Raw genomic sequence first — 93033 nt, 5'->3', positions numbered from 1 at the left:
CGAAGGTTTACGCTTCGCAATCCGTGAAGGTGGCCGCACAGTAGGTGCTGGCGTTGTATCAAAGATTGTTGCGTAATACCGCATTACATCCTATAAAAGGCGCTCCTTGAGCGCCTTTTTTTTGCTTAAAGAAAGGCTTCCTCTGCCTACCCCGATATTGCTTACCACGCACGTGCGGCGTGTGGGTTGAGGTTAAGCGCGGCGATTTAGCATCCACGAACAATCAAGCATCAATCTAACACCAAATACCGATGCAGCAATGAACATAATTAACCTCCTAGCAAGGCCAGCGCACAAATCCAGCAAGTTATATACAGAAGTTACTTATTGATTGATCCGTCAAATTTATTCTGTGACCAAATATCTATAATTTCTTGACTATCTTTTTATAAAAATTAATTGAATTGAATTGAATTTTTTGAACAATATGAAATTGATAAATATAAATTATAACCAATAACCAAAAGTAAAAAAATTATCCAAACAGGTATCAAAAACACGAACAACTCTCTAACTAAAGCCAAGTAATTTGCAGAGTTTACATATCCTTTTAAACTCTTTATACCATTAAACAATGTTGTCAAAACTATCATCAAGAAGAATAGAATAAAAATAGTTTTTCCTAACTGTAAGTCTGTAAGAAAATCATATTTATAGACTATTCAATCGACCTTTTATAAGCAGTACCATTGTTAAGTTTTGTACCTTGAGTTCTCGCTACGTGTCCCAGACTAACATTCCCATAGTAATGCCGGGTAACTTTACATTAGGTACTACTTTTTAACGAATTTTGATTGTTGCTTTTGCGCAAGTATAAAGGCTCTCGGATTGCCGACATGCTGATTTTGATTACCATGAGCTTTGTTTTAGACGGTATTGGCGGTTTTGTTCAAAGTTCATGGGAAACGGATGTTTTTTCAATTATCGAAAATAATACAGGCTTGAATATTTCCGTCGATGTGACCGTTGATATAACCTAGTTTGCCAATATTTTCACTTCCAGTAGCGACGAAGAAGTCTATGCTATAGCGGGAGTTTTTATTAGAAATAGTTTGGGTGAGAGGTTTTTTGAAGACTGGATTGAATTGGATAGTCTTATTAAAGGACCAGTTACGTTTGGTGTCTCTGATTCTTTTGCCGTCAATTTTATTTTTGATTTAGCTAATGGTTATTCCGAAGAATACTCTTTAATCGATAACATATTGGCAAGAAATAATTAGCTTTGATCCACAAAAAATCCATAGCCGATGTTAGTCATTATTTTACGTACAACAAAAAATACTTTTGCTCAAATAATTATTAGCGCTTTTGGCTGTTCAAATCAAATCGACCACTTACATATGAAAGATGGACGTCAACATACGTATTGGGGTCTGGGTGGGTTTGTCATCAGGTGCCATTAGCATATCGACGATTCATTCAGTTCCAATCCTCAATGCTTAGTTTCAAACTTTACTATATTCGAAGAGTATCGTGAGCGTAAAGACCGTTAATTAAGTGCATTTATTCAGGCTCAAATTTTAGTCTGCCAAGTAACTCGCAATCGCATTTTTAATGAATTTTATTCGATTAGGAGTTATTGCTATTCGATTAACGCACAAATACAGATTTTCGCCAACAGGGTTATCGAGGTAATGTATTTTTATGAGATCTTGTTGACGGAAAGCTTGTGCGGCATGCAATGGCAGGACCGTAAATCCAAATCCTCTGCTTACAGGTTCTAATATCAGGCTAATTTGGTTTGAAAAGCCCTTATGCATGAATTGTTCGACGTGTTTAAATTCTTCAAAATTTTCACTCAGCAAAAGTCGCCCATGATGGGGGGCATCTGGATGCGAAATAAATCCTAACTCAAGCAATTTTTTCCAGTTAACAGATGTGACATTACTTGATGTTACTAAAACGAGCGGTTCGATCGCTATTTTCTTGCTCGACACGCTGCTAACGTTGCTTAGATCGGTGAGCAAACCTAAGTCAATCTTACGATCAGCTAAAGCACGTTCAATATCCCGATTTGGGGCAAAAACGTAATCTACAAGCAAATTTGGATACAAGCGCTGCTGATCAAGTAGGAATGGATAGAGTCGCAGTCCAATGCTTCCTGGCGAAGCAATTTTTATTTTACCTTCATGTGTTTCGTCATGTTTAACCAATCGTTCTAGTTCTTCAGACGACCTTAGAAGCTCATGACCTCTTTGATATAATTGTTCACCTGCATCCGTTAATGAAAACGACTTTCCATCTCTTATTAGCAGCGGGGTTTCAAGCTGTAGTTCGAGCTTTTTGATGTGCTGACTAACGCCAGACTGCGTCATGAAAAGCTGTTCGGCTGTGCGCGTGAAGTGACCGATATCAACAAGGGTGCAAAATGTTTTCAATAAATGTTGATTAATCATTACCGTATATTCTCATAATCATAATAAATGATAATTTTTCTATTTTAACATGAGAGGTATAATTCACCTATCTAATCAGCAAAGGTAACAATCATGAGTAAAGCATATCCGAGAACCTTCTCTCACATCGGTATCTCAGTTCCAGATATCGACAAGGCAGTTAAATTTTATACCGACGTCTTAGGATGGTATCAGCTAGTGGCGCCGACAACCGTGTTAGAGGATGACTCTGCTATTGGGGTAATGTGCACCGATGTATTCGGAGCCAATTGGGGCCAGTTTAAAATAGCTCATTTATCGACGGGCGATCGTATTGGAGTCGAACTGTTTGAGTTTACCAACCAAGAGCAACCTGAAAATAACTTTGAATACTGGAAAACGGGTGTATTTCATTTTTGTGTTCAAGATCCTAATTTAGAAGAATTAGTGATCAAGATCGTCGAAGCAGGGGGTAAAAAACGAATGGAAAAACCGCGTTACTATTATCCTGGCGAAAAACCATACAGAATGATCTATATGGAAGACCCGTTCGGCAATATCCTTGAAATATACAGCCATAGTTATGAATTAACCTATGCGGCCGTAGCCGACTAGCTTAATAATTGACGATCGCCTTGGGAATATGAAACCCGCTTTCCTAAGGCGACAGCAATAATAACAAGTCTTTCTTGTTTAAATTTTTGTACATAGCTATATTTGTTCCATCATCTTGTGGGTACGCCCTCTATATTTTACAGAGAACAAATGGCAACTTCGCGTTTTACATTAATTGCATTCCTGTTAATTATGCCAACACACCCGGTTTTCAGTGCTGATGATAGTTTTGAATACAAGGTACAAACTCAAGTTCGTTTTGATGATCGCTCCAATCGTGAGCATCGATTTCAATATCGGGTACGCGCTTATTCCTCGTTTCATATTCCTAATTCAAGGTGGCGCATTAACGCCTTTGGTGTGACCGGCAACGAATTCTCTTCCAGTTACAATACTATTGACAGTGATATCTCTAACCACTTCAACCTTCGTCGTATCTACTTCAAACACACCGGCGCATTAGGCAGTAAGACAGAAATTGGAGTCATTCCAACTTATAAAGGGCGAGTTTCTTCTAGTGGCCTTGCAAAAGACGGTTGGATTAAGGGTGCCAGACATGTTTATGCTTACTCTGCAAAGGCAAAGTTCGAGATTGTACTTGGAGAGCTAGAAGAGGATACAGCAAAAACCGCACTCGACGCATTCAAAAAACTGAATTATGTGGAACTGGAAATGTCCTCTTATATTAATGATGTTTCAAGCTATGAAATTAGTCTTGAGCGCATGACACAAGCTAACTTTGTAAGAGCAGAGTACCGTTTATTTCTGGAACATTCCCCGATCTATTCGGTGGAGCTAATTAGTCGAGTTTCAACATCTAAGACCAAGATCGTCATTGGTATTGAGGATAGCCTGACATTATTTGGAAAAGATGCCGGTTATTATGCTTACTATTCGTATGTAAGTGATAACTTCGGGGCACGAGCTGAACTTACTGAAGACTTCATTACAACAGGGCATGGTTTGTCGATCGAGTCAGATATTGCACTGTTAAATTTGAAAAACTGGAAAGCTTTTGCCCGTCTCGATCTGTTTGACCAAAACTCTCGGTTCATTCTTGGTGTCGGTTACACTTTTGGATAACAAGAAGCGTATTTAAAGGAACTATTATGACTCGACCGACTAAAATGAAAACAATCGGTATTCTTGGTGGTATGAGTAATCAAGCAACGTCTGAATATTATCGAATGATCAATGAATTAGTAAATCAGCGCTTAGGCGGTTGGGAAATTGCAGAGACACTCATTCAAGGTCTCAATTTTGGTAATATTGAATATTATGTCAGAAATGGATTATGGGATGAAGCTCGCACCTATATTGAAACCAAGGCAAAGGGCGCGGAACTTGGTGGAGCGGACATGCTGATTTGTGTGAGTAATACAATGCACTGTGTTCTTGATAATATTGATACGGTGGTTAACATTCCGTTTATTCATATTAGTGATCCGACAGGACAAGCAATAAAGGAAGCAGAACTCAAGAAAGTCGGTATTTTAGGGACAAAACCGGTAATGCAAGCAAATTATATAAAAGACCGTTTTAAGCAAAAATTCGATATCGATGTGATTTCACCAAGTGAAGAAGAGCAAATCATAGTAGATAAAATTATCTTTGATGAACTAGTTAGAGGGAAAATAACAGCGGCTTCAAAACAAGCTTATATCAAAGTGTGTGAAAATCTACTATCAGCAGGTGCGCAGGGGATCATACTAGGTTGCACTGAAATATTTTTGTTGCTACAACCAGAAGACTTACCACAAGCACCATTATTTAATACAACAGAATTACACACTAAAGCGGCTGTTGAATTGGCATTATCTGAATGAAAAAGTGAGACTGGCCCGATGAATAATTACTTAGGCCAGTATAACGAATAGCTGCTTAGGCTTGACGAAAATTGGCAATATCGTCTAAATATCCCAGCAATCTTTGACTTGCACTTTCCATTTTTTGCAAGGCCGTTATTGTTTGCCCTTGATTATGATTCGCAAAGGCTTCAATTGCTTTAGCACCTTCATTGTGAACTTCAGCATGAGGCTGGTCGAGGCTTCTAAACGATCCAACGCTTGAATATTTTTGCATGCCATTTGTATCGTACCACTGCCCTAGTCGACAATTTTTGTGGCTGACAAAGTCTTGAGCTGATTTGTTACTCACCCCATGGATCACTGCATAAACTTCACTTTTCCAAACGATATGGTCTAACTTGACGGTTTGAATGAATGTTCGATGAGCGGATTCCTCAATAGTTGACTTCATTTTATTGCTGCTAGTTACAATGTGACTGTAGTTTTCACTCAGTGTGTTTACACCAACTGAAAGTGTTTCATTGTTGTGTTTAACATCCTCTGCTGATTCGACGGCTGTTTTCGTCGAAGAAATAATGTTACCAACTAAATCAGCGACTTCACTTGCTGATTTATTTGTTTCAGTAGCTAAAGAGCGAACTTCATCTGCCACAACGCTAAACCCACGGCCAGCATCACCCGCTCTTGCGGCTTCGATAGCAGCGTTTAGAGCTAACAAATTTGTTTGATCAGAAATGCTAGTAATGGTAGAAACAAATTTATTGATATGGTCAGCTTTATCAGAGAGCCCTGATATGTTCTGAGTCATGCTGCTCATTTTTATGTTTAAACCGCTCATTGAGTTTGCGATATCACTCAAAGAGGAAGTTGAAAGATCAAATAGAATATTAATTTTTTCAACAGACTCACTTTCAGCTTGAATACTGCGGAATGATTCCAAGACTGTCTGTCTTATTCCCTCAACTTGAGCTAATGATTCGAGTGTACACTTTACTAATGATTTTTCGAATTCCTCGTTAGGATTCGGCATATTTAATTCTTGGGTTAATGCGTTGTTTTCTGCCTTTTGCTCGGACAAAAGTGAATTCACATCGTTTAATTGAACCTTCAACTGTGCGTTTTCACGTTCCAATTTTTGATAATTTGAGGCTAACACAAACATATATTGTTCCATTTATTAAGTAATTGATTAGCTTGGTTTATTGAAAGATAGATACCTCTCAGAGATGCAGCTTCCAATAAACGACGATGATGTAAACTTAATATAAATTGTAGCTAACAATCATTACTATTGAGTAAGTAACTTAATATATCGGTCAATGTTAAAAAAGAATAAGAAGGATTTGATAATTAGTATTACCATTTGGCTAAAATAATCATGGGTAAGCCGATGAAAATACAAAAAATGAAAACCACAATGAACACATTTTTTTTGTTAATTCAAAATGACACTTGTCAATATCCTTATTTTTATCCATGAATTTATTCTTTGTAGGTTAGTGTTACGACAATATTACAGATAAGCAGTCAATAAAGTATAGCCAATAATGGTAACTGGCACTGATAATATCGTGCTAATAGCAATGATATGAGCCGCCAACTGGTGGTTTCCTCCTATCTTACGCACCATAATGTAACTTGCGGCCGCGGTTGGCGCAATTGACATAAGGTACACAATGCCAAGTTTTATGCCGCTTATATCGAAATAGATTGCAGCTAAAACAATAACGCTTGGGTAAACCAAACATTTTACGAATATACTTAACGCAGCCGCTTTTGCATCACTTCTAAAGCTTGAGAATCGCAATGCTGCGCCCGTGCACAGTAGCGCTAATGGTAAAGTTAATTGCGCAAAGTAGCCAACGCTATTGAGTGCTATGTTCGGGATCTCAACATTGAATGTAGAAACCAGCAGTGCTGCCACGATGGATAAAATAATTGGATTACTAATGATACCTTTGACTACTTTTATAAAGGACGTTTTGCTGTCTAAATAAAAATTTAAAATTCCGACACTAATAATATTGTAGGTAATTGTCATTGCACCTAAATAAATAGATCCCAACGCCAAACCGGCCTCGCCATAAGCATTAGAACAATAAGCTAATCCAATAATACCCATGTTTGAGCGAAACGCGCCTTGAATAACAACACCGCGATCACTGCGCCTAGCCACTAGAAAAGGGCTGACGAGCATCATAATAGCGCAAATTGTTACTGTGCCTACCACTCCAATTAGTAATATATTCAATTGCGACATTGCATCGACATTGCTTTTGCTGATAGTGGTGAACAAAAGTGCGGGCAATGCGAAATTAAAGATTAAACGACTGGCTCGTTCAACAAAGTCATCTGTCATTAAACCGCTTTTGTAGAGTCCGTATCCGAATGCGATTAATAGAATGACGGGACCAATGACTGAAAATGCAAAATCGATGATGGCTTTATTATCTAACACAGCGTGCCTCAAGATAGAACGGTAGGGTGATGATACGCGCTTTGTATTGGTATTTCTCAAATTTACGTTTGCACATTACAAACTTTTTCAAGGATAGCCAGCGCTTTAGCTCGTGAATCACTTGATTGATGGGGCATTTCAGAGGAGTGTAAAGTGGGTTTGTGTTAACAATAACCAAGTCTGTAGATATCGTAGAAATAGGTCTCTTTAACAGCAGAGTGATACAGTGGTCACAGCCGAGATACGGTAGTCTCAATTAAATGGAATGAACAATCAATTTATTTTATCGGTGTTTTTGACTAGGAGTACTTGTTTGTTCTACTTCTGATTAATCCAAACACGGCACCGCCAATCGCTCCTGCTATGCTCTGCGTGAGTAAGCCTGTAAATCCTCTGGCGCCGGCAATGATGCTCACATTTAATATGGGGTGCATGGCGGCCAATAAAGTAAACATGGCCACAGCCCCTGCGAGTGTATATACCCAAAGTGCTGACTTTCGATTTTTTTGCGGCATTTCAGTCGCATGTTCAGGAGGCGTTGCTTGTATTTTTTTTGCGATCAATATGGCGACGGTCATGGCAATCAACATGCCAACGAACACAATGCTGCCGTAGGTTGGAAGCAAACCTACAAAATCAACAAAAACGGTCTCTATTCGTAAACCTAAGGGAATTTCAGCACCGACAGAAATCAAACCAGATAGAACGGACTGAGTGTGCAAGGCACTAGCGATGATAAACGTGACGATAGTAGTAATTAATAGTTGGAAAATAAATAAGCCGAAACGCACTAATTTAGTTCTTTGATGATTGTTAGTGTTAATTTCCAAAATTTTACTGCTCCATGTTTATTTACCGCAACTATATATGTTTTTTTCCTAAGTTGTGGTTATTATCTTCGCGTTTTATTGTGTTAATAGTAGGATATAGATGAGGCAACTTTGTGCTTCTATCTCAAAAAGGATAATGATGCTAAACAAACTTCCCACGTTCATCACTAAGGTGATTGCTTCATCTTTATTTGCTGGCCTCGTTTAATTGGCAAACAGCATATGCTCAGGCTACGCTAGCAGCAATCGACACTAACTTTGATGTTGAATTACTTGTCGATGGATTGCCTAAGTCATGGTCAATTAACCTTTCTCCAGACAATGAAATATTTGTAACTGATAGAAGCGGCAGTATTATTGTGTTTGACCAACAATGGAACAAACAAGTCTTCTCCACTTCGATAGATGATTTGTTTGCCGATAGTCAGGGTGGATTCCTTGATTTGGCTTTTCATCCCGATTTTGCATTAAATGGCTGGATATACCTAAGTTATAGTGCTGGCACAAGTGATTCAAATCGACTGAAAGTAGTGAGGTTTAAACTGCCTGATTCGGGCGACGAAATTTCAATAATTGAAGACGTTTTCATTGTCAAAACAGACAAGAATACCCCAGTGCATTACGGTGGTCGCCTCGCGTTTTTAGACGATAATAGCCTTCTTATCACTACTGGCGACGGGTTTGATTTCCGTGAGCAAGCGCAGGTTAAGTCTTCTCACTTAGGTAAAATAATTCGAGTAAACGATGTTGGTAAAGCCTTAGTGGATAATCCTTTTTATAACAAAGAAGCGCCTGACAGCAGTGCCAACTATGTGTTTAGTCTGGGGCATCGAAATCCTCAAGCATTATTAGTGAGCGTTTCAGGACTGATTATTTCCCATGAGCACGGTCCTGCGGGTGGTGATGAAATTAATATGATTGAAAAAGGTAATAATTATGGTTGGCCAATTATCACCAATGGTCGAGATTATTCCGGCGCTGTGATTACCCCATTTACAGAATATACCGGAATGCAACAACCCGATTTTGATTGGACTCCCTCTATTGCGCCCTCAGGTATGATCCTATATGAGTCTGATAAGATGCCTTCGTTATCTCAACATTTAATCGTGACTTCACTCAAGTTTCAGCAATTGCGCGCGATAATGCTAGATGGTGACAACATGTCCAATGAGCGTATTTTACTACCAAATTTCGAATACAGGCTTAGGGATATAGAACAAGACAGTGATGGAAATATCTTACTATTGAGCGATGCTGACACTGCTCAGATTTTTAAGCTAGTGACTAAATAGGACTATTATAGATAAAATCCATTAACATCCTTAAAACAATTAGTTTGATGAATATCGGCTATTGTTCGTTGCAAGGCTTTTGTCATTCAAATTCTTGACGTTACTCGTTATAATGTCAGTTGAAATTTATAATCAAGTTTATTCCTGAAGGTTCGTTCTATTTTTATGAACAGAAACCAGCATCAAAAAGAGGCTTAAATAGTGTTAGAAGATTATCGTAAACACGCAGAAGAACGTGCCGCTGAGGGTATCCCACCAAAGCCGTTGAATCCAGAGCAAGTTACTGGTCTCGTTGAACTATTGAAGAATCCGCCAGCAGGCGAAGAAGCATTTTTATTAGAATTGATTTCAGAACGCGTGCCTCCGGGCGTTGATGAAGCCGCTTATGTTAAAGCCGTGTTTTTAAGTGCGATAGCGAAAGGCGAAGAGTCTTGCGACTTAGTTAGTGCTGATGCTGCGGTGCAGTTACTTGGTAACATGCACGGTGGTTACAATATCGGAACCTTAGTGGGTTTACTAGACAACAATGATCTAGCAGAACTTGCTGCCGAGGAACTCAAGCACACCCTGTTAATGTTTGATGCCTTCCATGACGTGGAAGAGAAACACAGAGCTGGCAATGAATTTGCCACTGATATTATGCACTCTTGGGCTGAAGGCGAGTGGTTTTTTTGTCGTGATGATTTAGCCGAGAAAATCACTATGTCTGTTTTTAAAGTGACAGGTGAAACTAACACCGACGACTTATCACCTGCACCTGATGCTTGGTCTCGTCCCGATATTCCTCTGCATGCTCGGGCAATGTATAAAATGACACGTGATGGTTTAACACCTGAAGTTCATGGTGAATTAGGGCCGCTTGCAAAAATTGAAGAAATTAAAGCCATGGGTCATCCGGTTGTATTTGTTGGTGATGTTGTTGGCACTGGGTCCTCGCGTAAATCGGCTACAAACTCTGTATTATGGTTCTTTGGCGATGATCTTCCTGGCGTACCAAATAAACGCGGCGGTGGTGTTTGTATCGGCGGCAAGGTGGCTCCAATTTTCTACAACACCATGGAAGATGCGGGTGCATTGGTATTTGAAGCTGACGTCGACAAACTAAACATGGGTGATGTGATTGACATCTACCCATTCGCTGGTGAAGTTAAAAATGCAGCAACCGGCGAACTACTGTCGACTTTTGAATATAAGTCAGACGTATTACTTGATGAAGTTCGTGCTGGTGGTCGTATTAATCTTATCATCGGTAGAGGTTTAACTGATAAAGCTCGCGAAGCTTTAGGCTTAGAAGCAAATGATATGTTCCGCAAGCCACTGGTGCCGGCTGCATCAAACAAAGGCTTTACATTAGCGCAAAAAATGGTCGGTAAAGCCTGTGGTGTAGAAGGTATACGCCCAGGCACTTATTGCGAACCTAAAATGACCACTGTGGGCTCACAAGATACAACGGGACCTATGACGCGCGATGAGCTTAAGGATTTAGCATGTTTAGGCTTTACTGCTGATTTAACAATGCAGTCATTCTGTCACACTGCTGCTTATCCGAAGCCTGTAGATATTGATACTCAGCATACATTACCTGATTTCATTATGAACCGTGGTGGTGTTTCATTACGCCCGGGTGATGGTATTATTCACTCTTGGCTAAACCGCATGTTATTGCCTGACACCGTTGGTACTGGCGGTGACTCCCATACGCGTTTCCCAATGGGGATTTCATTCCCTGCCGGTTCTGGTTTAGTTGCATTCGCAGCAGCAACAGGTGTTATGCCTTTAGATATGCCTGAATCCGTATTGGTTCGCTTTAAAGGTAAAATGAAGCCAGGTATTACGCTTCGTGACCTAGTTCACGCTATCCCAATGTATGGCATTAAGAACGGTTTGTTGACTGTTGCTAAAAGAGGCAAAATCAATGCGTTTTCTGGTCGTATATTAGAAATTGAAGGCTTAAATGATTTGACTGTTGAGCAAGCATTCGAATTGTCTGACGCCTCTGCAGAGCGCTCTGCTGCGGGTTGTACAATTAAATTATCCGAAAAGTCAATTGCCGAGTACTTGACCTCAAATATCACTATGCTTCGCTGGATGATAAATGAAGGCTACGGCGACGTAAGAACATTAGAGCGTCGCGCACGCAAAATGGAAGAATGGTTAGCTAAGCCAACACTAATGCAAGCAGATGTCGATGCAGAATACGCAGAAGTGCTTGAGATTGATTTAGCTGAAATTAACGAGCCCATTTTGTGTTGTCCCAATGATCCGGACGATGCTAGAACATTATCTGAAGTTGCTGGTGATAAAGTTGATGAGGTATTCATTGGCTCATGTATGACTAACATTGGTCACTTCCGAGCTGCAGGTAAGCTTCTTGAACAATTCAAAGGCACATTACCAACTCGTTTGTGGATGTCTCCACCAACGAAAATGGATGAAGCTCAGTTAATGGAGGAAGGCTATTTCAGTATTTATGGTAAAGCTGGTGTAAGAATGGAAATGTCAGGTTGTTCATTATGTATGGGTAACCAGGCTCGTGTTCTTGCAGGTGCGACAGTATTGTCCACATCAACGCGTAACTTCCCGAACCGTTTAGGTGATGGCGCGAATGTATATCTGTGCTCAGCTGAAATCGCGGCAGTTGGCGCTATTGTTGGGCGTATACCAAGCGCTAATGAATATATGGAATATGCCAGCAAAATTGAATCCATGAGTGGTGAAGTGTTCCGTTACTTAAACTTTGATCGCATGCCTAAGTTCAGCAAAGCCGCTGAAGCAGCCAAGGCAAATATCATTCCAGCGTTGAATATCGCGTAAACTGGGTGTAATGTTGATGACGTAAGCAGTGGGACTAATACCCCTACTCGGATGTAATAAACAGTAAAAACGCCGAGACTCTATATAAGGGGCTCGGCGTTTTTTTACTTTTGTTTTGCGCCTGAGTGCGAACTCTTTGTGTAAAAAATAAAAAAGTAATTAACAGGCGTTTTAATTAGATACATACTGTGTTGTTCAAAAATGCCGTGATTGAGCAATACAATCACATAATAATAACAAGGATTAGATCGTGAAAAAATATTCACACAGCAGCATAATTGGTTTTTTTGCAATTATATTTACGTCATTATTGTCACTCCAAGCCAACGCACAAAATGATAAGCCCGGCGATTTAGTCAAGTCTGCTCAGGCCAATATAAAACAGGTCATAATCAATACTAGCGATGAATTAACCGAAGAAGAGTTAGCATTCCTAGCCGATGACAGCAATATAAATATCTCGTTTGCCAATAAATCTCTTCAAGTTGAATTTGCCGATTCTTTTGAAGAAAGAGCATTGGGATTGATGTATCGCAAAGGCTTATGTGAGGACTGTGGCATGCTCTTTCAGTTTGACGTTGAGCGTATGGCCAGTATCTGGATGAAAAATACCTTTGTTCCACTGGATTTAGCATATATAACCGTAGATGGTAAAATAATCGATATAATGCAATTGAAGCCCCACGACCTTACTTCGGTCAAATCATCTAAACAGGTACTTTACGCCTTGGAAATGAATCAGGGATGGTTTGCGAAAAATAACATAAAAGTCGGTGATAAAATCTCTATAGAAGGTCGTGTTAAGCAAGCTTCATTCAAATAGTATAAATTGGCGGGGTTTAGTCGCTGTCGATAAAGTGTTTCTTTGGGTTAATGAAAGGGAAGATAAAAGTAAATGAATTCAGTGTTGAATGTTGCCAAATTTGGCGGAACTAGCATAGCCACATATAGCACTATGGGGAATTGTGCGCGAATAATCGCTAATAACACAAATACAAGAATTGTTGTGGTTAGCGCTTCTGCTGGAGTAACCAACCATTTGGTGGCATTGGCGAACACCGCGTTAACCAGCCAACAAATTGAAGAAATTGTAGAAAAGATTAAAGTCATTGAGCTTGCCATTGTCGCTAAGTTAACAAAACCGGAAGAGGTCAGTGATAAGCTTAACGTTTTGTTAGTTGAATTGACCGACTTAGCAAAACATGAAGAAATTAATTTTAGAGACGATTTGAAAGATGCGCTAGTGTCGATGGGGGAGCGTATGTCTTCATTGTTATTTGCAGCGGTACTCAGAGAGTTTGATATTTTGGCGACTAATTTTGATGTCAGAAAAGTACTTCGTACTGACTCAACGTTTACGCAGGCCATACCAAATCTTGCTGTTATTAGGCGGCTAGCGCAAGCGTTGTTGCTCCCAGAATTATATAATTCAGTGATTGTGACTCAAGGTTTCGTTGGTGCAGATGAGCAAGGTAGAACAACCACACTTGGTCGCGGAGGTTCTGACTTTACAGCGGCACTGTTAGCTGAAGCGATTGATGCCCAGACTTGTGAAATTTGGACTGATGTCATTGGCGTCTACACAACCGATCCTCGCATCACCGACAAAGCCCGCCCTTTATCTGAACTGAGTTTTGACGAAGCCGCAGAAATGGCCACTTTTGGTGCAAAAGTACTGCATCCGGCAACAATGGAACCGGCGATTAGGCAAGACATTAAAGTCTTTGTAGGCTCTAGCCGTGAACCTGAAAAAGGCGGTACTTGGATTGTTAGAGACTGTGTGCATGAACCTGCTTATAGAGCGATTACCAGACGTAAAGATCAAGTTATGGTAACGGTTAAGACGCCTAAGATGATGTATGCTCAGGGCTTCTTACAGAGTGTTTTTACAATCATGGCTAAACACAAGCTGTCTGTGGACTTAGTCACGACTTCTGAGATTTCGGTATCGTTTACGCTAGATAATCCGCCTAACTCTGTGTCTGAAAAGATGAACAAAGAAACGCTCGCTGAATTAATCACAATTTGCGATGTCACGATTGAGCAGGGATATGATGTGGTGACAGTTGTGGGTAATAACATGCAAAGCTCTGCTGGCGTATCCAGTAAAATTTTTGAGGCTGTGAAGGACTTTAATTTACGCATGATATGTTTTGGTGCAAACCCACATAACCTGTCGTTTGTAGTGAGCAATGCCGACAGCGAAGATGTGGTGAAGGTATTGCACAAAGCATTGTTTGAATAATAAACCCGTATTTTTGATATCTGCTAAGCACCGGCCAATAAAAAAGCGATTTCGTATTAAACCGAAATCGCTTTTTTGTTTTACGCAAAGACATCGCTACCTCAAATGTGAGGACCGAGGCTCAATCAAGTTTCTTGGCCGCTCAAAGGGGTCAGTACTACACCTTAAATGTACCGATAGATTCTTGTAACTCGTCCGCCAGTCTAGCAACCTCAGCGCTCGACTCGGTTGTTTGTTGAGCTCCTAAGGTCGTTTCCTCAGCAATCCCTACGATGGTCTCAAGTTTTTCGCTAATTTCCGCTGACACTTGATTCTGCTCGCGAGCTGCTTGCTCAATTCGAGTGCTAACTTCATGCGCTTTGTGTACAGCGTCGGTTATCAAATCAAGCGCTTTCGCCGCTTTTTCTGTTTGCGCTACGCAAATCTCAGCCTGGTGTTTGCCTTGTGTCATAACCGCTACTGCTTTTTCAGCTCCTGCTTGCAACACTTCTATCATTGAATTAATTTCTTGTGTAGATTTTTGTGTGCGACTTGCTAAGGTACGAACTTCATCCGCAACCACGGCAAATCCGCGACCTTGTTCCCCAGCTCGAGCCGCTTCAATAGCCGCATTCAAAGCGAGTAAGTTAGTTTGATCCGCAACACCTCGAATAACATCCAGAATCCCACCAATTGAAGCACTGTCCTCATGTAACTTGTTAATAACATCAGCTGCTTCTTGCACATCACGTGCGAGTACTTCAATAGTGCGCTTGTTTTCCATTGAAATCTGCTTCACTTTTTCAGCTTCATCATCGGCTTGACCAATCTGTTTTAGCGTATCGTCAGCACTTTGTAATACCAATTGAGAGGTACTGTGCATTTCAGTGGTTGCTGCAGCAACTTGTGATATTTGAGATTTTTGTTCTTGTATGGAGCGGGTTGTTTGCTCAGTCACCGATGATGTCTCACCAGACGCTGCGGCAAGTTGCTCGGCTCTGCCGTGGATCCCTTCAATAAGTGTCTTGAGACTTTGAATAAGAACGTTGCAGTTTGTCGACAGTATGCCGAATTCGTCCTTGGAGGAATCATCCAATCGATGTGTTAGATCGCCAGAAGATGCAATTTTCAGAAGCTCATTCACTTTAGCCAATGGTTTGGTAATCGCCGTTACGCTTTTGTACGCAGTAAATGCAGCAATACCTAGTGACACCAGCACCATAATAATAACCCATTGTACGCTTGAGACAACTTGATCGCTTACGCCCTGTTTGAGGGATGCCGCCTTGCTATTGGCTAATTCTAGTAAACTTTCTAATGACTCGAGACCTCGAGAAATATCTTCATCGGATGCTATCAAGAAGCTTTCAGAATCTATTGCCCTGTCTAACTTGCTTACTTGATTAGTTAGAATGCCACTGGTTCCTACAATAGTTTGTTTAATGGTATCAATTAACTCACTCACTTCATCCAGTGTACCTGTGTCGTCTTGGCCATTTGACATCTTTAGCATCGCGGCAAATTGCTCTTCAGCCTGAGCTACCCTGAGAAGAACTTCTTTGCCTCGAATGTCAGCTCGCTGTAAGGTTTCAGTAGTAACATAGTCTGCGATAGATGATAAAACTGAAAGTAAATTTGATTCTAATTTTACGCCTTCAACCGCGACTTCAGAAAGCACGCCGGAGTCAACTACGGCATCTAAATCTGCAAAATCCAACAGAAATGATGTCGCGTCATCAACGCTTTCTTCAATAATAGCGTATTGAGCATCTACACTATCCTTAAGGTCTTGTTCTAAGAGGTGATTGCTATATACCTCTGTTGCATTTTGAGAGTAGTTATCGTAAACAACTTCAACTTCACCAAGTGCGTTTTTCAAGTTACTTTCATATTGGACAACGCTGCGCAAGACTCCTAATTGTTCATCAAAACTGCTTCTACTAGCCTCAAATGCGACTAGTTTGTTATTCAAATCAGTTTGATTAGTCGTAACATAGGCTTCAAAGGTTAAGCGACCCATATTTAGGAACGATGCTTTTAAACTGCTGCTGCCACCAACAGTGGGCAAGGCTAATTCGCTTACCTCGTCAGTTGCATTCTCAATCTCATTTAAGCTGAAAAGGGAGAGTATACTTAACAATACAAGCAGAAAACTGATGATGCTAAATCCGCTAATGACTCGCATTTTTACTGTAAGATTCATTTTTTTTTGACCCCTAATTACCCAATTTTCTGGTAACAATTACGACTTTTTTAACAGGAGGTAGAGAGTAGTTCATTTTACCTAACACTCGCGTACGCAGATTTATAACTATGTCTACAACAAGGTATCGGTACGCACTAGTTTTTCTTTATGCTTGTTGTGAAAAAAACTGTTTTGTCTCTATGCAATACAATGTCATTGTCTTGCCCCATACGAAACCAGTATCCAGTGCTATTACTTTTTGATTGTTGGTTTCACCCATTAATGATGCCCAATGCCCGAATATAAGACTTTTATTTTGTTTTACATCCGAATTTGGACAAAGGTACCAAGGTGTCAGTTCTATAGGCGCTAAATCAGGGTGGCACTTCGTTTTGAACTCCAGCGCGTTGTCGCTTAAAAAACGCATTCGTGTGAGGGCGTTTACGACAAACCGAAGGCGCTCAGGACCCTCTAAGTTGTCATTCCAAACGCTTGGATAATTACCGTACATGTTTTTCAAAAACTGGAATTGCTTGGCACCCATTAACGCTTCACTGACTTCATCTGACAGTGAAAGGGCCTTTTTTGTAGACCACATAGGATATAAGCCTGCGTGTGAAATAAAGTGGTCTTTTGCTGGTTTTAAAGCCAATTTTTTAGTGCATAACCAGTCAATGAGTTCACCAAATGATTTGTGTTTAATTAAAGGATCTAACTTATCTACGGGCTTCGGCGTGCTGATACCATGAGCCATAGCAATGAGGTGTAAGTCGTGATTACCTAGTACAGTATCAAAATGTGGAGTACCTAAATCCTTTAAATACTTTAGCGTTTCCAATGATTGAGGGCCGCGCGCAATGAGGTCACCTACGGCCCATAACTTATCTGTTTTTGCATCAAACCCAGCGCTTTTTAGAAGTTTGCGTAAGCCTTTGTAACATCCTTGAATATCGCCTACGACATAATTCTTGATAATCAAAATTAATGAATGCTATTTGGTTTTGATAAGTTAAAAACAGGGATTTGTTCACGGTGAAATTGACCATCCGCAAATTCAAATTCGTAGTAGCCTTCCATTGTGCCAACTGCGGTCTTTATCATTGAGGCACTTGTGTATTCAAAACTCTCGTTCGGCTGAATAATCGGTTGCTCACCCACAACACCCTCACCTTGTACCTCTACTTTTTCGCCATCGCCATTGGTAATTAGCCAATACCGGCTCTTAAGCTGAGCTGGTTGAGCGAGATTGTTATTAATCGTGACGGTGTAACTGAAAACATAAACAGGGGTCCTGTCACCACTATCTTGGAGTCCAATAAATGCTGTTTTTGTAGTAATACCTATTGATTTTTTCATTACGTTATCCTGCATTTTTTCCTTCTATTTCAGCGTCTATACGTTTTTTTTCAACGTAATTGGCTAATAAAGCAAATTGTTGTAAAGATAAGGCTTCGGCTCTCAATTCAGGCTTAATACCCAAGGCTTCAATTTCTTCGTGCGTCATTAATTCTTTTAAGCTATTCCGGATAGTCTTTCTGCGTTGATTAAATGCGGTGGTAACGACTTGCTGTAAGCGGTCTATGTTGTCAACTTGAGCGGGTGGTTCGGCATGCGGAATAAGCCTAACAAAAGCAGAGTCTACTTTTGGAGCAGGCTTAAATGCGCTTGGTGGAACAGCAACAACAGGAATAGGTTGACAATAATATTGCGCCATTACCGATAAACGACCATAAAGCTTATCACCATGGGTTGCACACAGGCGCTTTACTACTTCATTTTGTAACATGAAGTGCATATCCTTCACCATTTTAGTGAAAGAAAATAAATGGAACATTAATGGGGTCGAAATATTATAAGGTAGGTTGCCAAAAATCCTTAAGTCGCCGTCTGTTTTGACTAAGCTTGCGAAATCGAATTTCAGTGCGTCTTCTTCTATGACGGTTAACTTTTTACCGAGGAATGGGTGTTCACGTAGCCTTTTCGCTAGGTCTCTATCGAGCTCAACAACGGTTAAATGGTCCACGTCTTCGGCAACGAGGTCAGTTAATGCACCTAAGCCGGGTCCAATTTCTACCAAGTTTTCACCCTGTTTAGGATTAATTGCCGACACGATTTGATCAATCACATATTGATCATGCAGAAAGTTTTGACCAAAGCGTTTTCTTGCTGTGTGGCCCAGATGCTTTTGACTCATATTTTTTTCCTGGCCAGTTTGATCGCTTTATTTATCGCCAAGCTGAAACTACCACAGTCTATATTACCCGACCCTGCAAGATCAGCTGCGGTGCCATGATCCACAGACGTTCTAATGAAAGGAAGTCCAAGAGTGATATTTACCGATGCGCCGAAACCTTTGTATTTCAAAACGGGTAAACCTTGGTCGTGATACATCGCTAATACTGCATCAGCCTGTTCTAAATACTTTGGTTGGAATATAGTGTCTGCAGGAAGAGGGCCGACTAAATTAATCCCTTGGGCGCGCAGTTCATTCAATTTTGGAGTAATAACTAAGATTTCTTCTTTACCTAGATGACCATCTTCACCGGCGTGTGGGTTTAGACCACAAACATAGATTTTAGGTGATTCAATACCGAACTTTAGCTTCATGTCGGTATGAATAATATGAATCACTTTATCCAGACGCTCCGGCGTGATTGCCTGTGAAACATATTGCAATGGAATATGTGTTGTCGCTAAGCACACTCGCAAACCTTCCGTCGCAAGCATCATAACTACATCGCTGCAGTTGGATTGATTCGCAAAAAACTCGGTGTGACCACTAAATGAAATACCGGCTTTATTGATAATGCCTTTGTGTACTGGACCGGTAACAACAGCGTCGAATTTTCCGCTCATGTTTTCATCACAAGCTTGGCGTAATGTTTCAACAACGTAATGGCCATTGTCGCTATTTAATTCCCCTGCGATTACGGGAACAGCCACTGGAGTATGCTTTACAATTAACTGTCCTGGTTGCTGCACGTAATTACTGTCATCTTCGTAGGGAATGATATCTAGCGCAATGCCGAGCATTTTTGCGCGCTCTTGCAGCATATCCGCGTCAGCATAAACCACCAATTGAGCATCCCAAACTTGTTGAGATAAAGTGATAATAAGGTCTGGCCCTATACCTGCCGGCTCACCAGGCGTAACAGCAATCTTTAAAATTTTTGACATTATAGGTCTTTTTTATCAAGTAATTCAATGTAAGCACCATCGCGCATTTCACGTAACCAAGTATCGGTTTCTTCATTGAATTTTCTGTTAAATAATAATTGATACGCGCGATCTTCTTTACGTTTTTCCGTCGCATCATCAATACGACGCTCAATTAGCTGTATTAAATGCCAACCGTGCACAGTTCGGATTGGTTGGCTATATTCATCTTTTTTAAGTGTACTCAGTGTTTCTTTAAACTCAGGCACATATATACTTGGATCATTCCAACCCAATACGCCGCCTTTCAAAGCCGACCCCGGGTCCTCTGAATGAATTTTCGCTAACGCTGCAAAGTCTTCTTCACCTTCAATAAGCTTAGTACGAAATTCTTGTAACATCTGTTGTGCTTTTTGATCGCTGAGAATAATAGATGGTTTAACCAAAATATGGCGTGCGTTAACTTCTTCAATTTCCACAATTTCGACGCCTCTTGATTCCAATATTTTTAAAACATGAAAACCTGCGCCACTGCGAAGTGGCCCGATCAAAGCCTCTTGTTTTTTACCTTGTATCGCTTCGGCAAACAACGTAGGCATAGAGTTAACGTTCATCCATCCCATATTACCACCCTCAAGAGCCTTTGGACCAGAAGATGAGGCAATCGCAATTTTAGTAAAATCAGACCCTGAGTTTAATAATTCAAGTACTTTGTCAGCTGTACCTCTGGAAATAGAAATTTGCTCTTCAGTTGCGCCTGATGGAACCGCAATAAGGATGTGACCCAAACGATATTCAGCTTGCTCGGCACCTTGTTGGTTGATTAAATTGACTAAAGTATCGATTTCTTGTGGTGTGATATAAACACGACGTCTTACATTTGCGCGCGTTACCTCACCCGTTATCAATTCTTCACGTACTTTTTCACGATACACTTCGTAAGTTAGGCCGTCGGCCTGAACTCGTTTGCGCAATTGATCGATACTGATATTGTCTTTGTCCGCGATGTTGCCAATGGTTTGCTCTAGTTGCGGGTCGCTAATTTGTATACCCATGCGCTCGGCCATTTGCATTTGCAGGCTTTTTAAAATCAAACGCTCAATTGCTTGAGTGCGTAAAGCTCTATCCGATGGTAATGCTTGTCCTTGAGCAATTGCACCTTGTTTTACACCATCAACAAGGCCAGATATTTCACTCTCAAGAACAACGCCTTGGTCCACAATGACAGACACTTTATCGAGACTTTGTTCAACCGCGTTTGCTAGCATGCTGAAAACGACGGTAACACTCAGTAAGCTTGCTTTTAATAATCTGTATTTCATATTTTCTCTAATTATATAGGGTCTAAATCTAGTTAATTCAAAACATAGGGCTGGCGATAACCAAACATACCTTGCTCTAAAATATCGGAATTACTTCTTCGGCTGCCAATACCTTTTATAATAAATTGTAGGGCAATACCTGATTCGAACTCGTCGGTTGTTCGCAAACCAATGGCATCAAATCTATTGCTTAGGCTGCGCTGATAAGTGACACGCAATGCCCAACAGCAACTATCATACTGAATGCCGGTAAAGCTTTCGGTCGTTCTTGATAGGTTGGCATCTCTATACACACGTCCCACCCAATGCCACTTTTGGTTTATTGGCCAACTAGCGGTTACACCAAATTGGTTTATTTCTTCTCCGGACAGGTCACGAATGTAACGATGGTTCATCTGGATTAGTTTATTATCATCAATACGGTACTCAGTCGCAACACTACTGCGTTCAACTTTTTGGGTTTGCGTAGCAACCTGAATATCAGAGTGCAAAAACCAGCGTTGGTTCACTTGCCAATCAAATTCGGCCGCCAAGGCCGAGCGATTATCCTCTCTTACACTACTTATTAATTTACTGTCTTGTAAGTGAAATATCTGGCCGACACTCAATGTGAGTTTTTCTCTATTTTGCTGATCTACCAATCGAGCAGTGGCACCTAAAGTAATTTGATTATTGTCGTTAATTCGATCCAGTCCGGTAAATTCTTGACCTCGAAATAAATTATTAAAAGTGGTTAACAAGGGGGTTGTATCATAAAGCCCTATATTGTCCTGCTCTTCAAAGCTAGTATAAAGGTATTGTACTTTTGGTTCGATAGTAAACAAGTACTTACTGTCTAAGACTAAGTCTTCTTGTTCGAAAATGAGTGAGCCGTATAATCTTCCTTGACCAATTGTCCTGCTAACACTGGCGTCAAGCGGCGATGCTGTTTCTCGAGGCAACTCCTGTTCATAATACGTTTGCAGCAAACTTACTTCTGCTAATAATTCACCCCATGCACGCTGATAGGGTAGTGACAAACTAGGTTCAATATGAACTCGAAAAGAATTTGGTTTTGAATCCAGTGAGTTTTCAAAATAAGCGGCTTCACTTGCTAACGTGAAATCAACATATTGTCCTAAGTCAGCGCCATAATTGAGCTTCATTTCAGGTAATGCGCGATATACGTCTGGATGGTCGCCTACTACTTCAAAATCTCGGAAATTCATTGAGAAATCCAGATTAGACGAGTAGTAGCTGACGCCAGCTTGGCGATATAAATGTGTATCGGCACGATTATAATAGTCCGATCCGAGGTCAACAATATAGTTGTCATCGCTTATTCCACTGAAATCGATGTTTAAATTCCAATTGTCACTAATTTTGCCTTGATGCAAATAGCGATAAAAATATCGTTCATCTTGTGTATCAGTATCGATGTCTTTGGGTAAGTATTCTAATTGTACTTCACCTTGGCTTTGGCTGAATAAATAGCGGAACTCTGTTTTCAGTTGAATACCGCGATTTGTCATAAGCCTTGGTGAAATAGTAGCGTCATAATTTGGTGCAATATTCCAATACAATGGTTGTTCATATTCGATGCCAGTGCGACTTGAACTGCCGATATTTGGAAATAACAAACCGCTTTGACGTCCTGCGGTAACGGGGAAAGCAAAGTAGGGAAGCCAAAATACCGGAACACCCCCAACATAAAAATTGGTATTATAAGCTTCGCCGAAAGGGCTATCTTTGCCAATTACTATTTCGCTTGCAAACATTTTCCAATCTTCGCCACCTTTTGGACAAGTGGTAAACGAAACTTGTTCTAAGCGTAACCCTTGCTCACCAGAAAGTGAAAGTAAACCGGCTGAACCTCGCCCTGCAATGTCTTTAAATTGGTACTCAGTATCTTGCATCTGCAACAGTTGCAAGTCGCTGTTTAATTCAACGCCTTGACTTTCAATTTGCAGTGCTTGATCACGATACAGTACATCGCCACTAGCAGTGACTTGTTTGCCGTTGTCGTCCATCTGCGCAACGTTAGCACTGATCATTGAATTTTGACTAGTGATGGTAACATTACCGTTGAATAAGGCGGAACTGTTCTGGATCATTTGAGCGGCGTCAGAGCTGACTCTGATTGTTTTGTCAGCAGTCAATAGTGCAGGGTCAAATTGAGTGCTTTGTGGTATACACAACTCAGTGCTTTGCGCACTTACAAAAAATGCACTAATGCTGAGCGTAATAGTAGAGAACAATTTGATCATTAAATGATTTTTTAGGTAACCTTTTTAGCTAGTCTTTGACTATTTACGCAAACACTAATTTTCGCCAAACGACGCTTGAGCGTCTAAACACCCAGCGCTTTTTGAACATTTATTTTGCAGAACGTTCAAACGGCTTTAAATTTTAATGCTTTGAGTCAGAATAACAAACTATATTGTTGAAAAATGAGTAATAAAAACCTAATTATTGGTAAAATGCCGAAAAATACAGCGAATTTAGATATAAAGTACCTAACGATATAGATTTTTTACGTCATTACTTTTTTAGTTTAGAGTAACTGACAACTGATATTTCAAACGAACATACCAGAGGGCAATGAAAAGATGCAAATTTGGGGCAAAGTTGTTGGTGTGCTTTTGGGCTTTATGTTTGGCCGAGTTGCCGGTGCTGTATTAGGCTTAATCGTTGGTCATATATTCGATACAACATACAGTAAAGACTTTTCGCAGAGAGGCGGTTTTGCGCGCTTTTTTACAACATCAGGTGAAATTCAGCAACAGGCAGTTTTTTTTCATAGTTTGTTTTCTGCACTAGGTCATATTGCAAAGTCAGACGGTATCGTCTCTCAAGAAGAAATTCAGGTAGCCTCCACATTAATGGATGAGATGTCCTTAACGGGTGACACTCGATTAGAGGCTCAGCAAGCATTTCGGGATGGCAAACAACGCGATTTTGCGATTGTTGACATGCTCCAACAATTTAAAGAGCAATGCCATGGGCGCAGAGATGTGCTGCAAATTTATTTAGAAATACTAATTCAAGCTTCCTGTGCGCACAAAACGTTAAGTACAGCGCAATACACGTTGTTAGAAAAGATTGCTAAGACGCTTGGTTTCAGAAGAGTCGAACTTGATTTTTTGATCATTACTTTTGAAGCTGAGCAACGCTTTCGCACTGGTAGGTCACAAACAAACAATCAACGACGTCAGCAAGGCCGTCAGCAACAAAGCCAATATGGCGGTTCTGGTAGTTACTCTGCAAAGGCTGAACTGGAAGATGCGTACAAAATATTAGGCATCGAACAAGAGGATGATTCAAAAGTGATTAAAAAAGCGTATCGCAAACAAATGTCATTGCATCATCCTGATAAAATGGCGTCCAAAGGACTGCCGGCGCAAGCGCTTGAGTTGGCCAAACAGAAATCTCAGGCTATTCAAGGAGCCTATGAGCTTGTTCGAAAGCAGAAGCATTTTTAAATGAATCCAAAAACGGCTAATGGCAAACAAGAAAAAACCATTTTATCCGCTGAAAACGAGATTGCGATCAATGATTTTATCAGTATGTTGTGGATTGAAAAAGGACTGAGTAACAATACGGCTGGAGCCTATAGAAGCGACCTAACTAAGTTCTCACTTTTTTTACAAAGTCACTCTACTGTTACATCCGATTTGGCCTCAGTACAAAAAGAGGATATTCAAGCATTCTTAACGTTGCGTTTTGAAAAAAAATTATCACAACGCTCAACATCAAGATTTTTGAGTTCATCAAGGTCTTTTTTCAAGTATGCAATTACAAAAAAATGGCGAGCTGATAATCCGACTCAGGGGCTAAGTAACCCTAAGTTACCAAGCTATCTGCCAAGCACGTTAACTGAGGAACAGGTAGACCAGTTATTATCTGCTCCAAGTGACAATGACGCTATAAATGCGAGAGATAAAGCGATGCTAGAAGTGTTGTATGCTACGGGCATTCGAGTCTCAGAATTAGTCCATTTGCAAATGAACGAAGTGAGTTTATTACAGGGCGTCATCAGAGTCATGGGCAAAGGTAATAAGGAACGTTTGGTGCCCTTGGGTGAAGTGGCAATTGATTGTTTGAGCGCTTATTTGAAAGAATGGCGACCGCAATTATTAAGCAAACCAAGTAATACTATATTTCCGAGTAAGCGCGGCACAACAATGACACGACAGACCTTTTGGCATCGTATAAAATTGCATGCAAAGCAGGCTGGGATCCAGGCTCATTTGTCACCTCATACATTGAGACATGCTTTTGCTACGCACTTGCTAAACCACGGAGCCGATTTACGCGTGGTACAAATGTTATTAGGGCATAGTGACTTGTCTACGACGCAAATTTATACCCATGTTGCTACTGAAAGACTGCAATCATTGGTCAAAAACCATCATCCTAGGGGGTAAGTTTATGAATTTTTAGCCGCCGTGTTGTTAGCCTCAGCGTTGACTGTTTTTGTGAAAATTAACGGTCTTCGTATGTTCAGTTCAGTAACGCGTTAATAATGATGTGTTACACCGTTTTTTTTGGGATTTTTTATATGTATTTTATCAATAGTTTAACAGCAAAATTTACGGTTGTTGTTGTGTCAGTCATGTTATCTTTTTTTGTATTTTCGACAGCAGCTAATACTAACGGAGAGCATGCTGACTTGATTAAAAGGTTTGAGCAAAAGCTGAACTTTAAAATTATCTCTGTAGAAGATTCAAACGTCCCTGGCTTATTACAGATAAATACAACGACTGGCATATTTTACGGGAGCGAAAATGGTGAATATTTTCTAAGCGCTCGAGTTTATCGCGTTGGTGATGAAATTGTTGATGAAACCGGTGCAGCCTTGCAAAAGTTCCGTTTGCAAGGCATCGAACAATTCAAAGACTCTGCCATTGAATTTAAGTCAGAAAAAGAAAAATACATCATTAGTGTATTTACCGATGCAACTTGTGGTTACTGTCGTAAGTTTCACAATGAAATGGATATTCTCAATGACTTAGGGATTACGGTTCGTTATCTTGCTTTCCCAAGACAAGGCATCAATAGTCAAGTTTATCGTGATGCGGTGTCGATTTGGTGTTCTGAAAATCCGCAGGAAGCGATGACTAAAGCGAAAGCAGGTGGCAATGTTGCTAGCAAATCATGTGAAAATGAAGTTGCTGATCAATACAACTTTGGAAAGGCAATTGGAGTAAACGGGACACCAAATATTATTATGCCTGATGGAACCGTTATACCTGGTTATCAGCCAGCGCAGACTTTGTTGTTAGCAATTAAGGCTGCACAAAAGGCGTAAAGCATGGAAACGGCAAATGTGCTTGGGTTGTCTATATTTTTTCAGCTTTAACAACATACCGTAGGGGTGGATTAGGCTCGATACTGTCAAACGGATAGCAGGTGACCAAGGTAATGCGTGTTGTGCTGTCATTGCGGTTCAATACATCAAGGTTATGTTGGTCGACAATATCTATGGTAGTTACTCGGTAGGCCTATTTCTGCACGTTTTAATACATCAAAATGTGTGTCTCTAAGACCCGCAATAGCTGCATTGCCGAGACTCCCTGGAGATACCGTTTGCAGCACGTGCGCTGGACCAAATGCTAAGTTGCGGCCGCTGGCGCCAGCCAGTATATACTGGGTTTTTTGTTACTTCTTCCATGCGCGTTACTTCCTCTAAACTAAGATTAGCTTTTCGTCGTGAACGGTATTTTTAGTTTGTTGATTAGTAAACTGAGTATCATTAAATGGTCGACGGCGGCACTCCCAGGCAGAGGAAACACATACAATCCGTCCACCCATTCATCACTTCGATTGGTAAATGTTTGACTCACCGCCGTTCTGGCAAGCATGCCAGTAACGGTAATCGCAGACACAACAATAACGAAGCGATGGAGTGATGCCATGAGCGTATTTCTTTTAATAATTAAAAACAGTATTTAGTTATTTGCTGCTGTCATTTCCGCTTTTTTGTTGCGCACTTTCAAGAGCACTCGACGGTCAAAGAAGTTACCTTCAAAGCTATCGCTTTTACTCACTAGTTCGGACTCGCCAAATGATTGAGTGAATACTTGATTTTGGTTTACGAATTGACTTATTAAGTAGTCTTTTACTGCCTTAGCACGTTGCTGTGAGAGCACTTGATTATAGGTAGACTCACCGCGTTGATCAGCAAAGCCAGAGAGCTCAATTGTTAATTTTGAGTTTTTGCGTAATTCACTTGCTAGGCCATCAAGTTGTGATTTGTAATGATCCTCAACCAGAAAAGAGGCGGTTTTAAATTGAATGTTAGCTTCAATTGTGGGGGGGACTTGCGCAATGGCTTGAGTCATTGCAGTGTCCATAGCTACGATCTGTTGATTAGCTGAGGCAATAGAATCTTGATAATTCTGCTGCAATGCGACAAGTTGGAGATTAGTGCTCTGTAGCTCTTTTTTAGTTATGGATAAGCGATTTTCATCATTAATATCATCAGCAATAAATAAGCCAAATAGGCCCGCTATCGCCGCACCCAATGGACCCGCAACAACCCCACCAAATACAATCCCAGTGCTTAAACCCACGACATTATTTTTAGTCTCTTGATTTTGAATTACTTCCGCACTTGGTTTTAGTTCAGGCGCCTGTTTATTTGAGGGCGAGCCTGCAACTGAAAATGCAGAAACACTCATTAAGCTAGTAAAAGCGACCGCTAAGGTAATTTTACTTAATGTGTTTTTAGTAAAAGAGCCTTTGTTTTGAGATGCACTGATAAAAGGACTGGTGTCTATGTCTATGTTTGTTTTGTTAAATATCGTTTTCATGTTTTTCTCCAAAGATGTGTAAAGTTTATTTTTAAATGCCATGCTATTAAACAAAGACTTCATGGCAACTTTGGGGAGGAAAAATGGCAATGTTGAGGTCAATTGTGGCGAAAAAATGGAAATTGCATGCAAAGGCTTTCACCCATCGTGATTTTCTATATAGTTAAGCCCAACTGTTTATATGAGAGGTGTGTTATGTCGAAGCAAATTGCTTTAGTTGAAGATGACCAAGCGCTTAGAGACAACTATGTGTCTGCTCTAACCAAGCAGGGCTATGCAGTAAAAGCCTATTCAAATAGACGACAAGCAGAAACTGCCTTTGCACAACAACTACCTGACTTAGCGATTGTTGACATAGGTTTGGAAGATGAAATTGATGGTGGTTTTGCAGTATGCCAAACCTTACGTAGTCTGTCGAAAACCTTACCTATTATCTTTTTTACGGCACGCGATAACGACTACGACACAATCTGCGGTTTACGAATGGGAGCCGATGACTACTTAACAAAGGATATCAGTTTGCCTCATTTGTTGGCTCGCATTGCGGCTCTATTTAGGCGTACTGAATTATTAAATCAACCGCTAGTGCCATCAGACCTGATTAAGTCAGGGGATCTGAGCGTGGACGCGAAGCGCATGACGGTAAAATGGAAGGGGCAAATTATTGATCTGACCGTCACTGAGTTTTGGATGTTACATGCAATTGTGAAATACGCCGGGCATGTGAAAAGTCGACAACAGTTAATGGATGAGTCGAAAATGGTCGTTGACGACACCACCATTACGTCACACATTAAACGAGTAAGAAAAAAATTTGTGCAAGTTGACCCTCCTTTTGACCGCATAGAAACAGTTTATGGCATGGGATATCGCTGGAAAGCGGACAATTCATGAATAAATGGCGCATTGGCTTACGCGTTCAGCTGCTCTTTTTCTCGTCATTTTTATTCGCAATTCCTTATTTGGGGTACCAATATGTTTGGGAATTAGAAACATACTTACGTATTGGTCAAGAGCAAACTATGCTAGGAACTGCTCGTGCAGTCGCGACTGCATTGCATGAGCGCCCGAAATTATTTGATGTGCAATCCTCTTTTATGAGTGATGTAAGGCCAGGTACGGATTTGTATGCACATAGCATTGACTATCCTATTCAGCTTGACGGTGATGCATCGGATTGGGATGAATATAACACTTTTAAGCTCAACTATGCTGAACAAAACCTAATTCAAATGCAGCAAACGTATCGACCGCAAAGCTTGTCTTTTAGGCACATGATTGGGCGTTATGACAAATTTCTGTACGCACTATTTGAAGTACTAGATGACAATCTGGTCTTTAGAGCGCGCAATAGTTTGCGAATTGACCGTAACGATTATTTACAGGTAGCGATGATCGACATTAAAGGCGACTTTCAGCGTTATGTTATCGCGCCCATGCAGTCAGGATGGGTTAACGCATATTTGCTTAAGTCTGACACTCAAGGCATTCAGCCGGATCGTCTAGAGACTAAAATTCAGGGCTACTGGCAACAAACAAAAACTGGTTACACCATAGAGTTACGTCTTCCTGTGGGGATGATGTCGAGTAAAATCGCTTTTGCTATTACCGATGTTGATGATCCAAAAATTGGTTTTGCAAAATATACGCTGGGGACCGCTGACCCCACAAAACAGGACTCATTGGGTACAGTGCTAATACCGTCACCTGACATTGAGAATATATTAAAGGGCTTGAAGTACGCCAATGCAAGAGTCTGGGTAATTGATAAACACAGGCGAGTGTTAGCTAAGTCAGGCGAGATACAAAGCGCCAGTGGCTTGCAAGTGCAGCCGGACAATCAAGCAGAAAAGCAGAGCTGGTGGCAGTATCTTGAAAACCAATGGTTGTTGCCTGTCTATTATAAAATTTTGACCAAACCTCCTGCTGATTTTGTTGATGATCTTGAAAATGCGTATGCATTGCAAGGTCAGGATGTTGAGGAGGCTTTAGGCGGCATTCCAAGCAGTTTGTGGCGTTTGAGTGCCGATAAAAAAGCGGTCATTTTGTCGGCGGCACATCCCATATTCATTGATGAACAGGTAATGGGAGCCGTGGTTGTGGAGCAAACAACAAACGGTATAAGAGCATTGCGTAATCAGGCCCTAGAAAATCAATTTCATTTTATTTTGGCAGTTATTGTTTTAGGTACACTTTCCTTATTTTTATTAGCGTCACGTATTTCATGGCGAATACGCAAACTCCGAAATGAAGCCGAAGGTGCTATTGATAGTTCAGGCAAAATTGTAGGTGAAATTAAAACATCTTCTACAAATGATGAAATCGGTGACTTGAGTCGTACCTTCAACAATGTGTTGTCTAAACTAAACCAATATAATAGCTATTTGGAGAATATGGCGTCGCGTTTGTCGCATGAACTCAGAACGCCTGTGGCAATTGTGAACTCATCATTAGATAATTTGTCGCTAGAGCAGCATTCACCTGACAATAAAGCCTACATAGATAGGGCGAAAGAAGGTATTACGAGGTTAAGTAAAATACTCATCAACATGAGTGAGGCCACACGTCTAGAACAAGCTATTCAACGCAGTGATGTTGAAATTTTTCATGTGGACGAGGTGCTGAGTGGCTGCTCACAAGGTTACCGACTAGCCTATCCCGCAAGGCAGTTTGTGCTTGAGTCAGAGTTACAAAAAGTAAGCATATCAGGTGCCCCTGAGCTCTTCGCTCAAATGCTTGATAAGATCGTTGCAAACGCGATTGAATTTAGTCCCATTGATTCAGTGATTAAAATTGCGTTAAAAGGAGACAAAAATGCGTTTCGAATTCAGATTAATAATCAGGGGCCATTATTGCCTGAAAATATGCAAAAAGCGCTTTTAGACTCAATGATTTCTGTTAGAAAAGAGCAAAACGCCGAACAGCCACATTTAGGTTTAGGTTTATATATTGCTAAAATGATTGCACTTTTTCATCACGCTGAGATCAATATTGATAATCAAATCGACGAATCCGGTGTGGTAGTCACAATAAGTTTTAAATTCCGCTAAGTCTGCCGATATAGAGTTATATTGAGACGACTACCATGGCGATGGCGCAGAGAGCATTGTGAATTACTCACTTTGCTTGTTGATGACATTCTCTGCGACAGATCCGGCGTATTAGTTATTTGTAAATATACACTAGATGCGGATCGACTATTTTTAAGTTGACGCTCACGATGTAGGTTGTCTCCTAGGACATAAACTATTTTTTTTGGATACTTTCAAAATGCGACGACACTGGCTTTTTTCAATTTTTTCTTCAACCAAGCACTTTGCTTTCTTAGCTTTGTTTCTTATCAGCCCTGCCTGTTTCGCATTGGGTGATAAATTAGCGCGCCAAGACGGTTCAACACTGAGTTTAGTCGCTTATACCGGTGTCACGCTGATTGTTTTGCTGCTTGGTTTGATCATTTATGCTTTTTTTAGTATGAAATCTAAAGACAAAGCCATTGAAATACACGATGAAGTGGTTGCTCACAAAGACCAAATCATTAATAAAATGAACAATGGGTTAATGCTTGTTGGATTGCGAGGCAATGTTGTTGAGTTGAGTAGCCCGGCTGCAAAATTACTTGGACGTGAGAAGAGTCGAGTATTGAATCAGCCCCTTGTTGATTTTTTTAAAGAAGAATCAAAAACCGCAATTAACAAAGCAATGGATAGTGGTAAAAGTGTAAAAATGCTGGTAACAGCGCCTTCAAGCAACATGCAACTGCGATTAACTATTACAAAGAACAGCTCAATGTACGATGGCGTTGCGTTTATTGTAACCCTTGACGATGTGAATAGTTACGAAAAAGAAATTAAACAGACAAAGCGTAATCTAGATGAACTTAATGAACTCACGGAACATTTATATCTAGGTCAAATGTTTATTGATTTTGAGTCTAAAACCTTTCAAGTAAATCAGATATTATCTACTATTTTGGGCTACAGCGAAGACGTTTCAGGCGACTTTGACAAACTTCATCAGCTAGTTTGCCCAAACAACATCACGTTTTGGAAACAGTCTTTTGAGCTCGCTAAAGAGCAGCATGAGATTGATTTTAAGAGCGTGTTACAGTCGATTGAATTCAAAGTTCCAGTGCGCATTGTCGCCATTAGCACAGCTAAAAATAATAAAGGCAAGTCGACAGCGTTTAAATTGCTGGTGATTGATGAAACAGAAATTCGCCAAAATCAGAGGAAAGAATATTCAAGCGAGCAAAAAGTAAAAGCTATGTTGAATGTGTCGCTGCATCCTCTCTATATTCTTGATGAAGAAGGTCGCATTATAGCGGTTAATAATCCATTTGAACGTATGTTCGGTGTGCGTTTAGCAGATGTTAAAAATAAACGTTTTGATTTACTTAACCTAGTACCTGAAGACATCAATATTCTGCATAATCCAGATGATACGCCTGTCGGTATCGGTCGAGCATTGAACCGTGAATTTACTAGTAAAGTAGGTAAAAATCCCGAACAAGGGAATTTGGCAGCAGATGCGCCTCAAGGCTTTCATAACAATAATGATACAAATACAACGCTACACTTGCGAGTCACATTACAAGCCTTTGGCGATGATAGAAATGAACGCGCTGGTTTTGCCGGTATGTTTCAAGACCTAACATTATTAACCGAAACACAGCGACAGCTTGAATCAGAGAGAGCGCATTTTTCTAATTTGCTCGACATTGCTCCAATAGCCGTGGCCACGGTTGATGCAGATGACAAAATAGTGCATGCGAATACGGCAATGACTGAGCGCTTGGGTTTAAATGAAAAAGAACTCAAAAAAGGAACGTTCTATCAGTTGTTCAACGACCCCGATGCTGCGGCCCGAGCGGCCAAACAGTTGCATCAAACTGGCCGCTTAAGAGATTTCCATACCAGTTTGCGTGGCAAAAACGAAGTGATGCATCCGAGTGAGTTGCATATCGACTTATTTGATAAAGAAAAAGAACAATACGTTTGCTGGATTTCAGATCGTTCAGGCGAGCAATTCCAAGAAGATAAATTTCATGGTCTACTTGAGCACAGCAGTATGCCAATGGCAATTTTGGATGAAAAAGGCTTTTCGAGCATTAATCCTGCTGCTTGTGAATTCTTCGGTGTTGAGAATGAAGATGATTTATGGGGATTTGCGCCATATTCATCCGAATTGAACAAAGATGAAGGCGAAGCTTATGAATTAGAGCGTATTGTTAATAAAGTAAAATATGATGGTAGAGCAAAATCTATTAATTGGGAACATAAAGTAGGCTCTAAATCACGCCCTTGCCACGCTACCTATATCCCTATATACAAAGGGAAGGAGTTCGACTCAATACTTTGTATGTGGACAGACTTAACTGAAATTATTCAAGTTGATCAGGCACGCTTAGAGGCAATTACTGCACACAAAGAGGCTGAGCGCGAAGTGGCTGAAAAGCAGCTATTGTTGCGTTCAAGTCACGAGCAACTAACCACTAAACTAAAAGATTTACGTGATACTGAGACCAAGCTTCAGTTAGCTCAAGATGAAATATCCGAAGCTAAGATTGAATACATCACTCTAAAAGAACAGCATCAAAGCGTAACTGATAATCTTCAAAAGGTACAAAATCAGTATTCGCAAAGCAGAGAAATGCTGAGCGAAGCGCGAGACGTAAATAATACATTGACCGAGCAATTAGCCCTTTCAACTGAGAAAGTGAATAACTTGCAAAGCCAGCGCAATGAAATTTCAAATCAACTGCAGTTAAGCGAGGAAAACTTCCAAGAAGCCCAACAGCAGCTTGAAGCCAGTGAGGAAAATTCGAAGCAGCTGCAATTGCAACAACAGCAACAACAAGAAAAAATGCAAGCCTATGTGACTCAGATAGATTCACTAAAGGAATCGATTACCGATAAGGACGCAGAAATTAGCAAAGTTGGCTCTCAAATTACAGGCCTTCAAGAGCAATTACATACCAGTGATAGTAATAGTGAAAAGTTAAAAAAAGCGCTCATTAATCAGCGTAAAGCTGGCGAAGAAGCAGAGAAACAACGTCGCGAAATTGAGCAAACTTATAAGCTTGCGCAGTCAGAGTTGACTAACAAAGTGCGTCACGTTGAGCATTTACAAAATGAAATGCAGAAATTTGAAGAGATGTCGAACCAAGAAAAAGGCGACATGGCAGCGCAACAAAGTAAATTGATGCAAGAGTTAGAAGAGAAGCAAAATGTGTTGCAAGAAACCCAACGCGCACTTGATGAGGCTAAACAAACTGCCGAACAAGAGAAGATTGAGAAACAAAAACAACAGCAAGAAATGAAGCGTGTTGAAGCCGAATTAGCTGAAGCTGAGCAGTATGCAGAACGCAAATTACAAGAGATGAAAGAGGCTGAAGAGCTGCGCTTAGCGGAGCAACAGAAACTGTATGAAGAGCTCAAAGAGAAACAACAAAAACTGCTTGAAACTGAGCAGATACTGAGTGACGCCAAACAACAAACAGAGGCTGAAAAAGCTGAAAAACTTCGCCAACAAGAATTGTTTGATAAGCTTCAAACCGAACTGCAAGAAATTGAACAGCACAGTGCTGCACAGCAGGCTAAAATAGAGCAATCAGGTAAAGAATGGGAACAACATCAGGCTCAACTTAAACAGGAAGTTGAAGCTAAGCGTCAGCAGTTGCAAGATTCACAGACTAAGTTAGACGAAATTCAACAACAAGCTGAAGCAGAGAAATTAGCGCGTATTGAAAAAGAGCAGAAATTAGAGCAATTAGCGATTGAGTTGTCTGATGTTGAAAGTAGAGCAAGCAAGCAACGTGAAATGCTTGAAGGTAGCGAAGAGCAATGGACAGCTCATCACAAGCAAATTGAAGAGCAGAAAAAACAATTGCAACAAGCTCTTAGTGACGCACAGACACAAAACAAGAGCTTGCAGGAGAAACTGCAAGGTAATTTAACTGAATTACAGCAAGCAGAGTCACAAGTAACTGAAACGCAGTCAGCAGAGAACAAACTGCAAGACGAGCTGAACAGTGCCAAAGCGCAACAAGAAGAGCTTGAAGCACATATTAAACAACAAGAGCAACAAGAGCTTGCGCTTAAGAAGCAAGTCGAAGAACAACAGGCCACCTTGTTAGGGCGTGAACAAAGCATTCAGGCAATGGAGGATAAACAAGAGCAGTTGTTAGCTCAGTTAGAAGCCGTTCAGCAGGAGTATAGTCAAAGTAAACAGAGTTTAAGTGAGCAACAAAGTAATCAGTCAGGCCTTGCACAGCAATTGGCGTCACTAGAAAATGAACTGCAATCCAGTAAAGCCCAGTTAGATGACAAAGAGCAAGCGTTACAGCAAGCTAAGAAACAGTTACAAAGTAATGAAGACACACTGGCAGAGCAAGAAGATGCTCTGCTAGCTGCCCATAAAGAAGAGTTACATCAAGCGCAAGAGCAAATGAAAACCAAGCAGCAAGAAAGCGCTGAACCGGCACCAGAGTCTGCTATCGGGAAAATGCAAATGCCTGAAAACCCAAGCATGTGGTTTGACTTACTGCCTTATTTACAGCAGCAAGGGCAGGTTGATTCATTATCTACGGCGTTAAACGAATTAATTAATGAGCTAGAGACCGTTATTACGTCTACTGACAACGCTGTGATGCAAGATGACAATAGTGAAATATTAAGGGGCGCTAGAAAGCTTGTTCAAACCGGTAAAAAAGTAAACGCGGATGCACTGGTTGATGTAGTCAGTCGCCTAGAAGTAGACTGCGGATCGGGTATGCTGGATAACATATCTATTGCTTGGCCAAATACCAAACGTGCGTTTTCTAATACCTTGCGCGTTATTTATGAGAATTTGCATGGCTAAGCAGGGTTTAAAAAAGTACTAATAGTGAGCACAAAAGGCCTTTATCTGAAGGTCTTTTTCATATCAGGGACGTAGGCGTTTCTTGGTCTTGTATTAGTTGAGCTAACCCTGTTGTGGTGGGTTCACAAGCCAACAATAATCGCAGTTATTTGCGCTATTTCGCGCGCTAAGCTGAATAAAGGCTCGCAGACTATAGCAATCACTTGTTACTATTCGCCACTGCGATGATTAGTTCGGTGATTTATGTAAATGTACCTAACGTTCATCTTTATTTACTTAATCAAAGAGGCCTGTTTTGCAAATACAGAGACGCCATGCGGTTACTCCAACGCCTATTGACTCCCAGTTGCCTTCTATTTTAGACCGATTATATCGAAATCGCGGCGTTACTGACGTGGCTCAAATACAAACGCAAATTAAAAAGTTACGTCACTATAATGAATTAAAAGGCATTGAAGTCGCTTCAAATTTAATTTGTGAAGCAATAAAACAAAGCAAAGCAATTTGCATTATTGGCGATTTTGACGCTGACGGTGCAACGAGCACGGCTATTTGTATGTTAGCTTTAAAAGCATTTGGGCACAAAAATGTCGATTACTTAGTCCCCAACAGATTTGATTTTGGTTATGGTTTAAGCCCTGAAATTGTTGATGTTGCTTATCAGCAAAAGGCTGAATTTATTATAACTGTTGATAACGGTATATCATGTGTAGAAGGGGTCAGTCACGCAAAAGAATTAGGCATGACCGTGGTGGTCACAGATCATCATTTGCCAGGTTTTAGGCTTCCTAACGCCGATGCAATTGTTAATCCTAATCAACCAGGTTGCGAGTTTGCATCTAAAAATTTAGCCGGTGTTGGCGTTGCTTTTTATGTCATGTTAGCAGTAAAAGCACAATTGCAAAATGAAGGGTGGTTTAAGCAAAAAGATATTCTAGTGCCTAACTTAGCAAATTACCTCGATATTGTGGCTTTAGGCACTGTTGCTGATGTTGTGCCATTGGACGAAAATAACCGTGTATTGGTGCATCAAGGCTTACAGCGTATACGCAGTGGTATAGCTCGTCCGGGTATCAGAGCCATATTAGAAGTCGCGGCAAGACCCTGCCATAAATTATCATCTACAGATCTTGGTTTTGTACTAGGTCCTCGCTTAAATGCAGCGGGCAGACTTGATGACATGTCATTGGGAATAGAATGTTTGTTGACAGAAGATGAACATATAGCGCGTCAAATCGCAGCTCGTCTTGATGCCTTAAATCTAGAGCGCAGAGAAATTGAATCTTCAATGAAAGATGAGGCCGAAAAAGCGCTCGAAGCATTCATTTCACAAGGCAACGAATTACCTTCGGGTGTTGTGCTGTACCAATCCGATTTTCACCAAGGTGTTATTGGTATATTGGCGGGTAGGCTCAAAGAAAAATATTATCGGCCCACTATTGTCTTCGCTCAACAAGATGCAGAGTCTATTAAAGGTTCTGCTAGGTCAGTGCCTGGTGTGCATATTCGAGATTTATTGGAAACGGTAAATACCCAAAATCCTGGCCTAATTGATAAGTTTGGGGGCCATGCAATGGCAGCAGGATTGAGCTTAAAAATAGCACGACTTAGTGAATTTAAATTGGCTTTTGAAGCCGCCGTAGCGGAAGCTATCAAAGGTCTGCCTACACAAAACCTTATTTTGTCAGATGGGACTCTTGGTTGCCAAGAAATCAATATTGAAAATGCGAGCCTTATAAAATTAGCGGTTCCTTGGGGGCAGACATTTGAGGAACCATTATTCGACGGTATATTCCAAATGCGTAGCCAGCGAATTGTAGGCAAAAATCACTTAAAAATGGTCGTTAGTTTAGATGGTATTGAGTTTGATGCGATTGCTTTTAATATCGACTTAGCAACATGGCCAAATCAAAAGGTTCGGCAAGTAGCGCTAGCTTATAAATTGGATATTAATGAATTTAGAGGCCAAATCAGTGTACAATTACTAGTTCAAGCGCTTGAATCAGCCGATTAAAGCGTACTTGTAATTGATTAAACAGCCGGGTTGCTAAGTCATTTTGAGCAACCAGTATACACAGTCATAACCGAACTCATTACTCTGTAATGTGGGTAAAAAAGAGGTAGATTAGAACGATGGCAAGAAAAACAGCTTTGCAAACATTACTAGAAACCCATCCAAACTTGGTTCATTCAGAATTATGCAAAGTGACGTCACATGTTCAACGAGAAGAAGATGGCTGGTATGTCAATACACTCTTAATTATTAATCTGGATGTGCCTTTTATATTTAAACGTCGAAAAAAGTATAAAAACTTGGAGGGTAGGGTGGTTAATTTAACCTATTACCCTGAAGTAAAAGAGATTGCGGGTATGCAGTTTGAAACCATGAAAGTGGTCAGGATCAAAGTGAGCTAGCTTGAATAAAGATATTTACGATGGTTACGTGCTCCATCGGCGGCCTTACCGTGAAACCAGCCTAATTGTTGACTTCTTTACTCTACAAAATGGCAGAGTTAGCGCAATGGCCAAAGGAGCAAGACGCCCAAAATCAGATAAAAAAAGCTTGTTGCAACCACTTCAAGCAGTCAACTTTGAATTAGTTGGACGCGGCACTTTGCGAATTTTATCAAGAATTGAATCGACCTCTAGGTCTTATTCACTTTCGCAGCAAAGCTTGTTCTGTGTGTTTTATTTAAATGAAGTATTAAATAGGGCGCTGCCTGAATCTGAACCCTTTACTCGCTTGTTCCAACAATATGAGTTGTCCTTAAATATGCTGCAACAGTTATCATCGAAAGGAGGAGAATTAGTCGATATTGAGCCTATATTGAGAAATTTTGAATTCGTTTTGTTAGAAGAATTAGGTTATTTCCCTGACTTTACTTACGACTCGCAAAACGAATTAGAAATAGTACCTTCTAAAAGCTATTCGTTAATGAATGAAATTGGTTTTGTCGAATGCGACCAGCAGCTATCGTTTGCAATTAGCGGTCAGGATATATTGGCAATCAATAATAATGATTGGCAGTCATCGTCACTTAAAGCGGCAAAAAAGATAAGTCGTATTGCTTTGCATCCAATATTAGGCGACAAACCGATTAAAAGCCGTGAACTATTTAGTACTAAAATAACTACTTAAAATAACGACTTAAAATATACCCTTTATTTACTAAATCTATTCGGCCATCTCAGGAGAGCTACGTGCAAGATATACTATTAGGTGTCAACATTGACCATATTGCGACGCTTCGCAATGCCAGAGGTACAAATTACCCAAATCCGGTTCATGCGGCTGACATTGCCGAAAGGGCTGGAGCCGATGGTATTACGGTTCACTTGCGTGAGGACCGCAGGCACATAAAAGATCAAGATGTGTATTTACTTAAAGAAACCATCAATACACGTCTCAATCTTGAAATGGCGGTAACCGACGAAATGTTAGCAATTGCCGCAAAAGTACGACCAGAATTTTGTTGCTTGGTGCCTGAAAAAAGACAAGAGCTGACCACTGAAGGTGGTTTGGACGTGGCCGGCAACCTCGCAAAAATGCAAGCGGCTTGTGAGCAATTAAAGGCGCAAAGTACCCTCGCGTCATTATTCATAGATGCTGATGAAAGACAAATTGAAGCGGCAGTTGCGGCCGGTGCCCCTTATATCGAAATTCATACTGGACAATATGCTGAGGCAAAAAATGAAGCGCAAGCTGAGTTCGAATTAGCCAAACTAGTCAAGGGTATAGAATATGCACACAAATTGGGACTGAAAATAAATGCAGGTCATGGTTTGCATTATCACAATGTGAAACCAATTGCGGCCATTCCTCAATTAATTGAGTTGAATATTGGACACAGTATTATTGCGCGAGCCACATTTGATGGTCTTGAAAAAGCAGTAAGAGATATGCGTTTATTAATGCAAGAAGCGAGATTAAGCCAGCGGTAAATTGCTAAGTAATCGCCAACTTACGCTGACGCTGTAAGTTATATTTACGAGTCGTTTTGGGTGCTGTGGTATATACTCTGCAATTGGATATAAAAAAGGAGTAGGGAATGCCAATTATTGGGGTCGGAACTGATATAGTAGAAATTGCTAGGTTGCAAGCAAGTATCGAGCGCTCTGACTCAATGGCAAAGCGAATATTGACTCCTAATGAGTATAAAGATTATTTGGCACTAACTAATTTAGCCAGAATCAGACCGCATCAACAAGTGGAAACGAACGATAAAGGTGCGCTTAATCTAAGCTCACAAGCGCGATTTTTAGCCAAACGCTTTGCGGCAAAAGAAGCCGCAGTTAAAGCCATTGGTAATGGTATCGGTAATGGAGTGAGTTGGCAGCAAATTGAAATTGTCCATTACCTGACAGGCCAGCCATATTTGATAGTGAACGGTCATCTTGAATTGCTGTTTCAGCAGAAAGGAGTAAACCACACTCATCTTTCTATTTCAGATGAAAAGCATTACGCAACCGCTACAGTAATTTTAGAGAGTTAACGATTGTGGTTCAATTTTTTAAAGCAAAGAAACAATCGCCATTAGGTAAAAATCGAGCTCGAGAACAGAGTTGTCATGAGACCATTGAGATGTCAGTCGATGTCATCGATCATAATGCTAATGGGATCCTTTTATCTCACCAACCGATCATCGTAGTACCTGCTTCGATACCTGGTGAATTGTACCGAGTATTGATACTCTCAAAAAAGCAAAAAGTATGGCATGGCAAAATAGTCAAAGTGCTGCAAGGACACGAGTCGGCCCGTGTTAAGGCTTTTTGTCCCTATGTAAGTGAGTGTGGAGGCTGCTCTCATCAGGCTTTTGATGCAGATTATTTGATTGAAGCCAAACAGACAAGTCTGCAAAGTTACTTAAACAAGGTCATCCCTCCAACAAGACTTGAACGGTGCGAATGGGAAGAGGTGATTAAGTCGGATATTGCTGATAATCATTACGGGTATCGGCGCCGTGCTCGTGTCGCTATTGATGCACGAAATTCAAATGAGATTAAAATAGGCTTTCGGCAAGAGAAATCGAATAAAGTTGTCGATATACCTAAATGCGCAGTGCTAGCCGAGTCATTACAAAGCGTTTATGAACGCTTAGTTACTGTCATTAAACGTCTGCCTAATGCTTCTTCTATAGGTCATATCACGCTAACAGAAGGTGCCCAAAGATCCCAAGTATGCTTGCATTTGACCAAAAGCTTGAATACCGAGTCAGTCCAAATGCTGGTGCTCGAACAAGCGTCTTCGGGAACGCAGTACATGATCGAATCTACGGCCTCAAAGTTAGTAAACATCACCGCATTAGGAGCTTCTAGCGGAGACAGTGATGTGGTAATAAGTCCTGTTTTAAATTCTATATTCACTATTTCGGACGATCCGGGTTTAAACTTAGCGGTAACTGCTAATAACTTTATACAAATTAATCAACACGTAAATCAACAGATGTTGACGCTCGCAAAAGAGTGGTTAAACCCGACTTCAGAGGATTGTGTGGTTGACTTATTTTCAGGCGTTGGTAACTTTGCGCTCGCGTTAGCGCCATATTGTAAACAAGTCATCGGTGTCGAAGGTGTGCCCGAAATGGTGCAACAAGCGGAAGAAAATGCACAATTAAATGGCATAAAAAATTGTCGTTTCGAACATTATGACCTCAACGATTTAGCGTTAAAGACAACGCTTAATATACCGCAAGGCGCGCTGTTTATAGTCGATCCGTCGCGTGCGGGTGCATTGGCAATCATGAACACGATATCAGTATTTAAGCCAAAAAAAATATTGTATGTTTCTTGCAACCCCACAAGTTTCGCTAGAGACATAGACGTTTTACCCAGCGAATTCGAGATTACAAAAATGAGAGCGCTTGATATGTTCCCTTTTACAAAGCATATTGAAATGGTAGCTTTAATAAGCTCAAAGTAGGGTGCAAAATACATGGTATCAATAAGAAGTGTTCATCAGACCAGTCGCCCAACCTTCAGTCAATGGTTGGCTGATCTAGATGTACCTGAAAAAACCAAAAAAAAACTAAGTCAGATTTCAGATAAACCAGATGATCTCTTGATCGGTCAAGAGATGGTTGAGATATTGCACGAACTTCATATGGATGATGAAACACTGCAAGCCGCTTTAATTTATCCATATTGCCAAATCCATGAATTATCGGAAGATCAAATTGAAGATCAATTTGGTATGCCAATTAAAGAGCTAATTTTAGGTGTTCGTCGCATGGATGCCATTAAAACGCTGCAATCTCGTAATCGCCAAGACGAAAGTCACGTTAACAACCTGCGTCGTATGTTGTTAAGTATGGTGGAAGATGTGCGCGCTGTAGTTATAAAAATGGCTGAACGTATTTGCACCCTACATTCCGTAAAAGAAGCGGATGAAGAAACTCGAGTGATCGTTGCCCACGAATGTTCGAGTATTTATGCCCCGCTGGCTAACAGGCTAGGTATTGGTCAGCTTAAATGGGAACTTGAAGACCTTTCGTTTCGCTATTTGCATCCAAACACCTACAAGCGTATAGCAGAAATGCTAGATGAAAAACGCATTGATCGTGAACAATACATTATCGATATTGTGCAAGAACTACAAGGCTTGTTAGACGACCAGAACATTAAAGCGGAAGTCATTGGTCGGCCCAAACATATTTACAGTATTTGGAAAAAAATGCAGAAAAAACAACTTTCTTTTGAAGAGTTGTTTGATATTCGTGCGTTGCGTATTGTGGCTGATAGGTTGCAAGATTGTTATGCCGCGTTAGGCACAGTGCACACTATTTGGAAACATATTCCCAAAGAATTTGACGACTATATTGCGACGCCTAAGCAAAATGGCTATCAAAGTATTCATACGGTTATTGTTGGTCCACAAGGCAAGTCAGTGGAAATTCAAATCAGGACGCAACAAATGCACCAAGACGCGGAGTTAGGTGTTGCTGCTCACTGGAAGTACAAAGAAGGCGCAACAGGCAAAGCTGCAGGTTCAGAGGAACGTCTGAATTGGCTGCGCAAAATTCTTCAGTGGCAAGAAGAAATGGCTGAATCGGGTAATTTAGTTGAAGAACTCCGTAGTCAGGTATTTGACGACCGAGTTTATGTTTTTACTCCCAAGGGCGATGTTATTGATTTGCCGCTGGGCTCATCACCCCTAGATTTTGCCTACTATGTGCATAGTAATGTTGGCCATAGGTGCATTGGTGCTAAAGTTAATAAGCGTATCGTGCCCTTTACTTACAAGTTGCAAAGCGGTGATCAGGTAGAAGTGCTGACCGGTAAAAATGCCTCTCCCAGTCGAGATTGGATGCACCCAGGTTTAGGTTATGTGCATTCTGCACGTGCTAGAGCAACCATCCATTCATTCTTTAAAAAACAAGACAAAGATAAGAATATCGACGCCGGAAGAGAGCTCTTAGAGCGAGAACTCTCAAAAGTAGACATCCCCATTAAACTTGCGGCTGACGCTGTTGATAAATTCAATGCAAATTCGGTTGATGATTTATTTGCAGCTATCGGTGTGGGTGATACCCGTGTAATGACGGTTGTGCATTTTTTATTGCAGAAACACGGGCCACCTCCGGCGCAACCAGCTGAAATATCGATCAAGCCACGTCGAGCAAAGTTACGCAAAGGTAGCGAGCCGATTATTGCCGAAGGTGTGGGTAATTTACTCAGCCAAATTGCAAAGTGCTGCCAACCTGTTGCGGGTGAGTCTATTCTAGGCTATATCACGCAGGGCAAGGGAGTTAGCGTACACAAGGAAAACTGTGCTCAGTTATCAAATTTATTAGAACAGCATCCTGAACGCCAGATAGAAGTATCATGGGCAATTGAACATCAAACCAGTTTTCAAACAGAGCTTAACGTTTATTGTAACGATAGAACCGGCATTTTAAGAGATATCACAACGGTACTATCAAATGAAAAAGTTGGCCTGCTTGGTGTCAATAGCTTGAGCAACAAAAGCCATAATTCAGCACTTATAAAGTTAACTATTGAAGTTATAGACGCAGATAATTTAGCCCGTGTTGTGGATAAATTAAAACAATTACCCGATGTTAACGACGTAGCCAGAGATTAACGTGAAGCAACTTAGCCAATACACAAACAAATTAAGTCCTAATAATGTCAAATGACGCGATTAAAAGCATTCCGCAGAGTCTTTTGCAAAAAGCGTTGAATACTCAACTTGAATGCGCAAAGCTGGGTTTTGATTGGCCCGAGGTTGCTCCGGTGTTTGATAAAGTACTTGAAGAAATTGAAGAAGTTAAGGCTGAGGTTTATGCCCAGCAACGACAGCAAGATAAAATAGAAGATGAGATAGGTGATTTATTCTTTGCGATTGTCAATTTATCTCGTCATCTTGAGGTTAATCCAGACGTGGCGCTAAAAAAAGCCAATGAAAAATTCAGCAAACGTTTTTCATTGGTGCAGAAATTCGCTGCGAATGAGGATCTCGAGTTAACAAGCCTACATATTGACGCTTTAGAACTACTGTGGGATAAAGCCAAGAAAACCTTAAATGAAGCGCAACATCCCGCGACCTAAAGCAAAATATGTAACCCTTGGTGACACACTATTTTAGAAAAAGCCGAAAAATACTTCGCTTTTACGCTAAAGTCTGTATAATTTGGCCCCTGCCCAGTTGCACCCACCTTTGGGAAGGTGGTAGATTGACCGGCTCGAAGGGGCTAACAGGTTGATATAATTGCACTTTAAGCAGTATTAGACTGCTTGACAGTGAACTTAACTAATAATTTTGGGTGACGAATACATGAAAACTTTTGTTGCAAAGCCAGAAAGCGTAGAACGCGACTGGTATGTGGTTGACGCTGCAGACAAAACTTTAGGCCGCTTTGCGGCTGAAATCGCGCTAAGACTGCGCGGTAAGCATAAACCAGAGTACACTCCTCATGTGGATACTGGTGATTACATTGTTGTAGTTAATGCAGAAAAAATTACGGTAACAGGAAACAAAGCGAAGGGTAAAATATACTACTCTCACTCCGGTTATCCAGGTGGCTTGAAAGAAGCTACCTTTGAACAGCTAATTCAAAAGAAGCCAGAAATGGTTATTGAAAAAGCGGTCAAAGGTATGCTTCCAAAAGGCCCACTAGGTCGTGCTATGTTCCGCAAAATGAAAGTTTTTGCTGGTCCAGAGCATACGCATGCTGCACAACAGCCACAATCACTGGACATTTAAGGAGCGAGCAAAATGGCAGATACTCAATATTACGGCACTGGCCGTCGCAAAAGCTCAACAGCTCGCGTTTTTCTTCGTCCGGGTTCTGGTAACATCATTGTAAACCAGAAGCCATTAGACGTTTTCTTTGGTCGCGAAACTGCAGTTATGATAGTTAAGCAACCATTAGAACTTGTTGAAATGACTGAAAAATTCGACTTATACGTTACCGTTTCTGGTGGTGGTATTAGTGGACAAGCTGGCGCAATACGCCACGGTATTACTCGTGCACTTATGGAATTCGATGAAACGTTGCGTCCTGCGCTACGCAAAGCCGGTTTCGTAACACGTGATGCGCGTAAAGTTGAACGTAAGAAAGTGGGTTTACACAAAGCGCGTAAGCGTCCACAATTCTCAAAACGTTAATCAGTTCGATACGTGTTTTAAAAACCCAGCTTCGGCTGGGTTTTTTATTTTTACTTAAAAAATCATGTCGTCCTACTAATTTTAGTCGATATATAAGTATATTTACTTGTTGTAGTGATTTCTTGACTTATAACGCTAAAAACAATCAAATTTTCTTACTAAAACCTTGTGTTTGTTAAGGGTTTTCTTTTAAAATACCCTGCTAATTATAATCGAACGTTTCCGATTACGAATAACAGTTTGATCTTGGTTGCATGTAAACCAATATTAAGCTTGAAGCTATTATTGAAACCTGTCATTCCAACCCCGGAGAAAAGTTGATGAGCGATGTATCAGTAGATACCAATGAATCAGCAACAAATAACGAACAGCCGAAAAGCAGCGACCGTCGCAAGTTTTTAACTGTTGGTACATGTGTTGTTGGTGCGATTGGTGCTGTAGGTGCTGCAGTTCCTTTTGTTGCCTCTTGGCAACCAAGTGCAAAAGCTAAAGCGGCTGGTGCTGATGTACAAGTAGATATCAGTGCAATCCAACTCGGCCAAATGATTCGTGTTAAATGGCGCGGCAAGCCAGTATGGATAGTACGCAGAACACCAGAACTTCTGAAAAGTTTAAGTGCTCATGAAGGCGAACTTCGTGACCCCAACTCTGAAACGGAACAACAACCGGCGTTTGCTCAAAACCAATACCGCTCGCTAAAATCAGAGTATTTAATACTCGTCGGTATTTGCACTCACCTTGGTTGTTCTCCACAGCATTTAGTTGATGGTTCTTTTGAAGAGTACGCTGAAGGTGTTGCAGAGGGTTTCTTTTGTCCTTGTCATGGTTCTAAGTTTGATATGGCTGGACGTGTCTTCCAAGGCGTTCCGGCACCATTGAATTTGGTTGTGCCGCCATATCAGTATGTTGATGACAATACGGTTATTATCGGCTCAGAAGCGGAGGTTGTGTGATGAATGCATTTATGAGCTGGATTGAACAACGAATTCCTGTAATGCGTGTTGCAAATATGCACGCAATTCAATATCCAGCGCCCAAAAATATGAATTTTTGGTATATTTTCGGTTTCTTGGCGACGATTGTGCTCGTTAACCAAATCGTGACCGGTATTTGGCTTACGATGAGCTACGAGCCATCTGCAGAGCGCGCTTTTGCTTCTGTTGAATATATTATGCGTGAAGTTAACTATGGCTGGCTGATCCGTTATATGCACAGTACAGGTGCTTCAGCCTTTTTCATCGTCGTTTATCTGCACATGTTTAGAGGCATGATGTATGGCTCTTATCAAAAACCGCGCGAGCTATTATGGGTCTTTGGTATGTTAATTTACCTAGCGCTGATGGCTGAAGCCTTTATGGGTTACGTATTACCATGGGGACAAATGTCCTACTGGGGTGCTCAGGTTATTGTATCTTTATTTAGTGCTATCCCCGTCATTGGGCCTGATTTAGTCGAATGGATCCAAGGTGACTACGTTATCTCTGGTGCAACGCTGAATAGATTCTTTGCATTGCATGTAATTGCATTGCCACTGGTTATTGTTATCTTGGTTTTTTTACACATTATCGCATTGCATGAAGTGGGTTCTAACAACCCCGATGGTGTAAATATTAAGCACAAGAAAGGGTCATTAGCTGAAGAAGATAAAACTGTGTATAAAATCCATGAATACTACACAGACAAATACGACATTATTGACGACGTTGTGCCGTTTTTTCCACACATCGTGTTGAAAGACTTGGTGGCATTTAGTGTATTCTTGTTTGGTTTCTGTTTCATTATGTTCTTCATGCCTGAGATGGGTGGCTATTTCTTAGAGCATCCAAACTTTGAAGTCGCGAACCCATATAAGACACCAGCACATATATTTCCAGTGTGGTATTTCACGCCGTACTATGCAATTTTGAAAGCGGTACCGGACAAATTATTCGGTGTGTTAACAATGTTTGGTGCGATTGCTGTGCTCTTTGCATTGCCTTGGATTGATCGTGGCAAAGTAAGGTCATGGCGTTATAGATGCGGTTTGCATAGAGTTAATTTACTTGTGTTCACAGCAGTGTTCGTATTCTTAGGTTATCTGGGAGGCACGCCACAAGAGAATTGGAAAATTATTGCCTCACAAATTGCAACGATTATGTACTTTGGTTTCTTTGTTTTACTCTGGATCTATTCGGGTAAAGAAAAAACCAAACCGGTACCTGCGAGGATCACACTATGAAGAAATGGTTTGCTGTTTTATTGCTAGTGCCGACCTTCGCATTTGCTGCTGGGGGGGAGTATCCGAATGACCATGCAGATATTGATTTGAGCGATCAGGCATCGTTACAGCGTGGTGCTCAAACCTTCATGAACTATTGTTTGGGTTGTCACCAAATGCAATATCAAAGGTACCAGCGTACTTTTCAAGATATTGGAGTGCCGGACGAATTAGGTGATAAGTATTTGCGCTTCACCGGTGAAAAGGTGAGCGACTATATTACTTCTACAATGCCAGAAGACGACTCAGCCACATGGTTTGGTGCTGCGCCACCTGATTTAAGTTTGGTTGCTCGTGTACGCGGCGCTGATTGGATTTACACCTACTTACGCACTTTTTATGTCGATGAGAGTAGACCATTTGGTGTTAATAATTTGGCATTCCCTAATGCGGGTATGCCTCACGTGCTCCAAGATTTGCAAGGAACGCCAAGATTAGCGACTGAAATGAAGATGATCGATGGTGATATGAAGGAAGTCAGTGTGGGTTTGCGCACCGATGGTGATGGTAAACTCACAACCGACGAATATGATGAAACTATTTTAGATTTGGTTAACTTCCTAGAGTACACTGGCGAACCGTCAAGATTGCAATCAGAAAGGATAGGTAAAGGGGTGTTGATTTTCATCCTCATCTTCTTTGTATTTGCCTATTTTCTCAAGAAAGATTATTGGAAAGACGTTAAAAAATAACGACTTACCTCTAGTGATAAAATAAAAGGGGCAGTGCGCCCCTTTTAGTGTTTTTAACTGTTTATTTTTTGTAATTCTCTTTTTGAGAGAGAATTCGGAGGTTTTAATGGCTGTAGCCGCGAACAAACGCTCAATTATGACGTTGTTTTCTGACAATATTGATATTTATAGTCACCAAGTACGCATTGTATTAGCGGAAAAAGGTGTAGGCGTAGAAATTAGCTATCTAGACCCAACTCAACTAAGTGAAGATTTATTAGAACTGAACCCGTACGGTACGGTACCAACGCTAGTTGATAGAGAGTTAGTACTTTATAAATCGCATATTATTATGGAGTATTTAGACGAACGCTTCCCCCATCCACCATTAATGCCCGTGTACCCTGTATCTCGCGGCGAAAGTCGTTTGATGATGCATCGTATTGAACATGACTGGTATGCGCTCGCTGCAAAAATTTTCCGCAACGAACCGGGTGCTGATGAAGCACGCACTGAGTTACGTGAATCTTTGCTCGCTTTGGGTCCAATCTTTGCTGAAAAAGCTTACTTCATGAGCGATGAGTTTAGTCTAGTTGATTGCTACTTAGCACCCCTTTTATGGCGTTTACCTGCGTTAAATATCACCTTAAGTGGCGCCGGCAGCAAAGACGTCGTGGCTTATATGAATCGTATATTCGAACGCGGTTCTTTCAAGGCTTCGTTGACTGACCAAGAACGCGAAATTCATAATCCGTTATAAGTTAAGTCAGTAAGTACGGCCTATACTAATAGGTCATACTTACGTCATTCTTTTCAATAACTTTCGTTTGACAATAATTTGAGAGCATTAATGGACAATATGACCAGCAACCAACCGTACTTGCTTCGCGCTTTTTGCGACTGGATAGTTGATAACGGTTTAACCCCTTACATTGTAGTAGATGCTGATTTACCGGGTGTAGAAGTGCCTAGACAGTTTGTAAAAGACGGCCAAATTGTTCTGAATATATCGCCCAGTGCGTGTGTAAACTTAAATGTAGGACTTGAAGGTGTGGCGTTTCAAGCGCGATTCTCCGGCCAGCCTATGCAAGTGTTTGTTCCAAGTATTGCTGTTAGTGCCGTATATGCTCGCGAGAATGGTGCGGGCACTGTATTTACACGAACACCAGAAGAGTTAGCTGAATATGAAAAAAACACGCACACAGACGCTGGTTTGCCCTCTGTACAGCCTGTTAAAAAACTGGAAAGTGTCAAACTAGACGAAAAAGCAGACACCAGGCCCGTGCAAGCTGGAAAGCTAACATTGGCAGGAGAAAGTAAAGTGAGTGATGCTAAAAAACCAGTAACGCAAAGCACCGGTAAATCTAAAAAACCTAGCCTAAAAGTGATTAAATAGATCCCTACCAATAACCTCTTTTAATTCAGCGCGACTGCAGTGACGCCTACGATTGTCGGTTTAGCCGTTCAGAAAAAAGGACACAGATGCATTCTGCAAAATGCGCTATTTATGCAATGTAAACCTGTGTTCAGCTACTATGCATCACGACATCTACGGGATGAGTTCCATTACTCTTATCACCTTAGAAACCCCGTCAACATTTCGAGCTGCGTTGACCGCCGCCGCTGCTTCTGCCTTAGTGAGCAAGCCCATAATAAATACTTCGCTGTCTTCCACCACAAGAACAAGCTTAAACAAAGGGATTTTTTCATCCGCAAGCATAATGGTTTTGATTTTAGAGGCCAACCATAGGTCATTCATGGTTGATGTGGCCGGAATAGGGCTACCTAGCCTAACTTGGTTATGCACCTTGATTACGTTTTGCACTGCACTCGCCATCTTTTCAAGGTCGACAATTATTCCTTGTAATGGTGCTTGTCCTGTCAGCAAAACCTGACCGTTGTAAACATCAACACTCACCGCGGCTTCATCCTTAATTAACGGAATGTCATTGATTGCACTTCTGACTCTGCTTTGTGTTGTTTTGTCATCTATTTGTGTGCCAACAGTGCGTCTATCATTGGCTGATACGGTAGCGGCCGCACCGACAGTGCCTACAGTCACAAGTGCACAACCAGTTTGCATACACGCTACGAAGATAATTACTATCGTGGCGGTTTTTCCTTTGCTAAACATAAGCCCTTCTCTTTATTCTGATTCGCTAATTGGAAATAGTGCATTGTCGATTGACTCGCACAAATTATGGATAACCAGAAGATGTACTTCTTGTATTCTCGCTGTACGTGATGAAGGGACTCTAATTTCAACGTCATTTTCACTTAAAAATCCAGCCATTTCGCCGCCATCTTTACCTGTTAGGGCAACAATTGTCATATCACGGCCCAGAGCAGCTTCCATCGCGTTAATGACGTTGCGACTATTACCACTGGTTGATATTGCAAGTAAAATATCGCCAGGCTGTCCCAGTGCTTTAATTTGTTTTGAAAATATTTCATCATAGCTATAGTCATTAGCAATCGACGTAATCGTTGAACTATCTGTGGTTAAGGCCATGGCCGGCAGTGAAGGGCGGTCGCGCTCATAGCGGTTCAATAATTCGGATGAAAAGTGTTGTGCATCGCCTGCCGAGCCACCATTACCGCAACTTAAAATCTTATTGCCATTAATAAGCGCACGCACCATCATGTTTGCTGCCTTTTCGATTGGAATAGGCAGTTCTTCAGCAGCCGCTATTTTAGTTTGAATGCTTTCGGTAAAACTTTTTTTAATATTTTCCAGCATTTAATGCCCCTTAAGTAGTGTCCGTACTATGAATTCTCTGATTGTTATTAACTAATTATACGTTCTTAATCCAGTTTACCTGTTCACCGTCTATGGCGACAACATCTATTCGTAAATTAGTGTGGTGGGTATTCAGTTTCTTTTGTAACAAATAATAATTAATCGTCCTTTCTAGCCGTTTGCGCTTCTTGAAGGTAAACTGCTCGGCTGCGCAACCATGACTGTCTGTTGACCTAAACTTTACCTCAACAAAAACTAACTGTTGCTGGTCTAACATTATCAAATCTATCTCTCCGACCTTTGCTTTATAGTTTTGTTCCACAAATACAAGTGAATGGTCGAGTAAATATTGTTTTGCCACTTGCTCGGCCTCATGGCCTATTAAGCTGGCCATGTATTGATAAGATAGCAAACTATTAAAAGCCGTCTGTTTGGGTTATTGAGTTATTTTGAATAACCGCACTTGGCAAGCTGCGAGTAACTTGACGCTGATTGTTGACGGTCAACTTACCAGACAAGCCTTTTAAATCGGTATGACTAAAATAAGCCAGTTGTTGCATTTTTTCAGAAAACTGGAAAGCGTCGTAGCCAAATGCAAACAAGCGTAAAAATGAACTGGGTGGGTTGTTCCAAATATCATCTACCTGATGCGCAAGGGCGCTTTCTCTTTGCGCTGGCATAAGAAATGGCATATCAACAAAGACCAGATTGCGTAAATCTCGAATACTATTGTTATTAAGTTGATGTTGATAGCTGTAAGAGGTAGCGAATACCGGAATAGTTCGCTCTGTAAATAAGCTAATACTAGCTTCTATAATTGGGTTTAACAATTCAACTTGTTGCGGTAAAGCGAAAACTGCAAAAGCATCTACATCTCGCCTATTGCGAGTAACGCTATGCACGATTTCTGCTGTTAAACTTGTCATCTGACCGATGCGTCTTTGGCTTTGAAGCACATCAAGCGCCGCCGTAATGCCAATACGCAATCCTTTATTGTCTGAAAAGGTAACTATTTTAGGTACCTTTATTTGGTCCAGTCCATTCAGAGCTATCCACTGCTGATTGAATGTGTCTATCATTCGACGACTAAGCGACGAACCATTGCTAATAATAATCGGTGTTCTTATCCCTTGTTTCTTCATCAAATTAGCCAGCTGCGTAGCTTCATCTTCTGGGGCTAATGCAAAGTATACTTTAGCTGATGTATCGCTCGTATTGTTTGCTGGACCCGTCATTGGTCCCTCTGTTGACAAGCGATTTAAGTATACAAGCATCGAATCAGGTAAATTGAAGTCTTTGACTAAGCTCACATGCTCACGCAATAACGGGCCAATAACGATGTCATACTGCATCAGACCCTCGGACGTAATCTGGGGGCTGAGGAAAGACTCGTTGTCTGAGCCTGTATCCAAAAATCTAATATTTGGAATGGCTTGTCCTGGATTGTTTGTATTAATGTTCTCTAGCTTTGCAAAGTATGCAGTCATAATACCTTGCTTAATGGCATCACCTTGGACCTGCACGCGGCCACTCAATGGCAGTAAAACCGCTATATCGCGAACGTCGTTTAATGATTGTGCAAGATATCCTTTTACTCCATCTGGCAAGTCAGCAGAAAGAGGGTGTGTTGGGTGCTGTTTTCGCCAAAAAACTATTGCTTGCTGTCTGCTTGAGTCGGTTAAATCTTCATCTTCTAAGATCTTAGCTAGTGCTAAATACGGGCGCATAAATGAGCTGTTGTCACTCAATGTATTTTGTGTAGATTTCGATGCTTTTAAAAACCATTGCCACAATATATGCTCTGCCGACTGATTTAACGGGCTATCTGCATTCAATTGTTGACTTAGTACATTAGCGGCTAAATCCCAGCGCTCATGCAGTGCTGCCAAATGTGCAATAACAACTTCTTTACGCGCCAAAAATTGATTTTCAGTAATCGGTGTCAGCCATGAGATCATCGCATCGATCGGCGTTTTCACCAGCTCGGCGGACAAGCCCGATGCATAATGTTGAATAAGTGCGCACTCTGCCTTCAATAATAATGAATACTGCTGCTGCAATGGATCTTCTAAGAAAGGTTCGATATTCGCAATAATAATATCCGTACGACGACACTCCCTACCTGTTTGAAAGTGTTGAGCCGCAGCCAACAGTAGGTTGTTTCGTTGATTAATATCGTTGTTTTTCTGCCATTCAATTTCAGCTTCTTGTAATGCGGTTTCTGCACTGTTTAAAATAACGTCTCTAGACGCCTTCGTTTCTTTTTCAACAGGCTTTTGACTTGCTATTTTTGTTTGACTGGCACAACTTGCCAAACACAATAAAATGAATGCCACAATTAAATAGGTGCGTAAATTGGAAAATACGTTCACAAGCGCTCTCAAATGACTAGGATGTTGATAGTTTACTTAAGCTCAGGCAAATATCTATCTACTTTGACATATTCTGTCCTAAAGTAGATGTAGAATGTGTATAAGCTACTGTTTGATTTAGTGTAATATTAGCAGTGTACAGACAACATTGGGAAAAAATAAAAATGCAGATTACGAACACATCAGGAACGCTTTATATTGTTCCTACGCCCATAGGCAATTTGTCTGATATTAGCCCTCGTGCTCTTGATGTCTTAAAAGAGGTTGATTTAATCGCGGCAGAGGATACTCGGCACACTTCACGCCTGTTATCTCACTATTCTATTGGCACCTCGACTATTTCAATGCATGACCATAATGAAGCTGCTCGCTCGTATCAATTAACCTCTAAACTTATTGAAGGTAAAAATATTGCATTAGTCTCTGATGCAGGTACTCCTTTGATCAGCGATCCTGGTTTTATTTTTGTTCGAGATTGTAGAGAAAAGGGAATACCTATTATTGCTTTGCCTGGTCCGTGTGCCCTAACTACCGCACTGAGCGCATCTGGCTTACCAACTGATAAATTTACCTTTCATGGTTTTTTGCCAGTGAAGCAACAAGCGAAAGCCAATGTTCTCGAATCACTTACTAATTCTGGGTGCACAACCGTATTTTATGAAGCGCCTAGACGTATTCGCGATACTATGGCAGCTTGCAATGAAAGCTTACAAGACGACCATGAGATTGTATTAGCCAAAGAAATAAGTAAAACCTTCGAAACGTATAGGCAGGGAAGTGCAGCAGAAGTTCTAGCGTGGTTGGACGCGGACCCAGTTCATCAAAAAGGTGAATTTGTACTGATGATTTATTGTCCTAATAACCTGCAATCGGAAGGTGCATCGCAAGAAGCATTATCGTTATTGGCTCTGTTAGCCAAAGAACTACCGCTAAAAAAAGCAGCCGCACTGACGGCCGCGCACTATGGTCTTAAGAAAAACGCACTTTATGCGATAGGCTTAGACACTCTCAAATAGGTCCTCAACGCGCTGGCGAAGGTCTTCTATTTGGGTGATATCAGCGGGTGCGATGAAGATAGTGTCATCACCAGCGATAGTACCAAGAACACCATCGGTATGGCTCAATGAATCCAGTAACCTGGCAATCAGTTGCGCAGCACCTGGGCTCGTGCGAATAATCACCATTACGTTGTTGTGAACGATATCTAACACAAGTTGTTTAAGCGGGCTTTTAGCCGTAGGCATACCCAGTTCAGGTGGTAAGCAGTAAACCATGTCACCGCGCGCATTTCGAGTTCGCACTGCGCCAAACTTACTTAGCATACGAGACACTTTCGATTGGCTTATATTATCAAACCCCGCCTCTTTTAACGCATTGACAATTTCACCCTGAGAACCGTAACTTTCGGTTTTTAACAGCTCTTTAAATGATTTTACTAGGGCGTCTTGTTTGCTTGATGACATATTCTGTAAAGCCTTGTGTTTAATGTTGGCGTATTTTGCATCAGCAGCACCCTTTTCGCAAACGAATGTGGCTAAAAGATGTTGAGGAATTGTAAGGTTTGTTAATTTATTGTGAACTTAAGCGTAAAAAAGAGGATAAGACCATAGGGTGATTGAGATCTTAACGTATATAGATTATTGTGACGCCCGCAAATAAACGCTTTTATTAACAGGAGAATTTTATGAAGGTAGCTGTATTAGGCGCCGCTGGTGGTATCGGTCAAGCATTATCATTGTTATTGAAAACACAATTACCTGCTGGCTCTGAGCTAGCATTATATGACGTTTCACCTGTTGTTCCTGGTGTTGCTGTTGATTTGAGCCACATCCCAACTGATGTCGCTGTTTCTGGCCATGGTAAAGATGGCTTAGCTGAAGCATTGACTGGTTGTGATATTGTTTTAATACCTGCTGGCGTCCCCAGAAAGCCAGGTATGGACCGTTCTGATTTGTTCAACATTAATGCTGGTATTGTTAAAAATCTTATCGAAGCAGTTGCTGATAATTGTCCAAAAGCGTGTATCGGCGTTATTACTAACCCGGTTAATACGACGGTCGCTATTGCTGCTGAAGTCCTTAAAGCAAAAGGCGTTTACGACAAAAACAAATTGTTTGGTGTAACTACATTAGATGTTATCCGCTCAGAAACATTCATTGCAAACCTTAAGGGTTTGAAAACAACTGAAATTCATGTTCCTGTTATTGGTGGTCACTCAGGTACAACTATTCTTCCACTTCTTTCACAAGTTGACGGCGTAAGCTTCACTGATGAGGAAGTAGCAAGTTTAACTGCGCGTATTCAAAATGCCGGTACTGAAGTTGTTGAAGCTAAGGCTGGCGGCGGTTCTGCTACCTTGTCTATGGGCCAAGCTGCTGCACGTTTCTGTTTGTCGCTAGTTGCTGCAATGCAAGGTGAAGCGGTCGTTGAATACGCTTATGTGCAAGTAGATGGTTCTCATGACGCTGCATTCTTCGCTCACCCATTGCGTTTAGGCATAAATGGTGTTGAAGAGATTTTACCCTACGGTGATTTAAGCGATTTCGAAGAAAATGCTAAAAACACAATGCTAGAAGGCTTGCGTGGTGATATCAAAATGGGTGTTGATTTCGTTAACGGTTAAATGCTGCTGTAAACATGAGTTAACATATAATAAGCTGGCTGGCATTGTGTAATGTTGCCGGCTTTTTTGTTGTTTTTTCGGGGCTAGTCTGTTAATTAATCTATTAACATATCATTCTAAAAACCCAATTGGCTTATATTTTCATATACAGTTACTCACTTGGAATGAATGTGCAGATATACACTGCCGTTTCAGCTTCAGTGCATTCAAGAAATAGTAAGTTCGACATTTTTGACTACTTTTAAACTACTCTTAAAGGATATGGCATGCTAAATAAACTAAAAGAATTCTTTCAAAACGAACTCGCCTTTAATGCTGCAAAAAACACTGATGCCGAACAGAAATACAGTCTAGAACAGGCTTGTGCTTTGCTGTTGATGGAAGTGTCTGGTGCTGATTTCGAACAGTCAAACCTTGAGAAAGACAAGATAAAACAGCTGCTACAGTCACTATTTGAGTTGTCAGATGAAAAGCTGGATGAGTTATTTGAGCGCAGTCATCAAGCAAGCAAAGACACAACGTCGATGCATCCATTTACATCCATGATCAACGATAATTATGAATACGAGCAAAAAGTAAACTTGTTGAGTTTGATGTGGAAGGTGGCATTTGTTGATGATAATTTGGATAAATACGAAGAAGCAATGATTCGAAAAATCGCTGATTTGCTCTATATATCTCATAGCGACTATATAAAAGTAAAACACATCGCAGCAGAAAAAAGAGAATAAATGACTCTATACTCAGCGAATAAAAACAGAATCGGTCTTCGGTTAGTGTCTACTGAATGCGTCTAGTCCAATGGATTTCAGCGTATCGTTGAGTTAAATATTCATCACTATGATATAGAAGTGCGTTTACGTCCAATTCCTTCACCGTATAACATGCAGCATCGGTGTCATCCAATAAACCAATTACCATGCAAAGTACTATCGTGTTAATTAAAAAACCACTCGTTCTTATGCGAGTGGCTTTATAACAAGATAACTGGACTACTTAGTAGGTGAATCGAGCTTGTAAGTACCAAGAGCCGCCATTAAAACCAAATGGACTTGACTCTGAATACAACTGCCCCGAACCCCCGGCACTCGGATTCTTTTCAGGGTAGGCATCAAGAAGATTATCTGCCCCGAGCACAAATTCCAGCTGTTCGCTGAATTGATAGGCAACTTGCGCATCAATTAGCACTTGTGCACCAATTCCATTTACACCATTTCCAGTATCATCCCATCCGCCATAATAATTTGCGCGTAATAATGTTCTGATATTCCCTTCGGTGTGCGACCACGATACGTTAGCTCGCGTATTAGGTAGTAAATCCTCAATTGCTGCAACTCGCCCAGCACCGATAGGATTGACGGTTCCAACACTATCTACTTCGGTCTTGTTATAGTTGGCCGCAACGGTGACCCTAGAATCACCACCCCACAAATCAAACGAGATATTACCAACAACATCTATGCCTGTCGTTGTCGTGCCAAAGCTGTTAGAGAAAAACCTAAATTGTGATAGATCATCTAGCCCAACAAATTGCTGACGATCGATAATACCTTGCGCATCTAAGCTTGTCAGCGCTTCGGATACTGTTGTGAAGTTAGATCCTGATGGAGCCGCAAATGTGAGTGCTTCAAGAAAGTCTACATTAGCACCAAGAGCAACTCGGTCGGTTAACTCAATATTGTAGTAATCAACCGTCCATGTAGAACCTGCGAGGTTAAAGCCGACACCAATTGCAAAGTTTTTAGCATCCTCTGTTCCAAGTTCTGGTCGGCCATTTCCTAAACTTTCTATAAAGTTAGAAGCTAACTGCCCCGCCGCCGAAGAGAGCGGCAAAGTCCCTTGATCGACAAGTACGCCCTGAACGTTCTGCGTCGTTACATTTGTTATATTGGCTTGACCCGCTGTAGGAGCGTGGAATCCAGAAGAAATGGCTCCACGAATTCTAAAGTCATCACTAAAATGGTAAATACCGGCAATTTTATAATCTGTAGTATTTCCAAATTCACTAAAATCTTCAGCTCTGAGAGCAACTGCAAGGGTTACCTTTTCGGTAATGTCAGCTTCAACATCAATATAAAAGGCAGTACTGTCTTGAGATGCAGATGTATCTGCTGGAAAACCACCGAAGCCATTCGAGCTTGATGAAAATCCCTGACTAGCTAATGGACCAAGTGCGTAAGAGGCTTCGTCACCAGCAAACAGGTCAAACTCTTCTTCTCTATACTCTGTACCAAAAGCGATGTTTACGTCCGATTCGAGACCAGCATCGATACGATAAACGAAGTCTAGCTTAAACTGGGTTTCAGTTTGTTCCTGACCACCGGGCACGAAATCTCTAGGCGTGGCAGGACCAAGAGACGCATTAATGGTATTTCGAATGAAGAAATCGGTTCTGTTCGAACCGCGCTGAGCACTCGCGTCATAAAATAAACCGGTGCCTATCTTAAGTTCGCCACGAATACCGACAGCAATAGCCATATCTTCGTTATTACCACCGAACCTAGGCACAAATCCACCTGGAATAGTGTTAATAAATGAGAAACAGTTATCGTCAGCAGCCACCTGTGCAAGAAAATTTGGATCAGGGAATACATTGCCATCGCCACCAATAGGGATACCTGCAATACACGAACCACCAACACCAAGACCATCAAGGTCACCCACTAATACAGAGTGAACTCCATCAGGGTCAGCAAGGCCAGTTAATGGATCGACTCTTGGACCTCGGTAAACGCCTCCTCGCTGACTTCCATCAGTGACGGGGTTACGGTAAAAGAAACCACCGGTGACTTCTCTCTCACCGTAGTTACCAAACATGTAAATTTCTGCCGCTTCACTAATTTCGAATGCCGAGTTGATAAACAACTTTACGTCACCCTCTACATCCGGTTGGCCCCAGTATTGTGGGACATCGCCTGTGTAATTGTTAATTGTTTGAAAATCAAAAGCAGGTGTATAACCAGCAGAAATCATACCGGCAACATCGTCTCGCACAACCGATCTTATTGTACCTTCAACATCCTTTATTTCGGCGGTCAAGTTTACAAAACCACTATCACCGAGTGGTAATCCCGCGTTTGCGGATATCGTATAGTTATTACCGTCACCCTCATAAGTAGATCCATAGCGTGCTGAAACTTCAAAGCCTTCTGAATTATCTTTCAAGATAAAGTTAATGACACCTGCGATAGCGTCTGAACCATACTGCGAAGATGCACCATCTCGCAACACTTCAACCTGTTTTATTGCCATTGATGGGATTGCAGATATATCGACCCCTTGAGCTCCATCAGAAATACCACCACCAAGAAACGAAATTATAGAACCTCTGTGACGACGTTTTCCGTTCACTAACACTAAGACGTTATCCGGAGAAAGTCCACGCAGGTTTGCTGGTCTTACAATCGTTGCTGCGTCACTTATTGGTTGGGTGTTAATGTCGAAAGAAGGGACTGCCGTACGCAACATATCTTGAATATCAGAAGAAGAGTTTATACGCAATTCATCGCCACTTATTATATCTACAGGGACAGGTGAATCAGCCGCCGAACGGTCCATCATCCTAGTTCCTGTTACAATCACTTTCTCGACGGTACTTTCTTCTTGTGCCGATGCTTGAATTGGCAGTGTAGCCATCAATGCAACTGAAATCGCGATCGCAATTTCATTCTTTTTCTTAAGCTTATAATTTTTGTGGGACATTATTATCATATATTTTTCTCTATTTATTCAGGTAATAAGCTAAAAAGCCGTCGTAGTGCCAAGAAAATAGTCTTGACGAATTATATAACCAAGTAATAGTGTTCGCGGTAGCCAAATAAGTTTTTGTTGCTTGTTGGTCTTAACCAAACGCTTGTTTTTAAGTGGTCTCAATGTAGCAACTGAACGATTTGGAATTGTATAGCTGCTCTGTTACTCATCAATTCAAAGCAAGTACATAATGTCATTACTAATAAGCCTCGATTTGTGTTGTTACGTTATTAATTTAAAGTAAAGATACTGTTTGAAGTTACAAATATGCGTAAACTACGCGCACACACATAGAAGTCAAAGCATTATGTTTGCCAACTTTTTGTTTTGCATTTTTTATATGTAAATCAATTAATTGCGTACTAAAATACAGATTTAAATTATGTATATATTGGGTGAAATGCACTGCAATATACTAATTGCACCAATAACGAGCGCAATTTCGCTTGGGAACCTTAAAATCGTCGAGCACGTTAATGTCAACGCTGTTTATTTTTACTTGAGTATTTTCTATACTCAGCGGTTCTAAACGCAAAATGCATAAATTTAGATCGATATCAGATTATTGTTATTTAAAAAATAGGTCAGTAGGAGAAAAATTTGTTGATTAAAAATAACCTTACATTACTGAGTATACTGGGGCTTAGTTTGGTATTGGTGTCATGCACTAAAAGTGATGTTACTGCATCAGCAACGTTTTCAGAATGCATTCGTGCGGATATGGTGCTTCACAATACCAAAATTTACACTGCAAATGACGCGCAGTGGACAGCTGAAGCGACAGCAATACTGGGCGATAAAATTATATTTGTGGGAACAAACGCAGATGCGGTTGACTATATGTGCGGTGATGCAGATATAATGAACATGGCTGGGAAATATGTATACGCAGGTTTTACCGATAGCCATCAACACGTTGAAGGTGTCGGACAGCGCCCAAAAACGTTAAGCCTTTTTGGTATTAACTCACTGAAAAAAACGGTGGACGCCATAAAAGCTTTTTCAGTAACAGTACCTGTAAATGAATGGGTGCAAGGGCGTGGCTGGATTGAACGGGAATGGATAGACGAAAAAAGATTTCTCAGCAAACATGACGTTGATTCATTTACCGCGGATAAGCCTCTATTTATGCCACGCGCGGACGGTGTGTCAGCCCTTGTTAATTCCAAAGCACTCGCGCTTGCAGGCATTACTAAAGATTCTCCTGATCCACTTGGAGGCAAGTTTGAGCGTGACGCAGACGGCACGCCCAACGGTTATATTCTAGCTTCGGCAATGGATATTTTTCGAGATATTATCCCGCCAAAAACACGTGACTATAAAAAAGACAGTTTGGTACAAGGAATGTATGAGAACGCAAAGATTGGCTGGACAAACACTCAAGAGGCTGGCATGCCCTACGTCAACGTTGAAATAATAAAAGAGATACACGCAGAAGGAAATATGTCTACCCGTATTTACGCGGCGGCAAATGTTATAGAGGCGTCAACAATGCTTAAGCGTGGACGTGAGACAACCTCGGACAATATGTTCGATTTACGCGGTATTAAAGTTTATATCGATGGCACACTTGGCTCGCGCGGTGCAGCACTTCTTGAAAATTATGCAGATGCTGAACATAACGGATTTATGAATCGCACCACGAAAGATGAACTTGACCCGATTTTACGTGAGGCATTACGTAAAGGTATTCAGATTGAAACCCACGTAATTGGGGATCGAGCCGTTCGGGCGGTATTAAATTGGTATGAAGAAGCCTTCAATGCTGTACCAAAATCTGAATGGGCCGTGGCTGATCCAAGATGGAGACTTGAACACGTGCAAATTATTCCCGCCCAGGACCAAGCACGCCTTGTCAGTCTTGGTATTCTTCCATCCATGCAACCAAGTCATGGCATAGGTGACCTCAACTTTGCACCAGATAGACTTGGTCCTGACCGCCTTGGTTATGCTTACCCATGGCAGCAATTGGTTGATCGCGGATTGATGATACTTGGAGGATCTGACGCGCCGGTGGAACTCGGTGATCCACGGATTGAGTTTTACGCGGCAGTCACTCGCAAAAGACTTGACGGAACATCAGGCGATGGGTGGCATCCGGAACTTGCAGTAAACCGAGAAACAGCCCTTAAGATGTTCACCATTTGGCCTGCTTACGGCGCATTTCAAGAGCATATTCGTGGCTCAGTAGAAGTGGGGAAATATGCTGACTTTACAATATTTGACCGAGATTGGCTTACGGTTCCAGAAGCAGATATTTTGACATCAGAAAACCTAATGACCATTGTAGGCGGAAAAATTACTTACCAAAAATAGAGGCTACATGATTGCTAATATAGAAGTTAGGTAAAAAATGAGAGTGACCTATCGATTATGATGCTGACATTAAAATGAAGTGTAACCCCGATACTCAAATACAACTTTCCTTGAAAGTACTACCGGTATTTAATCGCAAAATAGGAGCAAGTTTTTGATAAAGCAGAGCAGGGCAACTGGGCTGCTCTACTCTTTTTTGCACAATCTAAACATGTAGCACGACGCTTTTCACCTTCAGTGACTGCAAAATCACTGTTTTTACGCCATTCAGTTGCAAGCCAAGTTAGCTGTTTAAGACCAGCAAAATCCGCTGTTTTAACACCCGTAACTTTCCAATAACTGCACTCAATACTAATAATCCTTGCTGTCGGGTTCTGGTGCTCTTGAACAATCGATAATCATTAATAATTTACGCTTGTGCTATCTCTATTTTTTTATCGTGCCTTCAAATTTAGGTCTGCTCTCAGTCGCAAAACCACTTTACGCTCAAATACCTTGATTTGAGTGTCTAGTAATTCCAGTTGTTGCTCATATTCTGCGCTATCTAGCTGCTGCATTAATGCTAAGGCGGCGTAAGCATTGTACTGATTGTGATAATTGACCCAAAAACCCAATTGATTTGGACGCTCAATAAGCGATAATAGCTGGGGCAGGGCTTGCTGTATCAACAAGGGCTGAGATGATAGCAATGCATTTTGCAATGGTACTAAACTAAAAAATCGAGTGGTTTTAATGGTGACCTGATTGATTAGCTGCCGCACAATATCAGGGTCTTCTTCTTGTTCAATAAAGCTTAAGTAGCTTTGCCAAAACCTGGCGTCAGGGGAATCGCCATACAGCGATGCGGTATGTGCAAACCATTCATCAGCTTGCTCCGGCATACCGGCCTTGTTGTATAGCAGTGCCAAGTAAATGCTATTTACTGGAGAGCCATCATCAATTTGTAAACAGGTTTTCATTGCCTCAATAGCTTCTGAAATCTGTCCCATTTGATTTAGTATTTTAGCCTTCCATACATAAGCCCAAGTGTAATTGCTATCAATATTGATGGCGTGATCGACTGCTGCCAGTGCTTTGGTCATCTCATTACGCCAAAAGTGCACAATGGCTTTGTTTACATTTAGCCACGGCGATAGAGCATCTATCTGCAGCGCCTTATCAGCATAAGTCAGCGCCACGTCAAACTGATTCTTAGCCAAGGCTAACTCTGAATAAACATATAGGCCTCTGGTGTTTGCGGCGTCAACACTCAACACTTTATCGATCAATCGCTGAGCGTTGTCAAACTCCAAGTCTTCGATAGATAATAAGGCGCCAGCAAGAAGGGCGTTAATATCATTGGGATCAAGTTGTAAGGCTTTATTAATAGCCGCAGTGGCTTTTACAATAGCAACAGTCTTGCCCATGTAGATATCATGATAATTATATCTCGCGTAGATAAAAGCTAAACTGCCATATGCCGCGGCAAAATTTGGTGCCAGTTCAGTTGCTCTTAAGAACGATGCTTCGGCTCGGGAAAACCACTCGCTAGTTTTTCCATTCATCCACCAGTAATTTCCTTGAAGATAGGCGCGGTAAGCATTGATATCCACGCTGTCGGATGCGTTTGTGAAATTTGTTTGTGTGTTTTGTCCAAATAATTGAGCATTAATATCGGAGACGATCCTAGTGTTTAATGTTAGCAGCTGTTGCATGTCGTCTTCATAAACTTGTGACCAAACCACGTTGTTACTCTGTTTTTCGACCAAACGCACTAAGAAACGAATACGTTCATTGGCTTCAGTAATGCTGCCCTCTACCCAATACTCAAGGTTTAACTGCTCAACTAAAGAATTTAAGGCACTGGTTTCGTTGGCAAGGGCAAGAGCCGAATAATGCGCCAACACGGTCACTCTGTCTGACTTGGCCAAGGTAATTGACAGCTCCTCTGGAAGCATCTCAGCCAGATAGTCATTACGCTCATCGCCGGTAAGATTACGCCATGGTAAAAATGCGACAGTCGTTTCTGTGTTTGTACTATCTTTTTTAATATCTTGAGTCAGCACCTCAGGTGTCGATCCCTGTTGCAAGGAAGTTTCCGGCAATAAAGCAAAGATTAACAGGGCAAGTAGTGAACCCGACATTATAATTACCGGCACTTTACCTTTATTAAAGGAGAAGGTTAAGCCTGAAGCGGCACTGTTTTTTGTGCTGAGCTTAATAAATTCTTGTCTGCTTAGCCAAGTGATATCTGCCGATAGGCGGTAACCTTTTTTAGGTACCGTTTGGATTACCTGCCGAGTTTTACTATCGTTGAAGTTTAGTCGAAGCTGCGAGATAATGCGTGTAAGAGCATCGTCGATCACCACTCGTCCATGCCATACTTGGTCCATTAATTCTTGTCGACTAACGGTCTCGCCGGCACACAAAGCAAGCTGATAAAGCACATGCATGGCTTTAGGCTCTAGGTGACGGCTTTGATCATCATAAAATACTCTATGATCACCCACATCAACGTAGTAGTCACCTAAACGAAAATAACCATTTTCAGGTAGCACTTGTTCAGTCAATTATCTGATCCCACTTAATTATCACCCTAGTATTTAGCCGATAAACACCAATATCGGTTTTTCATCACAACTTCATCGGCTTTTTATCTGTTGTTCCTCAGGAGTTTTTCCCAATGGGTAACCATACTGTTGAAATACATGCGGTGCAAGCAAGTCGCATAAGTAAGCGTGAATCAACAGGTATGAATCACAATGGTTAAGTGTTAACCACCCGTTCAAGCATAAAAGGTAGAACATGATGAAAATAGCAATTAAAACAGCAATTAAAACAGTCTTTCCAGCCGTCTTAGCCATGCTGATGATAATGCCAGTAAGCCAAGCTTCAGCAATGGATGTAACTGCAGGTTCACAACTGATGGTGAAAACCAGCGTCGTTGAAGTCATCGGCGTACGAGAAATTGAAGCAGGCAAATTTGCACAAGGGATCCGCAAAAGCAAAGCGACTTTAGCCAAGATTACAATCGCGTCTTTACGTAAACCGCTTCTTGATAACTTGTGCGTAGCGACCTTAGCCATTAAAGATATGGTACAGGCAAACCAATATTGCCATGCGGCAGTTAACACCGGAAAAGCGTCCGCTATTTCTTATAATAATCGTGCAATGATGCATTATGTATTGGGTAATATACAAGCCAGTCTTGAAGACTTAGATGAAGCCAGCAGATTTGGTAGTTTCCAAAACATGGTGGGAAGCAATTTAAGGATAGTTAATCAGCGCAACATACTGAGCAAAAATTAAGGTTTGATAATCGAACAAGATTTATCGTTCATCGCGATTAGGATTTGGTTAAAGTAGCGATACCTTTGTTTACATTAACAAATAGAGGTATCGTCAATGTAATCCTATAGCGCTTTTCTTTTAACCGCTTCTAAATATCTTTTTTGACTTAAACTTCCCTAAAAACAGAACCATTCTGCACAAAAATACTGCAATCCACAGTCAGGATTTGAAACTCAAGGTTAAATCAAACAAACCTTCAAAATAAGCCATAATATTAACTATACACAACCGTATTTTGTAGATCTAACTAGTATTAGGCGATAATATTACACACATAAAGTAGAGCGGGTTTTTGATTATGTATGCAGAGTTTCATCGCGCAAAAGCGCCACTAATTATTGTTGAGTTTACCGGTGAAAAGGCTAACGCGCAAAATTTTGATGCCTACCTTGAAGGTTTAGAAGAGAGCTATGCGGCCAAGGAAAAAATCGCGTTGTTATTTGATGCTCGCCGAGCGCTTGACTTGAACCCGCGATACCAATTAAAGCAAGCTCAGTGGTTACGACAGAATAAAAAACTAATCGAGGGCTATTGCCAAGGTGTGGCCTACGTAATTCCGAATAGTTTTTTAAGGAATATGCTGGGCTTAATTTTTAAAGTGCAACCTAGCCCTGTGCCCTTTCAGGTGTTCGAAACCTTTAATGCGGGTCTGGCCTGGGCTGATGCACAACTAAAACATATCTAAGAACAATGAGCGACAGTCTGCGTGAATATAACTAAACATCGTTGGCGGTGACTGTTAAGATAGCGCTTCGTTATATGAGTGCGGTTTATTCGTTAATTTTATTGATTCGTTTTTAGGTTATCCATGGCTATTCCATTACCACCAAAGTTAGAAAAATATTTTAATCGCTTGTCGATAAAGAGTCGGTTTTTTAACAAACTTCTCAGTTTCTTCTTTATGCCTTTTGTGTTCAAAAGTGGCCTGAAAATGAATTTCGTCGAAGACGATTACTACGCGATCTTGCCGAAACGGCGCATGAACGTGAATTGGTATGGCACAATATCTGGCGGCGCCATCTTGGGTAACTCAGAACTCGCGGCTGGTTCTTATCTGTTTATGCTGACCAAGGGCGAATATCGTATGATTTGCACCCGCTTAAACTACCGCTTTTTATTGCCGAGTATCGATGCAATTATGTACAAAGCATCTGTTGATTTGGAGGAACTGGCTGAGAAAATCAAGGGGGGCGGTAAATTCAATATTGAGATGACGATCAAAGTGTTCAGAACAAATAAAAATAAAGCCACCCGACGCATTGGCTCGGGTACCATCAGCTTTCATATGTGGCCTGTGGGTACGTAATCTTGTCGACGACATTACAATACAGTTTCTATTTAGCCTGCTCATGGTTATGGTGTCTGGGTGGATTTTTCCCGTTAATACTGGGCCGTGATTACGGTTGGCCAGCGTTAGCCGCTTTCACTGTCTTTAATGTGGGCGGTGCAATATCAATGGGGTACTACTTCAAACAGCGCGCGCAGCAGCAAACCTTTGAAAACAAGCATAAGCCCGCGATTGCAGTTTTCTCATATGTGACCATTGCCTACCAATTGTTTTTTGTAGCCTGGCTTGGTGTTGCTGTAGATCAACCTATGTTGTTGGCGGCGGTGCTGGCCATTGCGTTTGTCATTTACCATAGTAAAGGTGTTATTACCTATTGGGCCTTGGCATTTTACCTCCTGTCGATTGGCTTATTTATCGGCTTTTTGGGCAGTGATTGGCCGCCAGTCGATCTCAGTGCAAGAGGCTACTGGCCGCACACTTTGCTTCCCCTTGCTATTGGCTTTATATTTTCGCCGTATTTAGATATTACTTTTCATCGCGCTTACCGCGACAGTAGCAATCCCAAGTTAAGTTTTACTATCGGTTTTGGCGTATTATTTTTGACGTTGCTCGGATTTGTATTTTGTTATGCGGGCAGCTTAGGTGATGTGTTCTTTAATCAAGCAATACCCGCCGCTATTATTTACCCTGTGATTGGTTTCTTAGTTCTGCAAATTGCATTTACTATCGCAGCGCATTGTAGCGAGTTAAGCACTCAGCAGTATCTCAAGCCTTCTCTGTTAGTTAGCACTATCGGGGCGTTTTCAGTGATTGCAGTTGGTTTATTAACACTGGTTAAAGACACTATCATTCCATGGGGCGATTTACCGCTGGAAGAAACCCTGTATAAAAGTTTTCTGTTTTTTTACAGTCTAGTGTTCCCATTGTATTTGTTACTGGGGAAGTCAAAATTGACCTATATTTGGGTCATAGTAATATGCACACCGGCTTACTCTGTTGGTTTTTTGATAGGTGGCGAGTATAGTTTTAGTTTAACCATAGGCGTCGCCCTTATGGCTGCAGTCTTGGTATTTAGAAGCCAAATAAAAGTATAGGCCGCTGTTGCGGCCTATTTTATAATGCATACGGTTATTTTTGCATCAGCGCTTTTTCAAACGTTAAGTTGACAGACTTGCAGCGTTTATTGCAATGCATCTATAAACAATTTAGCCAGTATTACGCAAACCAATAGCAATACCTGTAATAGTCACCATCATTGCCATTTCTAGGGTAGCGGTGTCATTGTCATTATAGTCAGAAGAACCTTCTTTACGAATTCTATCTAACAATTCTATTTGTAAATAATGTAATGGCTCAAGGTACCCACCACGAATTTCCATAGACAGCTTGCCATGGGGATCATCTTCCATCATGTCGGTGTGATCAAGAATACGTAAAATTGATGCGATACTTTCTTTAAGTTCTGTGCGTAAACCTTCGCCGAAATGTTTCAGATTATCTGGCACCAAACGAGCATCGTAAGCAGCGCTAATGTGAGGTTCCGCTTTTTTAAAGACCATATCGAGCATAGATAATCTGGAATTAAAGAATGGCCAGTTATTGATCATGTCCTTTACTGTGTCTTCATTACCGTCGCTGATAACGCTTTCAACGGCTTTCATTACACCTAACCAAGACGGCAATACCATGCGCGTTTGTGCCCATGCAAATATCCATGGAATAGCACGCAAGCTTTCAATGCCACCATTTGGATTACGTTTTGCTGGGCGGCTTCCCAATGGCAACTTACCTAGCTCTTGTTCCGGAGTAGCAACACGGAAGTAGGGAACAAATTCAGGATCTTCCCTTACGACGCCACGGTAATTATCACGTGCTTTTGCAGCCATTTTGGTGATAGTTTCACGCCACACAGGCTTAGGAGCAGGTGGTGGAGATAACATCGCTTCAACAACAGCAGCGGCATAAATTGATAAACTACGTTTTGCTAATTGCGGCATACCAAATTTATAGCGAATAGTTTCACCTTGCTCTGTCACTCTGAAACCGCCGGTTAATGAACCTGGGGGTTGCGAGTGAATAGCAGCCTTAGCTGGCAAGCCACCGCGACCAATAGTGCCACCACGACCATGAAACAAGGTTAAAATGACCGACTTTTCTTCGGCTAATGCCACCAACGCTTCTTGTGATTCATATTGCGCCCAGCCCGCAGCTAGTGAGCCAGCGTCTTTAGCTGAATCAGAATACCCGATCATCACAAACTGGCGGCCCTTGATGTAGCCTCTGTACCAATCTATTTCAAGTAGATTGCGCATTACTTTTGGTGAGTTGTTTAAGTCATCAAGAGTTTCAAATAGCGGTGCGACTGACATTGGCCAACTCACTCCTGCTTCTTTCAATAACAACTGCACAGCCATGACATCAGACGCTTCTCTTGCCATCGATATAATATAAATACCAAAACTTTGTTGACTGTGACGAGAAATAACATCGCAAGTATCTATTACTTCTTGTGCGTCTTCGCTAGGTTTCCAATTTCTCGGGATCAGTGGGCGTTTAGAGCTAAGTTCACGCAGTAAAAATGCTTGCTTATCTTCTTCACTCCATTGCGCATAATCACCTAGTCCGAGATAGCGTGTTAGTTCGCTGAATACATCCGCATGGCGATCTGAATCTTGACGAATATCGAGTTTTAATAAATTCACGCCAAAGCTGTGTACTCGGCGAATAGTGTCTTTTAGCGCGCCTTCTGCAATCACACCCATGCCGCATTCATGCAATGATTCATAACAGGCCAATAGCGGGACTAATAACTCGTCGTTATCGTATACCCACTCGTCTATAGGGAGCAGATTACTGCTGGTTTTTTCTAATTTGTTGCCAATATTTCTAAGTGCTGCTCGGTAGGGTTCTTTTGCATCGCCAACCATCTCACGCAGTTTTTCATTACAGTCATTCATGGATAGTTCTATGTATAGCTGGTCCATATCTAATGAGAACAACTTGGCAGCTCGACGTCGAGCAAGCATAAGTACTTCTTCTGTCACTTTTGAGGTGACAAAGGGGTTACCGTCGCGATCACCACCCATCCAAGAGCTAAATTGAACCGCTTTAGCATCTAAAGGCAAGGTAATATCGAATTCGGACTTAAGATACTCCTCTAATTCGCGTAAAAATTCTGGTACGGCTTCCCAAAGTGAGTTTTCAATAACAGAAAAGCCCCATCGGGCCTCGTCGACCGGTGTTGGACGCACTGAGCGAATTTCTTCGGTGTGCCATGCTTGACTTATCAAGGCAGCAATACGGGTTTTAATCCTCTGCCGCGCTCTGTCGCTCAAATCACTTACATGAAGTGCTTCTAATTGCGCCGCTAACTGCCTGTGTTTATGGATCAGAGTCCGGCGTGTTACTTCGGTAGGGTGAGCGGTTAGCACTAAATCAATATTTAGATTTTTAATAGCGGCGAGCACTTTTTCTTTATTCGCGCCCATGGTCTTAATTTTTTCGAGTGACTTAGCTAATGATTCCTCTCGTTGATTAGCACTGTTGTATTCTTGTTCTGCAATATTTGCTAAGTTCAAAAACTGAGCAAATGCTCGACCAATGGTCAATAATGATTGGTTGTCCAAACTTGAAAACAAGGCGGTAAGGTTGTCTGTGCTTTGAGTAACATCAGCATATGAGTCGCGACCATCCAGTCTGATTTGCTCGATTTTTTGTAACCATTCGCGGCCTAATTCAGCTTCAATAGTTTCGCCAAGTGTTGTACCCAAATAACGTACAGTATCCTTTAATTGCGCGTCGAACAAATCGTTCATATTTTCTGTTTTCCTTAAATAAAAACCCGTGATCACAAGATACTGCTCATTGTGTCTAAAGTCTAATTCTAAGATTTATAAGTCAATGGCTGTTGGTTTCAGCCGAGAATTTTAAAGTTTTGTAGAATGTGTTAGCATGCGCTCGAAATAAGCATGAAAAATTCCTATCATAAAATTACTATTTTGGAGACCCTGTGTCAGATAAGTATTCAACAGTAGAAGCACAAGCAAGTTACGGTATCGGTTATCAAATGGGCGAGCAACTTGCGTCAAACCCATTTGACGGACTAGATGTAGAAACAGTATTAACCGGTTTAACTGACGGCTTTAGTCGTGCCCAGTCACAAGTAGATAACAATGATTTACGTGCGGCGTTCACCGAAATTCACGAACGTATGCAAGCGGCTAAACAAGAGCAATTTGCTGGCGCCGTTGAAGAAGGTATTAAGTTCTTAGAAGAGAATGCCCAGCGCGAAGAAGTTGTCACCACTGAATCTGGTTTACAATACGAAGTGTTAACTGCGGGTAATGGCGACATGCCTACCGCAGCATCTACAGTTCGTACTCACTATCATGGTACGCTTATTAACGGCGAGGTTTTTGATAGTTCATATGACCGTGGCCAACCAGCTGAATTTCCAGTAGGTGGCGTTATTAAAGGTTGGACTGAAGCACTAACAATGATGCCTGTTGGTTCAAAATGGCGCTTATATGTACCTCATGACTTAGCTTACGGTGAGCAAGGCGCTGGTGGTGCTATAGGCCCATTTAGCACATTAGTGTTTGATATTGAATTATTGGATATTATTGCTTAGTCATTGTTGACTAATGATGGCTTGCGCGTTCAATAGCGTGCTCTATTAGATAATAAGTTATACCAAATAAAAGGAAGCAAATTTGCTTCCTTTTTTTGTACAACCAGAAGTTGTCGTTTGATCAATCCCTAATGAGCACTTATTTTCTTAGAATTCATATCAATTTTTGTGCTGGACTTGTGCAAAGAAATCAACAATGCCCGTTTCTCGTAACGGCGCTTCTCGTTTCTTTATAGTTTATTGTTATTTATTAGAACACTACTGAAAAAAGAAGTTTTCATTGATTTTTTAGCTGAAAACGATTGTATATGTGTAACGTTGTCTTAAATTTATCAGATAATAATAAAATATAGTTCGATATCTAGCTATTTTTTATAGAAAGTGTGATCTTTAAGTGCAATAAAACCCTCTGAAATTACTTAAATTTGCTTTTTACACCTTAAATAGGGCATAATATCGTTAGATTTCTAATTAATTGAGTTCGATTTAAATATTATGGTTACGAAAAATGGTCACAACACAACGATGACCCATTTCAAAAAGGGCAGTAATCCTGTTCAATCTGTACATATGCATTCTCCTGCATTCGGCGGCGCCCACTCCCCAACGTGACCGTTTAAAAACAAGATGCCCTAATTCCTATGGCATCTAAAACCACATTAAGTTTTATCTAGCTTATTGGATTAGTCCAATAGCGTTAGCCGTAGGGTCGACTTGAACGAACTCGGCTATTATTTTCGCACAGTAGCAGCATAGATAATGAGAGTGCTGCTCTATAAAAAAAGAGTTACTAATTTTGGAAACACAAGAAAGTTTAGTTAGTTGGAAGCGGATCGTTATAAAAGTTGGTAGTGCGTTAATTGCGCCCAACCAAAACGGTTGTAGTAGTCACTATTTATTAGGTATTGCCCAATTTGTTGTGCGTTGCAAAGCGATGGGAATTGAAGTGGTATTGGTTTCATCAGGTTCAGTGGCTGCTGGTGCGCATTTATTTAATGCTCAAGAAGAAAATACTAAGCCGTCAATCGCTGTAAAAAAAGCAATGGCAGCGGCTGGTCAAATGGAAATGATGGCAACGTGGGACAGATTATTTGACTTTCCAACAGCTCAAATCTTGGTTACCCATGGTGATTTAAGAGATCGAGAGCGTTATGTCAGTATTAAAGAAACGATTTTTAGTTTACTTGAAAACGGCATATTGCCGATTTTAAATGAAAACGATACGGTAACAACCGACAAACTAAAAGTCGGTGACAATGATAACTTGTCAGCGATGGTGGCAGCAGCCGCAGACGCAGACACGCTTATTATTTGTTCTGATGTCGATGGCCTTTACGATAGTAATCCACATGAGAACCCCGACGCTAAGTTAATCGCTAGTGTTCCAGATATCACCGACGAAATTTTTTCAATGGCGGGCGGCGCAACAAGTGCCGTGGGCACGGGCGGTATGAAAACTAAAATACAAGCAGCTGAGAAAGCTGTTGCTCATGGTATTGACACCTACGTTGTTAACGGTTTTACCGTGCAAACATTCAATACATTACTAAATGGTAAAAATCCAGGGACTCACTTTTCACCAGATAAAAAACCCATGAATGACCATTTACATTGGATGACACATACATCTACCGCACAAGGTGAACTGGTAGTTCAAAATGACTTTGATACGGAACTGGACGGTGACAGTGAACAACTTACTAGTAGCGAAATAATTGCCGTGAATGGCGACTTTGCAGTCGGTGACACTATTTTGGTGAGAAAAGATGACGGCACTAGACTTGCAAAAGCCAAGTCAAATTACAGTAGTTGTTTGTTGAGTTTCATTACCGAACAAGATGATCAAGATTTTGCCAATAAGTTTCAAGACACCACTGGCCCAATAATATCAGACAGCAACATAGCCCTTTTGGAGGACGAATGAGTTTAATTAAAGAGTTATCAAAGAAAGCAGCACAAGCAGCACAAATTCTCTCCGTTTTAGACGAGATAGTGAAAAACGCAGTACTCCTTGATATGGCTAAATCGTTGCGTGAGAATACAACAGGGATCATTGAGGAGAACGGCAAGGACTTGGTTAATGCTAAAAATAACAGCTTGTCAGATGCCATGATAGATAGACTTACGCTGGATCAAGAGCGTATTGAAGCAATGGCCGAAGGACTCGAAACAGTGGCAATATTGCCTGATCCTGTTGGCGTTGAAAGAGATTTAGGTACTCGCCCGAATGGTTTACAAATTAGAAAAATGAGAGTGCCGTTAGGCGTGGTTTGTATGATTTTTGAAGCACGTCCAAATGTAACCGCAGATGCAGCCGGTTTGTGTTTTAAATCAGGTAACGCGGCTATTTTGCGTGGCGGTAAAGAGGCGCTGGCTTCAAGCTTATATATTGCTAATATTCTGCAGAATGTGCTTCAAAAGCATGACTTACCTAGAGAGCTAATCTCGGTCGTGCCTAACGCTGACCGAGTTCTGATGCAAGAACTCATGGAACAAAAAGACTACATTGACGTAATTATACCACGCGGTGGTGAAGGCCTAATTAATTACGTTACTGAAAACAGCAAAATACCCGTTATTCAGCATTTTAAAGGTGTATGCCATTTGTACATAGACAAAGAAGCAGATATTGAAACGGCTATTAACTTATTGGTAAATGGTAAAACTCAAAGAACCGGTGTATGCAACGCACTCGAGGGTCTGCTGGTACATGAAGACATCGCTAAAGAGTTTTTGAGTATTGCGGGTGCTATCCTAGAAGAGCATTCTGTAAAAGTGAATAGCTGCGAAAATTCAAGTAAGTACTTCAACAACGCAACGGTAATTAACACTGATGGTTTTGGTGAAGAGTATCTCGATTTAGAAATAGCAGTGCGTATTTTGCCTTCTGTAGAAGCTGCTATGGAACACATTGCACGTTTTGGTAGTCATCATACGGAAGTGATTTGCACTAAAAATGAACTTACAGCTAAACGCTTTCAACGCACCGTTGATTCGTCGGTAGTCATGGTGAATGCATCATCACGTTTTTCTGATGGCAGCCAACTTGGTTTGGGTGCTGAAATTGGTATAGCAACCACTAAGTTGCATGCTTACGGGCCAATGGGCTTGGAATCATTAACTACTGAGAAGTATTTGGTCAACGGTATAGGGCAGGTTAGAGCGTAGCGTTTTTGTAATTGATTTGAAAAGGGCCAGTTTTACTAGCCCTTTTTTTATGTCTTTAGACTAACCTTAATGAAAGCGTCTACATTAATGACGTTCCAGTGCGATGATATTGATGTTAATTATTCAACTGTTATTTGTACACGAAGTGAATATTGTTATACTCATTCCTTTGAATGCTACCAAGCCGACTATGACCTACGGAATAGATGATAATATTCGACACATAAAGCAACCAATGGCTATTTCTAACTGGCTGTATTTTGTTGCCTTTCTGGTTTTCATTATGGTCGTTGTTGGCGGTATTACGCGACTTACCGAATCAGGGCTTTCAATTACAGAGTGGAAGCTCATAACAGGTGCTTTGCTGCCCCTGAGTGAAGCTGCATGGTTATCAGAGTTTGAGAAATATAAACAGATCCCAGAATATATCCAGATAAACGGCCCTGCGGGCATGACCTTGGTAGATTTCAAGTTCATCTATTTTTGGGAATGGGTCCATCGTCTCTGGGGGCGGCTGATTGGTCTTGCTTTTGCTCTACCATTTGCTTGGTTTGCATTCAAACGTGCGATACCTCAAGGTTATGGCTTTCGACTGACCATACTGCTAGTGTTAGGAGGCATGCAAGGGGTTATTGGTTGGTGGATGGTGACTTCCGGTTTGACTCAGCGTACGGATGTTAGCCATTTTCGTCTGGCGACACACTTGCTGACAGCACTTCTTATTCTAGGCGCGCTTTTCTGGACGGCTTTGGATCTTCGTCAACTTGCGAGCGGTCAACGTAGAAAATCAAAACTGACTGTTTTCGGTTTACTGGTTTTTGTTATTTTGTTTGTGCAATTGTTATTTGGGGCTTATACAGCAGGCTTAAATGCAGGCTATGTTTCCAACACATGGCCCCTTATGTATCGTTCTTTGATACCGTCAGTAATAGATTGGAGTGGTAATCTGTGGACACAGCTTAATAATGATCCCATTGTAATCCACTTTATTCACCGCTCATGGGCTTGGGTGACGGTTACCTTTCTGATTGTTTTAGCGTGGCGCATTCGCGTGCAGTCTGCAAAAGCATCGATAGCAATCCATACTGCATATATTGCTCAGATGCTGTTGGGCATTGCGACAGTATTGACTGGCGTAAATATATATTTTGCGGTTCTGCATCAGGCCGTGGGCGCTCTAGTCGTAATCTCGACAACATGGGGGGTGCATCTATTAGGTTGCTATACCTCTGACCCCGGCAAAGCAGGCGTCAGACAGACTGCCCGTGCGCCGGAGTCTCTAGCAAAGTTGTCTTTTAAAAATCACGAGGAGCAACTATAATGCGACAATCCACCAAGTGCAAAAAACGAAGTGGGTTTCAAGCGATAGTATTTCTCTTCTACGTCTTTTGATTGCTCGGCGTATGGCTGTGTCATAACTTCCTGCAGTTCTCTAACTAGCGCGTAATTGCCTTTACTCGCTTGTTGATATGCAGGCACAACAAACCACTCTCTTAAACTGTATTTTGGGTTGATAAGTTTCATCTGGCTGGAGAGCTCATCGCGAGATTGAGGTGTGGTATTGCTGCCGACTTGCGATTTCCATGCTGCGAGCCAATGTGACCAGCGTTGCTCTATTTCTTCTCCAAGATCCCTGTAGAAACTTTTCTTAAGTGGGCTAATACCGTCAGGCACCGCTGAAAGCTCGCGGAAGAAGATAGTGTAATCGACAGGCGTCTGCGCCATCAGGGTTTCCAGCTCATTGAACAGCGCTGAGTCAAAAGTTTCAAGTCCGAGTTTAGCAGCCCACATCTTCTCGATGTGCGCCTGCATCACTGTTGAAAAGCCGTTCTGAATCTCATCGAGCTGTTGCCGATAGTTTTGATGCGACGCTAGCAAGGGCTGCAATGCTGCACAAAACATATCGAAGTTACGCTGCGCTGCTACTGGCTGGTTGAGGAATGAGTAATGCTGTCCGCCCCCTGTCCATGACTGATATTGCGGGTTGAACACATCAATAAAACCAAATGGGCCGTAATCAAGTGTGAAGCCACCGGCCGCGCAGTTGTCGCTGTTGAAGTTACCCTGGCAGAAGCCAACTCGGACCCAGTTGGCTACAAGCCTTGTGAGACGACCGCGAAACTGGTTCGCCAGTGACACCACTTTTTCTGCGGTAGTTAGATTATGGTCGATGACGTCACTGTACTCTCGATCAATCAAGTGCAACACAATCTTCTCGAGCTCTTCCATCGCTTTGGGATGTTCATTCTTGCGGGCACGGCGGCCGAAGAGCTCCAGTTGACCTACTCGAATAAATGAAGGTGCAACACGTGTCGATATAGCGACGGGCTCCAATATAAGCATGTCAGGATCTATAGAGCGCGAGCCTTCTGAGTACCACGGCCGCTTGACCTTCTCTGTTTTGGAAACGTACAAGCTTAGCGATCGCGAGGTTGGTACTGCAAGCGAATGCATGTGCTCTTGGGCTAGAAACTCTCTTATACTAGACCGAAGTACTGCGCGACCATCTGCGCCGCGGCAATATGGTGTGCGGCCAGCCCCTTTTAGCTGCATTTCCCAGCGTTGATTTTTGATGACGGCTTCAAATACGGAAATTGCGCGACCGTCTCCGTAGCCATTGCCAGTTTGGAAAGGACACTGCTGAACGTATTCTGCGCCGTAGATGGAAAGTGCGTAGCCACTCGCCCAACCGACTTTGTGTATTGGCTGGGGAACGTTTGACATATCACCGGAGAACATCCGCACGAAGTCTGTCGAGTTTGCCATACTGTCGGCGAAGCCAAGTTCGCGAAAAAAGTTTTTGCTGTGAGCGACATACTCAGGTTCATCGATTGGCGTGGGTTTGACGGTAACATAATGGCCAGTGAATACTTGTCGCGGTTCGTGGTCAGCTCCGTTTGCTTTGGCATCAGGGTCGCAGTTGAGAGTGTTCATGAGTGAGTAATTTGCGAGCTTTGCAAGATCGTCAAGCGTCTCGACGTTGTCCGCTGTGAGCTGATTCCAAATTTTTTCCTTTACGTTCACTTTTTAATTCTCCAAATTTATTTGATGCTGATTACGCTCAGGCTTACTTTTACATCTACTTCTAGCATAACGCTTTGTCATCTCTATTTAAACCGAGTTCTACAATCAGTTTGACAGCTCATAAGTCATTGTAGTCGGCTCCTATTGAATAGATCAGATATACGTATTATTCTCTTTATTTTATATGTGCATTAATCTGTGCACCATGAATTTAGTTACGCACACGGGTTATCCCTAATTAATATGAAAACTCTTCTAAATAAACAAGTAGAAATTACTGAAGCGGCATTAAGAGCGATTGCTCACATGCCAACTAAAAGTCTATCGGTGTTAATGGAGGATGATGTTGCGAAAAGACTCAGTGACGCTGACTATATGCGTATTGCCGTGCTACTCGCGCAAAAAAGTTACGACGAAAGTGGCTGCCCAATTGGTGCCGTGATAGTGGATAATTTGACAAAAAAAATTGTTGGAAAGGGACATAATACCCTCGTTCAAGAAGATCATCCTTATAATCACGGTGAAACCGCTGCTATCCGTGATGCAGGTCGAATCGACTTTAGTAATACCACTATTTATAGCAGCCTCAGCCCCTGCGCGGTATGTGCTTCGCTTCTATATATGAGAGGCTTCGGTCGCGTAGTAGTGGGTGATGTGACTAATGCCCAAGGTAGCGAAGCGTTTTTACGAGAGAAGGGCATACAGGTTGATATTGAAGAAGACCAGAAAGGTATAGAACTTTATGCACGCTTTCGCACAGAAAAACCCGATCAAGATTTAGAAGATTGGAGAGGATTAAGCGCCGTGTTGAACAAAACGTGTACCTAGAAACGGTAAACGGGTATGGAGAATATTATGTCTATCAATACTATAAGCCAAAATAAGCAACGGCAATCTTTCCACGATTTCGATGAAATCTGGCTTTTTGGCTATGGCTCGCTGATTTATAAAGTGGACTTTCCATTTATTGAAAAAGCCCCAGCTAGCATCATTGGTTGGCAACGTCGATTCTGGCAAGGCAGCGACGATCATCGCGGCACGCCGCAACAACCGGGCCGCGTTGTTACCCTGATCCAATCAGCATTGGATGAATGTTCGGGGATGGCTTATAAGGTCACCCAAGATGTTTTTGAGCATCTCGATTATCGGGAGAAAAATGGCTATTTACGTTACGAGGTAGATATTTATTTCAAGGGGCTCGAATCTGACAATATCAAGAATGCTAACTATAAAAAAGGGGTAGTCTATATTGCGCATGAAGATAATGTTGCTTTTTTAGGAGAGGCATCAGAGCACGAAATCGCCCTCCAAGTTCATCGTTGTTCAGGCCCAAGTGGACATAACCGAGATTATGTATTTCAATTAGCTGATGCATTGCAAGCGCTAGGGGATAATGACGAACATGTAATTTCGATTGAGCGTATTTTGAAACAACTGAATCGAAAAGTCTGAAAATTAGCTTGTCCGTAGCGTGCGTTTAATGGATGCACTATCTTTAATTTAAAACAATGAGTGATAGCGTCGCTGTTTGAGCTTGGTCGTGTTAGAACTAAGTTGAATGCTAAGCTGCATCTGCTTTGGCTATATTTTTAGCATGGACTTGGTGACGTGGACTATTTTCTGTAAATCAAGCTACTGTAGAGGCGACCGCTGTGAGAGAAAATCACTTTCAGTTATGAATTTTGTTATCAGTATCGCGCTTTACAAGTTCCGTCTTTTTAACCCAAAAACGAATTATCCATTTAGCCGTCGAAGTTGCAGGCCTGTTTTTTAACAGCAGACACATTAGCTGTTGACGACAAATAAGTCGTCAACAAAGTGCGCAGAACTAGGCAGATTTTTTACGACGTGCAAGACCTAAGCCCATAAGACCAAGACCTAAAAGTGCGATTGACGAAGGGTTAGAAACGCTTATTGGTGTTCCTCTTAGTACCACATTGTCAATGTAAGCAGATTCATTGTAAGCACTAACATTCGTCCAGAAAGAAAACTGTAAATTAGCTAGATTACTAGCACCCAATATTGCACCGAGGGATACTGACACAAAATTAGAACCACCCAACCGTGTTGACCAAAGATTGTTCCAACCAGAGCCGTCATTCCAACTAACATATAACTTATCCGACCGTTCAGTATTCCTAGAAGCTGCCCAATCAAAGTCTAGGTAGATATCATCGTATCCGACTGTCGACGTGCTGTTTGAAGCAGCGGCATCAACCCAACTCCACGATACATAATCTCTCAATCGGAGAACGCCGCTGCGAATGGCAACATCGTTACTCTCATACTCGAATTCAGACCAACCGTTACCTACACTATTGCTATTATGACGGTCAAAGTTATCCGAAAAAATGACAGCCGCTGACGCACTGCTACACACACATAAAAATACCGCAATCGCACTAATGTTTTTCAAAAATTTCATTTTATTAATACCTTTATTTTTTATTTATTTTTTTAGCAAACCAAACCTTAGCCATCAAATATTAAAGTGCATGACAAACTTGGGCTATGAATTACAATCATTGGAAATAGCATGGTAAATAATTAACAATTTTGTCTCTAAGTCACCTGCTATAATCAACAGGGCAAAAAACGAGCCATGTATTTTTTTACTATATTTTACAGATGCTTAAATAGTATTTTAAAAATTTAAACTTTAAAATAAAAAAAAGTGTAAAGGAAGCTGACAAGTTTTATGCATGAAAGTTGTAGTGACTACCTAGTATAAATATTTTACTAATCAACATATTAAGAAGTAGGATCTACAAAAGCTATAGCTACAAAAAGGTGACAGTACGTCTAAATTTTGCAATAAGTTAGCCGTTGTCTTTAGCTGGGGTATTCGTCAACTACATCCACTTTGGGATTAGATAATTGGTTATAGGTTTGGCACGTAAATATCAGTTAGATAGGGCTGTAATTTCAGTTTTTGTTTAAGACGTTTTTGAATTCTAAAATGATTTTCCTCGATGTATTAAAAAAGAATATCACTAGCATTAATGTGTATGTAATTGCTCCAATAACTATATTGAGGAGTAACTCTAGCGGCAGACTTGCTGATAATAACTGAAGATTGGCAGCATTGAGTTTAATACATAAAAACATAACGCAGGAAGAAATCGCTGCTGGAGCAATTATTTTTATCATCGTACTCAGCTTAATATTTATATGCCGCTGAGCTACTTTAATTTTTAATGGTACGGTCATGTAGCCAGCAACTGTAATGCTAATTAGCATCACTTCTACTCCAAACCAGACGGTTGCTACACCCACTGTCAAAACACTTAAAACATTGATCAAATTTAATCTCAGCGCTGCTTTTGTTTGCGCAATCGAGATGAGTAAATTGGGTAAAAACCAAACTAGCACATGGGCTAATATTATTGATGTTGTTATTGTTAATAAGCTTGCACTGGGCAAGAATTTTTCTCCAAAAGCAAGCTCAATAAATTGCGGAGCAATAGCCCCTAAGCCTAAAAATGCAGGTAAGACAAAAATGGAAGTGACGCCTAATATTTTGTAGAAAGCGTCGATTCTGGTTTCTTCATCAACTCTAGATAACGCCGGAACCACCATTTTATTAATGGGTGATATGCTTGATTGAGATAACACTTCATGACCTTTGCTAGCAACCGAGATTAACGCAAAGTCGACCGTGCCCAAAATAAACCCTGTATACAAGTTGGCTGCTTTTTTATTTAAGTAATTCAACACTGCAATCCACATTAGCGGTAGACAAAATGCATATAACTCTGAAGTATGCTCGCGTTTAATTGTCAATGTTGGCCTAAAGTGGGCAAATATAAAAAAGCCAAACAAGGTCATTATACTCTGCAATAAGCGACCAACCACCAGAGACCAAATACCGAAACCGGAAAATGCCAAAACAATGGCTAATAAACCGCTGAGAATTGAGGATGTCGCTCGGATTACGGTAATTCGTTTGTTTCTAAATTCTCGTTCTAATTTAGCTGCAAACACCGATTGAAGACCAATTAAAAAAGGAACTATCGATAGCGTAAGTAAGATATAAAATGCCGTTTCAGAATGTAAGTATAGCCCAAGTGGAGCGGCGACAAGACCCACTAAAAGACTAATAAAAAGAGACAATAAACCAATAAATACGAATGTGCTTGAAGCAAATGTATTATCCCACTTATGCCTCTGTATCAGATTTTGATTAACACCAACATTTGTAAAAATATTCGCAAGCTCAATCACTAATAAACATAACGCTAATAAGCCAAAATCTTCTATAGACAGCAGTCGGGCAAGTATCGCAAACACCACAAAGTCTATGATATTGGCTGTAAAGGTAGTTAAAAAGTTCCATATCGAACCGCTTGCCGTCTTTCTTTTTAATGACACTGATTGACCTTTATAATGACGTTACTAATTTTTTTTTCAATGCTATAAAAGTTGCTATAAAGCCAGCTAACTTAATTGATTCTGAGAGCCATTGCAGTTTATTTTGCTTTTTAACGATAAAACTTAATAGTTGGTCCGCGACGCGTTGACGAAAGTTATTTTCTCCTAGCCATTCTCTATGTTTATATGCCGAGGCCAATCGAATTCTGGATTCATCAAACGTCATTGTTTTTGCTTTTGACGTTATGCCATCCGCTAGGCCTTTTCTATATTGAAAGAGTGGCCTGGGAATATTTACAAATCGTCGTTTTTGTTGGGTGATTCTTACAAATAAATCCCAGTCTTGACCGTTGTTTAAATTATTATCAAATTGTACTTCAAGCAACACATCTCTTAATGCACTAAAACCGCTCATACCGGAAAACGTATTCCCTTTACGAAGTTCATCTTCGGTGACTTTTGTTTGTAGATTAATTTGCTGTTTCGATGGATTACCAAGCACACTGTGGCCGCAAATAACGGCCTCTGCATTATTTAGGTATTCGGTGTAATGCTCTTTTAAGAAGGTTTCATTCCAAATGTCGTCATCGTCCAAAAAACCAAGTATCTTGCCACTAGATAGTTCTACACCCTTATTTCTGGATGAGTTTGCGCCACAACGTTGTTCAGAACGGTAATAGATAATACGGTCATCGCTAAAACTTTGTAAGGTAGGTTGATAGTCGGCTTTGGAGCAATCGTCGATAATAATTATTTGTGTGGGCTGATGTATTTGCCTCAAAACGCTGTCTACAGCCAGCTTTAAATAATCAGGCCTTTCGCAGCTAATGATAACTACTGAAATACTAATATTAGCTTGAGTTTGACTGATGTTGGTAGACATGACCATCTGAAGAAGTTGTACACAATGTGCATTTATAATATCAGATTGTTATTTATAGTAATATAATGGGCTACTAAATTTATGTTTTTACATATGGGTATTGATTTACTTACTTAAAGCTAAGTAGATTTTACTCAAATAATTAACGCTATTATCAGTGGGAGCGGCCTCTTGTATATGAAAGACGCATCGATGTTTGGAAGAGTAGGATTTATAGGTGGCCGAGGTTTTTTTTCTAATTACGGTGGCGTTGAGAATGCAATAAGAGAAACCTGTTTGGAGCTAAGTAAGAAAAATATTGATATTGTGGTTTATGGTTATCGGGATACTAATGACACTATATTTCAACTGCCAGACAATATAACTACCATAATGGCACCGCACTGGTTATACCGGCAGTTAGGGCAATTTGCTTTGATATTTTACAATACACTGCACGCCATTTTTATCAGCAGGCCTTCCGTTATTGTTGTTTTCGCTTCAGGTCCTTGTATTTTTGCACCTTTATTTCGTTTATCGGGGATCAGAGTGGTGTGTAGTCTTAGGGCTATTGATAGTCAGCGAGATAAATGGGGCTTTTTAAGCTCTCACATTCTTAGAGTTGGGGAGTATTTCGCTTGGCGATTTTCGAATGTATTCACTGTTAACAGCAAAGAGATGGTGCGACATTTCTCAAGAAAACGAAGTGATTCCAAGTTTATTCCAAATGGATGTAGAATGTTAAAAGGCGAAGAGACAGACTTGACGAAGGCATTTGGAAACCGGCCTTATTTCCTTTTTGCTGCGCGACTAGACCCTGTAAAAAGACTACACCTTTTGTTACAAGCACATCATAATTTAGACCCTGAAAATAGGCCAATATTAGTTGTTGCTGGAGGTAATTCTAAAGATATTGCCTACGAGAAAGAATTAAAGAGATATGCAGGTAACGACGTTATTTTTGTAGGGCATATTGCGCAAGCTCAATTGGAAACGTTAATTCAACGATGCGTTGCATTTGTAATGCCTAGCATTTTAGAAGGCATGTCTAACAGTTTACTTTCCGCAATGATAAATGGTAGACCCGTAGTCGTCGCTAACATTGATGCTAATAGCGATGTGGTTAGCAATCCTATGGCTGAATTTGAAGCCGATAATATTCACAGCCTAATGGCTAAGTTGACCGAGGTAGCGACTGATTTGGATTATAGAAATGAATTGGGACAATATTTAAAAGAGCGAGCTTTAACTAATTATACGTGGGAGGCAACCTCGTTAGAGTTCCTTAATGCTATCCATGAGGCTAGAGGCGAGTGATATGCAATTAAGCTTTATCGAACTGAAAGAGTATATAAAATCGGATTTGTTTGCTCGAAGCTGCAAAGTGGGTATAAAGAGTTTTTGTTTGGACCCAATTGTTAGATTTCATTGGTATATGAGACTACTTGAGTTCGGTCAGAGAAAAACACTGTTTTTTCCTTTTTTTATTATAATTAAATTATTATTTCTCAGGATCTCTAGAAAATTAGGCTTCTCTATTCCAATTAATACGATTGGCAAGGGAGTGTACTTTCCTCATTATGGCACAATCGTAGTTAATTCTAGGGCATGGATTGGTGATGGTTCTACCGTTAACGTCGATGTAGTTATTGGCAGGCACCCTGACTCAAAGCTGGCAGTACCTACAATAGGTAAGAACGTTTATATTGGACCAGGGGCAAAAATATTTGGAAAAATAACTATCGGTGATGGGTCGAAGGTAGGTGCAAACGCAGTAGTTAATAAGGACTTTCCTGATAGCTCAATTTTGGTGGGTATCCCTGCTAAAAATATCAATCTTTAAGGGCAATTACTTAATCGATAAAATGGTTTTCCAACTATTAACCAGTTGTCGTTCTCCATAATGTTTTAGTCCAATTCTAAGTACTTCTTCTCTGGGTATTTTTTTGCTTTGTAACCACCCAATACTGAATGTTTTAGGGTCAAATATATGAGTGAATGGAAATTGTTCCGCTTTGTGTTTAGCGAAAACGCTGCTGAAGCAAATGATGTTACAACCCAGACTCAGTCCGTGATAGTAGGATCCTGAGCTAATCATAGCGTTATCCGAATGAGGCAAAAGGACAAAGTCACTGTTTTTTAAATGAATATTAAGCGCTTCATCACTGATAAACTCGTTTTTCCAATCGACCTTGAGCCTTCTACTTTCAATTATATGTCTTAACTGTTGTTCATAAGATGCAGACTGCGCTTTACCTCTGATTCTTAAGGGTAAACTAATTGGCCAATATGCTAATGCAATGTGAAGCTTTTTATAAGATTTTATGGCACCAAAGAAAAATACGGTAGGCACTTTATTTGGCGTTGATGACGTCATATTCTTAATTATTTCAGCATCTGCAAAGTAAAGAGGGTGTTTTAGCGTCCTTGCACCATAGTATTCCTCTAATCCTACGGCCTTAATGTTTAATAAATTGAACCAAACGCAAGTTAATCGATGACAAACAGCATTGCCATGGGCATTGTGTGGCTTTAGATTATGTTTTATCCAGACAACTTTGTTTGACATGATTTTTGATAATAGAATAAGGCCTAAAAAACCAAAGAATAAAATATATGCTTTAAGAAATGAATTAGAGCGTCGATACTTTTGGTCTTCAACCCAGTTAAGCACAGTGATATTTTTATCACGATTAGACCAAGCGTTGAGTGAAAGTAACTGAGTTACTCTGCAAATGCGAAAGCCCACATTTCGAAGTGCATTTTGGTTTCTCTCAATAAATTTATTATCGTGCTCGAACGGGTAAAAATAAGCCGTTAATTTATTATTCATTGCACTCCTAATAAGAATTTTGTATTTCTTGCAAGGCAAATATTAGTGGGCCGCCGATAGGATCTTAGAACAAATAACGTCGCCAAGTCATAAATGGCGAGTGCAGTAAGCATACATGGACCAATTCCATGAATACGGAGTGCATCTGGTTTGATAATTAATCGGGTATAAAAAATACAAATAAGAGTGTGTAGAAATGTTTCTAGAATTTTACTTCTAATAGTAAAAACTGGAATAACGCTCACGTTCTTTTTACATTTGAACGAATTCTTAATGTGGGGCGAATGTACTACTATTACAGAAACTTCTATTTCGTTACGTGGTTCTGTATATTGTTGTTTATAATGAGTTTCTATTCCCCCCATTATTTCGGGGATCCCTCTGAGTCCGTCACCACACAGCTTCAATTTATTCTCCTCGCTCTAGAAATACGACTTATTAAAACCGTTAAACTGAAAGGGTAACTAAGGCAATAGCGACCATGAATACAATGTTGGTTTACGAATACGTCAGACACGTTCGACAATTTTTTTAGAAAAAATGACGCTAATTAACATTGCATAAATAATCATTCCCTCTAATGCCCATAAGGGCATAGTCGCTAAGTTTAAAATTAAGAAACCGATAAGAGAATAAAATATTCTTGAGGAAATTTCTTTATCTTTTAATAAAAAAGCATTTTTTAGTAGGAGAATATTAAAAAAGACAAAAATACTGAATCCGAGATAGCCATATTCATACAGAAACGAAACAAATGTATTATGGGCATATTTTTCAAATACGCCTCTGTAAGACTCTGGGCCAAACCCAAAAATATGCGTCCAGATGTCTGCTTCGAAAAATGCCGACAGATATTGAGACCAGATATAAATCCGTGCAGAAAATAAGTCTTTTTCTATTTCAGTGTAATATATTGGCGCTTTGATCAAATTTTCAATACTCCCTAAGACAGCGCCGATATCGGCAAATCTTTCCTGATTAAAGGTGAAGAACAAAGAAAGTAACAAAAATGAAGAAAAACCAAATATGAGAATAAAATATGGACGATATTTTTGCTCTATTTTTGATTCTGCTTTACTAAAAAAGAAAATAAGTAAAACGGGTAATGCCGCGATGATAGCGGTTCTGTAATTGGTTAAAAATATACCAATAGTGCCAAGTAGAAATAATAATGTTTGGGATCTAACATCTTGTTTTTTTAACAGACTCAAAACCACTAAAAATGTGACTAGGATCATAGAAAAAGCGGATTCATGAAAATAGCCTCCAATATAACTAAACGCAAGGCCTTCATTATCAGTTACTTTTCTCGCGCTTAATAAAACGGATGCAATTTGCAATGAAATGGGCAAGAAGAAGGCGATTAATAGTGGTTTAAATGTTGCTGTTATTCCGTGTTTATTTATCCCGAGATAAAGACAACAAGTGATCACTAAAAAATAAAGCCATTTGATTAATACGATAATAAAACCTGCCCAAAGGCCATTATATATTGCACTCAGAAAAATAGTCACGAAAAATACATAAAATAGCATCAGCTGTTTCAGAAGCAGTGTTCGTTTAGGGATGAGTAAAAGTCCCGTTGTAGCGACTAAAATTGAAAAGAACGCGGTGAGTGAAAATGGCCCGATTATTGGGACATAAGTAAATTGATGAAATGCGCCCAAAAAAAATCTTAACCAAAATGCAATCAGTAAGAATTGAACATACTTGTTAGGCGAATTTTTTATACCTTTCACTAAAATAAAAAACGAAATAATAGTGAGTAATACTTTTGTAAATTCGAATATCATTTAGTTTTTACCAAGTGATTAATTTCAGCTATTAAAGTGGCTCTGACGTTATCGAACGAATACTGCTCGGCCCGAGCCTGTAATTTTTGCCGATACGCTTCAGTCTTATCAATTTTTGACATTAAAAGTAAAGCACTTTTTACCGCATCTATCGACTTAGGCTTGCACAATACCCCATATTTAACAATTTGGGCGTCTATTGTTGTAAAGTAAACATCATCGGCTAATATTTCGGCAGGGCCTGACTCACAATTAGTCGCTACGACAGGCGTACCTAAGCAAAGGGCTTCTGCAATAGCGTTCGGAAACCCTTCGGCATTTGAAGTAGAAACCATATAAGCTGCTTTTTTAATATAAGGATAAGGATTTACTTGATAGCCTTTTAGAAAAATCTTATTGGTACAATCCAATGAATCTATTTGCTTTTGAAGCTTTTTTCGTAATGGACCTTCGCCCAATATTAATAGAGGAATGTTGATATTGCTCTGGGCATATGCGTTAATTAATAACTCAAAGTTTTTAACTAAATGTAACCTTCCAATTGCAATGATAAAGCTGTTTTCTGGTATTTCTGCTTCGACCTCCAGGTTTGACTTTTTAATTAATTTATCCGTATTGTACGCATTTTGCAGTGTAATACAGCGCTCGCTCTGGATACAAAAATTAGCGACAAGATCAAGACGAACGCCCTCAGACACAGCGATTACTCTGTTCGCTTTAGGATAAACCGTGCGAACAATGAGTTTACTAAACTTGCCTTTTAAAGAATTGCCGAAGTGTTGTGATGTGTTGGACCTCTCGCTGATAATTGTAGGTATATTTAGTTGTCTACCAATAAGGGTGCAAAGGACATTACTTCTGTTTAAAAAACTGAATATGATGTCTGGTTTATTTGTTATAAGGGCGTTTTTTAGGCAAGCATAACTTGAGAATAGTTTACCTTTGGAGTCTAACGTCTGCTTATTCACGTAATTTGGAACAAGCTTGGCTTCGGGTAAATCGTCAAGCAAGAGCAATGTCACTTTTGAGTGACTTTGCGTAAAAACCGGCTCCATTTCAACTAACCAATCGCATATTACCTTTTCGGCACCGCCACCTTCGAGTGAATTGATAACGAAAACAATATGTTGGTTTTTGATTAATTCCATTCTTTTTCCGGCAAGTCCTAAAAATTTGATATTATTTTGTTTATATTTTCGCAGTGCAGAGCACATATCACCGCAATTTACTTCATCGCATATTTTGTTTCAGATGTAAGAGAATGCTTTTTTATTCGCATGTATAGAATAACAGAATATCGTTGATTGGATAATTAGGGTTTAATAATTAGATGAGTCAAATATTCGATAAAGATGAATATAACCCCGAGTGATTTAGATTGCTACATATTGAAATAGTTATATTTGTCGCGAGCGCACGCCACAAGTTTCAAGGGCATTTGTGACAGCTAAAAAATATAGTTTGCACTTTTTCTGTCTCACCATCCTACTGTTTCTGTCGGGTAGCTTTGCTGTGTCCGAAATAACCTTCAGTGAAAAGTTCTTTAACCTAGTCGAAACTCGTTATAACCAAGACGCTGTGGCAAGAGTGCGCGCCTGGCAACTGGTGCTCGAACAACAAAAAAATCAGTCTGTCGATAGCCAACTCTACGAGATAAATCGTTTTTTTAATAAAATAGATTTTGTAGACGACATGCAGCACTGGGGTAAGAATGACTATTGGGCAACGCCTGTTGAGTTTCTCGCTACCAATGGAGGTGATTGCGAAGACTTCACTATTGCAAAATACTTCAGCTTAATTGAACTGGGTGTGGCAAGTGAAAAACTGCGCCTCATGTATGTTACCGCCACAAGACCTCGCCAAGCACATATGGTACTGGCATACTATGAAACACCAAAGTCCGTGCCGTTGGTTTTGGATAACATAAATAGACGCATATTACCTGCAACGCAAAGACGTGATTTAATTCCCATATATAGCTTTAATGGTGATGGTTTATGGCGTGCAAAGTCAAAAGGGCAAGGCAGACAGTTACAAGCTAAAAACAACAACAGCTTATGGCAAGACTTAACTGAACGAATGAAGCAGGGGTATTAGTCGCCTTGTTTATCATTATAATTTTGAGAAAGTTGTGCATCTCGCACTGCGCACAGTTTTTTAAGGAAGGAAGTAACGCATGTCGCTAGCCAAACAATTCGGAATTGGTTTTTTTGTTGTACTATTTTTAGTGTTCATAGGCACTCTTTGGGTCAACGTTACGAATACACGTGACTTTATTCAACGACAATTGGCTTCGCATGCCCAAGACACGGCTACTTCTTTAGGGCTATCGATTACGCCATATGTTGGTGATGAAGCTAATATCCCTATTATCGAAACCATGACAAATGCTATTTTTGACAGAGGTTACTACCAATCTATTCAATTAACCGAACCAGACGGTGTAATTATATTAGACAAAAAAAATCCTAAAGCAATGCAGTCAGTACCAGAATGGTTTATTGATATGTTTGTAATAAAGGCGCCCGTTGCGGTTACCAACTTGAATACAGGCTGGCAAATTGCTGGAACGCTGCAAGTAACCAGCAACCCCGGCTTCGGATACGAACAATTATGGCGTAATGCAGTTGAGACATTCTGGGTTATTGTTGCGATTTTCATATTAGCATTGATGTTCGTGTGGGCTATGGTTCGGCTGATTACGCGGCCTTTAATCGATGTGGTAACGCAGGTGGAGGCGATAAGTAACAAAAATTTTGGAATAGTTAAAAACGTACCAAGAACGCCGGAGCTAAGTATTTTTGTAAATGCAGTCAACCGTATGTCTGAGAAGTTATCCAAAATGTTCACACAGTTAAGTGAGCAATCAGAGAAATATCGTGAGTTTGCATATTCAGACTCACTAACCAAAGTAGGTAACAGACGCGCTTTTGAACTGTCTCTAAGGCAAATGTTAACGGATTCGGAACAGCATTCTCAAGGCTTTTTATTAATTATTCGTTGCAGCAGTTTGGCCCAGGTCAACAATGCCTATGGCGGTGAAGTGGGCGACCGTTATTTAGTGAGTGTTTGTGATACGATCAAGAAAGTCACGTCACAATCGTTTCCGCAATTTAATTTATATCGTGTAAATGGTGCTGATTTTTCGTTACTAGTCGAAGACTGCTCTAAAAATCAGTGCACCGATTTGTTGGAGGCATTGGCGACCGTCTTTTTGAGCCTAGAAAAGACCGAGTATGAACAAGGAATGGCGCACATTGGTGCGACTGAATTTGTATGTGGTAACGACATAAAAGTGATAATGGAAAAAGTTGACAGTGCACTGGCTATTGCTAGCACCGCTTCGAGCCATTGGCAGTTGGCGTCAAACCTGAATGTAGTCCAAGGGAATGAAGCATGGCGTGAAAAAATACAAAAATTAATTGAAATAGGCACTGCTGACTTTGCCAAGCAACCCATTGTTTCACCAGTCGGTGATGTGTTGTATGAAGAATGGTTCGCGCGCTTGCCGAATCGTTCATCCAGTGAGTTGTTGCCAATGGCTCAATTGGTGCCAGCATCAGTAAGACTTGACTATGCTGACAAGCTAGATCAAATGATTTTAACTGCAGCGTTATTAAAAATTCCATCAGCGCTAGGTACCGTGGGTATTAATATATCTCGAATGTCGATGCTGGATCCTCAATTTCAAACATGGTTATTGTGGAAACTGCGTGAAAACAGCCAAGTTTGCGCTAAATTAGTGCTTGAAATTCCAGAAAGAGCTCTGGTTAATGATGTCAATCAATTATCAGGTTTCGTGAAAAAGCTAAAGCTACAGGGGGTAAAAATTACGGTTGAACGCTTTGGTGCTCAACTCGCCGGTATAACTCATTTAAGAGACATTCGTCCCGACTACTTAAAACTCGACGGGCGCTTTATTCGAAACATCCACAACGAGCCCGATAACCAATTGTTTGTGCAATCATTAATTTCTATTGCACACGGTTTGAACATCAAAATTATTGCAGAAATGGTAGAGAGTATTGAAGAGTCTGACTGGCTGAAAAAAGCAGGAATAGACTATCAACAAGGCTATTTTATTGGCGCACCAAAGGCGAGTAATGACTAGAACTTATAGAAAATAGCATGGGTCTTGCAGCTGATTCGTTTGACAAATGATTTTTGTGTTGCTTTTATGACCAATGCTATCTAAAATTAAAATTAGAATTTAGGTGAAAAGTGCCTAACAAACAATAAGGAATTTTAAAATGCGTCGTTTTATCATATGTGCAGTACTTTTCTCTTTTAGTGCTTTTGCCGCCTTCGCACAGCCAATTAACACGGTCAGTTTGTTCGGAGATGAAGTGCAACCAGGTAACCGCTTGCATGATGTAGTTGTTAGATTAATGGATAAGGGAAGCACAGTTCCATTAGCTATTTCTGGTGCAATTGATAGCTCGATGACGCAAGAGGATACAACGCTTCCCCCTGAAGCTAAGTCAGCGATTGCATTTAACATGAGTCTTTCGAATGCGTTTTATCGTGAAATGGTAGTTTTGAACAGCCTAATTGAAGTGACTAAGTCGCTTATTGAAGAAAATCCGGATAGCGTTATCGAAGTGATTACTTTGGGTATTGTGTTATATCCTGATTTCGCTCAAGAAGTATTAGATGGCGCTACGTTATCAGGCTCGATTAACCCAGATGATGCATTCATTGCCGTATTGCAAGCCGGCGCCGACCCATCCAGCATATCTTTGTCTCCTGCTAGAGGCCCTGCTCCTGAACCTATAGAGCCTGTTGGTGCAGGAATTGGTTCGGGTGGCACTGGTGGTGGTGACACAACAGCGTCAACAAACTAGTTTTTACTGGTAACTAATTTTAAAGTGAAGAGCTTTCTAAAAGCCCCTTAGTTTAGGGGTTTTTTTATTTCGTTAATGTAACAAAAGAATAATAAAAAACTGTGCGTAGCAAAACATCTAACTCTTTATTTTATGTCCTATTGGCTATCGTTTTTTTGCTACCTATTCCATTAGGAGCAAATAGACCTTGGGCTTGGAGCTTCTTCCAAATACTTATATTCGCCCTTTCAATGGCGTGTGCCGTGCATTTTAGAGAATATAGACACTTAGGTTTGGGAAAACACCTAAAAATAGTATATGTATGGGCTGCGTTTATCATTCTTGCTGGTTTGCAAATCATTCCAATGTCTGAATTTTTGCTTGCTTTAATGTCACCTAAAGCGCACGAAATACAAGTAATGGCGGATGTGTCCACTTTCTATTTTTCGCTTGACCCAGGGCAAACAGGTGTTAGTTTCTTTAAGCTCCTCGCCTATTTTTGTTTATTTATCTGCACGTTGCTGCTTGTCGATGACGAAAAACGCATCAAGCTTCTGCTAACTACCATGGTTGCGGCCGGCACTATCCAAGCTATTTATGGCGCGCTTGAAATACTGTTAGGTGCACAGCAAAGTTTGGTGTTTGGCTTGGCTGTTAACGAGTCAGCAACGGGAAGCTTTGTTTATAAAAATCATTACGCTAATTTCTTAATGATGTGTTTAGCGGCTGGTATTGGATTGATGGTCGCTGGTTTACAAAAAGACCAGATGAATTCTCCCAAAGATTGGATGCGCTCAATTGCCACTGCAATGTTAAGCAGTAAAGCGCTTATCCGTATT

General features: G+C 40.8%; 79 protein-coding genes (1 of these 79 cut by a window edge). 50 read left to right on the top strand and 29 right to left on the bottom strand.

What is annotated here, in order from left to right; translation table 11 throughout:
- Positions 1-76, top strand: a 76-nt coding sequence (locus tag CXF81_RS20680; protein WP_157825454.1) for a hypothetical protein, incomplete at its 5' end; no start/stop codon positions are given.
- A 760-nt stretch (positions 77-836) separates the two neighbouring features.
- A complete protein-coding gene (locus CXF81_RS20090) occupies positions 837-980 on the top strand; it encodes a hypothetical protein (RefSeq protein ID WP_198556377.1) in 144 nt (47 codons plus the stop codon).
- Positions 981-1520: 540 nt separating this feature from the next.
- Here CXF81_RS20090 and CXF81_RS10210 read toward each other — a convergent pair.
- Positions 1521-2396 carry a LysR family transcriptional regulator gene (locus CXF81_RS10210; RefSeq protein WP_101181256.1) on the bottom strand — a complete coding sequence of 292 codons (876 nt, stop codon included), beginning with the start codon at positions 2394-2396 and terminating at the stop codon, positions 1521-1523.
- 93 nt (positions 2397-2489) lie between these two features.
- On the opposite strand from CXF81_RS10210, the gene CXF81_RS10205 reads away from it, so the two are divergent.
- From CXF81_RS10205 to CXF81_RS10195, 3 genes are all read left to right on the top strand, one after another.
- Positions 2490-2990, top strand: coding sequence for a lactoylglutathione lyase family protein (locus CXF81_RS10205; RefSeq protein ID WP_101181255.1), 501 nt, complete (start codon positions 2490-2492; stop codon positions 2988-2990).
- 150 nt (positions 2991-3140) lie between these two features.
- Complete coding sequence (locus CXF81_RS10200) at positions 3141-4073, top strand: hypothetical protein (RefSeq protein WP_101181254.1); 933 nt, start codon at positions 3141-3143, stop codon at positions 4071-4073.
- Positions 4074-4099: 26 nt separating this feature from the next.
- Positions 4100-4816: an aspartate/glutamate racemase family protein gene (locus tag CXF81_RS10195; RefSeq protein ID WP_101181253.1), complete on the top strand. Its 717-nt coding sequence runs from the start codon at positions 4100-4102 to the stop codon at positions 4814-4816.
- Positions 4817-4871: 55 nt separating this feature from the next.
- Here CXF81_RS10195 and CXF81_RS10190 read toward each other — a convergent pair whose 3' ends face one another.
- The 3 genes from CXF81_RS10190 to CXF81_RS10180 form a co-directional block, all read right to left on the bottom strand.
- On the bottom strand, positions 4872-5960 hold the full coding sequence (locus CXF81_RS10190) for a methyl-accepting chemotaxis protein (RefSeq protein ID WP_101181252.1): 1089 nt from the start codon (positions 5958-5960) through the stop codon (positions 4872-4874).
- A gap of 351 nt (positions 5961-6311) precedes the next feature.
- On the bottom strand, positions 6312-7256 hold the full coding sequence (locus CXF81_RS10185; protein WP_101181251.1) for an AEC family transporter: 945 nt from the start codon (positions 7254-7256) through the stop codon (positions 6312-6314).
- Between the two features lie 299 nt (positions 7257-7555).
- Positions 7556-8086: a hypothetical protein gene (locus CXF81_RS10180; RefSeq protein WP_101181250.1), complete on the bottom strand. Its 531-nt coding sequence runs from the start codon at positions 8084-8086 to the stop codon at positions 7556-7558.
- Between the two features lie 176 nt (positions 8087-8262).
- Here CXF81_RS10180 and CXF81_RS10175 point away from each other — a divergent pair, with 176 nt between their 5' ends.
- The 4 genes from CXF81_RS10175 to lysC all read left to right on the top strand — a co-directional run bounded on the left by CXF81_RS10175 (position 8263) and on the right by lysC (position 14440).
- Entirely contained in the window at positions 8263-9381 is a 1119-nt protein-coding gene (locus CXF81_RS10175) for a PQQ-dependent sugar dehydrogenase (RefSeq protein ID WP_232771883.1), read from the top strand.
- A gap of 201 nt (positions 9382-9582) precedes the next feature.
- Complete coding sequence (acnB, locus tag CXF81_RS10170) at positions 9583-12195, top strand: bifunctional aconitate hydratase 2/2-methylisocitrate dehydratase (protein ID WP_101181249.1); 2613 nt, start codon at positions 9583-9585, stop codon at positions 12193-12195.
- A 250-nt stretch (positions 12196-12445) separates the two neighbouring features.
- The gene (locus tag CXF81_RS10165; protein ID WP_232771882.1) at positions 12446-13018 is read left to right on the top strand and encodes a DUF192 domain-containing protein; all 573 of its coding nucleotides are present in this window, start codon (positions 12446-12448) and stop codon (positions 13016-13018) included.
- Between the two features lie 72 nt (positions 13019-13090).
- A complete protein-coding gene (lysC, locus tag CXF81_RS10160) occupies positions 13091-14440 on the top strand; it encodes a lysine-sensitive aspartokinase 3 (RefSeq protein WP_101181248.1) in 1350 nt (449 codons plus the stop codon).
- 157 nt (positions 14441-14597) lie between these two features.
- Here lysC and CXF81_RS10155 read toward each other — a convergent pair whose 3' ends face one another.
- The 7 genes from CXF81_RS10155 to lptD form a co-directional block, all read right to left on the bottom strand.
- Positions 14598-16622 carry a methyl-accepting chemotaxis protein gene (locus CXF81_RS10155; RefSeq protein ID WP_101181247.1) on the bottom strand — a complete coding sequence of 675 codons (2025 nt, stop codon included), beginning with the start codon at positions 16620-16622 and terminating at the stop codon, positions 14598-14600.
- Positions 16623-16770: 148 nt separating this feature from the next.
- On the bottom strand, positions 16771-17577 hold the full coding sequence (locus CXF81_RS10150; protein ID WP_101181265.1) for a symmetrical bis(5'-nucleosyl)-tetraphosphatase: 807 nt from the start codon (positions 17575-17577) through the stop codon (positions 16771-16773).
- 8 nt (positions 17578-17585) lie between these two features.
- Positions 17586-17960 carry a Co2+/Mg2+ efflux protein ApaG gene (gene apaG / locus CXF81_RS10145; RefSeq protein ID WP_232771881.1) on the bottom strand — a complete coding sequence of 125 codons (375 nt, stop codon included), beginning with the start codon at positions 17958-17960 and terminating at the stop codon, positions 17586-17588.
- 4 nt (positions 17961-17964) lie between these two features.
- Positions 17965-18798: a 16S rRNA (adenine(1518)-N(6)/adenine(1519)-N(6))-dimethyltransferase RsmA gene (gene rsmA, locus CXF81_RS10140; RefSeq protein WP_101181245.1), complete on the bottom strand. Its 834-nt coding sequence runs from the start codon at positions 18796-18798 to the stop codon at positions 17965-17967.
- A complete protein-coding gene (gene pdxA, locus CXF81_RS10135; protein ID WP_101181244.1) occupies positions 18795-19781 on the bottom strand; it encodes a 4-hydroxythreonine-4-phosphate dehydrogenase PdxA in 987 nt (328 codons plus the stop codon). The genes rsmA and pdxA overlap by 4 nt, the downstream gene beginning before the upstream one ends.
- On the bottom strand, positions 19781-21094 hold the full coding sequence (gene surA / locus CXF81_RS10130) for a peptidylprolyl isomerase SurA (RefSeq protein WP_369828679.1): 1314 nt from the start codon (positions 21092-21094) through the stop codon (positions 19781-19783). Before surA ends, pdxA begins: the two co-directional genes overlap by 1 nt.
- 20 nt (positions 21095-21114) lie before the next feature.
- Positions 21115-23328: an LPS assembly protein LptD gene (gene lptD / locus CXF81_RS10125; RefSeq protein ID WP_101181242.1), complete on the bottom strand. Its 2214-nt coding sequence runs from the start codon at positions 23326-23328 to the stop codon at positions 21115-21117.
- Between the two features lie 342 nt (positions 23329-23670).
- Between lptD and djlA the strand changes: the two genes are divergently transcribed.
- From djlA to CXF81_RS10110, 3 genes are all read left to right on the top strand, one after another.
- A complete protein-coding gene (gene djlA, locus CXF81_RS10120; protein WP_101181241.1) occupies positions 23671-24543 on the top strand; it encodes a co-chaperone DjlA in 873 nt (290 codons plus the stop codon).
- Positions 24544-25488, top strand: a complete 945-nt coding sequence (gene xerD / locus CXF81_RS10115) for a site-specific tyrosine recombinase XerD (RefSeq protein WP_101181240.1) — start codon at positions 24544-24546, stop codon at positions 25486-25488. It abuts the gene before it with no gap.
- A 134-nt stretch (positions 25489-25622) separates the two neighbouring features.
- Positions 25623-26372 (top strand): thioredoxin fold domain-containing protein, encoded by a 750-nt coding sequence (locus CXF81_RS10110; protein ID WP_101181264.1) that lies wholly within the window; start codon positions 25623-25625, stop codon positions 26370-26372.
- A 31-nt stretch (positions 26373-26403) separates the two neighbouring features.
- On the opposite strand, the gene CXF81_RS20310 is transcribed toward CXF81_RS10110, so the two are convergent.
- From CXF81_RS20310 to pdsO, 3 genes are all read right to left on the bottom strand, one after another.
- Positions 26404-26514 (bottom strand): hypothetical protein, encoded by a 111-nt coding sequence (locus CXF81_RS20310; protein ID WP_232771880.1) that lies wholly within the window; start codon positions 26512-26514, stop codon positions 26404-26406.
- 246 nt (positions 26515-26760) lie between these two features.
- Complete coding sequence (locus CXF81_RS10100) at positions 26761-26979, bottom strand: VIT domain-containing protein (RefSeq protein ID WP_232771879.1); 219 nt, start codon at positions 26977-26979, stop codon at positions 26761-26763.
- 33 nt (positions 26980-27012) lie between these two features.
- Complete coding sequence (pdsO, locus tag CXF81_RS10095) at positions 27013-27876, bottom strand: sortase-associated OmpA-like protein PdsO (RefSeq protein ID WP_101181239.1); 864 nt, start codon at positions 27874-27876, stop codon at positions 27013-27015.
- A gap of 195 nt (positions 27877-28071) precedes the next feature.
- On the opposite strand from pdsO, the gene pdsR reads away from it, so the two are divergent.
- From pdsR to CXF81_RS10005, 18 genes are all read left to right on the top strand, one after another.
- Complete coding sequence (gene pdsR, locus CXF81_RS10090; protein ID WP_101181238.1) at positions 28072-28770, top strand: proteobacterial dedicated sortase system response regulator; 699 nt, start codon at positions 28072-28074, stop codon at positions 28768-28770.
- Positions 28767-30926, top strand: coding sequence for a proteobacterial dedicated sortase system histidine kinase (gene pdsS / locus CXF81_RS10085; RefSeq protein ID WP_101181237.1), 2160 nt, complete (start codon positions 28767-28769; stop codon positions 30924-30926). Before pdsR ends, pdsS begins: the two co-directional genes overlap by 4 nt.
- 220 nt (positions 30927-31146) lie before the next feature.
- Positions 31147-35736, top strand: coding sequence for a PAS domain-containing protein (locus tag CXF81_RS10080; protein WP_101181236.1), 4590 nt, complete (start codon positions 31147-31149; stop codon positions 35734-35736).
- 295 nt (positions 35737-36031) lie between these two features.
- A complete protein-coding gene (gene recJ / locus CXF81_RS10075) occupies positions 36032-37750 on the top strand; it encodes a single-stranded-DNA-specific exonuclease RecJ (RefSeq protein ID WP_198556376.1) in 1719 nt (572 codons plus the stop codon).
- Between the two features lie 119 nt (positions 37751-37869).
- The gene (locus CXF81_RS10070; RefSeq protein WP_101181235.1) at positions 37870-38151 is read left to right on the top strand and encodes a hypothetical protein; all 282 of its coding nucleotides are present in this window, start codon (positions 37870-37872) and stop codon (positions 38149-38151) included.
- Between the two features lies 1 nt (position 38152).
- Positions 38153-38875 carry a DNA repair protein RecO gene (gene recO, locus CXF81_RS10065; protein WP_101181234.1) on the top strand — a complete coding sequence of 241 codons (723 nt, stop codon included), beginning with the start codon at positions 38153-38155 and terminating at the stop codon, positions 38873-38875.
- Between the two features lie 62 nt (positions 38876-38937).
- Positions 38938-39678: a pyridoxine 5'-phosphate synthase gene (pdxJ, locus tag CXF81_RS10060; protein WP_101181233.1), complete on the top strand. Its 741-nt coding sequence runs from the start codon at positions 38938-38940 to the stop codon at positions 39676-39678.
- Between the two features lie 107 nt (positions 39679-39785).
- Positions 39786-40229, top strand: coding sequence for a holo-ACP synthase (acpS, locus tag CXF81_RS10055; protein WP_101181232.1), 444 nt, complete (start codon positions 39786-39788; stop codon positions 40227-40229).
- A gap of 5 nt (positions 40230-40234) precedes the next feature.
- Positions 40235-41656: a 23S rRNA (uracil(1939)-C(5))-methyltransferase RlmD gene (gene rlmD / locus CXF81_RS10050; protein WP_101181231.1), complete on the top strand. Its 1422-nt coding sequence runs from the start codon at positions 40235-40237 to the stop codon at positions 41654-41656.
- A 12-nt stretch (positions 41657-41668) separates the two neighbouring features.
- Complete coding sequence (relA, locus tag CXF81_RS10045) at positions 41669-43816, top strand: GTP diphosphokinase (protein ID WP_101181230.1); 2148 nt, start codon at positions 41669-41671, stop codon at positions 43814-43816.
- A 44-nt stretch (positions 43817-43860) separates the two neighbouring features.
- Complete coding sequence (locus CXF81_RS10040) at positions 43861-44283, top strand: MazG nucleotide pyrophosphohydrolase domain-containing protein (RefSeq protein WP_101181229.1); 423 nt, start codon at positions 43861-43863, stop codon at positions 44281-44283.
- Between the two features lie 226 nt (positions 44284-44509).
- Positions 44510-44938: a 50S ribosomal protein L13 gene (gene rplM / locus CXF81_RS10035; RefSeq protein ID WP_006011719.1), complete on the top strand. Its 429-nt coding sequence runs from the start codon at positions 44510-44512 to the stop codon at positions 44936-44938.
- 12 nt (positions 44939-44950) lie between these two features.
- Positions 44951-45343 carry a 30S ribosomal protein S9 gene (rpsI, locus tag CXF81_RS10030; protein WP_006011720.1) on the top strand — a complete coding sequence of 131 codons (393 nt, stop codon included), beginning with the start codon at positions 44951-44953 and terminating at the stop codon, positions 45341-45343.
- Positions 45344-45663: 320 nt separating this feature from the next.
- Positions 45664-46296 (top strand): ubiquinol-cytochrome c reductase iron-sulfur subunit, encoded by a 633-nt coding sequence (gene petA, locus CXF81_RS10025; protein ID WP_101181228.1) that lies wholly within the window; start codon positions 45664-45666, stop codon positions 46294-46296.
- Positions 46296-47561, top strand: coding sequence for a cytochrome b N-terminal domain-containing protein (locus CXF81_RS10020; RefSeq protein ID WP_101181227.1), 1266 nt, complete (start codon positions 46296-46298; stop codon positions 47559-47561). Before petA ends, CXF81_RS10020 begins: the two co-directional genes overlap by 1 nt.
- On the top strand, positions 47558-48292 hold the full coding sequence (locus tag CXF81_RS10015) for a cytochrome c1 (protein WP_101181226.1): 735 nt from the start codon (positions 47558-47560) through the stop codon (positions 48290-48292). Before CXF81_RS10020 ends, CXF81_RS10015 begins: the two co-directional genes overlap by 4 nt.
- 106 nt (positions 48293-48398) lie before the next feature.
- Positions 48399-49031, top strand: coding sequence for a stringent starvation protein SspA (gene sspA, locus CXF81_RS10010; RefSeq protein ID WP_006011724.1), 633 nt, complete (start codon positions 48399-48401; stop codon positions 49029-49031).
- A gap of 90 nt (positions 49032-49121) precedes the next feature.
- Entirely contained in the window at positions 49122-49667 is a 546-nt protein-coding gene (locus tag CXF81_RS10005; protein ID WP_101181225.1) for a ClpXP protease specificity-enhancing factor, read from the top strand.
- A 153-nt stretch (positions 49668-49820) separates the two neighbouring features.
- Here the strand turns inward: CXF81_RS10005 and CXF81_RS10000 are convergent, their stop codons facing one another.
- Genes CXF81_RS10000 through CXF81_RS09985 form a run of 4 tightly spaced genes read right to left on the bottom strand, consistent with a single transcriptional unit; the run spans position 49821 to position 53383 of the window.
- The gene (locus CXF81_RS10000) at positions 49821-50405 is read right to left on the bottom strand and encodes a BON domain-containing protein (protein WP_101181224.1); all 585 of its coding nucleotides are present in this window, start codon (positions 50403-50405) and stop codon (positions 49821-49823) included.
- Positions 50406-50417: 12 nt separating this feature from the next.
- Positions 50418-51011, bottom strand: a complete 594-nt coding sequence (locus CXF81_RS09995; protein ID WP_101181223.1) for a phosphoheptose isomerase — start codon at positions 51009-51011, stop codon at positions 50418-50420.
- Positions 51012-51066: 55 nt separating this feature from the next.
- Positions 51067-51405 carry a YraN family protein gene (locus CXF81_RS09990; protein WP_101181222.1) on the bottom strand — a complete coding sequence of 113 codons (339 nt, stop codon included), beginning with the start codon at positions 51403-51405 and terminating at the stop codon, positions 51067-51069.
- Positions 51406-51427: 22 nt separating this feature from the next.
- A complete protein-coding gene (locus CXF81_RS09985; RefSeq protein WP_101181221.1) occupies positions 51428-53383 on the bottom strand; it encodes a penicillin-binding protein activator in 1956 nt (651 codons plus the stop codon).
- A gap of 164 nt (positions 53384-53547) precedes the next feature.
- Here CXF81_RS09985 and rsmI point away from each other — a divergent pair, with 164 nt between their 5' ends.
- Positions 53548-54399 (top strand): 16S rRNA (cytidine(1402)-2'-O)-methyltransferase, encoded by an 852-nt coding sequence (gene rsmI, locus CXF81_RS09980; protein ID WP_101181220.1) that lies wholly within the window; start codon positions 53548-53550, stop codon positions 54397-54399.
- Here the strand turns inward: rsmI and argR are convergent.
- Positions 54382-54846 carry a transcriptional regulator ArgR gene (gene argR / locus CXF81_RS09975; RefSeq protein ID WP_101181219.1) on the bottom strand — a complete coding sequence of 155 codons (465 nt, stop codon included), beginning with the start codon at positions 54844-54846 and terminating at the stop codon, positions 54382-54384. The two genes, rsmI and argR, sit on opposite strands and share 18 nt — an antisense overlap.
- A gap of 221 nt (positions 54847-55067) precedes the next feature.
- Here argR and mdh point away from each other — a divergent pair, with 221 nt between their 5' ends.
- On the top strand, positions 55068-56006 hold the full coding sequence (mdh, locus tag CXF81_RS09970; protein WP_101181218.1) for a malate dehydrogenase: 939 nt from the start codon (positions 55068-55070) through the stop codon (positions 56004-56006).
- Positions 56007-56272: 266 nt separating this feature from the next.
- Positions 56273-56737, top strand: a complete 465-nt coding sequence (locus CXF81_RS09965; protein WP_101181217.1) for a TerB family tellurite resistance protein — start codon at positions 56273-56275, stop codon at positions 56735-56737.
- Positions 56738-57002: 265 nt separating this feature from the next.
- On the opposite strand, the gene CXF81_RS09960 is transcribed toward CXF81_RS09965, so the two are convergent.
- Positions 57003-59708, bottom strand: a complete 2706-nt coding sequence (locus CXF81_RS09960; protein WP_232771877.1) for a TonB-dependent siderophore receptor — start codon at positions 59706-59708, stop codon at positions 57003-57005.
- Positions 59709-60356: 648 nt separating this feature from the next.
- On the opposite strand from CXF81_RS09960, the gene CXF81_RS09955 reads away from it, so the two are divergent.
- On the top strand, positions 60357-62072 hold the full coding sequence (locus CXF81_RS09955) for an amidohydrolase (protein WP_101181215.1): 1716 nt from the start codon (positions 60357-60359) through the stop codon (positions 62070-62072).
- 434 nt (positions 62073-62506) lie between these two features.
- Here the strand turns inward: CXF81_RS09955 and CXF81_RS09950 are convergent, their stop codons facing one another.
- Positions 62507-64621 carry a winged helix-turn-helix domain-containing protein gene (locus CXF81_RS09950; RefSeq protein WP_101181214.1) on the bottom strand — a complete coding sequence of 705 codons (2115 nt, stop codon included), beginning with the start codon at positions 64619-64621 and terminating at the stop codon, positions 62507-62509.
- 235 nt (positions 64622-64856) lie between these two features.
- Here CXF81_RS09950 and CXF81_RS09945 point away from each other — a divergent pair, with 235 nt between their 5' ends.
- From CXF81_RS09945 to CXF81_RS09930, 4 genes are all read left to right on the top strand, one after another.
- Positions 64857-65360: a hypothetical protein gene (locus tag CXF81_RS09945; protein WP_232771876.1), complete on the top strand. Its 504-nt coding sequence runs from the start codon at positions 64857-64859 to the stop codon at positions 65358-65360.
- 340 nt (positions 65361-65700) lie between these two features.
- On the top strand, positions 65701-66087 hold the full coding sequence (locus tag CXF81_RS09940; RefSeq protein WP_101181213.1) for an STAS/SEC14 domain-containing protein: 387 nt from the start codon (positions 65701-65703) through the stop codon (positions 66085-66087).
- A 123-nt stretch (positions 66088-66210) separates the two neighbouring features.
- The gene (locus CXF81_RS09935; RefSeq protein ID WP_101181212.1) at positions 66211-66708 is read left to right on the top strand and encodes a hypothetical protein; all 498 of its coding nucleotides are present in this window, start codon (positions 66211-66213) and stop codon (positions 66706-66708) included.
- A gap of 2 nt (positions 66709-66710) precedes the next feature.
- Positions 66711-67784 carry a hypothetical protein gene (locus CXF81_RS09930; protein ID WP_101181211.1) on the top strand — a complete coding sequence of 358 codons (1074 nt, stop codon included), beginning with the start codon at positions 66711-66713 and terminating at the stop codon, positions 67782-67784.
- Between the two features lie 111 nt (positions 67785-67895).
- On the opposite strand, the gene ppc is transcribed toward CXF81_RS09930, so the two are convergent.
- The gene (ppc, locus tag CXF81_RS09925; protein WP_101181210.1) at positions 67896-70505 is read right to left on the bottom strand and encodes a phosphoenolpyruvate carboxylase; all 2610 of its coding nucleotides are present in this window, start codon (positions 70503-70505) and stop codon (positions 67896-67898) included.
- A 194-nt stretch (positions 70506-70699) separates the two neighbouring features.
- Here ppc and CXF81_RS09920 point away from each other — a divergent pair, with 194 nt between their 5' ends.
- The 4 genes from CXF81_RS09920 (at position 70700) to CXF81_RS09905 (ending at position 75809) form a co-directional block, all read left to right on the top strand.
- On the top strand, positions 70700-71320 hold the full coding sequence (locus tag CXF81_RS09920; RefSeq protein ID WP_101181209.1) for an FKBP-type peptidyl-prolyl cis-trans isomerase: 621 nt from the start codon (positions 70700-70702) through the stop codon (positions 71318-71320).
- Positions 71321-72116: 796 nt separating this feature from the next.
- Entirely contained in the window at positions 72117-73244 is a 1128-nt protein-coding gene (gene proB / locus CXF81_RS09915) for a glutamate 5-kinase (protein ID WP_101181208.1), read from the top strand.
- Positions 73241-74488, top strand: coding sequence for a glutamate-5-semialdehyde dehydrogenase (locus CXF81_RS09910; RefSeq protein ID WP_101181207.1), 1248 nt, complete (start codon positions 73241-73243; stop codon positions 74486-74488). The genes proB and CXF81_RS09910 overlap by 4 nt, the downstream gene beginning before the upstream one ends.
- Before the next feature lie 112 nt (positions 74489-74600).
- On the top strand, positions 74601-75809 hold the full coding sequence (locus CXF81_RS09905) for a COX15/CtaA family protein (RefSeq protein WP_232771874.1): 1209 nt from the start codon (positions 74601-74603) through the stop codon (positions 75807-75809).
- Here the strand turns inward: CXF81_RS09905 and CXF81_RS09900 are convergent.
- A complete protein-coding gene (locus tag CXF81_RS09900) occupies positions 75791-77422 on the bottom strand; it encodes a YdiU family protein (RefSeq protein ID WP_232771884.1) in 1632 nt (543 codons plus the stop codon). The genes CXF81_RS09905 and CXF81_RS09900 overlap by 19 nt on opposite strands.
- Positions 77423-77755: 333 nt before the next feature.
- On the opposite strand from CXF81_RS09900, the gene CXF81_RS09895 reads away from it, so the two are divergent.
- Both CXF81_RS09895 and CXF81_RS09890 read left to right on the top strand, forming a co-directional pair.
- Positions 77756-78340, top strand: a complete 585-nt coding sequence (locus tag CXF81_RS09895) for a nucleoside deaminase (RefSeq protein WP_101181205.1) — start codon at positions 77756-77758, stop codon at positions 78338-78340.
- Between the two features lie 27 nt (positions 78341-78367).
- The gene (locus CXF81_RS09890; protein WP_101181204.1) at positions 78368-78964 is read left to right on the top strand and encodes a gamma-glutamylcyclotransferase; all 597 of its coding nucleotides are present in this window, start codon (positions 78368-78370) and stop codon (positions 78962-78964) included.
- Between the two features lie 376 nt (positions 78965-79340).
- Here the strand turns inward: CXF81_RS09890 and CXF81_RS09885 are convergent, their stop codons facing one another.
- The 3 genes from CXF81_RS09885 to CXF81_RS09875 form a co-directional block, all read right to left on the bottom strand.
- Positions 79341-79937 carry a PEP-CTERM sorting domain-containing protein gene (locus tag CXF81_RS09885; protein ID WP_101181203.1) on the bottom strand — a complete coding sequence of 199 codons (597 nt, stop codon included), beginning with the start codon at positions 79935-79937 and terminating at the stop codon, positions 79341-79343.
- A 500-nt stretch (positions 79938-80437) separates the two neighbouring features.
- Positions 80438-81883: an oligosaccharide flippase family protein gene (locus CXF81_RS09880; RefSeq protein ID WP_101181202.1), complete on the bottom strand. Its 1446-nt coding sequence runs from the start codon at positions 81881-81883 to the stop codon at positions 80438-80440.
- 10 nt (positions 81884-81893) lie between these two features.
- On the bottom strand, positions 81894-82766 hold the full coding sequence (locus tag CXF81_RS09875) for a glycosyltransferase family 2 protein (RefSeq protein WP_157825546.1): 873 nt from the start codon (positions 82764-82766) through the stop codon (positions 81894-81896).
- 177 nt (positions 82767-82943) lie between these two features.
- Between CXF81_RS09875 and CXF81_RS09870 the strand changes: the two genes are divergently transcribed.
- Both CXF81_RS09870 and CXF81_RS09865 read left to right on the top strand, forming a co-directional pair.
- On the top strand, positions 82944-84062 hold the full coding sequence (locus CXF81_RS09870; protein WP_101181200.1) for a glycosyltransferase family 4 protein: 1119 nt from the start codon (positions 82944-82946) through the stop codon (positions 84060-84062).
- Position 84063: 1 nt separating this feature from the next.
- On the top strand, positions 84064-84588 hold the full coding sequence (locus CXF81_RS09865; RefSeq protein ID WP_157825545.1) for a serine O-acetyltransferase: 525 nt from the start codon (positions 84064-84066) through the stop codon (positions 84586-84588).
- A gap of 6 nt (positions 84589-84594) precedes the next feature.
- On the opposite strand, the gene CXF81_RS09860 is transcribed toward CXF81_RS09865, so the two are convergent.
- The 3 genes from CXF81_RS09860 to CXF81_RS09845 all read right to left on the bottom strand — a co-directional run bounded on the left by CXF81_RS09860 (position 84595) and on the right by CXF81_RS09845 (position 88519).
- Positions 84595-85578, bottom strand: coding sequence for a hypothetical protein (locus CXF81_RS09860; RefSeq protein WP_101181198.1), 984 nt, complete (start codon positions 85576-85578; stop codon positions 84595-84597).
- Positions 85579-86087: 509 nt separating this feature from the next.
- Complete coding sequence (locus tag CXF81_RS09850) at positions 86088-87371, bottom strand: O-antigen ligase (protein ID WP_101181197.1); 1284 nt, start codon at positions 87369-87371, stop codon at positions 86088-86090.
- The gene (locus tag CXF81_RS09845; protein WP_198556375.1) at positions 87368-88519 is read right to left on the bottom strand and encodes a glycosyltransferase; all 1152 of its coding nucleotides are present in this window, start codon (positions 88517-88519) and stop codon (positions 87368-87370) included. Before CXF81_RS09845 ends, CXF81_RS09850 begins: the two co-directional genes overlap by 4 nt.
- Positions 88520-88811: 292 nt before the next feature.
- Between CXF81_RS09845 and CXF81_RS09840 the strand changes: the two genes are divergently transcribed.
- From CXF81_RS09840 to CXF81_RS09825, 4 genes are all read left to right on the top strand, one after another.
- Positions 88812-89468, top strand: a complete 657-nt coding sequence (locus tag CXF81_RS09840) for a transglutaminase-like cysteine peptidase (RefSeq protein WP_101181195.1) — start codon at positions 88812-88814, stop codon at positions 89466-89468.
- Positions 89469-89547: 79 nt separating this feature from the next.
- Positions 89548-91482 (top strand): EAL domain-containing protein, encoded by a 1935-nt coding sequence (locus CXF81_RS09835; protein WP_101181194.1) that lies wholly within the window; start codon positions 89548-89550, stop codon positions 91480-91482.
- A 139-nt stretch (positions 91483-91621) separates the two neighbouring features.
- A complete protein-coding gene (locus CXF81_RS09830; RefSeq protein ID WP_101181193.1) occupies positions 91622-92215 on the top strand; it encodes a hypothetical protein in 594 nt (197 codons plus the stop codon).
- Between the two features lie 101 nt (positions 92216-92316).
- Positions 92317-93033: the 5' portion of an O-antigen ligase gene (locus CXF81_RS09825; protein WP_101181192.1), read on the top strand. Its footprint extends 675 nt past the window's final position; 717 of the gene's 1392 nt are visible here — the first part of the coding sequence; its start codon is at positions 92317-92319; its stop codon lies beyond the right edge, outside the window.

The organism is Glaciecola sp. 33A (assembly GCF_002836745.1).
In the GTDB taxonomy this organism is placed as follows: Bacteria; Pseudomonadota; Gammaproteobacteria; order Enterobacterales; family Alteromonadaceae; genus Glaciecola.
Note: the sequence above shows the minus strand (reverse complement) of the source record. Positions and strands in the feature narration are given on the sequence as shown.

Coding starts and splice junctions, on each gene's coding strand:
- CXF81_RS09995 (WP_101181223.1), bottom strand. CDS start 51,011: ATGCTGGAAAATATTAAAAAAAGTTTTACCGAAAGCATTCAAACTAAA.
- pdsO (WP_101181239.1), bottom strand. CDS start 27,876: ATGAAAACGATATTTAACAAAACAAACATAGACATAGACACCAGTCCT.
- CXF81_RS10210 (WP_101181256.1), bottom strand. CDS start 2,396: ATGATTAATCAACATTTATTGAAAACATTTTGCACCCTTGTTGATATC.
- CXF81_RS10080 (WP_101181236.1), top strand. CDS start 31,147: ATGCGACGACACTGGCTTTTTTCAATTTTTTCTTCAACCAAGCACTTT.
- mdh (WP_101181218.1), top strand. CDS start 55,068: ATGAAGGTAGCTGTATTAGGCGCCGCTGGTGGTATCGGTCAAGCATTA.
- CXF81_RS09965 (WP_101181217.1), top strand. CDS start 56,273: ATGCTAAATAAACTAAAAGAATTCTTTCAAAACGAACTCGCCTTTAAT.
- CXF81_RS09850 (WP_101181197.1), bottom strand. CDS start 87,371: ATGATATTCGAATTTACAAAAGTATTACTCACTATTATTTCGTTTTTT.
- CXF81_RS09885 (WP_101181203.1), bottom strand. CDS start 79,937: ATGAAATTTTTGAAAAACATTAGTGCGATTGCGGTATTTTTATGTGTG.
- CXF81_RS10190 (WP_101181252.1), bottom strand. CDS start 5,960: ATGTTTGTGTTAGCCTCAAATTATCAAAAATTGGAACGTGAAAACGCA.
- ppc (WP_101181210.1), bottom strand. CDS start 70,505: ATGAACGATTTGTTCGACGCGCAATTAAAGGATACTGTACGTTATTTG.
- CXF81_RS10155 (WP_101181247.1), bottom strand. CDS start 16,622: ATGAATCTTACAGTAAAAATGCGAGTCATTAGCGGATTTAGCATCATC.
- rsmA (WP_101181245.1), bottom strand. CDS start 18,798: ATGAGTCAAAAGCATCTGGGCCACACAGCAAGAAAACGCTTTGGTCAA.
- CXF81_RS20090 (WP_198556377.1), top strand. CDS start 837: ATGCTGATTTTGATTACCATGAGCTTTGTTTTAGACGGTATTGGCGGT.
- petA (WP_101181228.1), top strand. CDS start 45,664: ATGAGCGATGTATCAGTAGATACCAATGAATCAGCAACAAATAACGAA.
- CXF81_RS10040 (WP_101181229.1), top strand. CDS start 43,861: ATGTCAAATGACGCGATTAAAAGCATTCCGCAGAGTCTTTTGCAAAAA.
- CXF81_RS09870 (WP_101181200.1), top strand. CDS start 82,944: ATGAAAGACGCATCGATGTTTGGAAGAGTAGGATTTATAGGTGGCCGA.
- sspA (WP_006011724.1), top strand. CDS start 48,399: ATGGCTGTAGCCGCGAACAAACGCTCAATTATGACGTTGTTTTCTGAC.
- CXF81_RS10015 (WP_101181226.1), top strand. CDS start 47,558: ATGAAGAAATGGTTTGCTGTTTTATTGCTAGTGCCGACCTTCGCATTT.
- CXF81_RS09835 (WP_101181194.1), top strand. CDS start 89,548: ATGTCGCTAGCCAAACAATTCGGAATTGGTTTTTTTGTTGTACTATTT.
- relA (WP_101181230.1), top strand. CDS start 41,669: ATGGTATCAATAAGAAGTGTTCATCAGACCAGTCGCCCAACCTTCAGT.
- CXF81_RS10005 (WP_101181225.1), top strand. CDS start 49,122: ATGGACAATATGACCAGCAACCAACCGTACTTGCTTCGCGCTTTTTGC.
- CXF81_RS10100 (WP_232771879.1), bottom strand. CDS start 26,979: ATGGCATCACTCCATCGCTTCGTTATTGTTGTGTCTGCGATTACCGTT.
- CXF81_RS09945 (WP_232771876.1), top strand. CDS start 64,857: ATGATGAAAATAGCAATTAAAACAGCAATTAAAACAGTCTTTCCAGCC.
- CXF81_RS10110 (WP_101181264.1), top strand. CDS start 25,623: ATGTATTTTATCAATAGTTTAACAGCAAAATTTACGGTTGTTGTTGTG.
- lysC (WP_101181248.1), top strand. CDS start 13,091: ATGAATTCAGTGTTGAATGTTGCCAAATTTGGCGGAACTAGCATAGCC.
- CXF81_RS10000 (WP_101181224.1), bottom strand. CDS start 50,405: ATGTTTAGCAAAGGAAAAACCGCCACGATAGTAATTATCTTCGTAGCG.
- CXF81_RS10205 (WP_101181255.1), top strand. CDS start 2,490: ATGAGTAAAGCATATCCGAGAACCTTCTCTCACATCGGTATCTCAGTT.
- CXF81_RS09940 (WP_101181213.1), top strand. CDS start 65,701: ATGTATGCAGAGTTTCATCGCGCAAAAGCGCCACTAATTATTGTTGAG.
- lptD (WP_101181242.1), bottom strand. CDS start 23,328: ATGATCAAATTGTTCTCTACTATTACGCTCAGCATTAGTGCATTTTTT.
- CXF81_RS09890 (WP_101181204.1), top strand. CDS start 78,368: ATGTCTATCAATACTATAAGCCAAAATAAGCAACGGCAATCTTTCCAC.
- apaG (WP_232771881.1), bottom strand. CDS start 17,960: ATGAAAAAATCAATAGGTATTACTACAAAAACAGCATTTATTGGACTC.
- argR (WP_101181219.1), bottom strand. CDS start 54,846: ATGTCATCAAGCAAACAAGACGCCCTAGTAAAATCATTTAAAGAGCTG.
- pdsR (WP_101181238.1), top strand. CDS start 28,072: ATGTCGAAGCAAATTGCTTTAGTTGAAGATGACCAAGCGCTTAGAGAC.
- CXF81_RS10200 (WP_101181254.1), top strand. CDS start 3,141: ATGGCAACTTCGCGTTTTACATTAATTGCATTCCTGTTAATTATGCCA.
- CXF81_RS09895 (WP_101181205.1), top strand. CDS start 77,756: ATGAAAACTCTTCTAAATAAACAAGTAGAAATTACTGAAGCGGCATTA.
- CXF81_RS09845 (WP_198556375.1), bottom strand. CDS start 88,519: ATGGAATTAATCAAAAACCAACATATTGTTTTCGTTATCAATTCACTC.
- CXF81_RS09865 (WP_157825545.1), top strand. CDS start 84,064: ATGCAATTAAGCTTTATCGAACTGAAAGAGTATATAAAATCGGATTTG.
- acpS (WP_101181232.1), top strand. CDS start 39,786: ATGCCAATTATTGGGGTCGGAACTGATATAGTAGAAATTGCTAGGTTG.
- xerD (WP_101181240.1), top strand. CDS start 24,544: ATGAATCCAAAAACGGCTAATGGCAAACAAGAAAAAACCATTTTATCC.
- rplM (WP_006011719.1), top strand. CDS start 44,510: ATGAAAACTTTTGTTGCAAAGCCAGAAAGCGTAGAACGCGACTGGTAT.
- CXF81_RS10195 (WP_101181253.1), top strand. CDS start 4,100: ATGACTCGACCGACTAAAATGAAAACAATCGGTATTCTTGGTGGTATG.
- CXF81_RS10020 (WP_101181227.1), top strand. CDS start 46,296: ATGAATGCATTTATGAGCTGGATTGAACAACGAATTCCTGTAATGCGT.
- CXF81_RS09830 (WP_101181193.1), top strand. CDS start 91,622: ATGCGTCGTTTTATCATATGTGCAGTACTTTTCTCTTTTAGTGCTTTT.
- CXF81_RS09910 (WP_101181207.1), top strand. CDS start 73,241: ATGAGTTTAATTAAAGAGTTATCAAAGAAAGCAGCACAAGCAGCACAA.
- pdsS (WP_101181237.1), top strand. CDS start 28,767: ATGAATAAATGGCGCATTGGCTTACGCGTTCAGCTGCTCTTTTTCTCG.
- CXF81_RS09990 (WP_101181222.1), bottom strand. CDS start 51,405: ATGGCCAGCTTAATAGGCCATGAGGCCGAGCAAGTGGCAAAACAATAT.
- pdxA (WP_101181244.1), bottom strand. CDS start 19,781: ATGTCAAAAATTTTAAAGATTGCTGTTACGCCTGGTGAGCCGGCAGGT.
- CXF81_RS10070 (WP_101181235.1), top strand. CDS start 37,870: ATGGCAAGAAAAACAGCTTTGCAAACATTACTAGAAACCCATCCAAAC.
- rpsI (WP_006011720.1), top strand. CDS start 44,951: ATGGCAGATACTCAATATTACGGCACTGGCCGTCGCAAAAGCTCAACA.
- CXF81_RS09905 (WP_232771874.1), top strand. CDS start 74,601: ATGTTAATTATTCAACTGTTATTTGTACACGAAGTGAATATTGTTATA.
- djlA (WP_101181241.1), top strand. CDS start 23,671: ATGCAAATTTGGGGCAAAGTTGTTGGTGTGCTTTTGGGCTTTATGTTT.
- rsmI (WP_101181220.1), top strand. CDS start 53,548: ATGCAGATTACGAACACATCAGGAACGCTTTATATTGTTCCTACGCCC.
- CXF81_RS09900 (WP_232771884.1), bottom strand. CDS start 77,422: ATGAACACTCTCAACTGCGACCCTGATGCCAAAGCAAACGGAGCTGAC.
- CXF81_RS09875 (WP_157825546.1), bottom strand. CDS start 82,766: ATGTCTACCAACATCAGTCAAACTCAAGCTAATATTAGTATTTCAGTA.
- CXF81_RS09860 (WP_101181198.1), bottom strand. CDS start 85,578: ATGAATAATAAATTAACGGCTTATTTTTACCCGTTCGAGCACGATAAT.
- CXF81_RS09935 (WP_101181212.1), top strand. CDS start 66,211: ATGGCTATTCCATTACCACCAAAGTTAGAAAAATATTTTAATCGCTTG.
- CXF81_RS09960 (WP_232771877.1), bottom strand. CDS start 59,708: ATGTCCCACAAAAATTATAAGCTTAAGAAAAAGAATGAAATTGCGATC.